The 113405-nt window shown below is 68.1% G+C and carries 106 protein-coding genes and 6 pseudogenes (2 of these 112 cut by a window edge); 58 read left to right on the top strand and 54 right to left on the bottom strand.

Features of this window, described 5'->3' with window-relative positions:
• Nucleotides 1–1881: the 3' portion of an error-prone DNA polymerase gene (locus EV648_RS07270; protein ID WP_132286785.1), read on the top strand. The gene continues 1560 nt to the left of window position 1, outside the view; the window shows 1881 of its 3441 coding nt (coding positions 1561–3441); its start codon lies off the left edge, out of view; the stop codon is at nt 1879–1881.
• A 454-nt stretch (nt 1882–2335) separates the two neighbouring features.
• On the opposite strand, the gene EV648_RS07265 is transcribed toward EV648_RS07270, so the two are convergent.
• Nucleotides 2336–2788 carry a BON domain-containing protein gene (locus tag EV648_RS07265; protein WP_132286511.1) on the bottom strand — a complete coding sequence of 151 codons (453 nt, stop codon included), beginning with the start codon at nt 2786–2788 and terminating at the stop codon, nt 2336–2338.
• Between the two features lie 203 nt (nt 2789–2991).
• Nucleotides 2992–3732 carry an orotate phosphoribosyltransferase gene (locus EV648_RS07260; protein ID WP_199234462.1) on the bottom strand — a complete coding sequence of 247 codons (741 nt, stop codon included), beginning with the start codon at nt 3730–3732 and terminating at the stop codon, nt 2992–2994.
• A gap of 586 nt (nt 3733–4318) precedes the next feature.
• Here EV648_RS07260 and EV648_RS07255 point away from each other — a divergent pair.
• The gene (locus EV648_RS07255) at nt 4319–4948 is read left to right on the top strand and encodes a VOC family protein (protein WP_132286508.1); all 630 of its coding nucleotides are present in this window, start codon (nt 4319–4321) and stop codon (nt 4946–4948) included.
• A gap of 40 nt (nt 4949–4988) precedes the next feature.
• Here the strand turns inward: EV648_RS07255 and EV648_RS07250 are convergent, their stop codons facing one another.
• From EV648_RS07250 to EV648_RS07230, 5 genes are read right to left on the bottom strand one after another with little or no spacing between them, the layout of a single operon-like run.
• Nucleotides 4989–6524 carry a bifunctional 3-(3-hydroxy-phenyl)propionate/3-hydroxycinnamic acid hydroxylase gene (locus EV648_RS07250; protein WP_132286505.1) on the bottom strand — a complete coding sequence of 512 codons (1536 nt, stop codon included), beginning with the start codon at nt 6522–6524 and terminating at the stop codon, nt 4989–4991.
• Complete coding sequence (locus EV648_RS07245) at nt 6521–6874, bottom strand: DoxX family protein (RefSeq protein ID WP_132286502.1); 354 nt, start codon at nt 6872–6874, stop codon at nt 6521–6523. Before EV648_RS07245 ends, EV648_RS07250 begins: the two co-directional genes overlap by 4 nt.
• Nucleotides 6871–8754: an acyl-CoA synthetase gene (locus EV648_RS07240; protein WP_132286499.1), complete on the bottom strand. Its 1884-nt coding sequence runs from the start codon at nt 8752–8754 to the stop codon at nt 6871–6873. Before EV648_RS07240 ends, EV648_RS07245 begins: the two co-directional genes overlap by 4 nt.
• Nucleotides 8754–9692, bottom strand: a complete 939-nt coding sequence (locus EV648_RS07235) for a fumarylacetoacetate hydrolase family protein (RefSeq protein WP_132286497.1) — start codon at nt 9690–9692, stop codon at nt 8754–8756. Before EV648_RS07235 ends, EV648_RS07240 begins: the two co-directional genes overlap by 1 nt.
• A complete protein-coding gene (locus tag EV648_RS07230) occupies nt 9689–10822 on the bottom strand; it encodes a VOC family protein (RefSeq protein ID WP_132286494.1) in 1134 nt (377 codons plus the stop codon). Before EV648_RS07230 ends, EV648_RS07235 begins: the two co-directional genes overlap by 4 nt.
• 144 nt (nt 10823–10966) lie before the next feature.
• On the opposite strand from EV648_RS07230, the gene EV648_RS07225 reads away from it, so the two are divergent.
• The 5 genes from EV648_RS07225 (at nt 10967) to EV648_RS07205 (ending at nt 15615) form a co-directional block, all read left to right on the top strand.
• Nucleotides 10967–11629, top strand: coding sequence for a TetR/AcrR family transcriptional regulator (locus EV648_RS07225; protein WP_241994946.1), 663 nt, complete (start codon nt 10967–10969; stop codon nt 11627–11629).
• Nucleotides 11630–12157: 528 nt separating this feature from the next.
• Nucleotides 12158–12604, top strand: a complete 447-nt coding sequence (locus EV648_RS07220) for a hypothetical protein (RefSeq protein WP_132286489.1) — start codon at nt 12158–12160, stop codon at nt 12602–12604.
• 117 nt (nt 12605–12721) lie between these two features.
• Nucleotides 12722–13318, top strand: coding sequence for an HdeD family acid-resistance protein (locus tag EV648_RS07215; protein WP_199234461.1), 597 nt, complete (start codon nt 12722–12724; stop codon nt 13316–13318).
• A 169-nt stretch (nt 13319–13487) separates the two neighbouring features.
• On the top strand, nt 13488–14465 hold the full coding sequence (locus EV648_RS07210; protein WP_158293929.1) for a diacylglycerol kinase family protein: 978 nt from the start codon (nt 13488–13490) through the stop codon (nt 14463–14465).
• Nucleotides 14466–15090: 625 nt separating this feature from the next.
• Nucleotides 15091–15615 (top strand): hypothetical protein, encoded by a 525-nt coding sequence (locus EV648_RS07205; RefSeq protein WP_132286483.1) that lies wholly within the window; start codon nt 15091–15093, stop codon nt 15613–15615.
• Nucleotides 15616–15716: 101 nt separating this feature from the next.
• Here EV648_RS07205 and EV648_RS07200 read toward each other — a convergent pair whose 3' ends face one another.
• Nucleotides 15717–17054 carry a PLP-dependent aminotransferase family protein gene (locus tag EV648_RS07200; RefSeq protein ID WP_132286480.1) on the bottom strand — a complete coding sequence of 446 codons (1338 nt, stop codon included), beginning with the start codon at nt 17052–17054 and terminating at the stop codon, nt 15717–15719.
• An 82-nt stretch (nt 17055–17136) separates the two neighbouring features.
• Here EV648_RS07200 and EV648_RS07195 point away from each other — a divergent pair, with 82 nt between their 5' ends.
• The 5 genes and pseudogenes from EV648_RS07195 to EV648_RS43045 all read left to right on the top strand — a co-directional run bounded on the left by EV648_RS07195 (nt 17137) and on the right by EV648_RS43045 (nt 21476).
• The gene (locus EV648_RS07195; protein ID WP_132286477.1) at nt 17137–17772 is read left to right on the top strand and encodes a DJ-1/PfpI family protein; all 636 of its coding nucleotides are present in this window, start codon (nt 17137–17139) and stop codon (nt 17770–17772) included.
• Nucleotides 17773–17953: 181 nt separating this feature from the next.
• Nucleotides 17954–19894, top strand: a complete 1941-nt coding sequence (locus tag EV648_RS07190) for a glycoside hydrolase family 15 protein (RefSeq protein ID WP_241994945.1) — start codon at nt 17954–17956, stop codon at nt 19892–19894.
• 304 nt (nt 19895–20198) lie between these two features.
• Entirely contained in the window at nt 20199–20672 is a 474-nt protein-coding gene (locus tag EV648_RS07185) for a hypothetical protein (RefSeq protein ID WP_132286472.1), read from the top strand.
• Nucleotides 20673–20677: 5 nt separating this feature from the next.
• Nucleotides 20678–21046, top strand: a pseudogene (locus EV648_RS45090) (esterase/lipase family protein); the annotation flags it as partial.
• A 232-nt stretch (nt 21047–21278) separates the two neighbouring features.
• The gene (locus EV648_RS43045) at nt 21279–21476 is read left to right on the top strand and encodes a hypothetical protein (RefSeq protein WP_199234460.1); all 198 of its coding nucleotides are present in this window, start codon (nt 21279–21281) and stop codon (nt 21474–21476) included.
• Between the two features lie 56 nt (nt 21477–21532).
• Here the strand turns inward: EV648_RS43045 and EV648_RS07175 are convergent, their stop codons facing one another.
• The 3 genes from EV648_RS07175 to EV648_RS07165 form a co-directional block, all read right to left on the bottom strand.
• Nucleotides 21533–21925, bottom strand: a complete 393-nt coding sequence (locus EV648_RS07175; RefSeq protein ID WP_132286469.1) for a VOC family protein — start codon at nt 21923–21925, stop codon at nt 21533–21535.
• A 95-nt stretch (nt 21926–22020) separates the two neighbouring features.
• Nucleotides 22021–24747, bottom strand: coding sequence for a LuxR family transcriptional regulator (locus EV648_RS07170; protein WP_132286466.1), 2727 nt, complete (start codon nt 24745–24747; stop codon nt 22021–22023).
• Between the two features lie 115 nt (nt 24748–24862).
• Nucleotides 24863–25141: a hypothetical protein gene (locus EV648_RS07165; protein ID WP_255512786.1), complete on the bottom strand. Its 279-nt coding sequence runs from the start codon at nt 25139–25141 to the stop codon at nt 24863–24865.
• 26 nt (nt 25142–25167) lie between these two features.
• Between EV648_RS07165 and EV648_RS43675 the strand changes: the two genes are divergently transcribed.
• The gene (locus EV648_RS43675) at nt 25168–25344 is read left to right on the top strand and encodes a hypothetical protein (RefSeq protein WP_206751930.1); all 177 of its coding nucleotides are present in this window, start codon (nt 25168–25170) and stop codon (nt 25342–25344) included.
• A gap of 588 nt (nt 25345–25932) precedes the next feature.
• The gene (locus EV648_RS07155) at nt 25933–26355 is read left to right on the top strand and encodes an Hsp20/alpha crystallin family protein (RefSeq protein ID WP_132286457.1); all 423 of its coding nucleotides are present in this window, start codon (nt 25933–25935) and stop codon (nt 26353–26355) included.
• 5 nt (nt 26356–26360) lie between these two features.
• On the opposite strand, the gene EV648_RS42485 is transcribed toward EV648_RS07155, so the two are convergent.
• On the bottom strand, nt 26361–26534 hold the full coding sequence (locus EV648_RS42485; protein ID WP_158293927.1) for a hypothetical protein: 174 nt from the start codon (nt 26532–26534) through the stop codon (nt 26361–26363).
• Nucleotides 26527–27363, bottom strand: a complete 837-nt coding sequence (locus EV648_RS07150; RefSeq protein ID WP_132286454.1) for a 2-oxo acid dehydrogenase subunit E2 — start codon at nt 27361–27363, stop codon at nt 26527–26529. The genes EV648_RS42485 and EV648_RS07150 overlap by 8 nt, the downstream gene beginning before the upstream one ends.
• Nucleotides 27364–27618: 255 nt before the next feature.
• Here EV648_RS07150 and EV648_RS07140 point away from each other — a divergent pair, with 255 nt between their 5' ends.
• Nucleotides 27619–27894 (top strand): DUF1876 domain-containing protein, encoded by a 276-nt coding sequence (locus EV648_RS07140; RefSeq protein WP_132194650.1) that lies wholly within the window; start codon nt 27619–27621, stop codon nt 27892–27894.
• Between the two features lie 418 nt (nt 27895–28312).
• Here EV648_RS07140 and EV648_RS07135 read toward each other — a convergent pair whose 3' ends face one another.
• Nucleotides 28313–29779, bottom strand: a complete 1467-nt coding sequence (locus EV648_RS07135; protein ID WP_132286448.1) for an MBL fold metallo-hydrolase — start codon at nt 29777–29779, stop codon at nt 28313–28315.
• Between the two features lie 126 nt (nt 29780–29905).
• Here EV648_RS07135 and EV648_RS07130 point away from each other — a divergent pair, with 126 nt between their 5' ends.
• Nucleotides 29906–30163: a metal-sensitive transcriptional regulator gene (locus EV648_RS07130; protein ID WP_132286446.1), complete on the top strand. Its 258-nt coding sequence runs from the start codon at nt 29906–29908 to the stop codon at nt 30161–30163.
• Between the two features lie 47 nt (nt 30164–30210).
• On the opposite strand, the gene EV648_RS07125 is transcribed toward EV648_RS07130, so the two are convergent.
• From EV648_RS07125 to EV648_RS07115, 4 genes are all read right to left on the bottom strand, one after another.
• Complete coding sequence (locus EV648_RS07125; protein ID WP_132286443.1) at nt 30211–30654, bottom strand: hypothetical protein; 444 nt, start codon at nt 30652–30654, stop codon at nt 30211–30213.
• 62 nt (nt 30655–30716) lie between these two features.
• A complete protein-coding gene (locus EV648_RS42480) occupies nt 30717–30884 on the bottom strand; it encodes a hypothetical protein (protein WP_158293926.1) in 168 nt (55 codons plus the stop codon).
• Nucleotides 30851–31756, bottom strand: coding sequence for a lysylphosphatidylglycerol synthase domain-containing protein (locus tag EV648_RS07120; RefSeq protein WP_132286440.1), 906 nt, complete (start codon nt 31754–31756; stop codon nt 30851–30853). Before EV648_RS07120 ends, EV648_RS42480 begins: the two co-directional genes overlap by 34 nt.
• Nucleotides 31757–32054: 298 nt before the next feature.
• Entirely contained in the window at nt 32055–33026 is a 972-nt protein-coding gene (locus tag EV648_RS07115) for a nitroreductase (RefSeq protein WP_132286437.1), read from the bottom strand.
• Nucleotides 33027–33239: 213 nt separating this feature from the next.
• On the opposite strand from EV648_RS07115, the gene EV648_RS07110 reads away from it, so the two are divergent.
• From EV648_RS07110 to narI, 5 genes are read left to right on the top strand one after another with little or no spacing between them, the layout of a single operon-like run.
• A complete protein-coding gene (locus EV648_RS07110; RefSeq protein ID WP_132286434.1) occupies nt 33240–34508 on the top strand; it encodes an MFS transporter in 1269 nt (422 codons plus the stop codon).
• 27 nt (nt 34509–34535) lie between these two features.
• The gene (locus tag EV648_RS07105; RefSeq protein WP_132286431.1) at nt 34536–38258 is read left to right on the top strand and encodes a nitrate reductase subunit alpha; all 3723 of its coding nucleotides are present in this window, start codon (nt 34536–34538) and stop codon (nt 38256–38258) included.
• On the top strand, nt 38258–39937 hold the full coding sequence (gene narH / locus EV648_RS07100) for a nitrate reductase subunit beta (RefSeq protein ID WP_132286428.1): 1680 nt from the start codon (nt 38258–38260) through the stop codon (nt 39935–39937). The genes EV648_RS07105 and narH overlap by 1 nt, the downstream gene beginning before the upstream one ends.
• The gene (narJ, locus tag EV648_RS07095; protein WP_132286425.1) at nt 39934–40638 is read left to right on the top strand and encodes a nitrate reductase molybdenum cofactor assembly chaperone; all 705 of its coding nucleotides are present in this window, start codon (nt 39934–39936) and stop codon (nt 40636–40638) included. Before narH ends, narJ begins: the two co-directional genes overlap by 4 nt.
• Nucleotides 40635–41351 (top strand): respiratory nitrate reductase subunit gamma, encoded by a 717-nt coding sequence (gene narI / locus EV648_RS07090; protein ID WP_132194630.1) that lies wholly within the window; start codon nt 40635–40637, stop codon nt 41349–41351. The genes narJ and narI overlap by 4 nt, the downstream gene beginning before the upstream one ends.
• Before the next feature lie 47 nt (nt 41352–41398).
• Here the strand turns inward: narI and EV648_RS07085 are convergent, their stop codons facing one another.
• The 3 genes and pseudogenes from EV648_RS07085 to EV648_RS07075 form a co-directional block, all read right to left on the bottom strand.
• On the bottom strand, nt 41399–42907 hold the full coding sequence (locus tag EV648_RS07085; protein ID WP_132286422.1) for a DUF4389 domain-containing protein: 1509 nt from the start codon (nt 42905–42907) through the stop codon (nt 41399–41401).
• A 175-nt stretch (nt 42908–43082) separates the two neighbouring features.
• Nucleotides 43083–43403, bottom strand: a pseudogene (locus tag EV648_RS45085) (phosphatase PAP2 family protein); the annotation flags it as partial.
• 145 nt (nt 43404–43548) lie between these two features.
• A complete protein-coding gene (locus tag EV648_RS07075; RefSeq protein WP_132286419.1) occupies nt 43549–44025 on the bottom strand; it encodes a GyrI-like domain-containing protein in 477 nt (158 codons plus the stop codon).
• 310 nt (nt 44026–44335) lie between these two features.
• Between EV648_RS07075 and gap the strand changes: the two genes are divergently transcribed.
• The 8 genes from gap to EV648_RS07040 are packed head-to-tail and all read left to right on the top strand — an operon-like array spanning nt 44336 to nt 49696.
• A complete protein-coding gene (gap, locus tag EV648_RS07070) occupies nt 44336–45343 on the top strand; it encodes a type I glyceraldehyde-3-phosphate dehydrogenase (RefSeq protein ID WP_132286416.1) in 1008 nt (335 codons plus the stop codon).
• Between the two features lie 24 nt (nt 45344–45367).
• Complete coding sequence (locus EV648_RS07065) at nt 45368–45892, top strand: PEP/pyruvate-binding domain-containing protein (RefSeq protein WP_132286413.1); 525 nt, start codon at nt 45368–45370, stop codon at nt 45890–45892.
• A gap of 31 nt (nt 45893–45923) precedes the next feature.
• A complete protein-coding gene (locus tag EV648_RS07060) occupies nt 45924–47168 on the top strand; it encodes an NAD(P)/FAD-dependent oxidoreductase (protein ID WP_132286410.1) in 1245 nt (414 codons plus the stop codon).
• A gap of 2 nt (nt 47169–47170) precedes the next feature.
• The gene (locus tag EV648_RS07055) at nt 47171–47485 is read left to right on the top strand and encodes a TusE/DsrC/DsvC family sulfur relay protein (RefSeq protein ID WP_132286407.1); all 315 of its coding nucleotides are present in this window, start codon (nt 47171–47173) and stop codon (nt 47483–47485) included.
• Between the two features lie 11 nt (nt 47486–47496).
• Nucleotides 47497–48012 (top strand): DsrE/DsrF/DrsH-like family protein, encoded by a 516-nt coding sequence (locus EV648_RS07050; RefSeq protein ID WP_132286404.1) that lies wholly within the window; start codon nt 47497–47499, stop codon nt 48010–48012.
• A 43-nt stretch (nt 48013–48055) separates the two neighbouring features.
• Complete coding sequence (locus EV648_RS07045; RefSeq protein WP_132286401.1) at nt 48056–48949, top strand: class I fructose-bisphosphate aldolase; 894 nt, start codon at nt 48056–48058, stop codon at nt 48947–48949.
• A 24-nt stretch (nt 48950–48973) separates the two neighbouring features.
• Nucleotides 48974–49120, top strand: a complete 147-nt coding sequence (locus tag EV648_RS42475; protein ID WP_158293924.1) for a hypothetical protein — start codon at nt 48974–48976, stop codon at nt 49118–49120.
• Nucleotides 49121–49135: 15 nt separating this feature from the next.
• A complete protein-coding gene (locus EV648_RS07040; protein WP_132286398.1) occupies nt 49136–49696 on the top strand; it encodes a flavodoxin family protein in 561 nt (186 codons plus the stop codon).
• Nucleotides 49697–49803: 107 nt separating this feature from the next.
• On the opposite strand, the gene EV648_RS07035 is transcribed toward EV648_RS07040, so the two are convergent.
• Nucleotides 49804–50769: a YbhN family protein gene (locus EV648_RS07035; protein WP_158293923.1), complete on the bottom strand. Its 966-nt coding sequence runs from the start codon at nt 50767–50769 to the stop codon at nt 49804–49806.
• 289 nt (nt 50770–51058) lie between these two features.
• Here EV648_RS07035 and EV648_RS07030 point away from each other — a divergent pair, with 289 nt between their 5' ends.
• On the top strand, nt 51059–52072 hold the full coding sequence (locus EV648_RS07030) for a zinc-dependent alcohol dehydrogenase family protein (RefSeq protein WP_241994943.1): 1014 nt from the start codon (nt 51059–51061) through the stop codon (nt 52070–52072).
• Here the strand turns inward: EV648_RS07030 and EV648_RS07025 are convergent.
• The 10 genes from EV648_RS07025 to EV648_RS06980 form a co-directional block, all read right to left on the bottom strand.
• Nucleotides 52065–52661, bottom strand: a complete 597-nt coding sequence (locus EV648_RS07025) for a CBS domain-containing protein (protein ID WP_132286392.1) — start codon at nt 52659–52661, stop codon at nt 52065–52067. The two genes, EV648_RS07030 and EV648_RS07025, sit on opposite strands and share 8 nt — an antisense overlap.
• Nucleotides 52662–52746: 85 nt before the next feature.
• Entirely contained in the window at nt 52747–53172 is a 426-nt protein-coding gene (locus EV648_RS07020; protein ID WP_132286389.1) for a hypothetical protein, read from the bottom strand.
• A 5-nt stretch (nt 53173–53177) separates the two neighbouring features.
• The gene (locus tag EV648_RS07015) at nt 53178–54002 is read right to left on the bottom strand and encodes a universal stress protein (RefSeq protein ID WP_132286386.1); all 825 of its coding nucleotides are present in this window, start codon (nt 54000–54002) and stop codon (nt 53178–53180) included.
• 91 nt (nt 54003–54093) lie between these two features.
• A complete protein-coding gene (locus EV648_RS07010; RefSeq protein WP_132286383.1) occupies nt 54094–54966 on the bottom strand; it encodes a universal stress protein in 873 nt (290 codons plus the stop codon).
• A complete protein-coding gene (locus tag EV648_RS07005) occupies nt 54963–57350 on the bottom strand; it encodes a phosphoketolase (protein ID WP_132286380.1) in 2388 nt (795 codons plus the stop codon). The genes EV648_RS07010 and EV648_RS07005 overlap by 4 nt, the downstream gene beginning before the upstream one ends.
• 143 nt (nt 57351–57493) lie before the next feature.
• Complete coding sequence (locus EV648_RS07000; RefSeq protein ID WP_132286377.1) at nt 57494–58147, bottom strand: response regulator transcription factor; 654 nt, start codon at nt 58145–58147, stop codon at nt 57494–57496.
• A 268-nt stretch (nt 58148–58415) separates the two neighbouring features.
• Nucleotides 58416–61121, bottom strand: coding sequence for a pyruvate, phosphate dikinase (ppdK, locus tag EV648_RS06995; protein WP_132286773.1), 2706 nt, complete (start codon nt 61119–61121; stop codon nt 58416–58418).
• 74 nt (nt 61122–61195) lie between these two features.
• Nucleotides 61196–61720: a DUF1579 family protein gene (locus tag EV648_RS06990; RefSeq protein WP_158293922.1), complete on the bottom strand. Its 525-nt coding sequence runs from the start codon at nt 61718–61720 to the stop codon at nt 61196–61198.
• 15 nt (nt 61721–61735) lie between these two features.
• The gene (locus tag EV648_RS06985; RefSeq protein WP_132286371.1) at nt 61736–62533 is read right to left on the bottom strand and encodes an ABC transporter permease; all 798 of its coding nucleotides are present in this window, start codon (nt 62531–62533) and stop codon (nt 61736–61738) included.
• A 5-nt stretch (nt 62534–62538) separates the two neighbouring features.
• Entirely contained in the window at nt 62539–63432 is an 894-nt protein-coding gene (locus tag EV648_RS06980; RefSeq protein WP_132286368.1) for an ABC transporter ATP-binding protein, read from the bottom strand.
• A gap of 178 nt (nt 63433–63610) precedes the next feature.
• Here EV648_RS06980 and EV648_RS06975 point away from each other — a divergent pair, with 178 nt between their 5' ends.
• Nucleotides 63611–66352 (top strand): bifunctional GNAT family N-acetyltransferase/acetate--CoA ligase family protein, encoded by a 2742-nt coding sequence (locus tag EV648_RS06975; protein ID WP_132286365.1) that lies wholly within the window; start codon nt 63611–63613, stop codon nt 66350–66352.
• A 149-nt stretch (nt 66353–66501) separates the two neighbouring features.
• Here EV648_RS06975 and EV648_RS45080 read toward each other — a convergent pair.
• Nucleotides 66502–66654, bottom strand: a pseudogene (locus EV648_RS45080) (cation-transporting P-type ATPase); the annotation flags it as partial.
• Nucleotides 66655–66668: 14 nt separating this feature from the next.
• Complete coding sequence (locus tag EV648_RS06965; protein WP_132286359.1) at nt 66669–67541, bottom strand: universal stress protein; 873 nt, start codon at nt 67539–67541, stop codon at nt 66669–66671.
• Nucleotides 67542–67733: 192 nt separating this feature from the next.
• Between EV648_RS06965 and EV648_RS06960 the strand changes: the two genes are divergently transcribed.
• Together EV648_RS06960 and EV648_RS06955 are read left to right on the top strand one after the other, a co-directional pair.
• Nucleotides 67734–68795, top strand: a complete 1062-nt coding sequence (locus EV648_RS06960; RefSeq protein WP_132286356.1) for a zinc-dependent alcohol dehydrogenase family protein — start codon at nt 67734–67736, stop codon at nt 68793–68795.
• Between the two features lie 4 nt (nt 68796–68799).
• Nucleotides 68800–69762, top strand: coding sequence for a nitroreductase (locus tag EV648_RS06955; RefSeq protein ID WP_132286352.1), 963 nt, complete (start codon nt 68800–68802; stop codon nt 69760–69762).
• Here the strand turns inward: EV648_RS06955 and EV648_RS06950 are convergent.
• Complete coding sequence (locus EV648_RS06950) at nt 69740–70222, bottom strand: GyrI-like domain-containing protein (RefSeq protein ID WP_132286349.1); 483 nt, start codon at nt 70220–70222, stop codon at nt 69740–69742. The two genes, EV648_RS06955 and EV648_RS06950, sit on opposite strands and share 23 nt — an antisense overlap.
• Before the next feature lie 194 nt (nt 70223–70416).
• On the opposite strand from EV648_RS06950, the pseudogene EV648_RS06945 reads away from it, so the two are divergent.
• Together EV648_RS06945 and EV648_RS43040 are read left to right on the top strand one after the other, a co-directional pair.
• Nucleotides 70417–70662 (top strand): annotated as a pseudogene (locus tag EV648_RS06945) (ATP-binding cassette domain-containing protein); the annotation flags it as partial.
• Nucleotides 70663–70741: 79 nt separating this feature from the next.
• Nucleotides 70742–70879: a hypothetical protein gene (locus EV648_RS43040; RefSeq protein ID WP_199234477.1), complete on the top strand. Its 138-nt coding sequence runs from the start codon at nt 70742–70744 to the stop codon at nt 70877–70879.
• Nucleotides 70880–70901: 22 nt separating this feature from the next.
• Here EV648_RS43040 and EV648_RS06940 read toward each other — a convergent pair whose 3' ends face one another.
• The 7 genes and pseudogenes from EV648_RS06940 to EV648_RS06915 form a co-directional block, all read right to left on the bottom strand.
• Nucleotides 70902–71777 (bottom strand): universal stress protein, encoded by an 876-nt coding sequence (locus EV648_RS06940; protein ID WP_132286346.1) that lies wholly within the window; start codon nt 71775–71777, stop codon nt 70902–70904.
• Between the two features lie 97 nt (nt 71778–71874).
• Nucleotides 71875–74271, bottom strand: coding sequence for a glycoside hydrolase family 65 protein (locus EV648_RS06935; RefSeq protein ID WP_132286343.1), 2397 nt, complete (start codon nt 74269–74271; stop codon nt 71875–71877).
• The gene (locus tag EV648_RS06930; RefSeq protein WP_132286340.1) at nt 74268–75638 is read right to left on the bottom strand and encodes an HAD family hydrolase; all 1371 of its coding nucleotides are present in this window, start codon (nt 75636–75638) and stop codon (nt 74268–74270) included. The genes EV648_RS06935 and EV648_RS06930 overlap by 4 nt, the downstream gene beginning before the upstream one ends.
• Nucleotides 75639–75969: 331 nt before the next feature.
• Complete coding sequence (locus EV648_RS06925; protein WP_132286337.1) at nt 75970–76950, bottom strand: hypothetical protein; 981 nt, start codon at nt 76948–76950, stop codon at nt 75970–75972.
• A complete protein-coding gene (locus tag EV648_RS42470; protein ID WP_158293921.1) occupies nt 76944–77087 on the bottom strand; it encodes an MBL fold metallo-hydrolase RNA specificity domain-containing protein in 144 nt (47 codons plus the stop codon). The genes EV648_RS06925 and EV648_RS42470 overlap by 7 nt, the downstream gene beginning before the upstream one ends.
• A complete protein-coding gene (locus tag EV648_RS06920) occupies nt 77084–77575 on the bottom strand; it encodes a hypothetical protein (protein ID WP_132286334.1) in 492 nt (163 codons plus the stop codon). The genes EV648_RS42470 and EV648_RS06920 overlap by 4 nt, the downstream gene beginning before the upstream one ends.
• Nucleotides 77575–78561: pseudogene (locus tag EV648_RS06915) on the bottom strand (hypothetical protein); the annotation flags it as partial. The pseudogene EV648_RS06915 and the gene EV648_RS06920, both read right to left, overlap by 1 nt.
• Nucleotides 78562–78750: 189 nt before the next feature.
• Between EV648_RS06915 and EV648_RS06910 the strand changes: the two are divergent.
• Nucleotides 78751–79311, top strand: coding sequence for a hypothetical protein (locus tag EV648_RS06910; protein WP_132286331.1), 561 nt, complete (start codon nt 78751–78753; stop codon nt 79309–79311).
• Between the two features lie 4 nt (nt 79312–79315).
• Nucleotides 79316–80194, top strand: a complete 879-nt coding sequence (locus EV648_RS06905) for a universal stress protein (RefSeq protein WP_132286328.1) — start codon at nt 79316–79318, stop codon at nt 80192–80194.
• Here EV648_RS06905 and EV648_RS06900 read toward each other — a convergent pair whose 3' ends face one another.
• Nucleotides 80195–81952 carry a GAF domain-containing sensor histidine kinase gene (locus tag EV648_RS06900; protein WP_132286325.1) on the bottom strand — a complete coding sequence of 586 codons (1758 nt, stop codon included), beginning with the start codon at nt 81950–81952 and terminating at the stop codon, nt 80195–80197.
• Between the two features lie 191 nt (nt 81953–82143).
• On the opposite strand from EV648_RS06900, the gene EV648_RS06895 reads away from it, so the two are divergent.
• From EV648_RS06895 to EV648_RS06875, 5 genes are read left to right on the top strand one after another with little or no spacing between them, the layout of a single operon-like run.
• Nucleotides 82144–83076 (top strand): universal stress protein, encoded by a 933-nt coding sequence (locus EV648_RS06895; protein WP_132286322.1) that lies wholly within the window; start codon nt 82144–82146, stop codon nt 83074–83076.
• 6 nt (nt 83077–83082) lie between these two features.
• Nucleotides 83083–84783 (top strand): SulP family inorganic anion transporter, encoded by a 1701-nt coding sequence (locus EV648_RS06890; RefSeq protein WP_132286319.1) that lies wholly within the window; start codon nt 83083–83085, stop codon nt 84781–84783.
• Complete coding sequence (locus EV648_RS06885; protein WP_132286316.1) at nt 84780–84986, top strand: hypothetical protein; 207 nt, start codon at nt 84780–84782, stop codon at nt 84984–84986. The genes EV648_RS06890 and EV648_RS06885 overlap by 4 nt, the downstream gene beginning before the upstream one ends.
• Nucleotides 84987–84988: 2 nt before the next feature.
• Nucleotides 84989–85558: a flavodoxin domain-containing protein gene (locus EV648_RS06880; RefSeq protein WP_199234458.1), complete on the top strand. Its 570-nt coding sequence runs from the start codon at nt 84989–84991 to the stop codon at nt 85556–85558.
• On the top strand, nt 85555–85797 hold the full coding sequence (locus tag EV648_RS06875) for an SHOCT domain-containing protein (RefSeq protein WP_132286313.1): 243 nt from the start codon (nt 85555–85557) through the stop codon (nt 85795–85797). Before EV648_RS06880 ends, EV648_RS06875 begins: the two co-directional genes overlap by 4 nt.
• 63 nt (nt 85798–85860) lie before the next feature.
• Here EV648_RS06875 and EV648_RS06870 read toward each other — a convergent pair whose 3' ends face one another.
• Nucleotides 85861–86328, bottom strand: coding sequence for a pyridoxamine 5'-phosphate oxidase family protein (locus tag EV648_RS06870; protein WP_132286310.1), 468 nt, complete (start codon nt 86326–86328; stop codon nt 85861–85863).
• A gap of 74 nt (nt 86329–86402) precedes the next feature.
• Here EV648_RS06870 and EV648_RS06865 point away from each other — a divergent pair, with 74 nt between their 5' ends.
• Nucleotides 86403–87059 carry a response regulator transcription factor gene (locus EV648_RS06865; protein WP_132286307.1) on the top strand — a complete coding sequence of 219 codons (657 nt, stop codon included), beginning with the start codon at nt 86403–86405 and terminating at the stop codon, nt 87057–87059.
• A gap of 82 nt (nt 87060–87141) precedes the next feature.
• Here the strand turns inward: EV648_RS06865 and EV648_RS06860 are convergent, their stop codons facing one another.
• The gene (locus EV648_RS06860) at nt 87142–87816 is read right to left on the bottom strand and encodes a pyridoxamine 5'-phosphate oxidase family protein (protein ID WP_199234457.1); all 675 of its coding nucleotides are present in this window, start codon (nt 87814–87816) and stop codon (nt 87142–87144) included.
• Nucleotides 87817–87919: 103 nt separating this feature from the next.
• Entirely contained in the window at nt 87920–89032 is a 1113-nt protein-coding gene (locus EV648_RS06855; RefSeq protein WP_132286304.1) for an alpha/beta hydrolase, read from the bottom strand.
• 160 nt (nt 89033–89192) lie between these two features.
• On the opposite strand from EV648_RS06855, the gene EV648_RS06850 reads away from it, so the two are divergent.
• From EV648_RS06850 to EV648_RS06820, 7 genes are all read left to right on the top strand, one after another.
• A complete protein-coding gene (locus tag EV648_RS06850; RefSeq protein WP_132286301.1) occupies nt 89193–89891 on the top strand; it encodes a LiaF domain-containing protein in 699 nt (232 codons plus the stop codon).
• 16 nt (nt 89892–89907) lie between these two features.
• Nucleotides 89908–90498 carry a 2-oxoacid:acceptor oxidoreductase family protein gene (locus EV648_RS06845; protein WP_132286298.1) on the top strand — a complete coding sequence of 197 codons (591 nt, stop codon included), beginning with the start codon at nt 89908–89910 and terminating at the stop codon, nt 90496–90498.
• 13 nt (nt 90499–90511) lie between these two features.
• Nucleotides 90512–91735: a transketolase C-terminal domain-containing protein gene (locus EV648_RS06840; protein ID WP_241994942.1), complete on the top strand. Its 1224-nt coding sequence runs from the start codon at nt 90512–90514 to the stop codon at nt 91733–91735.
• A 12-nt stretch (nt 91736–91747) separates the two neighbouring features.
• Nucleotides 91748–92761, top strand: coding sequence for a thiamine pyrophosphate-dependent enzyme (locus EV648_RS06835; protein ID WP_132286292.1), 1014 nt, complete (start codon nt 91748–91750; stop codon nt 92759–92761).
• Between the two features lie 5 nt (nt 92762–92766).
• Nucleotides 92767–94404 (top strand): NAD(P)-binding protein, encoded by a 1638-nt coding sequence (locus EV648_RS06830; RefSeq protein ID WP_132286289.1) that lies wholly within the window; start codon nt 92767–92769, stop codon nt 94402–94404.
• 11 nt (nt 94405–94415) lie between these two features.
• Entirely contained in the window at nt 94416–94871 is a 456-nt protein-coding gene (locus EV648_RS06825; protein WP_132286286.1) for a LiaF domain-containing protein, read from the top strand.
• Nucleotides 94872–94950: 79 nt separating this feature from the next.
• Complete coding sequence (locus tag EV648_RS06820; RefSeq protein ID WP_132286283.1) at nt 94951–95805, top strand: universal stress protein; 855 nt, start codon at nt 94951–94953, stop codon at nt 95803–95805.
• Here the strand turns inward: EV648_RS06820 and EV648_RS06815 are convergent.
• The 5 genes from EV648_RS06815 to EV648_RS06795 all read right to left on the bottom strand — a co-directional run bounded on the left by EV648_RS06815 (nt 95735) and on the right by EV648_RS06795 (nt 101528).
• A complete protein-coding gene (locus tag EV648_RS06815) occupies nt 95735–96517 on the bottom strand; it encodes a universal stress protein (protein ID WP_132286280.1) in 783 nt (260 codons plus the stop codon). The two genes, EV648_RS06820 and EV648_RS06815, sit on opposite strands and share 71 nt — an antisense overlap.
• A gap of 164 nt (nt 96518–96681) precedes the next feature.
• A complete protein-coding gene (locus tag EV648_RS06810; protein WP_199234456.1) occupies nt 96682–97191 on the bottom strand; it encodes a flavodoxin domain-containing protein in 510 nt (169 codons plus the stop codon).
• A gap of 114 nt (nt 97192–97305) precedes the next feature.
• Entirely contained in the window at nt 97306–97689 is a 384-nt protein-coding gene (locus tag EV648_RS06805; RefSeq protein ID WP_132286277.1) for a hypothetical protein, read from the bottom strand.
• A gap of 156 nt (nt 97690–97845) precedes the next feature.
• Nucleotides 97846–98763, bottom strand: a complete 918-nt coding sequence (locus tag EV648_RS06800) for a pseudouridine-5'-phosphate glycosidase (RefSeq protein ID WP_241994941.1) — start codon at nt 98761–98763, stop codon at nt 97846–97848.
• A gap of 158 nt (nt 98764–98921) precedes the next feature.
• Nucleotides 98922–101528 carry a LuxR C-terminal-related transcriptional regulator gene (locus tag EV648_RS06795; RefSeq protein ID WP_132286271.1) on the bottom strand — a complete coding sequence of 869 codons (2607 nt, stop codon included), beginning with the start codon at nt 101526–101528 and terminating at the stop codon, nt 98922–98924.
• Nucleotides 101529–101898: 370 nt separating this feature from the next.
• Here EV648_RS06795 and EV648_RS06790 point away from each other — a divergent pair, with 370 nt between their 5' ends.
• The 3 genes from EV648_RS06790 (at nt 101899) to EV648_RS06780 (ending at nt 103641) form a co-directional block, all read left to right on the top strand.
• Entirely contained in the window at nt 101899–102168 is a 270-nt protein-coding gene (locus tag EV648_RS06790; RefSeq protein ID WP_132286268.1) for a hypothetical protein, read from the top strand.
• The gene (locus tag EV648_RS06785) at nt 102165–102788 is read left to right on the top strand and encodes a hypothetical protein (RefSeq protein ID WP_132286265.1); all 624 of its coding nucleotides are present in this window, start codon (nt 102165–102167) and stop codon (nt 102786–102788) included. Before EV648_RS06790 ends, EV648_RS06785 begins: the two co-directional genes overlap by 4 nt.
• Before the next feature lie 181 nt (nt 102789–102969).
• Nucleotides 102970–103641 (top strand): hypothetical protein, encoded by a 672-nt coding sequence (locus EV648_RS06780; RefSeq protein WP_132286262.1) that lies wholly within the window; start codon nt 102970–102972, stop codon nt 103639–103641.
• Between the two features lie 43 nt (nt 103642–103684).
• On the opposite strand, the gene EV648_RS06775 is transcribed toward EV648_RS06780, so the two are convergent.
• Nucleotides 103685–104434 carry a DUF899 family protein gene (locus tag EV648_RS06775; protein WP_132286259.1) on the bottom strand — a complete coding sequence of 250 codons (750 nt, stop codon included), beginning with the start codon at nt 104432–104434 and terminating at the stop codon, nt 103685–103687.
• Nucleotides 104435–104589: 155 nt separating this feature from the next.
• Between EV648_RS06775 and EV648_RS06770 the strand changes: the two genes are divergently transcribed.
• The gene (locus EV648_RS06770) at nt 104590–105537 is read left to right on the top strand and encodes an RNA polymerase subunit sigma-70 (protein WP_132286256.1); all 948 of its coding nucleotides are present in this window, start codon (nt 104590–104592) and stop codon (nt 105535–105537) included.
• Nucleotides 105538–105617: 80 nt separating this feature from the next.
• Here the strand turns inward: EV648_RS06770 and EV648_RS06765 are convergent, their stop codons facing one another.
• Nucleotides 105618–105809, bottom strand: a complete 192-nt coding sequence (locus EV648_RS06765) for an LLM class flavin-dependent oxidoreductase (RefSeq protein ID WP_241994940.1) — start codon at nt 105807–105809, stop codon at nt 105618–105620.
• Between the two features lie 257 nt (nt 105810–106066).
• Between EV648_RS06765 and EV648_RS42465 the strand changes: the two genes are divergently transcribed.
• The 4 genes and pseudogenes from EV648_RS42465 to EV648_RS06750 all read left to right on the top strand — a co-directional run bounded on the left by EV648_RS42465 (nt 106067) and on the right by EV648_RS06750 (nt 112214).
• Nucleotides 106067–106735, top strand: coding sequence for a hypothetical protein (locus EV648_RS42465; RefSeq protein WP_158293920.1), 669 nt, complete (start codon nt 106067–106069; stop codon nt 106733–106735).
• 44 nt (nt 106736–106779) lie between these two features.
• Nucleotides 106780–107540, top strand: a pseudogene (locus tag EV648_RS43860) (aldo/keto reductase); the annotation flags it as partial.
• 225 nt (nt 107541–107765) lie between these two features.
• The gene (locus EV648_RS43035; protein ID WP_241994938.1) at nt 107766–108941 is read left to right on the top strand and encodes a DMT family transporter; all 1176 of its coding nucleotides are present in this window, start codon (nt 107766–107768) and stop codon (nt 108939–108941) included.
• A 204-nt stretch (nt 108942–109145) separates the two neighbouring features.
• Nucleotides 109146–112214 (top strand): tyrosinase family protein, encoded by a 3069-nt coding sequence (locus EV648_RS06750; RefSeq protein ID WP_132286250.1) that lies wholly within the window; start codon nt 109146–109148, stop codon nt 112212–112214.
• Between the two features lie 17 nt (nt 112215–112231).
• Here the strand turns inward: EV648_RS06750 and EV648_RS06745 are convergent, their stop codons facing one another.
• Nucleotides 112232–113405 carry the 3' portion of a cell wall metabolism sensor histidine kinase WalK gene (locus EV648_RS06745; protein WP_158293919.1) on the bottom strand. Its footprint extends 134 nt past the window's final position, so only the last 1174 of its 1308 coding nucleotides appear in the window; its start codon lies beyond the right edge, outside the window; it ends in the stop codon at nt 112232–112234.

Here is a 113405-nt window from a genome sequence, read left to right as displayed (position 1 = left end):
GATGCCTGGTCCAAGCAGGTCGATTCCTGGGGCGGCCAGGTCAGCTCTGATGATCACGATATTCCCGGGCCGGTGGTGGCGATGGCCGAGGACCTGTTGAAGTTCCCGCGGCACTTGGGGATCCATTCGGGTGGGATGGTGTTGACGGAGCGGCCGGTGGGGGAGGTGGTGCCGATCGAGCATGCCCGGATGGAGAACCGGACCGTGCTGCAGTGGGACAAGGACGACTGCGCCTACATGGGGCTGGTGAAGTTCGACCTCCTCGGCCTCGGCATGCTCGCCGCACTCCAGTACACGATCGACACCGTCCGCGAGAAGCTCGGCGAGTCCTGGGAATTGCACACCATCCCCAAGGAAGAACCCGGCGTCTACGACCAGCTGTGCAACGCCGACTCCGTCGGTGTGTTCCAGGTCGAGTCGCGCGCCCAGATGGCCACGTTGCCGCGGTTGCGTCCGCGGCGGTTCTACGACCTGGTGATCGAGATCGCGTTGATCCGGCCCGGTCCGATCCAAGGCGACGCGGTGCATCCGTTCATCCGCCGCAAGAACGGCGAGGAGCCCGTCACCTACCCCCACCCCGCGTTGGAGCCGGTGCTGGAGCGGACCAAGGGGGTGCCGTTGTTTCAGGAGCAGTTGATGCAGATGGCGATGGCGATCGGCGGCATCAACGGCGACGAGGCCGACCTGTTGCGCCGGGCGATGGGCTCCAAACGCGGCATCGAGAAGATCTCCTCCCTCAAACAACAGCTCTACGACGGAATGGCCGCCCACGGACTCACCGGCGCCGCGGCCGACGACATCTACGCGCGGATCGAGGCGTTCGCGAACTTCGGGTTCGCCGAGTCCCACTCGATCAGCTTTGCCCTCCTCGTCTACTCCTCCACCTGGTTCCGGCTGCACTACCCGGCCGCGTTCCTCGCCGCGCTGCTGCGGGCGCAGCCGATGGGGTTCTACTCGCCCCAGTCCCTGGTCGCCGACGCCCGCCGCCACGGCGTCACGGTCCGCCGCCCCGACCTGCACCTGTCCGGCGTCTACGCCGAACTCGAGGAACTCGACGGCGACGACCTCACAGCGGCTCCGACCGGGAACCCTCATTGTTTGGATGATCCGCAGCTGCCGGTGGGGGAGTTCGACGAGCACGCCAAGTTCGACAGCACCACCCACCGCCGCGACGGCCAGTACGCCGTCCGGCTCGGCCTCGCCGAGGTCAAGAAGATCGGCGACAAGATCGCCGAACAGATCGTTGCCGAACGCACCACCAACGGTCCGTACGCGAGCATGGCAGATCTCGTCCGCCGCACCGGGCTGACCGCGCCCCAGGTCGAGGCACTGGCCACTGCCGGAGTCTTCGACTGCTTCGGTCTTACCCGCCGGCAGGCGATCTGGGAGGCCGGCCGCGCGGCCGAGGAACGCCCCGGCCAGCTCGCCGGGGTCACCGCGGCCGGGCCGCCGCCGATGCTGCCCGGGATGACCGACGTCGAGGTCGTCATGGCCGACCTGTGGGCCACCTCCATCACGACCGGCAAACACCCGATCGAAGAAGTCCGCCCAATGTTGGCCGCGGCCGGAATCCTGTCCGCCGAGCAACTGCGCGAAGCCGAAGACGGGACCCGCGTCAGGGCTGCCGGCGTAGTCACCCACCGGCAACGCCCCGCCACCGCGTCCGGGGTCACCTTCATGAACCTCGAAGACGAAACCGGCATGATCAACGTCGTCATCTCCGTCGGCTGCTGGAACAAGTACGCCCGCATCGCGCGCGACTCCAACGCCCTCATCATCCGCGGCCGCGTCGAACGCGCCAAAGGCGTCGTCAACCTCGTCGCCGACCGCCTCGAACGCCTCTCACTCGCGGCCAAAACCAACTCACGAGACTTCCGCTAGCAACCGTGACCACCAGTTGGTGCCGACATCATGTGGGCGGTTCCTGAGGCTGGCTCCTGATCTCCTTCTCACTCAATCCTCCGTTTGGTTCCTGCCGGTCCCGGTGAATGCTTGTCGGTTCAGGAAAGCTCTGGCCTGATGCGACACAGCTCGTCGCGGCGTGGCTCGGTTCGTGACGCGACATGCTCTGTCAATGAGACGAGTCGGAGCATGCCAAGAAACGACAGTCCTGACAGCCGTTCGGCCCGGCTGGTGCGCTGGCGACAACCCAGAGTGGGTGGAGCAACCTGTAATGCGATGGTCGGTATTAGCTTGCTCTGGCTGGCCTTCCTTGACATTCGACCCGCCGACTGGTCGTGCGTAGCCCGGTACCCCTGCCATCCGAGCACTGCGCTGCTCGACAGTGCTCAGGCCTCGCTTGTTCACGACGCCGGCGGCCTGGGCGGCGGCGGTGTCAGGTGGGGGTGCGGGTGAGGTGCGACCGCACATCGCGGACTCCGGCGATGCCGTCGACGGCCTTGACGATCTCGGCTTCCGCCTCGTTGTTGGGGACTTCGCCGTGCAGGATCACGGTGCCGTTCTCGACCGTGACGTGCACCCGTGGCACGTGGAGCCGCTTCTCCAACGGCCCGATGCTGGAGCGCACGCGGTCGGCCAGCGTCGCGTCGTCGACGTTGGCGTCCGGGTGGCGCCGCAGCGCGTGGTAGGCCACGCCCTTCGCCTGGCCGGCCAGATGACGGCCTCGGCGGCGCAGGTCCGCGATGGTGCTCTCGGCTCGGCTGGATCGCCGCAGCTTGTCGATGCCGATCTTCGCTCCGACGGCGGCACAGACCGCCGCGGCGGTCACGAGCAGTTTGCGCATGATGATCATCGCCTTCAGCGCGTTCGTCACTATCTCGGATCCCATTCTGCGCCGCAATGTCCCCGCAAGGGAGGCCTGGGCGGATCGGACGAGGTTGCAGTCAAATCACCTCCGTGGCTCGGCTAGGAAGCTGACCGATCCCGTCGTCGGCCGCTGCCCGCGCAGCCGCGGGGTGGCGGCCCACGCGGTGCCGACGGTTTGCCCTTGGGCTCCGGTGGGCTGTGGTGGCGTAGCCGAGTGGCTTGCCGTCAGGCAGCTTGGTTCAGGAGCGTCCAGCGGGGGTCGTCGTTGGGCCAGTGGTTGACGAGGGCATCGACGGCGAGCTGGTGGGTTGCCGGGTCGAGTATGCCGTGATCGGTGGCTGCCGTGAGTACCTCGAGGTAGGTCGCGATGGACTCGATCGGAAGCGTCACGGCGATCGGAGCCACCGAAGTAGCAACGTCGCGCATGTCGACGAGCGCGAAGACGCCGACGAGGCTCGCGCCTTCGCTCTGGAGCTCGTCTGCGAAGGCTTCGAGCGCCCTGCCCGATGAGACCGCGTCGTCGACGAGCAGCACTCGCTGGCCAGCGACTGCCGCTCCGCGGACGCGTGGTTCGTGGTCCTCGTGCCCCACGTAACCGGGCTTGCGGACGAACGCGAACGGAAGGTCGCCGGCCAGCGCGACGGCGGTGGCCAGCGGGATGCCACCGGTCTCGGCGCCGACGATGACGTCCACGCCGAGCCGATGGGCGAAGGCTTCACCTGGTACGGCGAGGTCGCGCAGCAACTGCGGGTCGCCGTACGCGTTCTCGTTGGAGAGCGGGTGAAGGGGGAGACGCGTCTTCATGTCCCAGTGCGCGATGCCGGGCCGGACGAGGCCCGGCACGGTGGCCAGCCGACCGACGAGGTTCGTCAGTGGATTTTGAACGGCGGTGAGGCGAGCAACGTCGGCGTGGTCGACGAGCCTTATCCGCTTGGGGTTCGCCAAGGTCATCTGGTTCGTAGTCATACCATCGACGGTCGTGCCGTATCGCGTTCATCGCATCTGTGGCGCCTACTGGTGATCACCCTGGACGCGAGCACGGTGGGGCGACCGTTGGGCCGAGGTGTCAGAGTCGCCCAAGGCGCGGCTGCGCGAAATGGCACAGTCACAATGCGTGCACGACGCCCTTTCTGGTGCTCGCCAGTCCAGTCGCGGTCTGCTTCATTGCACTGGCCACCGCCCGATGATCCGCTCAATCGAGGCCGGCGCACGCTCATGGCCCGCCACCCGAGCTGCGCTCGCCTTCGGCCGGGACAAGGCGTGCAGATACGCCGTCGCTGCAACAGCTGGGTCTCGAGATGGCTGACGGGTCAGACCAGGTAGCCGAGCTTCAGGCGGGCGGCGGTCAGGTTATATTTCTACCGTTGCGCGGTCGGGCGCGATGGCGCAACCCCGAGTCCGAAGAGTTCATCTCAGGCTGGCAGGTCCGGGTCAGCGTGCGGATCCTCGCCTTGTCAGTGTCTGACCGACCCGGATGCCGGCCCTGTGGGGTGCTGTCCCGACGCTTGCCCGCGCGGGCATCCATCGCGCCGCCGATGTTAGGTTCGCCGGCATGACCGAGCAGATCACGGCCGGGCAGTTCCACGCGGCCGACGATGTCGAGGACTGGCGCTCCCTCTACCACGTGGCCTCGGGCCATTTTCGGACCGGCTCGCTGGCCAAGGGCATCGCGTTCGTCGATGAGATCGGCCGGCTCGCCGGGGGAGCCGAGCAGGAGTACCTCAGTGTCGACCTACGGTCCGCCGGCGTCACGGTGTCCCTCGGGCGGCGCGACATCGCGCTGGCCCGGCGGATATCTGCCGCCGCCAAGGAACTGGACATTCCCGCCGACCCGACCGCCGTGCAGCTCGTCAACGTCACTCTTGACGCACTAGTCGGCGCGGACGTGCTGCCGTTCTGGCGGGCGCTGCTCGGCTACCGCCAGATCGGCGACGACTACCTGTTCGACCCGTTGCGCCGCGGCCCGGGCTTCGGGTTGCAGCAAATGAATGCGGCCCGCCCACAGCGCAACCGCATGCACCTCGATGTCGCCGTCCCCCATGATCAGGCCGAGGCCCGCATCTCCGCCGCCCTGGCCGCGGGCGGCCACCTGGTCTCCGACGCGCACGCGCCGATGTGGTGGGTCCTGGCCGACGCCGAGGGCAATGAGGCGTGCGTCGCCACCTGGGTCGGCCGCGAATAGCGCGTAGCCGCCAGCTGCCGTTTCGCGGCGGATGCGTTCGTCAGGCAACCAGGAACCTCGGTGTTGCTTCGCATAGCGAAGCGACGTCGCGGCCGGCCCGCAGCACCGTGAAGTCCGGTCGTACTAGTGCGGCCGCAGCCTTGCCGTGTGCGAGCCACTTGTCTAGGGCTGAGTCGGGTGCCACCTCGAGCACCTCCGTCCCGCGGCATGCCAGCACCGCCCGCTGCTCGGGTGAGAGCTGTACGCGGCTCACGAACACGAACCCGCCACGGGTCACGTCGTCGTATCGGATGCCATTCGTCAGGGGCGCGTTCGGGCACAGCCGCCCGTTGAGAGACTTGCGGAGCCTACGTCGATCCACCAGATCGGACCGGCGCAGCGGGGGTGTCTCGCCGTCGAGAAGGCGAGCGCGGAGGCCAGGGACCCAGTGCAGCCGCGGGGCGATAGCCCGGCGGAGCAGGCCGCCCGCCCTACCCCCCTGAGTCATGGAGACGCCGATGAGCTTTGCGAGCTGGATGAGGGCCCGGGCGTGTGGTTTGCGCTCCACCTCGTAGGTGTCGAGCATCGACTCGGGCAGGTCTCGGGAGAGGACGCCCGCGATCTTCCAGCTGAGGTTCATCGAGTCGCGGAGTCCAGCGCACAACCCCTGTCCGATGAAGGGTGGCGTCAGGTGGGCGGCGTCGCCGAGGAGGAACACATTGCCGTGTCGCCAGCGGTCCGCCAACTGGGCCCGGAAGGTGTACTCCGCGACGCGCACCAGCTCGAGCTGGTCGCCGGCGATGCCCTCGACCCACGGTCCGATGAGGGGCTCGAGGGCTCCAATGGAGTCGAAGTCGGCGGCGGTCTCGCCGGCCAGCAGCCGGAACTCCCAGCGGTAGCGGGCGTCGCTGATGCGCATGTACGTCGCCGCGCGCTCGTGGTCGCAGACCTGGTGTACGCCTTCCCACTGGTCGAGCTCGACCGTGCCGGCCACGTCGACCACAAGCCAGCGCTGCTCGAACTTGAGGTCCTCCATCGTCGAGCCGATCGCCGTGCGCACCACGCTGTTGGCTCCGTCACAGCCCAGGACGTAGGTGGCCAGCACGGACTCGTGCTCGCCGGTGAGCCGGTCGGTAAAGTCCACCCGGACCCGACTCCGGCCGTCCTGGGCAACGTCGGTGACTTCGACGTCCCCGCGCAGGCTGACTGTGGTCTGGTCCTTGAGGTTGGTGCGCATCAGGTGCTCGAGCGCGGGCTGGTCGAACATGTTGGCCTTGGGGTGCCCGTGCCGGCGGTAGTCGTCGGCCCGGTCGAACACCGCGAACACCCGGTGGTTCCGGTCGATCAGCCGCAGTCCGCGAGTGGGCCGGGACACGGCTGCGAACTGCTTGGCTATGCCGAGTCGCGCGAGGATCCGATAGGTCTCGTCGTCGAGGTGGACGGCCCGCGGCTGGGGGTAGACGCCGTCCCAGCGGTCCAGGACGAGGCAGTCGACGCCGTACTGCCCGAGAAGGGTGGCGGCGGCGAGGCCGACGGGGCCGGCCCCCACGATGACGACGGGAATCGGGTCGGCGCTGGTCTGCTGAGAACGGTTCATCGCAGGTCTGCGACCACGAGAAGCAGGAAGCTGAGGGTCACCAGGCTGAGGACGACGGCCGGTGCGATCTCGCGCAGGCGGTCGCCGTTGCGCAGGTGTGCCACGACTGCCCCACCAAGGAGCATCAGGAGTCCCGCGGCGGCCAGGGCACCGATCACCGGGACGAACGCGCCGACGAGAAGGCCGACGACGGCGACGACCTCGAGAAGGCCGATCCGTCGGTAGGCCGCGACGCTGAAGCCGACGTGTTCGGCCTTTGCACGCATGGCGGGTACGGCGGCGAGCTTGGCCGAGCCGAGGGCCGCGAAGGCTACGACGAGGATGCCCGCAAGAATCGATGTGGGGTTCATGACAGTTCCAATCTCCAGGTGATGGCGAAGCGGTCGAGTGTTTTCCTGACTGAGGTCTCCTCGGCGCCGTGGGCCAGGCCGACGACGACGAGGACCGCGCCGTCCGCGACCGTTGCTCGGACTCCGTTGACCGAGGGGATGTCGCGGAGCGCGTCGGCGATGGCCTCTCGGGTGGCCTCGGCGCGCAGGGCGGGTTTGAACGGCTTGCCCACGAGGGTGACGGGGAGTGCGTCCAGCACGGTGACGGCCTTGGGCGCCGCCGCCTGCTCGGGCACGTGGTCGCCGGCCCAGGCACGTAGTTCTTCGGGGGTCGCGCTGGTGCCCGGGGCGAGCGTGACGAACGCGACCGGCACCTCGCCGGCGTGCGGGTCCGGACGACCCACTGCCTGCGCGGCCGTGACCGCCGGGTGTGCCAGCAGCACGCTCTCGATGACCGCCGGGTCGATGTTGTGACCGCCGCGGATGATCAGGTCTTTGGCTCGGCCGGCGAGGTGGATGAAGCCGTCCGGGTCGACCCAGGCAAGATCCCCGGTGTCCAGCCAGCCGTCGCGCAGCTTGCCCATGCCGTCCAGCACACGCACGTCGGGAGTCCTGCCTGTGACGTAGCCGCGGAACACGGTCGGTCCACTGATGACGAGCACGCCGACCTGACCGGCAGGCAGGTCGACCCACTCACCGTCGGCGGTGACCTGGACGGCCTTCACCTGCTGGTACGGCAGGCGCTGGCCGACGGACCCGAGACGTGGATGGTGGGGAAAGCTCAGTGCGCTGACGCACGTGGCCTCGGTGAGGCCGTAGCCCTCGACCAGCCGGATGCCGGTAGCGGATTCAAAGCCGTCCCGAACCGACTGAGGAAGGGGCGAAGCGCCGACGACGGCGAAGCGGAGGCTGCTGATGTCGGCGTCGACGGGATAGCCGGCCAGGACGGAGTACACGGTGGGCACGGCGCTCATCGTGGTGACCCCGTAGCGCTCGACGAGTTTCCAGAAGTGCGTGTAGAGCGCTTGGTCGCGGTAGCCCTCGGGGCCTGCCCAGATGACCTGGAGGCCCCTGAACAGCGGGGCCAGAACGGTGACGACGAGTGCGTTGACGTGGAAGAGCGGCAGCGCCGCGAACACCACTGCGTCGTCGTGCAACAGGCTGTTGACAGCGATCATCCAGGCGTCGCTGACCTCGTTGGCGTGGTTGTGGGCGGCGAGTTTCGGCGTGCCGGTCGTGCCGCCGGTGTGGAAGAGAGCGGCGAGGTCGGTGGCCGAGGGGGTTTCACCCACGAAGGCGTCGTGCGGCTGCTCCGCCGCGAGGGCGGACAGGTCGCCGACGCGGACGACGTCTATCGGCTGCAGCTCCGCCTCGGCCTGGCCGTCCCGCTTCGGGCCCAGTGCGAGGAGGGCTTCCATCCCGGCCTCGACGGCGAGCTCCCGGGCACTCTCCCACACCTCCGGCGCGAGCTCGGGTCCGGAAGCCACAAGGACCCGGGCGCCCGACCTGCGCAGGAGTTGGGCGGTGTGCTCCCCGGAGAGCCCGGTGTTGATCGGCGCCGCTATCCCGGCGAGCTGGGCGGCCAGGATCGCGGTGACGAGCTCGTCGCAGTTCGGGGCAAGGAGGGCGACCCCGTCGCTTCGACGCACCCCGAGCATGTGGAGCACGTTGGCGTAGCGATGCACGTCCATAAGCAGCTCGGCGTACGTTCGCTCCGCCGGGTGCTCCCACCGTTCGCCGTTCGGGAGCACGGACAGGGCGACGCGGTCCGGCCAGAGGCCGGCGGCCCGGACGAGGAGCTCGTACGTCGTGCCCGGGAGGCCGCGGTCGGCGAGTGGCACGGTCTCGATCGCAGCGACGTCGCCGGGCCCGTCGTACGTCGGCCAGAGCAGGTCGCGCATCAGGGGGTCCTCACGACGGTGCGCTGCCGACCGAGGTCGATCGCACCGTCGTCGGTGCCGATGGCGACCTCGACGACGTCGCCGTGCTTGAGGTACTTGGGGTTCTGGGCCTGCCGCTGGAAGAAGATCTTCCATTTCAGCGCGGGGGGCAGGAACGCGGCGATCATCTCGACCGGCTTCGGCGGTGCGCTGAGGGCGGTGCCTTCCGGGGTCCCGGTGAGGAGCAGGTCACCGGCGTCCAGCCGCTGGAACCGGCTCAGCGCCTGCAGGGCCTCGAGCGGCGAGTAGATCATGTCGTCGTCGACCACCGAGTCCTGGCGCAGCTCGCCGTTGACCCAGAGGCGCAGGCGCAGATCTCCGAACCTCTTGAGCTCGTCGTCGTCGAGCAGGACCAGCGACGGCCCGACCGGCGTGAAGGTCGGGTACGACTTGGACTCGAAGAACTGGGTCTTCGGCAGCTGCACGTCTCGGGCGGAGACGTCGTTGGTCACCACCAGGCCGGCCACGAACGAGGTCCAGTTGTCTGCGGTGACCTGCGTGCCCACCGGCAACTCCCGGCCGATCACCAGGCCGATCTCGACCTCGTAATCCAGGTAGCGCACGTGACCGGGGCGGACGATGTCGTCGAACGGGCCGCTGAGCGACCCCGACGTCTTGCGGAAGAACGTCAGCGGGATGGTGTCCAGGTCGAGCCCTGAGTCCTTCACATGGCTGGCGAAGTTCGTCATCTGCGCCACCACCCGGCAGGGGGCCGTCACCGGGGACACCAGGTCGAGGGTGGCCGGGTCGGCCGTGTCCTTGCTCGCCCGGGCGGCCTCGATCTGCTGGGGCTCCGCGAGCAGCCCACTGGTGGTCGTTGCGTCGGTGTCGATGCGTGCGGCGCCGCCGGGAGTGCGGACCCACCAGGCGTCGGGCGTGCGAAGGATCGTGATGCTCATGAACTCGTCACTTTCAGGAGGCCGCGGAGGCGGGTCAGGTCGAACTCGTTGTCTTCGCGCAGCGAGCGAGCCATCCAGATCAGCTCGCGCAACGCGTCTCGCCCTGGTGTGAGACCCAGGAAGTCCTTGGTGGCCTGCGGTCCCCACTGGGCCAGCCCGGACGCCGTCATCGGCGACCAACCAGGCTCCAGGGTGCAGTCGAACAGGTCACCGTCCGCGAAGTGCTCGACCAGGAGCCCGTCCGGGTCGCGCCAGTAGTCGAAGATCTGGCTACCCTCGATGTGACGACCGATCCCCCAAGAGCGGTAGAAGCCGAGCTCGCGGAGGTACTCTCCACCGGCGGCCATCGCGTCGAGGTCGCCCACCTGGTACGCCGAATGCACGTACCGGTTACTGGGACCGAGCATCATCGCCAGCGTGTGGTGGTCAGTGGGAGTCATGCCGCGGTCACAGCGGATGAAGCTCATCGTGGGGCCACGCTCGCGCTGCCCCTCGAAGTACTTGAAGTCGCTGACGATGAGACCGAGGTGCTCCAGGTACCAGTTCAGGGACTCGATGTACCTCGTTGTCTGGAGCACGACGTGGCCCAACCGCTGGATCTTCGCGGGGGCATGCGGCGGGCGCTGCGTGGTGTTGGCGCGACGCACATCGTGCCCCCAGTTGAACACCTGCGTCGGCTGCGGCGGCAGTGTCGGGAGCTCGTGGGTGTCGGCGACAACCCGGACCATGACCCCACCCGGGTCGATCAGGTCCGCGGTGACCCCGCCCAGATGCTCAGGCAGCTTCTCGACCTTCGTCCCGGTGGCGTCGGCGAGCCGCACCACGTCGGCGGAGTCCGCGGCCCGGAAGGCCGCACCGAGATACCTCGAGCGTGGGCCGCGCCGGACGACCACACAGGGCGCGCCGGAATCGGTCCCGCGTAGCTGCAGCTCGTCCGCCGTACGGCTCACGGTGGTGAACCCGAACGCGTGCGCGAAGCGCTCAGAGGCGGCCAGGTCGGGCTTGATGAACTCGAGCCAGGCCAGGTCGAGCACCTTGATGACGGGGTTCTTTGCGCGTCCCGGGTGCTCGGCGGGCAGCGCGCCATGCTCGCTGTGCAGGTCGTTGTGAGTCCCGTGGTGACCGCTCATCGCTGCTCCTCAGCTGATCGAATGACGGAATCGTCACTTATGAGTATATGCTCAGTCAAGAGGGCTTTGAGGTTTTCGTCATTTCTGACTGGTCACGCTAGGATGGGTGCAGGCAAGCCGAGACGAAGACGCAGAGGAGCGGCCTTGAGCAACGCACCCACGCAGCAGACCAACCGCCTGGGCCGTCGCAAGGCCCAGACGCGAGCGGCTCTCATCCGGGCTGCGCAGACGCTCATCGCCGAGGGCAGGACGAACGTGCCGATCCTGGAGATCACCCAGGCCGCCGACGTCGGGCTGGGCTCCTTCTACAACCACTTCGAGACCAAGGAGCAACTGTTCGAGGCAGCTGTCGAGGCAGTGATGGACGCCTACGGCCAGCTGCTCGACAACCTGACGGCTGACATCGAGGATCCCGCGGAGGTGTTCGCCTGCAGCTTCCGGCTCACTGGGCGGCTGCACCGCAGGGAGCCGGAACTCAGCCGCGTCCTTCTCAACAACATGATGCGGTTGCTCAGCGCCGACAACGGCCTGGCACCACGCGTCCGGCGGGACATCGCGGCCGCCGTGGATGCCGGTCGCTTCGACGTCGAGGACCTCGACGTAGCCGTCACGATGACTGCCGGAGCGCTGCTCGCCCTCGGTCACCTGCTGCACGACCAGCCGAACCGCGACGTCGAGGAGACTACCGACCGGGTGACCGAGGACCTGCTGCGCATGTTCGGCGTACCGCGGCGATCGGCACGGCGGATCTGCACGCTCCCGCTGCCGGAGATCGACGCCGCTCCCGGCAACGGCTCAGCGGCCTGACAGATCGCTTCTGCCCAGCGGTTGGCGAGAACCGACCAGCAGCGCGTCCCGCGGCAGCCGCATCCGCTCGACCTTGACGTCGGTGGGGATGGCTGAGCAGGGCCGGGTTTGGGTGTCCTGGGTGCGGAACGCGGATCGGTTATGGCGCCGGCCGTGCTTTGGTCGTCATTTCTCGATGGATCTGATCGCGCGCGCGCAGCGAGCCGTCCTTCAATCATCTGCGCATCCGGCAAGCCGCAGGTGTGGTCGCATTCGCGCATACCCCGGTTGTCGGAGGGTCCGCTGGCCAGATGAGCGAGTTCGCGGCCGGACGGTCAGTGCCGCGCGCAAGTGATGGTGCTTCGGAAGGGCTTCCGCAGGCGGCTCTCTCACAACTGACGGCCGCTCTTCTCGAGGCAGCAGACTGAAGATTTCGTCACATTTTCGCCGTGAGGTCTTGCTGACCTACAACACTGACGATATCGTCAGTGTTGTAGATGCATAACAGGTGGCCCTTGCCGGGCCGGAATCTAAGACAGGTGGTAGCGCATGACTCAGCACACGAACTTCTCCACGCGACTGGATGACCTGCAGAAGCGGGTCGCGACGGCCAGGTCGGCGGTGCAGACGGCCGCGACCGAATCCGAGGCACAGCTCAAGGAGCGCATCGATCGGGCTCAGGCCGACCTCGATCAGTCGGTCCAGAACGCACGGCAGGAGGTCTCGCAGGCCGCCGGCAGTGCTCAGGCGAAATGGGCGCAACTGAAGGCTGACACCGCGGCCAAGATGAGCGACGTCAAGGCGAACGTCGACCAGCGGGCCCGCCACGTCGACGCCAAGGTCGCCGCGAAGGACGCGGACTGGGCAGACGCCGACGCGGCCGAATCTCTCGACTTCGCCAACTGGGCGGTCGAGAACGCGCAACTGACCATCCTCGACGCAATCCACGCCCGTGCCTACGCCGACCAGCTCGCCAAGGCCGAAGACAACTCGTAGTCCCCCAGCCGGACTGATGGTCCGCAAGCCGCAGTCCTCCTGACATCACGCCCGCCGTCGCGGGCAGGAATGGTTAACGACCTGCCCGCGGCGGCACCAACCAAAGGAAGTTTGCAAATGACTAATGATCTGAAGACCCCGGATCCGCTGCGCGACACGATCCGGGCCGGCTCCCGGGACGCGTCGGCGGCCTGGTGGTGGATCGTGGCCCTGGGGGCACTATGGATCGGGTTCGGCATGTTCGTGCTGTCGTACAAGGTGGGCAGTCTGGTCGCGCTGGCAACGTTCGTTGGTGTGGCCTTCATGTTCGGCGGCATCACGCAGCTCGTGGTGGCCAGCCGTGAACCGACGATGCGTTGGCTGTCCTTCGTGGGCGGGATCCTGGGCGTGGCCGCCGGCATCGTCACCTTCGTCTGGCCAGCCATCACTCTCTACGTCGTGTCGATCATGGTCGCCTGGTACCTGATCGTCTTTGGCGCCATCCACATCGTCGTTGCGCTAGCCGGCACCAAGCTGTCGTGGTGGTGGACCGGGCTGCTGCTCGGCATCTCCGAGTTGGTGCTGGGGGTGTGGGCAGCCCGCTCTTGGGATCGCTCGCTGGTAGCGCTGGTGACACTGGTCGGAGTGTGGGCAATCAGCCGCGGGGTGACCGAGATCTTCGCCGGCTTCACGCTGCGCGAGGTCGGCAAGCAGGCGGACCGGCTAGTCGCATGACCGCCCTACCGCGAGCGCAGCAAGCGCCGGGAGAACCGGGAGAACCGGGTTGCCGACCAGATCACGCTGGGGAGAAACCGACGATGGTTTCGGCCGGAATCCATGGCGTCCCCGGCGTAGGGTCGAAATGGAGAACGATCATGAGAGCCGCTATGAGGGGAGCAGCGGCATGAACCGTCCACGGCATCCTGCCCCGCGGCTCTCGACGCTGATCAGCCGTGGCTGGCGCCCGGTCGAGCCTCCTCGACGGCCTGTGCTGTTCGTCAACCCCAGGTCAGGTAACGGCGCGGCGACCCGCAGCGGGGTCGTCGAGCAGGCACGCGAGCGCGGGGTCGAAGCAGTGACCCTCGGCTCCGGCGACGACCTGAGGACACGCGTCCTGGAGGTCGTGGCCGATGGTGCGGATGCGCTCGGGATGGCGGGCGGCGACGGGTCGCTCGCGGACGTAGCAGCAGTCGCCGCGGCGCATGGGCTGCCCTTCGTCTGCATCCCAGCCGGAACCCGGAACCATTTTGCGATGGACCTCGGTGTGGACCGGCAGGACGTGCCCGGGGCTCTTGACGCGTTCACTGATGGGGTGGAGCGCCTGATCGACGTGGGCGAAGTGAACGGCCGGATCTTCCTGAACAACGTCTCCCTCGGCATCTACGGAGAGGCCGTCCAGCAGGCCAGGTATCGCGACACGAAGGTCCGCACCTTGGCGGAGACGGCGCGCAGGGTGCTTGGTCCTAGTGGGCAAATGCCGGCGCTGCGCCTTGTCGACGATACCGGACGAGAGCATGCACGGCTTGCTGTGTTGCTGGTCTCCAACAATCCGTATGCGTTGAACGGTCCCGGTCTTGGTACTCGACCGACGCTCGCCAGCGGTCAACTGGGGATCCTGGTGCTCGACACGCCAGACGAGAGGCAGCACCCTCCGGGGCGAGCCTGGAGCGCTCCTCACCTGGAGGTCCAAGCCCCAACCACTGTGCATGCCGGCACCGATGGCGAGGCAGTCGAGCTTGTTGCCCCACTGGAATTCGCCGTCCGCCCTGCGGCACTGCGCGTCCGGATCTCCGTTCGCCATCCGGGCGCTTCGCCGGCAGCCCGGATCCCTTCCCCCAGATCACGTCGAACTGCTACGCAACCCTTGTCCCCGACCGAGTAGTCAGCCGAGTCTCACGGGTTCCCCTGGCTTGCTTGAAACTCCCGTCGCACCCCGCTCCGGCCATCGCCGCCATTCCGGCTCCAAGAATGGCGCCATCGCCACTCGCCCGGGAAGTTCACACCGGTGGGCACTCGCGAGTGGGCGACACCACCGGCCAGCAGGCGAATGAGCACCGCCAGCGGTGGCAGATGCCAGCCCACGGCGTAGGCGAACACAAACGCGGAGGCCCGCGTTGGCAAGCCTGGTCGCATAGGGCCTGCAGACCTGTGGGTCGCTCGAGCTAGACCTCGGCGACCGCATCGATGCCCACTTGACAGACAAGAGATCCGACGCCGCACAGGAACATCGCCACTATCGACGCCTAAGGCGTTCCGGTCGCCCAAACACGAAAGGAGAGAGCGCCAGATGTCCCCTTCTCAGCTTCCCGGTCACCGACGACAATTGGGCTGTCACCGACTTGGTGCCAAGGCCTCGCCGCAGAGAAGGCCGAGCGCCGCAGGTGCTAACCACCAGCCACTTACTGAGGTTGTGCCGCGCTCGAGTCCGTCTGCGGATCGGCACTGAGGCGCTGGTCCGCGGCCGCACGTCGCCTGGCTGGCGCCCTGATCATGAAGGGAGACCGAACATGCGTGTGCGAAGGAACCCGATGACTCCGCTCGCGGCGGTGGTAGTCGGGCTGCTGGCCGGGGCCGTAGGGACCGCCTGCCTAGACGCTGTCCACTACAAGAAATACCGCCGGTCAGGCGGCACCAAGAGCCCGGCGGCCTGGGAGTTCGCGCCGGTCGAGAACTGGGAGACGGCCCCTGACCCAGGGCAGGTAGTCAGGCGCGTGATCGAGGGATTCACCCAGCGCGATCTCCCCGACCGTTCCGCCTGGCTCATCAGCACCATCGCTCACTGGGGCTATGGATCGGCAGCGGGCGCGGCCTACGGAATCCTGGCCGGATCGCTGCGGACGCCACATCCCCTGTACGGCGTGCCCTTCGGCGCCGTCGTGTTCGCCAGCGACTACGTCGCCCTGCCGGCCGCAGGGCTCTACAAGCCGATCTGGGAGTACGACGCCACGACCTTGGCCTGGGACCTCAGCGCTCACCTCGCCTACGGCGCGGGCACGGGAGCCACATTCTGGATGCTGGCGAAGATCAGATAGGCGGCACCGCGACCCGTTCGGCGTCCACCCGCAGGCACGGGTCCCGTTTGGTCGGCGTATCGACGTACGCGACTGTGGTGGACCGCTCGGTTGCGTCGTTGTCAGCTGAAGGGATCGCGGTCGGTTTCCTGTCGGACTGCGTGGAGGGCATGACGGAGGTCGGAGATTCCGACCGAGCCGAGCGCCAGTCGGAGGGCCTGCGGCACCGTGGGCGTCGCTGCGAATGGTTCGGCGGTCGAGACCGCGACCCGTCTTCCGGCCAGAGCTGCCGCGATCCGGTCCGGGCGCGCGTCCCGCGCCAGGGGCAGCCACAGGAAGTACGACGACGGATGTCCGATACAAGGCAACCCGGCCAGTACCTCCGAGGCGATGGACTGCCGAAGGCGGGCGTCGTTCCGCTTCTGCGCTTCGAGGCGGTCGACGGTGCCATCGTCCAGCCACCGGCAGGCGATCGCTGCTGTCAGGCCTGGGGTGTGCCAAGTGGTTGCCCGGATGACGCGCTCGAGCGCCGGCACGAGTGCCGCGGGTGCGGCGATGAAGCCGATCCGCAAACCGGTCGCCACGTTCTTCGACAGTCCTGACACATAGACGGTGAGGTCGGGGGCAAGCATCGCCAGCGGCGGTGGAGCGTCCTCGACGAGGTAGGCATACGAGGCATCTTCGATGATCGAAACGCCGTACCGGTTGGCGATCGAGACGAGCCGCGCGCGCTGGGAGTCGTCGTGCACCCAGCCGAGCGGGTTGTGCAGGGTCGGCATCGCATAGACGGCGCGGACCCGGCGTCGTCGGCACAACTGTTCGAGCGCATCGAGATCGGGCCCGGCCTCGGTCACCGGCAGGGGGGACAACTCCAGCCCCAGCGTGCGCGCGAGAACGATGAACCCGGGATAGGTGACAGCGTCCACCGCGACCACGTCGCCCGGCTGAAACAGGGCCATCGCCGTCACCGCGAGACCGTGCTGGGCGCCATTGACGATCAAGACTCTTTCGCGGCCGACGTCAAGTCCCCGCCGGCGCAGGTGACGGGCGACCGCAGCCCGGTCCTGAACGCGCCCACGATGTGGCTGATAGCGCAGGAGCGCATCGAGGTCGCCCTCCCCGGCGAGGTCGCGCAACGCCTGGCGTAGCAGATCGGCCTGGCCGGGAACCGAGGGCGAGTTGAAGCTCAGATCGATGGCGTCGACGGCCACCGCCCGTTGATCGATCTCCTCGCCGGACGCGGCAGCGAGGTCACGCACGAACGTGCCCCGGCCCTGCTCGGAGCTGACCAGCCCCATCGCTTCCAGCTCGGCGTACACCCGGGAAGCCGTCACGACCGCGATTCCCTCGTCCGCGGCGAGCTTGCGATGGGTGGGTAGGCGGTGGCCGGCGGGCCACCGCCCGGCGCGGATCTGCGCCGCCAGCGAATCGACCACGCCCTTGTACTTCGGCGTCCTCACCGCGCCATTGTATGCATGACAATTCTTCGATCGTCATGCATTGGCGGCGCTAGCCTGCGTTACAAACCGGAAGGAGCCTGTCATGCACACCGCGATCCTGACCTTCGACGGCTACAACGAACTCGACTCCCTCATCGCCCTCGGCATTCTCAACCGCGTCAGCGCACCCGGCTGGCGGGTCTCTATCGCCAGCCCGGCGCCGCGGGTGCGTTCGATGAACGGCGTCACCATCGACGCCATGATCGATCTCGATGAGGCCTGCACCGCTGACGCCGTCATCGTCGGCAGTGGCAGGAAGACCCGCGAAGTGGTCGAGAATCCCGCCATCATGAATTCCTTGCGCCGGCTCGACCCCACCCGGCAACTGTTGGCCGCACAGTGTTCCGGCACGTTGGTCCTGGCCAAGCTCGGGCACCTGAGTGACGTGCCGGCCTGCACGGATCTCGTTTCCAAGCCGTGGGTCGTGGCGGCTGGCGTCGATGTACTCAATCAACCGTTCTTCGCCCGCGGCAACCTCGCCACTGCCGGCGGCTGCCTGGCGTCGACGTACCTCGCCACCTGGACCATCGCCCGCCTCCACAGCCTCGAAGTTGCCAAAGACGCCATGTACTACGTCGCCCCCGTCGGCGAGAAGGATGACTATGTCGCCCGGGCACTGCTCAACGTAAGTCCCTACCTCGAGCCAGCGTCGACCGAGCTCGAGACGCTCAAAGCCTGAATGCATGGGCAGGCGCCAAGCGCAGGTCCTTTCGCCGCGTCGGACGCCACTCGTCTTGGGCTGTGGGTGGCCATCAACCACCTGCCTGGGCCGCTTGTCCGTTCTGACTGGCGTCACTACGAGGGTTCTCGGTCATGATGGTTGGGGCGGCGGATGAGATCCGTGCAACGGAGAAGGGGGAGTGACCTTGCCTGAGTCCCTGGCGCGCACCCTTGCGAGTTCCGGTCACCTGCATCAAGGTCCGCGTCGAAGCGCACACCCGCCGATTGCGGATTACGCCTTCCTGTCGGATTGCGAGTCCAACTGCCTGATAGCACCCAGCGGTGCGGTGGAGTGGATGTGCCTGCCGCGACACGACTCACCGAGTGTGTTCGGGGCAATTCTCGACCGCGCCGCGGGAAGCTTCAGGCTCGGTCCGTACGGCGTACAGGTGCCCGCTGCACGCCGGTATCTGCCAGGCAGCCTGATGCTCGAAACGACCTGGAAGTCACCGACCGGCTGGCTGATCGTCCGTGATGCCCTGCTCAAGGGTCCGTGGCACAACGTCTCCGAGCGGTCCCGGACTCATCGCCGCACACCGACCGATTACGACGCCGAACACTGTTTGCTAAGGACCGTCAAATGCGTCAGCGGCGCTGTGGATCTCTCGATGGTGTGCGAACCGATGTTCGGATATGGCCGTCGAGAAGCAAGTTGGCGGTATGACGGTTCCGATTACGGCGCGGCGGTGGCAAACCGCCCTGACCAGGATCACGATGTCACTCTGAAGCTGACTACCGATCTACGCCTCGGTCTGGAGGGCCGCACGGCCCAGGCCCGGACTCGGATGTCGCAGGGCGATTCGGCGTTCGTGGCGCTCTCGTGGTCGGATCTGCCGCCGCCGCGGACCTGGGTGGAAGCCCTCGAGAGGATGGGGCGAACGGCCGAGTACTGGCGGCAATGGATCAACGTCGGTGTGTTTCCGGATCACCCGTGGAGCAGCTATCTGGTGCGCAGCGCACTCACCTTGAAAGGACTCACCTTCGCTCCCACCGGGGCACTGCTCGCCGCCGCGACGACATCCCTGCCCGAGACGCCATCCGGTGAGCGGAATTGGGACTATCGATACTCGTGGGTCCGTGACTCGACCTTCACTCTCTGGGGGCTTTACACACTCGGACTCGATCGCGAGGCGAACGACTTCTTCTCGTTCCTCACCGAGATGTGTGACTGCGATCAGGACATCCAGATCATGTACGGCATCGGAGGCGAACGCGAGCTGCCCGAGCAGACACTGGATCACTTGACCGGCTACGAAGGCGCGAGACCGATCCGGGTCGGCAATGCCGCCTACCTCCAGCGCCAGCACGACGTGTGGGGAGCCATACTCGATTCGGTGTATCTGCATGCCAGATCGCGCGACCAGGTGACTGAAAGCCTGTGGCCGTTCCTCAAGCGGCAGGCAGAGGCGGCGTCGAAGCACTGGCGCGAGCCCGACCAGGGGATCTGGGAATCACGCGGAGAACCGCAGCACTTCACCTCGTCCAAGCTGATGTGCTGGGTGGCGATGGATCGTGGTGCCAAGTTGGCCCGGCTGCACGACGAGCCTGGGTTCGCCGATGATTGGCAGGCGGTCGCCGATGAAATCCGCAAGGACATCTGCACCCACGGTGTCGACGACAGAGGAGTTTTCGTCCAGCGGTACGGCGCCACCACCCTCGATGCCGCACTGTTGCTCGTCCCGTTGCTGCGGTTCCTGCCGGCTGACGATCCGCGGGTTCGCGCCACCGTGCGAGCTGTTGCCGACGAACTCACAGAAGACGGCATGGTGCTGCGCTACCGCGTCTCGGAGACCGACGACGGGATGCACGGTGCTGAGGGAACGTTCACGATCTGCTCGTTCTGGCTGGTGTCTGCGCTCGTCGAGATCGGCGAACTGGACGAGGCCACCGCGCTCTGCGAGAAGCTCCTGTCCTACGCGAGCCCGCTAGGCCTCTACGCCGAGGAGATCGACCCGCTCAGCGGACGCCACCTCGGCAACTTTCCGCAGGCGTTCACCCATTTGGCCTTGATCAACGCCCTCATGCACATCATTCGCGCCGAGGAAGCAGTCGGTACGACCACCTTCATCCCCGCGCACTAGCGATTCTGACGCCGCCAGGGCCGCCGATCACCGAGACGCCGTTGGCGAGCAGGAGCTGTACCTGCTCGCCCAAGCCGCGCTCGGCGTCGGAAAACGACGATGAGCTGCGCTCATTGCACTGACCTAGCGGGCCCACACCGAGATTCGGACAACCCGCCCGTTGCCAAGGCGTGACCAACCCTGGCCTGAAGGCGGGCGGTGAGTCTCCACACCGGGCGATGAACCAGTGTTTTCCACTGGGGTGACGCGTCAACTGCCGACGGAAAGTGGTAGCAGCGGAACCCCTTCAAGGATTGGAAAACGCATGACCACGATTCGCCTCACCGAGGTGACAACTTCGACGCCCGAGCAGTTCATTGCCGGGCTCACGGACTTCGGGCCCGGCCGCTCGAAGCTGTTCGCCAACAGCCACGACGATTACCTGAGGGTGCACGACCTGGGACCTGGGTACGCCGACGTCACCGAGGGCTCGGGCGGTGTCTGGGAGCGCCTGCGCTACGACTGGTCCGACCCGAGCCACATCGTTCTCACGACCACCGACTCCAGTGTCTGGGGCGGTCAGTCCGGCTACATCTACACCCTCAAGCGGCGGGCCGACGGCGCGACCGAGATCGATGTCGTCATCGTGCGTGACGGCAAGAACGTCAAGGGCCGCCTGCTCGCGTTCGTCTTCGCTCTCTTCGGCAAGCGCGTCCTGGGCACCGCCTTCGACAACACCGTCCGGGCGATCGAAGCCCGCAACATTCCAGCTGTCACGACGAACCAGGTAGAGGTGTGAGGACAATGAACAGACTGATGCTCAAGGCAAGAAGCCTTCTCCTCGCGGGGCTGGGTGCGGGACTGCTGCTGGCGGGCGCGACCACCGCGCAGGCAGCCCAGTCCGGACAGGCCACCGAGAAGCCGACGATCGTCCTGCTGCATGGGGCGTACGCCGATGGCTCCAGCTGGTCCGGGGTGACCAGCCGGCTCCAGAGTGACGGCTACAACGTCGTGGCTCCCGCCGTGCCACTGCGGGGGATCGCGTCCGATACGTCGTACCTCAGCGGCGTCCTCGCGAACATCCCCGGACCGAAGGTGCTGGTCGGTCACTCGTACGGCGGCGCCCTGGTCAGCGAGTTGGCGGGCACGCCTGGGGTGAAGTCGCTGGTCTACGTGGCCGCGTTCATCCCCGAGGCCGGCGAGACGCTGGGCGCGCTGAACTCGCAGTTCCCTGGCAGCGAGCTCGGCGACATCACCACCGTGATCAGCTACCCGGGTGGGGTAGACCTTGCGCTGAATCCGGCGACAGCCGGCCCGGTCCTCGGGCGCGGACATCCCGGCCCGTCAGGGGGCAGTCTTCCTCGCCGCCCAGCGGCCGGTGGCGGCCTCGGCCTTCTCGGAGCCGGTGGAGAAGAGTGCTCCTGCGGCACTCCCGAAGTACGCCGTCATCCCTACCGGGGACAAGGCGATCGCCCCCGCCGCCGAGCGGTTCATGGCCACCCGGGCCGGCGCGACGAAGGTGGAGATCGCCGGCGCTTCCCACCTGGTCGCAGTGTCGCAGCCGCTGGCGGTGACCAAGGTGATCGAGCGAGCCGCCCGCTGAACATCTCGGAGAGCGAGCCGGCCGGAGCATCAGGCTCCGGCCGGCTCGCCTGGGTGTCAGGCCGGCTCGGATACGAAGAGCTCGATCGCGATGTTGTCCGGATCCTTGAGGTTGAGGTGCAGTCCGAAGGGACTCACCTCGATCTCCGAGCAGGTCACGCCCTCGGCGACAAGGCCGGCGTGCCAGGCTTCCAGCTCGGACCGCGACGGGACCTGGAACGCGAAGTGGTCCAGCCCGATCCGGATCGGGTCGAAGCTCTGGTCCGTCGTACCGGGATGACCGCACAGCGCGATCATCACACCGGGACGGGCGACGATGATCAGCCTTCCGGTGTCACCCGCGGACGAGAACATCGTCTCGGTGCCGAGCACCCGGTTGTAGAAATCGGCACTACGCTCCGGATCGGTGACGGTGAGCGAGACATGCGAGAAGGCGTCGAGCGCTGGCATCCCCACCCCCCTTCAAGGTGATGCCACAGTAATCCTCAGCGCGCAGGTACAGCTCCAGCCACGGTCGTCGCGTCCGTGGAACACCCTGGTGTGCCTCAGGCGGAGCGGGCAAGCGCGCCGCGGAGCTGCCGGCGTGAGGTGATGCCGAGCTTGGAGAATGTCTTGCGCAGGTGCCACTCCACGGTGCGGGGACTGACGTACAGCTGTGCCGCGATCTCGGCGTTCGTCAGCCCGTCGCGGGCCAGCCCGGCGATCTGTGCCTCCTGCGCGGTGAGGTCGTTGAGCGTCTCGGGCGAACGTTTGCGGACCGTCTCACCCGTGGCGAGTAGTTCGTGGCGGGCACGCTCGGCAAAGGCCTCGAGTCCCATCTCGCCGAGCTGTTCGTGGGCTGTTCGCAACTCCTCGCGGGCATCCACACGTCGTCCCTCGCGCCGAAGCCACTCGCCGTACAGGAGATGGGCGCGGGCCGTCTGGACGCGGAGACCGGTCCGGCCGAGGTGCTCGATCGACTGACGGTAGGCGTCCTCGTCCGCGCCGAGCAGCGCCCGGACCCGCGCCTCGATGCCGTGGCCCCACTCGGTCGGGGTGGCCGCGGTGCGCTCGGCCAGCCAGCCGAGTGCGGCCTCGACGAGCTTGGTGTCGCCGGTCCGGGACGCCGCCTCGGCCAGTTCACCGATGACCAGGACGCCATACCCGACGATGTCCTGGTCGAACACCTGCCGCGCCGCGTCCCGCGCGACGTCGTACCGGCCGAGACCGTTGTGCAGAACGGATTTCGCGTACGTCGCGAAGGCCGCCATCCGGCCCTGGTTGTGTTCCGCTGCCTCGCTGGTGGTGGCGTCGATCAGCTCGTTCGCCGCCATCTCGTTGCCCCGCAAGGCTTCGAGGAGCAGCCCGCCGTACCTGACCTGGGGGTTGCCGGTCGCTGCCGCGATCTGCCGCTCCTCCTCGACGAGGCCCGCCACCGCGGACAGGTCGCCGGTGAGGCACTGGAGGTCGGCGCGGAAGTTGAGCGCGAACTGCAGCTGTACGAGCGCACCCGTCTCTCGAGCCATCCGATCCTGCCGGAGCGCGAGTTCGAGAGCGGTGTCGAAGTCCCACAGCTCGATAGCGACAATGCCGCTGGCCCGGTTGCCGGCGAGCCAGAGCCAGCTGCCGACGTCATCGGCGCCGATGTCCGTCTCGCGGGCCCGAGCGAGGGCCTTGGTCAGGTGCGGTGCCGCGGCTGAATACCCGCGGGTGAAGCGCACGGCGAGCGCCTGAAGCAGCAGGTCGGCCGGTGGGTCTGCGTCGGCTGGGGGCGGGGTCGCAGCTGCTGCCGTGGCCAAGATCCCTGGCGCCCCGGGCCCGCTGGCCCACATCGCGGCTGACATCGCCTCCAGATAGGTCACCCGCGCCCGAGCCGGGTCGTGCGGATCGAGCTGCCTGGCAGCGCTGAGCAGCAAGCGAGCAGCGTCGCGTGCGCGCCCCTGGTCGAAGGCGATCTCTCCGCGCAACCGATCGACCTCGGCGGCCCGCAGCGCGTCCGACGGACCGGCAGCTACTCCGCTGAGCAAGCTCAGGGCCGCATCGAGCGCGCCGGCTCCACGTTTGGCCGCCGCTGCGGTCAGCGCCCGCGCGGCCCGGCGGTGCGGCTCAGGCGTCAGCTCCGCAGAGCGTTCGAGATAGTCGGATGCCGCGCTCAAGCCACCGCAGCCCTGGGCCCTACGGGCCGATCTCTCGAGCTCTGCAGCGACCTCCTCGTCCGGCAGCGCTGTCGCCTGGGCGCGGTGCCAGGCACGCCGGTCCGGAGACTTGTCCGGATCTGTCACGTCCGCCAGTGCCTGGTGCACGGCCTGCCGGTCCTGGACCGAGGCCATCCGGTACGCCGCCGACCGCACCAGCGGATGCCGGAACCGGATGTGCTGACCGAAGGTGATCAGTCCCGACTCGATCGCGCCTGCGGCCGGGTCAGCGCCGAGGCCCAACCGCTCGGCCGCTCGCCAGAGCAGACTGGCGTCACCTAGTGGCTCCGCAGCCGCCGTCAGCAGGAGCAGCCGGGTATCGGCCGGCAACGCTTCGAGACGCCGTACGAAGCCCCCTTCGATCCGGCTGGACAGCGTCCCCGCAGTATCGCCGTCCGCGAGCTCCGTCACGCTCCACGCTCGCGGCAATTCGAGCAGGGCCAGCGGGTTGCCGCGTGTCTCGGCCACGATGCGGTCCCGGACTCGCGGATCGACCGGTCCTGGGAGTACTGAGTCCAGCAGCGCCCGGGCGTCCGCGTCGTCCAAGCCGCGGACCTCGAGCTCGTGCAGTCCGGCGAACTCGTGGTCCTCAGCAGGGCGTACGGCGAAGATCATCACCACCGACTCGGCCGCCAGGCGCCGGGCGACGAACGCAAGGACCTGAGCGGACACCCGGTCGAGCCACTGGGCGTCGTCGACGATGCACAGAACCGGCTGATGCCCGGCTGCCTCGGACAGCAAGTTCAGGACGGCCAGCCCGACGAGGAATCGGTCCGGAACCGGCCCGACCTCGAGGCCGAACGCAGTACCCAGCGCATCGTGCTGCGGACGCGGAAGGCGGTCGAGCCGGTCCAGGAACGGCTGGCACAGCTGATGAAGTCCGGAGAAGGCGAGCTCCATCTCGGACTCGATCCCGACAGTCCGAGCGACCTGGAACGAGTGGCTGCGTCCCACCAGCGACTCCAGCAGCGCCGACTTGCCGACTCCGGCCTCACCACGAAGCACCAGGACCTCGCTCTGACCCGTCCGTGCGGCGTTGAGCAACCCAATCAACACGGCACTTTCGCGCCGCCGGCCGCGCAGTTCACAATCCGCCATGCCCACCCTGCCGTCGCCCGGGAGCCCCGACCGCCCACCAGCCCGGACCTCATCGGTAGGCGTCGCCCAACATGTCAGGCTTGCACCCAGGACCGGTGCGACGCAACGGTGACGCTCAGTCCAGCGCATGCACCTCAGTGCCGCGATCGCCGACCATGACGATGACCGGGCCGTCGACCCTTCGCCGTTGCGGGCGGTCGCGGGGCCGGGGTGTGGGCAGTGGCCTGACCTCAGGAGGCCGCCGGGTGGACGTGGCGAACATCAGTGCAGCCACCAGACCCGTCAGCAGAGCGGGGATGAGCGCGGTCCGTCGCCCGTACCGGTCCGACAGATGGCCCAGGAGGAGCAGGCTTGCCACGATCCCGGCGGCGAACACGGCGTACACGACTGTGATGGTGATCGACGACAGGGCTCGGTGCGGTGGAGAACGCGGTCAGGATCGCCATGCTCACGGCGATCACCCAGAAGGGGCCGCCGCCTCTAGGTCCAGAATCGTCGCCAGACCGCGCGCTTCTGGTCCGCGAGCGCATCGATGACTTCTTGTTGTGTCTGGGCATTGTCGGTGGCACCGAGTGCGCGGCCGATCTCTTGCCATGAGGCGCCTGCCGTGCGGGCGCTGCGGATTGCCTCGCCGAGAGCCTTGTCGACGGCGGTAGTTGCTCGGCAGCACTCGCGCAGGGTCTCCAGCGGTGCTGGCCGCCAGCGGTCGTGGAGTCGGAGCCGGAGTCGTTCGCCATGCCCCGAGAGGCGTAGGCGTGGTGCTCGTGTCAACACGATGACCAACCTCCTTGGTGAGATTCCCCCACGCTAGGCCTGCTGGGCAGCCTCCGGAACAGTCGTGGGAGCCAGTAGCGGCCCGAACAGTCGGGCGCCGAGCTGTTCGGCTTCGGCTTGGTCGAGCAGCCGGCTCGCCGGCCTGATGGCACCACGACCGTACCCATGTAGTCCACCAACGGCGCTCGCCCGGTGACGCGCCTTCGACCTCAAGCATCACTTGACGGAGATTGGGACAGCAGAGGCGTAGGTCCCTCAAGTCCTGGGCTGTCAGACCTGCCAGTCCTCTGTTGGTGGACAGGTTGCCGATCAGGGTCGAAGGTCCCTGCCACCCGGTCCCTACGCCCCTTCTGCGAGCCCGTGCGCCGCAGTGCTGTGGAGGTGAAGGAAGAACTACGGAAAGGGGAAACGATGACCTCGTTGGAGCACAAGGACAGCCGGCGTCAGTTCGCCGACCTGTTCGACTGGGCCGATAGCCTGCCGAGCCTGTTCACCTGGCCGGCAGCGATGCGCGGTGTCCGGATCGAGGAGTTCGCCGACGACAACGCGTACGTCGTCCGGGCGGAGCTGCCCGGGCTCGACCCCGCGAAGGACATCAAGGTCGAGGTCGCGAACGGCATGATGACCATCACGGCGACTCGTCAGCAGGAGGAGCACGACGGTGCTCGCTCGGAGTTCCACTACGGTTCGCTGACCCGGCGGGTGCTGTTGCCCGACGGCGCGGACGAAGCCAAGGTCGAGGCGAAGTACGCGGCCGGGATCCTCGAGGTGAGGGTGCCGATCACGGCGATGACGGCCGAGGCGCGGACCATCAAGGTCGAGCACACACCGTAGCGCTCTCAACCCAGGTGCCCGGCCAGGGAAGATCCCGGTCGGGCACCTCGCTGCGCATCTCCTGGTGCCAGGTCCTCGTCGTGTTCGGCCGGCAGTACGGCGAGCAGGCGTGCGGTGCGCCGACCGGCCACGTTCGCCAGCGCTTCTCGCTGGGCGCGAGCTTTGTCGATGTCACTCATGGATCTGTCCTCCCGCTTCCGTTGACGCGGCTGGTGGTGGAGCGGCCGGCAATCCGTCGGCGAAGGTGAGGAGGCTGCGCAGCCGGCTGACGAACCGCGCGGTCGGCGCGCCGTCGACGATGTCGTGGTCGACGCTGACGGTCAGCTGCAGCCACTCTCGTTCGACCAACTGCCCCGCGCGCAGCGCGGGCCGAACGGTGATGCCGCCGATGACGATGCCGAGGGTGTGCAACTGGAAGGCGATGCCCCACCCGCCACCCGCGCCGAACATGCCGACGGCGGTGACACCTACGGTGCCGGCCAGAGCGCGCTGGCGTTCCGGCAGCCGGTGAAGGGCCCCGAGCAACCCGGTGCGCACGATCCCCGGCAGGAGCAGGTAGGCGCGTGCCCAGGCAGCCTTGCGGACCGAGGGGCTTCGCTTCGGGTCGGCCTTGACCGCACGGATCTCGCGGTGAATGTCCCGTACCGAGCGTCGGCCGGCGTCGCGGATCACGTGGGTGAAGGCGAACGGAACCCCGTCCAGAGTGGCCTCGATCGGGAGGCCGATGTCGACTTGGTCGAAGATGACCTCCCGGCCGTGGAGATCGCGATACGCCTGGACTGCCGGCTCGGCGGCCACCGAGCGTCCCACGCAGGCGATCACGAACGCGGTGAAGGACAGTTCCTCACCGGTAGCGGACCGATGGCGGCGCAGCGCCTCGCGGGCCGTGGTCACATCGACCTCGAACAGGCCGTGGACGGCGTGCCGCCGGTGTGCCGCCCGGCCGGCGTCCATGACGAGCCGCCGGACCCAGGGCACTGGCACGACCTTCGATCCTCGCTGAAGCATGACCCCACCTCCAATCGGATCTGTCTACTTCGAGCATGTGCCTGGCCGTTGCGGCCCGCACCGGCCGATCGGTCCCTGCGAAGCGGGACCTTCGACCCCTGCTGCGGGTGAGTGACGCGGCGGCGACCGGACCCGGCGGGCGGCGAAAAGGGCTGAAGTTCCCTGGTGTTGTGGACCGGATGGCCCTAGGCCGGATCGCCGCGGTGGCCGACGATGGCAAGAAGTAGGTCTGTCGAGCGAGAAAGGCCGAGGACCATGACTGCGACCAGACGCTGGAACGTCGAGATCTTCATCGACGAGCACGAGGACGAGCGGATCACCCATGCGGAGGCTCGGCTGCACACGAACGACGAGACGCACCTGGTCGGACGGGGCACCGCACACCGGCACCCGGACGACGCGGAGGTCGCGGAGATCGGCGACGAACTCGCGGTGGCGCGGGCGCTGTCGAATCTGTCCCACGAGTTGATCCACGCCGCGGCCGGCGACATCGAGCAGATCACCAAGGAGCACGTCCGTCTGCACAGCTGAGGCGTGCGGCCACGATCGCGGCGAAGTACGGCTCGGCTACGACCCCGAGCAGCGGCCGGCCAGACCCTGCTGGCGAGCCTGACCGGTGTGGACGACATCCGCTGCCGGCAGGCGGTACTGCGTGGTTGCCTCCGGCAACCAGCCGTCGTCCGCGAGCTCCAGCCTGACCGTCCGGGACCCGGCGACAGCCGTTGCCGCTGACGCTGTCAGCGGCCGAAGAGCTTGCGGAGCAGGCTGCCCTGACGTTCGGTCCTGGGGTGTCCGGGACACCACTGGTCGGCGGGGACCATTGCCTTGACCTGTCCGACGTGCTGGCCGCAACCGGCCCAGGTGGTCTTGGCGCAGGTCCTGCAGATGACAGCTCGGCACACGGTGTTTCTCCTGTTTCAGGGATTCGTTCAGGGCTTGGCGGAGCTGGTCAGGCCTCGGGTCGCAGCAACTGGAGTCCGGCTTGCTCGGCGTTCTGGAAGTCGTCGTCGATCGCGACGAGAGTGCGTCCGGTGGCGTCGAGGAACGACGCGGCGATCGAGGCGCGGTAGCCGGCGGCGCAGTGCACCCACACCTCGCCGGCGGGGACCTCGTTCAGCCGGCGCGGCAGTTCGTGGATCGGGATGTTGACCGCACCCGAGATCCGCGCGGAGCGATGCTCGTCTGTGCGGCGGACGTCCAGGACGACGACGTCGCGGTGGTGACGGACCTGCTCGAGGTCGGCGAAAGTGCCGGTCGGGAACGCCGCCTGTGGGCCGGTGGCCCACCGCTCCGGGCCGCCGGTGGCGTGTGCCGCCGGCCGGTCGACACCGATGCGGACCAGTTCACGCTGCGCCTGGGCGACGTCGCCGGCAGTCTCTCCGAGCAAGGTCACCGGCGTGCCCCACTCGATCAGCCAGCCGAGGTAGGTCGAGAAAGCGCCGTCGAGTCCGAAGTTGAGGGTGCCGCGAGCGTGGCCGGCTGCGAACGCGATGCGGTTGCGCAGGTCGACGACCCACTCGCCGGCTTCGATCCGGCGGCGGAGCTCGGTGGCATCGGCATGCTCGGGTGGGCCCAGGTCGGGGGCTGCGGGGCCCGCGGCGTTGGCCGGGCCCATGTGGATGTAGTAGGCGGGCCAGGCGCCCAGACCGTCGAGCAGTTCGCGGACATAGGTCTCCTCGTCCTGCGTCAGGACCGGGTTTGTCCGTCTCTCCTGCCCGATCGTGGACTCGGTGGCGTTGGACTGGGTGGCGGAGCAGAAGGAGCCGAAGCCGTGGGTCGGGTACACCCCGGTCCCGTCGGGAAGCGCTTCGGCCAGCCGGTGGGCCGAGGCATGCTGGTGGCGCACCAGTGCATCGGTGTTCTCTGCGCCCAGCAGGTCGGGGCGCCCGGTCGCGCCGTACAGCAGTGACCCGCCGGTGAAGACCCCGATCGGCTCGTTGCCCCGCCCGGCGTCCGTCAGCGCGTAGGACAGGTGGGTGAAGGTGTGGCCGGGCGTGTGGATCGCCCGCACACGCATGCGTTGGCCGACCTCGACGGTCTCGCCGTCGCGGATCGGGGTGCGGTCGAAGGAGACCTCGTCGTCGGCGTTGACCAGGTACTGCGCTCCGGTGGCTCGCGCCAGCGCCAAGCCGCCGGTGACGTAGTCGTTGTGGATGTGTGTCTCGAAGACGTGGGTCAGCCGGACCTCGTCGCTGTCGAGGATCGTCAGGATCCGGTCGACGTCGCGCTGGGGGTCGACGACGAACGCCACCTCGCCATCGTGAACGAGGTAGCTGCGGTCACCCAGCGAGGGAGTCTCCAAGGTGCGGACGGTCAGCTCCGGTCCCGGTGGGCGGCGGGTCGCCTCCTCCACGGGCCCGTGCTCGCACAACTCGCGGATGCCCACGACGGTGGCGTCGTTGTCCGGCTCTCGCATCGATGAGTCCTCCCTGGCTACGGCACGTCGAATCTCTGATCCCCCCGGGGGGATGCCGATCAAGGTAGCATATCCCCCTGGGGGGATGCGCCGCCCGGCGCGACCCGATCAGAAGGCAGGACACCGATGGACCTCGAACCCACCGAGATGAAGGCGATCATCACCCGGATGAAGCGCGCGAACGGGCACCTGGCCAGCGTGATCCGGATGATGGAGGAGGGGGCCGACTGCGAATCGGTCCTCACCCAGCTCGCCGCCGTGAACAAGGCGCTGTCCCGCTCCGGCTACGCCATCGTCGCCACCGGCCTGCAGCGCTGTCTCGCCGACGAGGACAGCGACATCGACGTGGCCAAACTGGAGAAACTCTTCCTCGCCCTGGCCTGAACCGCACTGCCGGGTCGGCCCCAGCCGTGCGGCAGTGGAGGCCGGAGTCAGTCGGCGGTGCCGAGTAGGGGCAGGTTCTTTCCGATTACGCCGTCCACGGCGAGGTGGGTTGCGTGCCGGAGCGCGTCTTCGGTGTCCACCGGCCAGGTGAAGACGAACTCGGCGCCGTGACGGAGTTCGGTGACGATCTCTGGAGTGAGCAACCGGCGGTGGACGCACGCTCCGTACGCCGGGAATGTGCGGAGACGTCTTCGCAGCCGGTGCAGTCCGCGACGGCTGCCCGCTGACAGCACGAGCCGTACCTGCGGCAACTCGCGGAACGCCTCGAGCATCCACCAATGCTGCGTGCATACGGTCACTGTGCCGTTCGGCAGCGCCTCGCGTAGTGCGGCTGCGAGTCTGCCGGCGAGAAGGGGATGGATTCCCTTCAGGTCGAGCAGGAGCCGGGGGTCGCCGTCGAGTGCCGTCAGCAGTTCTGTGAGCTCGAGCAATGGTGTGTCGCGGCGGCGGACGAACCTCCCCTCATCCCAGAGCCACCGCGGTCCGAGTGATTTCAGATGCCGTATCTCCAGGCGCCCCCGGACGCGTGGACGTCGGCCTCGACGAGATCGGCGCCTGCGTCCAGTGCGTCCCGCAGCGAGCCGAGGTCATTGCCGGCCCGGTGCGCGACGACGACCCGGAAGCGGGTCACGTAGTACCCGGTTGCGGCTCGGTGAACCATCCACGCCACCGCAGGAGCAGCGCGCCGCCTCCCAGGAGCAGGGCCGGGATCCAATAGAGCAACGCGGTCAACGCCACCGCGCCGAAGGCGGCCGTCCACGAGACACCGATGGAGGCCAGACCGGCGACAAGAGCACCCTCTCGTGGACTTGCCCCCTGGACGCCGGGCAGCACGCCGGCGAGCTGGCTGGCCCCGAAGATGGCGACGAGTTGCATCGCCGACACCGAGTCGCCGACCGCGTTGATCGCCCCGATCAGCAACCCGAGGATGGTGAGCTGATAGCCGATCGACAGCAGGACACCCATCGCGAAGATCTTTGGGGACGGCCACGGCCAGCGGCCGGCCAGGCCCGGCCGCCGGCGGTTCACGACGAGGGCGGCCGCGAGGACTACAGCGGCGGCGCCCAGCGCGACCGCGAGCACGGCCCGGGGCATCGCCACGCCACAGACCGCGACGGCGACCACCAGCCCGACGGCGCCGACGAATCGATCGAGCGCGACCTCGGAGACAGCTGCCGGACGCCGTGCTCCGATGCGCTCCAGCCGGTGGATCCGCCACAGATCCGCGCCGGCGTGCCAAGGTGAGACGAGTCCGAGGACCTCGCTCTCCGCATAAGCACGGAGGTGCCAGCGCCGCGAGCGGCCGCTTCTCGACAGCGCGTGCCAGCGCAAGGGGCACAACAAGTACTTGCCGACGGCGAACGGCAGCAAGCCGGCCATCGCAGGCAGGACCGAGGTGTGTGGAACGCGGTCGACGTTCCACAGCGAGAGTCCGACCGCGGCGAGGAGTGCTGTGATCCGGACGGTGCGGCTGGCGACGATCGTTCGCACGAGCCACTGTGTCTGTGCGACCGGCCCTCGGCCCAAATCCATGTAAGGCCTCCTGCCCTGCGGGCTGCCCGATCTATCAGACGATAGCCGCGGTTCCCGGCTGCCGCATTCTGGACAGTACGGATCAGTTCGCTCGCCGGCCGGGGGTGGCGGCGAGCGGCGGCCCTGCCAGCGCCCGAGAACGCGGTCGCGACGCCGAGTATGAAGCCGGTGTCGTACCAGTTCCCGTTGTTGTGGTGTACGTCGTAGACGCTCACTTCGCTGGTGAACTGGGACACGATGTAGGTGATCGGGCTACGCCGGTGACTTTGGTCCCGGTTTCCCGGGCGTCGGACCTGTTTCAGGAATCGGGGGCGAGGACGTCGGCGATGGTGCGCCTTGGAGTGGTGGCGCTGATCGGGCTGTTGCTGAAACGGATCACCATCTGGGCGAAGCCCGGCCTGCCGGTGAGTTGCTGCACCGCGGAGCGCGAGTCGTCGTACTCCAGGGCCTGGTTGAGGAACGATGCCTGGACGTCATTCTGGGTGACCGTGAGCAGGACGCGCTCGAGCGCCATTCCCGCCACCAACCGGTCAACCGCCCCGTCTGCGGCGGTCGACAGCACGGCGAGCACCGGATCGTCCTCGAAGGTCTTCCGGGACCTGCCGCGTCCGGGTAGGCCGGCGCCGAGGTCCCGCACCGGCGGAGGGAAGACGGTCGGACGAGGTCCGAGAGCGCTGATGGGGATGCCGTCCTCTTTGCGTTCGCCCCCGATCCAGCGCGCGCGTTCGGCCGTCCGCGCGTGGTCCGCCCAGCCGTGGAGGAGGGCGGTCGCACCTGATCTCAAGGCGTCCTGAGCGCCCTGCGGAGCCAGCCAGGAGAGGTCGGCACCCTCACTCAGTGCGGCGTGGATCAAGCTGGCGCGGGCCTCCGCGGTCAGAGCAGCCGGACGCCCGGGTTCACGGCTGGTATGACGTCGGCTGACCTGCGGGTGGAGCGCGGCGAGGTCGGGGTCCGGTGTCGCTGTGGGTGCGACGATGATCCGGGCGACCAGATCGGGCTCCTCGGGTACCGGGGCCAGGCGGTACCAGCTGTCGAAGCCCAGAGACGCGGCCGCACATCTGAGGTTGAAGACCGCTGCGCCGGCCGCGATCAGCAACGCTCGCCCCGTCGGGTCCTCGGCCGGCAGCGCTCGTGATCGATCCAGAAAGACCTCGATGTCCGGGCCGTCGATCCCGAACCGCCAGGGCTGCGTGTTGTGCATGCTCGGCGCCGCGATGGCGGATCCGACCAGGACGTCGATCTGGTGCCGGGAAAGCTTCTGCTCGCGCACGGATGCTCCTGGAACTCGCGGACTCGATGACCTGGTCACCAGCGTCGACGCCACGGCACCGGCGGTACAGGAGGCATCGGTCCCGGCGACCCGGGACCTTGGGCATTCCGGTCCAGGACCTCTGGGCCCTCCCGGCCGATGCGGAAATGCCAGATGCTGGGACAGATCGGTCTACGGCAGATCAGAACGACCGCAGGCGACCGGAGGAAAACGATGAGCGTGAGTCGAGCGAGTGTCGCCGGGGCCGGCGACGGTATTGGTTCCGCACCACCTGCTACCAGATCGCCCTGGCTGATGCTGGCTCTCGCCACCCTCGGATTCGCGCTGAACTTCTGGGCGTGGGCGCTGCTCAGCCCGCTCGGCCCGCTGTTCCGGACCGAGGGGACGCTGGGGACTCTGTCGGAGTCCGACGTGGCGCTTCTGGTGGCTGTGCCCGTCCTGGTGGGGTCGCTCGGCCGGATCCCGGTCGGGGCACTGACGGACCGGTTCGGCGGACGGGTGATGTTCCCGCTGGTTTCGGCGGCCACGATCATCCCGATCCTGTTCATCGGATACGTCGGTCTGCGCTCGTTCGGCGCATTGCTGCTGGGCGGCTTCTTCCTCGGCATCGGCGGTACCGCGTTCGCTGTGGGTGTGCCGTTCGTGAACGCCTGGTTCCCGCCTGAGCGCCGTGGGCTGGCGATCGGCATCTTCGGTGCGGGGATGGGTGGTACGGCCATCAGCGCGCTGACCACGGTCAAGCTGTACAGCAAGGTGGGCCATCAAACGCCGTTCCTTCTCACGGCCCTGGCCTTGGCGCTCTACGCGGTCGCTGCCTGGTTGCTCCTTCGGGACGCGCCCGGCCGGACCCAGCCGGCTGGTTCGTTGCTTACCCGACTCGTCGCCAATGCGAAGCTCCCGATCAGCTGGCAGGCCTGCATCCTGTACGCGGTCGCATTCGGCGGATACGTCGCCTTCTCCGTCTACCTGCCGTCGTACTTGAAGACGGCCTACGGACTGGATGCCGCGGACGCGGCCAACAGGATGGCAGGCTTCGTCGTGGTGGCGGTGCTGATGCGCCCGCTGGGTGGATGGTTGTCCGACCGGCTCGGACCCGTCCCGGTGCTGGCCGCCTCGTACTCGGTCGTCGTCGCGGGCGCGGCCGTCGCAGCAACCACCCCGCTGCTCGAGCACGTGGGCACAGTGGCGTTCCTGGCGATGGCGGCAGCACTCGGAGCCGGCAGCGGAGCGACGTTCGCACTCGTTGCCAAGGTCACCGATCCGTCGCGGGTCGGCGGAGTGACCGGCCTCGTCGGCGCCGCCGGGGGTCTCGGCGGGTTCGTCCCGCCGCTGATCATGGGCTACGTCTACGGACGCACCGACTCGTACGGCATCGGCCTCGTGTTGCTCTCGGTCACCGCGGCCTTGACGCTGCTGCTCACCCTGACGATTGTGAGGAACACGGCGAACCGCGCCACTCAGGACGCCCTCCACCACGCATAGCGGTACCCGACCAGCGAAGGACAATGAATGAGTACTGGGGATCGTCCGGACCCGAACCGGCGCGACAGCGAGATCGGTCTGGACGGAGGGCTGAGCGAGGCACTCGTCCGCACCCGCCGCTACTTCACCAAGGGGGTGGTCTCGGACGATCTGCGGACGCTGCACAAGCAGGGAGGGCGCGGCGCCGACGACTTCTACCGGGATCGATGGAGCCACGACAAGGTGGTGCGGTCGACCCATGGCGTGAACTGCACCGGCTCCTGCTCCTGGAAGGTGTACGTCAAGGACGGCATCATCACCTGGGAGACCCAGCAGACCGACTATCCGTCGGTGGGCCCGGACAAACCGGAGTACGAGCCGCGCGGTTGCCCTCGTGGCGCGGCGTTCTCCTGGTACACCTACTCGCCGACGCGGATCCGCTACCCCTACATCCGGGGTGTGCTGCTGCAGATGTACCGGGAGGCCAAGTCGCAGCACGGTGATCCGGTGGCCGCCTGGGCGCACATCGTCGACAACCCGGCCCGCGCGGCCCAGTACAAGGCTGCTCGTGGCAAGGGCGGACTGGTGCGGGCGAGCTGGGACGAAGCGACCGAGATGGTGGCCGCCGCCTACGTCCACACGCTGAAGAAGTGGGGACCGGACCGGATCGCCGGGTTCTCGCCGATTCCGGCGATGTCGATGGTCTCGCACGCCTCCGGAGCCCGGTTCACCTCGCTGATCGGCGGCACGATGCTGTCGTTCTACGACTGGTACGCCGATCTGCCGGTCGCGTCGCCGCAGGTCTTCGGCGACCAGACGGATGTCCCGGAGTCGGGGGACTGGTGGGACGCGGGTTACCTGATCATGTGGGGGTCCAACCTGCCGGTCACCCGGACGCCGGACGCGCACTGGATGGCCGAGGCGCGGTACCGCGGCCAGAAGGTCGTTGCCGTCGCCCCCGATTATGCGGACAACGTGAAGTTCGCCGACGAGTGGTTGCCGGCGGCACCTGGAACCGACGGCGCTCTGGCGATGGCGATGGGACACGTGATCCTGAAGGAGTTCTTCGTCGACCGGCAGACGCCGTACTTCACGGCGTACGGCAAGGCGTACACGGATCTGCCGTATCTGATCCAGCTCGACGAAGACGGCGGCGGCACCTACCAGCCGGGCAAGTTCCTCACCGCAGCCGACCTTCCCGCCTTCGAGGGCGAGGAGAACGCACACTTCAGGACTGTCGTGATGGACTCCCGGACGGGCCTTCCCGTGGTGCCGAACGGTTCGCTCGGTCACCGCTTCGGGCCGTCCGGAGCGGGCAGCTGGAACCTGGATCTGGGGGAGGTCGATCCCGCCCTGACGATGGCCGGTGACGAGGCGGACGCCGTACTCGTCCGGTTGCCGCGTTTCGACACCGCCGACGGCTCGGCCGGGGACGTGGCGCGTGGCGTTCCGGCGCGCCGCGTGGGCGGACGCCTCGTGACGACCGTGTACGACCTGATGCTCGCGCAGTACGGCGTCGCTAGGTCAGGACTCCCCGGGGACTGGCCAACGTCATACGACGACGCGACCGCGCCGTACACGCCGGCCTGGCAGGAGCGCATCACCGGTGTGCCGGCGTCCGCGGCGGCCCGGATCGCCCGCGAGTTCGCTCAGAACGCGGAGGACTCCAACGGCCGGTCGATGATCATCATGGGGGCCGGCACGAACCATTGGTTCCATTCCGACACGATCTACCGGGCGTTCCTCGCCCTCACCACGCTGACCGGTTGCCAAGGCGTGAACGGCGGCGGTTGGGCGCACTACGTCGGCCAGGAGAAGTGCCGGCCGGTGACCGGCTGGGCTCAGCTGGCGTCCGGGCTGGACTGGTCACGCCCACCGCGGCAGATGATCCAGACGGCGTACTGGTACCTGCATACGGATCAGTTCCGCTATGACCACTTCGGGGCGGACACGCTGGCCGCCAAGACAGGGGAGGGACGGCTCGCGGGGAAGACGACCGCGGATCTGATCGCCCTGAGCGCGCGGCTGGGCTGGATGCCGTCGTACCCGACGTTCAACAGGAATCCGCACGAGCTTGCGGATGAAGCGCGCGCGTCCGGTCGGCCGGTGGCCGACCATGTGGTGGACCAGCTGAAGTCGGGTGACCTCCGCTTCGCCTGCGAGGATCCCGACTCACCGGAGAACTTCCCGCGGATCCTGGCGATCTGGCGGGCGAATCTGCTCGGCTCCTCGGCCAAGGGCAACGAGTACTTCCTGAAGCATCTGCTCGGGGCAGGGTCGTCGCTGCGGGCCGGCGAGGCGCCCGAGGGTCGTCGGCCGAGCGAGATCGACTGGCACGAGCAGGCACCGGAGGGAAAGCTGGACCTGCTCCTGACGCTGGACTTCCGGCAGACGAGTACGACGCTCTTCTCCGATGTCGTGCTGCCCGCGGCGACGTGGTACGAGAAGCACGACCTGAACACCACCGACATGCATCCGTTCATCCACTCGTTCAACCCGGCGATCGCGCCACCTTGGCAGACCCGGACCGACTGGGACGCCTGGCAGACGATCGCGGAGAAGTTCAGCGAGCTCGCCGCCGAGCACCTCGGCACCCGGTACGACGTGGTCGCCGTACCGCTGCTGCACGACACTCCTGACGAGATGGCGAATCCGCACGGCGTCGTCCGGGACTGGAAAGCCGGCGAGTGTGAGCCGGTGCCAGGGGTCACGATGCCGAAGCTGATCGAGGTCGAACGGGACTATGGCGCCGTCGCGGCCAAGATGTCGGCCCTCGGACCGCTGATGGAGAAGCTCGGCGCGACGACCAAGGGCGTCACCTACGACGTGAAGGATTCCGTCGACTACCTGCGGGCGAAGAACGGGGCCGTCCGCGGCGGCCCCGGTGACGGCCGGCCGTCACTGAGACGCGATGTGCACGCCTGCGAGGCGATCCTGGCGTTGTCCGGTACGACGAACGGTCAGCTCGCCACCGAGGGCTTCAAGACACTGGAGAAGAGGGTCGGCAAACCGCTGCACGATCTGGCAGCAGAGCACGAGGGCAAGCGGATCACCTTCGCCGACACCCAGGCAGCGCCGACCCCGGTCATCACCTCGCCGGAGTGGTCCGGGTCCGAGACCGGTGGGCGACGCTACTCGCCCTTCACGATCAACGTCGAACGCCTCAAACCGTGGCACACCCTGACCGGCAGGCAGCACTTCTTCCTCGACCACGACTTGATCGCCGAGCTCGGCGAGAATCTCCCGGTCTACCGTCCACCGCTGGACATGGGTGCGCTGTTCGCCGAACCGGAGATCGGCTCCGTCACAGAGCACGGCGTGACCGTTCGCTATCTCACCCCGCACAGCAAGTGGTCGATCCACTCCGAGTACCAGGACAACCTCTTCATGCTGTCGCTGTCCCGCGGTGGTCAGACCATCTGGATGAGTGACCAGGACGCGGCCAAGGTCGGTGTCGTGGACAACGACTGGATCGAGGCGATCAACCGCAACGGTGTGGTGGTGGCCCGGGCGATCGTGTCCCACCGGATGCCGGAGGGCACCGTCTACATGCATCACGCCCAGGACCGGCTGATCGACGTTCCGATCGCGGAGGCCTCGAAGAAGCGCGGCGGCATCCACAACTCGTTGACCCGGCTGCTGATCAAGCCGACTCATCTGGTTGGGGGCTATGCGCAACTGTCCTTCGCCTTCAACTACCTCGGCCCGACCGGCAACCAGCGCGACGAGGTCACTGTCATTCGCAAGCGGTCACAGGAGGTGCAGTACTGATGCGAGTGATGGCACAGATGGCGATGGTGATGAACCTCGACAAGTGCATCGGGTGTCACACCTGCTCGGTCACCTGCAAGCAAGCCTGGACCAACCGCAGCGGCACGGAGTACGTGTGGTTCAACAACGTCGAGACCCGGCCGGGGCAGGGGTATCCGCGCACCTACGAGGACCAGGAGACCTGGAAGGGCGGCTGGCAGCTCAACCGGCGCGGCCGCCTGACGCTCAAGGGCGGTGGGCGGCTCAGGAAGCTGCTGACCATCTTCTCCAATCCCAAGATGCCGTCGATCCAGGACTACTACGAGCCCTGGACCTACGACTACTCGACCTTGACCGACGCCCCGGCACAGGAACACACCCCGGTGGCCCGGCCCAAGTCGTTGATCTCCGGCCAGGACATGAAGGTGACCTGGTCGGCGAACTGGGACGACGACCTGGGCGGCTCGGCGGCCACCGCGGAACGCGACCCGATCCTGAAGAAGGTGGGCGACAAGGTCAGGTTCGAGTTCGAGCAGACCTTCATGTTCTACCTGCCGCGGATCTGCGAGCACTGCCTGAACCCGTCCTGCGCCGCGTCCTGCCCGAGCGGCGCGATCTACAAGCGGTCGGAGGACGGCATCGTTCTGGTGGACCAGGACCGTTGCCGTGGCTGGCGGATGTGCATCTCGGGTTGCCCCTACAAGAAGGTGTACTTCAACCACCGGACCGGCAAAGCGGAGAAGTGCACGTTCTGCTTCCCACGCGTCGAAGTGGGGCTTCCGACCGTCTGCTCCGAGACCTGCGTCGGCCGGCTGCGCTACATCGGGCTGGTGCTGTACGACGCGGACAAGGTGCTGGAAGCCGCCTCGACGACTGACGAGCAGGGACTGTACGAGGCGCAGCGCGAGGTGTTCCTCGATCCGTCCGACCCCGCAGTACGGCGAGAGGCCGAACGGGCCGGCATCCCTCACGACTGGGTGGAGGCGGCTCAGCGGTCGCCTGTCTACGCGTTGATCAACCGGTACAAGGTCGCGCTGCCTTTGCATCCGGAGTACCGCACGATGCCGATGGTCTGGTACATCCCGCCGCTGTCGCCCGTCGTGGACGTGATCAAGGAGACCGGCGAGGATCCCGAGGACCGGGGCAACCTGTTCGCGGCGATCGATGCCCTGCGGATCCCGATCGAGTACCTGGCGGAGCTGTTCACGGCCGGCGATGTCGCGCCGGTCGACCTGGTACTGCGCAAGCTGGCCGCGATGCGTTCGTACATGCGCGACATCAACCTCGGGCGCGATCCGGACCCGACGATTCCGCAGGCGGTCGGGATGAGCGAGGAGGAGCTGTACGACATGTTCCGCCTGCTGGCGCTGGCGAAGTACGACGAGCGCTACGTGATCCCGCCGGCTCACGCGGAGCAGGCGCACTCGCTGGAGGAGCTCGCCACGGAGTGCTCGCTCGACTACGAAGGCGGCCCGGGAATGGGTGGGTCCGGACCGTTCGGTGAAGGCTCTGGAGGGACTACTCCGATTGCTGTCGAGAACTTCCACATGCTGCAAGACCGCCAGACGGCGGACACGGCGGCTGCCCCAGCGGGCAAGGGAGCGCGGGTGAATCTGCTGAACTGGGACGGCCGCGGAGCGCCGAGTGGTCTCTTCCCACCCAAACCGGACGATTCGGAGTCGGAGGCTGATCAGCGATGAGCGGCAAGCATCCGGCACCGGCATTGCCCGGCGAGCAGCTCGCCATCGGGTGGCAGACCGCCTCGCTGTTACTCGAATACCCGGACGAGAGCTTGCTGGCCCGGCTGGGAATGCTGCGTCGTCTCTCTGAGACTCTGGCCGGCACGGTGGGGGATCCCCTGCGTGCATGCATCGGTCGGCTGGAGTCCGGAACCTTGTCGACGGCGCAGGAGGAATACGTCGACACCTTCGACACCCGGCGTCGTCACAACCTCTTCCTGACGTACTTCGCGCACGGGGACACCAGGCGTCGCGGAGTCGCCCTCCTCCGCTTCAAACAGACCTACCTGCGATCAGGATTCATCCTGGACGACACCGAACTGCCCGACCATCTCTGCGTGGTGCTCGAGTACGCCGCCACAGTCGACCAGCGGCTCGGATGGAATCTCCTGCTCGATCATCGTGCCGGGCTCGAGTTGCTGAGGCTGGCGCTGGGGGATGCGGACTCTCGCTGGTTCGGTGCGGTGCAATCAGTGACTGCCACCCTTCCGCCTCTGAGAGGTGATGAGTCGGCCGCTATCAGGCGGCTCGCGGCTGAAGGTCCTCCGCAGGAAGAGGTCGGCCTGACGCCGTACGCCACTCCTGCTTTCGACCCGGCCACGCGGCCGCCCGGATCGCCACAGGCGTTGCCGATGCCCTCGTTCCCGGGAGGTCGTCGATGAACGAGATCCTGTGGGTGGTCTTCCCCTACATCTGCCTCACGGTGTTCGTGGTCGGGCATTTCTGGCGGTACCGGTACGACAAGTTCGGGTGGACCACACGCTCCTCACAGCTGTACGAGGACAGGCTCCTGCGCTGGGGTAGTCCGCTGTTCCACTTCGGCATCCTGGCCGTCTTCCTCGGCCATGTGATGGGCCTCGGCATCCCGAAGAGCTGGACCGAGGCGGTCGGGATCTCCGAGGGGCTCTACCACTTCCTGGCCGTGTCGATCGGCGCGATCGCCGGCTTCGGCACGGTGGTCGGCCTGGCGATCCTGATCTACCGACGGCGGACGGTTGGACCGGTCTTCTCCGCGACGACCAGGATGGACAAGGTGATGTACCTGTTCCTCGCCACGGTGATCGTGCTGGGACTGGTGAACACCGTGGTCGCCAACATCTTCGGTCACTACGACTACCGGGACGGGGTGTCGGTCTGGTTCCGCGGCATCTTCCGTTTCGACCTGCATCCCGAGCTGATGGCGGAGGCACCGCTCAGCTTCCAGCTGCACGGGCTGGCCGCGATCGCCCTCTTCGCCCTCTGGCCGTTCACCCGCCTCGTCCATGTCTTCAGCGCGCCGGTCGGCTACCTGACGAGGCCCTACATCGTCTACCGCAGCAGGGATGACCGGATCGCCAGCCACTCACCCCGTCGCGGCTGGGAGGACGATCGCTGACCTCACTCTTCGCAGTTGAACCTGCTGCAGGGTGGGGTCCGGTGCGCTCATCGTGCTGCTCCGGCGTGCGTGTCGGGCAGAGGCGCCGACGGGGGGACAGTACCTCCGTGCGAGGTACGCAGCGCCAGGGAGATGAGCAGGGCGCCCGCGAGGAGGAAGATCAGCCCGAATCCGATGAGGGAGAAGGCCAAGTCGTCCAGCCAGGGCACCGTGGCGCCGACCGCGAGATCGGCCCGTACCACGCGACTCCCGTCCGCGTTCAGGACCACGACGCTCCAGTCTCCCGCTCGCGGTCGCCAGTCGAGGGTCTGAGTACCAGTGCCCGCGGTGCTGGCTACCCAGAACTGTTCCGCGCTGGGCAACTGGGCCGGCGCCTGACCGGCGTACTGGCGGTACACCGGCTCGACTCGACGCCCGGCGACGCGCGACACCACGCTGTGCTCGACGGTCGACAGGTACGCCGAGACGTCCCGGTCAGCCGCGATCCCGATGAACAGCGGGGCGTCCGTCGCGCTGGTACCAGTGAGCCGTACCTCGCCGAGCACCCGGTTCATCACCCAGCCGGGTCCGTCGAAGCGCAGGGCACCTGTCTCGGTGGTGAGGGCGTACCCCGGGCTGGAGAACTGTTGGAGGTCCGTACTGACGTAGCCACCGGAGTCGCGGCCCGCCTGGTCGAACCAGAGCGCCGTCCCGCCGGCCGGCAAGGCAACCAGGCCGGCGAGGACGAGAACTGCTCCGGCGACGACACTGATCACTCGTCCAGCCGTCCAGCGGTGGGCCGAGGGAGTGGCAGGGCTCGGGGCGACAGGCCGGGCCGGGACTACGGGTGCGGGGTCTGGTTGGCCGTGCTCGAGTGTCGCGGTCGGTCGAGGACTGTCCGTGGAATCGATCAGCCGCTCGTCCTCACCCCTCCCACTGCCGGCGTCCAGCCGGAACGGCGGGTACTCGTCGGTCATCAGGAAGAAGTAGCCGGCGACCCGGCAGACCCAGCGGTTCAGGCCGACGACGAGGTCGAACAGATCGCGGGGGTAGCGACCGGTGAACAGCAGGATGAAACCGGCGATCAGCACGAGCAGCCCGATCAGCCCGCCGCCCTCGAAGGACCAGGTCGAGTCACCGATGTGGTAGCTCAGGTACGGCCCGCCGCCCAGGAGGATGGCAGCCACGAGGAGATGCGGTACTGCCAGCAACCACTTCACCAGGACGAGTCCCCGGGACAGTTGCGGTGGATAGTCGACGTGAAGTCTCGCCGGGTAGTCCGGTACGTCGTCCAGCGTGAACGGGGGATACCGGTCCGTGCCGAGGACGCCGTACGCGTAGAACGCGACCCGCCAACTCCACCGCAGCACGCCTGTGGTGAAGGTGAAGATCGGCCGGGGGTAGCGACCGGTGAAGAGGATCGCGAAGAACGCCACGATGCTCAGTACCCCGAACGCGAGCCAGAGGAAGGCGAGCACGATGTAGTGCGGTATCGCCAGCAACCACTTGACCAGCCAGAGCCCACGGCTGACGGACGGGTCGAGGTTGCCCTCGATCCGGATCGGATAGTTCCTCATGATGATCCTCCCTCTGAACCCATCGTTCATTCCCGCGGGCCGGTAAGGCTGGGATGTCTTCAGGACAAGCCGTCGGCGGAGGCGGCAGCAGGGGCGAAAGTCCTCGCTCGTCCGGGTCGTTGGGCGGGATGGCAGTCGGTCGTCGGGCCAGCCAGGTCGCTGCAAGCAGGGCCAACAGGGCGATGACGCCGCCGGCTATGCCGTCGAGCAGGTAGTGGTTCGCGGTCAGCACGATCGAGGCGAGCATCGCCGGCGGCATCAGCCAGCCGAACAGCCGGGCGATCCAGTGACCGGCGAGGTTCGCCCAGGCGATGCCCGCCAGGAGGTTCCAGCCGAAGTGCAGGCTGGGCACGGCGGCGTACTGATTGACGAACGCGGGTGGTTGTGGCACGCGGTAGGCCGATGTCTCTTGGGTGACGGTGTCGACGAAGCCGTAGCCGGTCAGAAACCGTGTGCGTTCGGCGTTGTGGTACGCGAGGTCGACCCGCGTGGCGATCAGGCCGCGGACGCCGAATTAGAGCGCGATGCCGGTGAGGATGAGCACGACCTCGCGCGCGACCCGCCGGCGCCTTGCTCCGCCCAGCTCCACTGACATGAGTCTGCCCTCTTCCGGCTCGGTCGAGCTGTAACGACTGCCTCGATCAGCCGTCGCTGCTGACCAGGTGGTACGGCTGCACCACTTCGGTGCGCCAGTGGGACGGATCTCCGGTCGGCGGCTCGTAGTAGATCTCCCAGGCCTCGCCGTCGGTCTCGCCGCCCTGGCTGCTGATCCAGTCCGCGAGGGCGGCGTAGGCCTTGCCCACCTGGTCGTAAGGACCCACGTACCACACCACCGCCAACTCGCCGCCGGGCAGTGTCGAAGGCTGCACAGAGCAGTCGCCGGCGATCCTTCCGGCGATCGGGAAGCCGGCCTCGACGTCGAACCGTCCGTCGGCACGGACGTGGTAGCGGGCGAAGGGGTGACCCTTCGGCGTCAAGCCGTGCAGGCCCAGGTAGGCGGCGATCTCCCCGTAGGCCTCGGCGAACCAGTTGACCAGTTCCGCCTGGGCGAGTGTCGCGCGCCGGACCGCGGTCGGCTGCACTACAGCCGTTCGGGTCTCGGGCTGTTCGATACCCATCTCGTCCTCCCGTTCGTGCTGGATGGCTTCAGAACACGCCTCGGCGGCAGGCGTCAGCAGAGCCGAAGGTCCTCAGTCCTCGGGCCGATGGGAAAGACGCGGCGGGAGGTGGCCGAGCGGCCCGATCCAGCAGGACTTCGGGCCCCGCGCTGGAGCCGAACGCGGTACTGACCGGCTGCGGGGCCAATGCCCGCGGAGCCGGGACCTTCGGCCCTGATCCGGCGATCGATTGCGGTCTGGAATGAAGGCAGGCAGGACGCCTCGCGGTGTCCCGTCCAGTCAGAAGACATTGTTGCTGAGGAGACCAGAGATGACTGTCAAAGTGGGGATCAACGGGTTCGGGCGGATCGGGCGGGACTTCCTGCGGGCTGTGCTCGAGCGGGAGTCGACCACGATCGAGGTGGTCGCGATCAACGACATCACCGACACGGCCACCCTGGCGAACCTGCTGCAGTACGACTCGACATACGGCGTACTGAGGGAGCGGGTCGGCCACACCGACGACAGCTTCACCATCGGTGGCAGGACCATCCGGGTGACTGCTGAGCGGGACCCGGCGGCGCTGGACTGGCGGAGTGTAGGAGTCGACATCGTGATCGAGTCGACGGGCCGGTTCCGCACCCGCGAGGCCGCTGCCGCGCATCTGGCCGCCGGCGCTCGCAAGGTGGTCCTCTCGTCACCTGGCAAGGGCGTGGACGCGACGCTCGTGCTCGGCGTGAACGACGAGACCTACGACCCCGCCGAGCACGACATCATCTCGAACGCTTCCTGCACCACCAACTGCGTGGCGCCGATGGTGTCCGTGCTGCATCGGACCTTCGGGATCGAACACGGACTGATGACCACCATCCACAGCTACACCAACGACCAGGTGATGCTGGACTCGCCGCACAAGGATCTGCGCCGTGGACGGTCGGGCGCGGTGAACCTCATCCCGACGAGCACCGGCGCGGCCAAGGCCGTCGGCCTGGTGATCCCGGAGATGGCCGGCAAGATCGACGGTGTCGCGGTCCGCGTGCCGGTCGAGGACGGGTCGCTCACCGACCTGGTCGTCGAGCTGGCCGAGCAGGCGACGGCCGAACAGGTCAACCAGGCCTTCGCCGACGCGGCGTCGGGTTACCTGAAAGGCCTGCTGCGCTACAACGAGGATCCGATCGTCTCCCGCGACATCATCGGCGACCCGGCGTCCTGCATCTTCGACGCGCCCCTCACCCAGGCGAACGGGAACATCGTCAAGGTCTTCGGCTGGTACGACAACGAATGGGGCTACACCAGCCGGCTGCTCGACCTGACCGAGATCGTGGCTCGCGGTCTCTGAGAATCGGACGGAGGAGCTGTCATCATGATCGATTCGCCGCACATCACCTGGTCGGACGACGGAAGGGGTTTCGCGACCTCCGCGCCGGCCTACCGGGAGTTCGTCAGGTCCGCCAGACTTCGACCGCTCGTGGCGACGCAGATCCGTCGCCTGCGCGAGGGCGCCGACATCGTCGCTGTCGGAGCAGTCATCCGTACGGCCTTCTGCGAGGCGGAAATACCACCCGGAGTCGTCGCGGCCATCGAGGAGGCCTACCAGAAGCTCGGCGGCGCCGACGTAGAGCTGCAGGTCAGCGGTACGGCGGCCGACGAGCCGCTCGACGAGTTCTTCACCGGCCCACAGGAGGTTTTCCTTCACGTGACCGGCCTGCAGGCCTTGCTGGCTGCCTGCAAACGGTGCTGGGCGTCGCTGTACAACGACCGAGCCATCATCTACCGCGAGGTACGAGACATCGACCAGCTGTCGGTGGATCTCTGTGTGGTCGCCCGGCCGATGACCGATCTGGACTTTGCGGCCGAGACGATCGATCAGGTGCTAGGCAGGGTCTGACGTGCCTGCTGGGTCGAGAAGGGACTCGTCGATGAAGCGTCTGGTGATTCTTGGAGCCGGGACAGCGGGGATGATGGTGGCGAACAAGCTGCGCCGCAGGTTGCCGCTACGGGAATGGCAGATCACGGTCGTCGATCGCGATGACGTCCATCTCTACCAGCCCGGGCTGCTGTTCGTGCCTTTCGGCGTCTACCGGCCCGCGCAGCTGACCAGGTCACGCCGTCGCCTGCTGCGCTCCGGCATCCAGTTCCTGACGGGCGAGATCGAGCGGATCGACCCGGTCGCGAAGACGGTTCGGCTCGGCGACGGAACGGCAGTCGGTTACGACTACCTGGTAGTTGCTACCGGCACCAGTCCGCGGCCGGACCAGACCCCGGGGATGCTCGGAGCGGAGTGGCGCAAGAGCATCTTCGACTTCTACAGCTACGAGGGCTCGGTCGCGCTGGCGGACGCGTTGCGCGACTTCACCGGTGGCCGGCTCGTCGTGCACATCGTCGATCAGCCGATCAAGTGTCCGGTGGCGCCACTGGAGTTCACCTTCCTGGCGGAGGCGTACTTCCGCTCCCGCGGGATGCGGGACCAGGTCGAGATCGTCTACGCGACACCGCTGTCGGGCGCCTTCACCAAACCGATCGCCTCGGCGCGGCTGGGGGACATGCTGGACGAGCGGAAGATCGCCGTCGAAGCGGACTTCCTGGTCGAGCGCATCGACTCCGAGCGCAAGATGCTGGTCTCCTACGACGAGCGTGAGATCGAGTTCGACCTGCTGGTGACCGTGCCACTGAACATGGGCGCCGACTTCATTGCGAGGTCCGGGCTGGGCGACGAACTCAACTACGTCCCGGTGGACAAGCACACGTTCCAGTCGACCGCGTACCCCGACATCTTCGTGCTCGGCGACGCGGCCGACCTGCCGATCTCCAAGGCGGGGTCGGTGGCGCACTTCGCCGCGGAGATCTTCACCGGCAACTTCTGCCAGTACGTCGAGGGTCACCCGATGACCGGCAGCTTCGACGGGCACGCGAACTGCTTCGTCGAATCCGGCGACGGCAAAGGCCTGCTGATCGACTTCAACTACGACACCGAGCCGCTCCCCGGCAGCTTCCCGTTGCCGGTCGTCGGTCCGCTCGGGCTGTTGCGGGAGAACGCCCGCAACCACTGGGGAAAGCTGGCGTTCCGATGGATCTACTGGCACGTGCTGCTGCCCGGACGCCGGCTGCCGGTCCCGACGCACCTGTCGATGACCGGCAAGAAGCAACCAGACAAGGAGATCTGATCATGCCCGTGGTCACCATCGGACCCGCTGAGGTCCATGTCGATGCCGAAGGCTTCCTGACCCAGTACGGCGAGTGGACCGAAGAGCTGGCCGCACAACTCGCCGCGCAGATCGGCATCGAGCTCACCGACGCGCACTGGAAGGCGATCAGCTTCCTGCGGGCCGACTACCCGCAGCGCGGCGAGACCGCCACGCTGCGCCGTGTGTCGACGCTTGCGGGCATTCCGATCAAGCAGTTGTTCGTCCTGTTTCCCGGTAAGCCGGCCAAGAAGATGGCCTACGTCGCCGGCCTGCCCAAGCCCCGCGGCTGTGTCTGAGGAGGACCGCCATGACCACGATCGACAACGCGCCCGCCATCGTCCCCGACTTCGGTGACTCGGCAACCGAGGGCCGCAAGCTGGCCATCATCTGCTCGAAGGGCAATCTCGACATGGCCTACCCGGGTCTGATCCTCGCGAACGCCGCGCTGGGCGAGGGGGTGGAGACGCACCTCTTCTTCACTTTCTGGGGCTTCGACATGATCACCAAGTCGCGGATGAACGACCTGAAGTTCACGATGCTCGGCAACACCGCCACCCATCTGCCGCAGGGGCTCGGCGGCCTCCCAGGGATGACTGCGATGGCCACGCATCAGATGAAGAAGCAGATCCACGACGTGGGTGTGCCCGGCGTACCTGAGTTCCTCGAGCAGATCGTCGCCTCGGGTGGACATCTGTGGGCCTGCCGGATGTCCGCGGACATGATGCAACTCGACGAGTCCGACCTGTACGACGACGTCGAGGCCATCATCAGCGCCTCGGACTTCATCGAGATGACCGACGGCGCCCAACTCCTTTTCATCTGACCCCAAGGGCGCGTTCGCCGCGCTCGAACCGGAGGTGACGATCATGCAGACCCGGCCCTCCTTGCGTGAGCTCGGACTGAACAGCGGCAAGAAGACACGCCTGCGGCGCATCCTTTTCGACCATGGGCTGCGCAACGGCTCAGCCTTCTTCCTGCCCTACGACCAGGGTCTCGAGCACGGTCCGCGCGACTTCTTCGCGAACCCCCAGGCCTCCGACCCGGCGTACATCGTCAAGCTGGCCGTGGCCGGGGGCTTCAACGGGATCGCGATCCAGATCGGCCTGGCCGAGAAGTTCTACTGGGACTACGCCGGCGAGGTGCCGCTGATCCTGAAGCTGAACGGCAAGACCGACATCCCGTCCGACGTCGAGGCGCTGTCGCCGGTGCACGCGACTGTCGAGGACGCCGTCCGCCTCGGCGCCGACGCGGTCGGCTACACCCTGTACGTCGGATCGCCGGCCCAGGAGGCCGACTTCGCGCAGTACCGGAAGGTGCGTGCGGACGCAGAGCGACTCGGGATGCCCCTGATCGTCTGGGCCTACCCCCGTGGTGCCGCGATCGCGGCCAAGGGTGGCAAGGACTCGTTCTACGCCGTCGACTACGCGGCCCGCGTCGCGAGCGAGCTCGGTGCGGACGTGGTCAAGGTCAACTTCCCGCACCCGGAGAAGACCAGCGGCGTGAAACCGGCGTACCAGGCCGACTTCACCTCCCAGCAGGCGATCGACGCGGTCGTCCGCTCGGCGAACCGCACCCTGGTCCTGGTCTCCGGCGGTGAGAAGGCCGGTGACGACGCGATGCTCAGCAAGGCCAGGCAGGCGATGGACGCCGGCGGCCTCGGTCTGATCTTCGGCCGCAACGTGTGGCAGCGCCCGTACGACGACTCGTTGCGCTTCGTGGACTCCCTCAAGGAGATCCTCGCCGCCCACTCGAGCCACTGACGACCACAGCTTCGAGGAGGATCGATGAGGCATCAGCTGACGGTGTCCGACGTGATGACCGCCAAGGTGATCACCGTGCCTGCGCCCTGTCGCCGGCCTGATCGCGGCTGCCGAGGAGACCCCGTCGCCGTCGTCCACGAGCCACGCGACCCCCATGCCGTGACGCCGTGAGACCAGGAGCCGATCATGTCTGGAACGCCACAGGCCCTCATCGTCTATGAATCGATGTTCGGCAACACCTGGAAGGTCGCTGCGGCGATCCGGGACGGGCTCAGCACCGTCATGGAGACCGAGCTGGTTCGTGTCGACCGGGCGCCGGCCGAGATAGCCCCTGATGTGCGGCTACTCGTCGTCGGCGGACCGACCCACGCCTTCAGCATGAGCCGGCCGTCGACCCGTGCCGATGCCTTCACCCGCGACGATGTCGTGATGCCGGTGGACACCGGCATCCGGGAGTGGCTCGGCGCCCTCCCGGACCGCACGACCGCGACGATCTCAGCCACCTTCGACACCCGCATCACCAGAGTCCGCCGGCTGCCCGGCTCGGCCGCTCGGTTCGCGGCCAAACTCCTGCGCCGCCGGGACTTCAGGGTGATGGTGCCGCCGGCAACCTTCTTCGTCGACGACACCACCGGCTCGATCGAGGAGCACGAGCTGGCTCGGGCGCAGCAGTGGGGTGTGGACCTGGGCCGGGAGCTCCGGCCGGTGCTTGGTCCCATCCGCCGAAGGATGAGGCGATCAGCATGATGCACCATGCGCTCGATCCGAACCTCGGCTGGATCCTGCTCGGGTTGACGGTCTGGCTCGCGGTGATCGCTGAAGCGGTCGCCGTGACGGTCCGCGCCCGAAGTTGGTCACCTGGGAGGCTGGGTCCGGCCGGGGACTCTGTTCCGCCAGCCCGGGGTTCGTAGCGACAGGTAACAGAGACCGGCGACGGGGATCGGCGCCCAGAACTGGATCAGCCGCCAGGACACGACGCCCAGTACGGCGACACCGGCCGGGACTCCGAAGCCGAGCAGCCACGGGATCAGGACGCCTTCGATGATGCCGAGCCCGCCCGGAGTGATCGGCAGGACGGCCAGCAGGCTGGCGATGCAGTAGGCGAGCAAGAGGGCGATCGGATCCATCACGTGTCCGTAGGCGGCCAGGAAGACCCACAGAGCGGCCGCGTCGAGTAGCCAGCTGGCTGTCGGCCAGAGGGCGAACGCTGATCGCACGTCCCGGTCTGTCAGCAGGTCCCTCAATTGGTCGGCGGTCGCCTGCACATGGGGTTGAAGCCTGCGGGGCAGCCGGTGCAGCACGAATCGCAGGAGGCGCTTGGCCGGTCGGGCCAGTCGGGACCGTTCCCGGATCGCGACCACCGCACAGAGTGCTATCAGGGCACCGACCAGCAGGACGATCAGGTAGAGGGCGGTCGGCCCGAAGAGCAACACCGCCGGGATCAGGGTCACCCAGAGCAAGACTGCGAGTGACAGCGAGGCGCCGACACCCTCGGCGGCGATCGCGGCGGTCACGTCGTCGACGCTTGCCCCGCCTGAGACCAGCAGCCGGAACCGCAGCGCCGTCGCGGTGGCGCCTCCGCCCGGTACGACATGGCTCACACCGAAGCCGGTCAGGTCCGAGCGGAGGATCCAGCCGAAGCGCAGCGGGCTGCTGCGCAGGACGCTGCGGGTGAACAGCGAGTAGCAGACCAGACTCGCCGCCTCCAGAAGGATGCCCAGGGCAACCCACGAGGGCCTGACCTCACCGAGCAGGTGCAGCGACTGTCGCGCGCCCGCGAGCGTCGGAAGGACGAAGTAGTCCACCACCGCGATCAGCACCAGTAGTCCCGCCGCGCTCCGCAGATAGGCAAGAGCGGTCGGGCCTCTGCGCGCCGGCCGTGCTGGGCGCGGAGGAGGTAGGGCCGCCCGCTCAGCCGCCCGTGGTGACCGGCGAGCCATTGGTGCCCCATACGATCATCACGGCTCCTTTCACGGCGATCCGGCGAACCGGTCCAGTTCAAGGCTGCTCGGTCTGAGCGGTCTCCGGCAGGGGCCCGGGTCCCGGATCGGCCGCCGAAAGGCCCACCGGCCTCTGCCGTCCACGCGGCTGTTCTGAGATGGTCGACAGGTGAGCGAACAGATGGAGGTGTGGGCCGTTGGCCGACCTGGTCCGATCGACGAGGGACCGCTGCGCCTGATCGAGCGGGCGGTGCCGGCGGCCGGGCCGGGGGAGGTGCTGGTCCGGGTGCTGGCTTGCGGGATCTGCCGGACGGACCTGCACCTGTGCGAAGGGGACCTGGTCCCACGCGGGCCTGACGTCGTACCGGGCCATCAGGTGGTCGGCGACGTCGTGGCCCGTGGTTCCGCCGCGGAGAGGTTCGAGATCGGCGACCGGATCGGGATCGCCTGGCTGCGGAGTACCTGTGGTTCGTGCGAGTTCTGCCGGCGAGGGGCGGAGAACCTCTGCCCGCGCTCGACGTACACCGGCTGGGATGCCGACGGCGGCTTCGCCCCTTACACGACCGTCCCGCAGGACTTTGCCTACCGGCTCGACGCGGACCGCCCGCCCGAGGAGCTGGCGCCGTTCCTCTGCGCCGGAATCATCGGCTATCGAGCACTGGTGCGGGCCGCCCTGCCGCCTGGTGGCAGGTTGGGTCTGTACGGGTTCGGCTCGAGTGCTCACCTGACCGCCCAGCTGGCGGCCGCCCAAGGCGCGGAGATCTGCGTTCTGACCAGGGGAGAGGCCAACCAACGGCTGGCCCGCGAGTTCGGTGTCGCGTTCGTCGGCGCAGCCCAGGACGTCCCGCCGCTGCCACTCGACTCCGCGATCGTGTTCGCGCCGGCCGGGGAACTGGTGCCGCTGGCGTTGCAGGCGCTGAAGCCTGGCGGCACGGTGGCGGTCGCGGGGATCCATCTCAGCGACGTGCCGGTGCTGAACTACGATCGGGACCTGTTCCGCGAGCGCGACCTGCGGAGCGTGACCGCCAACACCAGACTCGACGGCGAAGAGCTGTTCCGGCTGGTGGCGCGGCTGCCCGTCGCCGCGCACACCACCGTCGTACCGTTCGAACGCATTGATCGGGCGTTGTCAGACCTGGCTCACAGCCGAGGATCGGGATCTCTGGTGGCCGCGGTCAGCTGATTCGCTGGCTGATCCGGATCGCGACGACGCCGCGGACGGTGCCGGCCAGGACTTCGGCGAGCCTGCGCTCGTGCGGGTCGGACGGGCCGGTGACCGTCACGATGCCGTCGTGGACCTCGACCTGCCAGTCCTGGTTCTCGGCGAGCAGCAGGTCGGCGACGTCGTCCCGGATCCGCTGGTCGCGGCCGGCCAGCAGGTGGATGATGTCGCTGCGGCTGAGCATGCCGACCACCTTGCGGTGCTGGACCACCGGCAGGCTCTTCATCATGGTGGTCCGCATCAGGTCGATGGCGACCTCGAGGTCGTCCTCGGGATCGACGCTGACGACGAGATGTGTCATCACCTCGGCGACCCGCCGGGCCGGTGACGAGCCGGTGGTCCGCACGGCGGCGATCGGCACCCGGTCCTCGATCAGCTCGGCGTCGCCGACGAGGTCCGCCTCGCTGACGAGGCCGACGAGGAATCCCTTGCGGTCCACCACCGGCATTGCGGTGATCTTCTCGGCGTCCAGTAGTTGCAGTGCCGCCGCGATCGACGTCTCGTCGTTCACGGTGACCGCTGGTGCCGTCATCAGCTCCCGGATCAACATCTTCCTCACCTCGTCCTGCTCGATGGTCCTTGTGCTCCAACGATGCGCCCGGCAACAGCCACCCGGCAGAGTCCAAAGACCCGGGTCACCCGGGCCGCGCGCTCCGTTCGGTGCGGAAGGTGTGGACGGCGGCCGGTACCGCGAACGCGAGGGCGGGGACGCACCACAGCCAGAAGCCCCAGCCGAACGGCATCAGCGCGAGGTGGAACGCGATCACGGCGAGATAGCCGAGCCGTCGGGCGAAGATCAGCAACGCGGCGATCAGGAGTTCGCCGGCGCCGAGGAGCAGCGCCCACAGCCGGGGGTCGGCCATGAAGATGTTCTGCCAGCCGTCGTAGACCCACTCGAACAGGGCGCCATCGGCGAACGGCCGGTAGCTGTCCTGGTTCCACAGGGCAAAGCTGATGTGCACGAAGGCGCCGAGGCCGAACATGGCGACGAAGCCGAGGTGGATGGCCCGCCAGACCAAGGCGGACTCGGGTTGCACCTTCTGGCCTGAGGTGGTCGTCATCGAGATCATCCTCCGATCGCGGCCGCCGGGATCACGGCGACGGGGCAGACGGCGTGGTGCAGAACCGTCTGGCTGACCGAGCCGAGCAACATGCCGGCGAATCCACCCCGGCCTCTCGAGCCGAGCACGATCAGCCGGGCGTCGGCGGAGAGCCGGAGCAACTGCTCGGCGGGATGTCCGTCGACGCGGATGATCTCGGCATCCAGTCCTCCCGGTCGTCCTCGGACGTCGGCGTCCAGGTCTTCCCGGGTGACACGATGCTGCTCGCTGTGGACGGGTTGCGCTGCCACGACCCGTACTCGCAGGCCGTGCCGGCTCGCGTAGTCCAGGCCGAAATCGAGGGCGACCGAGCTCGGCGACGATCCGTCGTACCCGATCAGGACACGGTCGCCGGTGTAGGTCGGTTGATCGGGGCGAACGACGATGACCGGGCAGTGCGCGTTGGCAGCGAGGTCCAGACCGGTCGAGCCGACCAGCGCTCCCAGGGCGATGCCCAGACCCCGGCTGCCGATCACCACGACGTCCGCGTGCTGCGAGGCCCTGATCAGAACAGGCGACGGGAAGCCGTCCTCGCGCGTTCCGACGACCTCGATCCCGGGTTCGACCTTCCGTGCGAGCTCGACCGACTCCCGGACGATCTTGTCCGCCGCTGCCCGTAGTCCGGGCGCCACGTCGCTCGGACCCAGCGGTACAGGGAACTCGGGCCAGATGAATGCATGCACCAGCCGTAGTCCGGTACCGCGGGACGCGGCCTCCGCTGCCGCCCATCTGATCGCGGTCTCGGCAGCCGGCGATCCGTCGATGCCTGCCACTACTCGCGACTCTGTCATCGCCTTCTCCTCCTTGTCACTTTCACGATCCACCGCCGCCCGACCCGCGCTGCAGAGGCGAAGGTCCCGATCGCTCCGGCAGTTCGGCCAGTCAGCGAACGACCGCCACCGGGCAGGGCGCGTGGTGCACCAGCGACCGGCTGGTTGAGCCCAGGAGCAACCCGCGGAAGGCGCCCCGGCCCCTGGAACCGACGACCAGCAGTTCGGCCGAGCGCCCGGCGTCGATCAGTACGTCGTCGGCGTGGCCGCGGACGAGTTCCTGCTTCACGGATACGTCGGGGTACCTCTCCGCGTGACCCGCGACCGATTCCGCCAGCACGGCGGCCGCCTCTTGCTCCAAGGCGTCCGGGTCGTAGACCGATGGAAGCATGTCGCCCGGACCGGTGCGGACCGGGTCATGCCAGGCCAGCACCGCGGTGAGCGTCGTACTGCGTGCCTGGGCCTGCCCGAAGGCGAAATCGACGGCTGCTGCGGAGATCTCCGAACCATCGACCCCGACGACGATCCCGCCGGCATGGTCGGAATCCCACCGGGGCGGGATGACGACGACCGGGCAGTGGGCGTGGGTGACCACGTGCGCCGATACCGAGCCCGCCGTCAGATCCCGTAACTCGCCCAGGCCTCGGGACCCGAGCACGACCAGCGCGGCTTCGGTTGCCTCCTGCAACAAGATCGCCGCGGTGCCGCCGAACTCCACCGCCACGTCGATGTCCAGGCCGGGGTGTGCTGAACGGATCCGTCGGCCCGTCTGGTCGAGCAGTTGCTCGGCGGCGAGCCGCAGTTGTTCGTTCTGTAGCGTGACCGGGGGCCTCATCGGGCTGCTCACGACCGGCAGTGCGAGCACGTGGACCAGACGCATCCTCGCGCGCGTGCGTTCCGCCTCGTCGGCCGCCCAGTGCGCAGCCGTCTCGCTGGTGGGGGAGCCGTCGTACCCAACGACGATCGTGGGCTTCGGGGTGGTCATGACACGGCGCCGTCCTGGAGCGGCCACTGCCAGTTGCGGATCTCGGGCAGGTCGTCGCCGTGCTCGAGGATGTAGGCGTGGTGCCTGGTTCGCTGGTCGGTCAGCCACTGCCGGACCTGTACTGCGCGCTGCCCCAGCCCGGGCACCCGGTCGATCACGTCGATGGCGAGGTGGAACCGGTCGAGGTCGTTGCGGACCACCATGTCGAAGGGCGTGGTGGTCGTGCCCTCCTCCTTGTAGCCGCGGACGTGCAGGTTGTCGTGGTTGTTGCGTCGGTAGGTCAGGCGGTGGATCAGCCACGGGTAGCCGTGGTAGGCGAAGATGATCGGCTTGTCGGTGGTGAAGAGGGCGTCGAACTCCGCGTCAGGCAGGCCGTGCGGGTGTTCCGCGGCCGGTTGCAGCCGCATGAGGTCGACCACGTTCACGACCCGGATCTTCAACGAGGGCAGGTGTTCCCGGAGCAGGCTGACAGCGGCGAGCGTCTCGAGCGTGGGGACGTCACCGGCGCACGCCATCACGACGTCGGGGTCGCCGTCGTCGTTGCTGGCCCAGTTCCAGACACCGAGCCCGCGCGCGCAGTGCAGCTCGGCGGACTCCAGGTCCAGCCAGTCCTCCTGCGGGCTCTTTCCGGCGACGATGACGTTGATGTAGTCGTGGCTGGCCAGGCAGTGCGCGGCGGTCGAGAGCAGGGTGTTGGTGTCCGGCGGCAGGTAGACGCGGATCACCTCTGCCTTCTTGTTCACCACATGGTCGATGAAGCCGGGATCCTGGTGGGAGAAGCCGTTGTGGTCCTGTCGCCACACGTGCGAGGTGAGCAGATAGTTGAGCGACGGGATCGGCCGGCGCCAGGACAGCTTGCGGGTCACCTTCAGCCATTTGGCGTGCTGGTTGACCATCGAGTCGACCAGGTGCACGAAGGCCTCGTAGCAGGAGAACCAGCCGTGCCGTCCGGTGAGCAGGTAGCCCTCGAGCCAGCCCTGGCAGGTGTGTTCGCTGAGGATCTCCATCACCCGGCCGTCCACCGCGAGGTGCTCGTCGGTAGGCAACACCTCCGCGTTCCAGGCCTTGTTCGTCACGTCGTACAGCGCGTCGAGCCGGTTTGAGGCCGTCTCGTCAGGTCCGAAGACGCGGAAGTTCCGCTGGGACTCGTTGGCGCGCATCACGTCGCGCAGATAGGTGCCGAGCACTCGGGTGGGCTCGTGCGGGCCGCTGCCGGGATGCGGTACGTCGACTGCGTACTCGGTGAGCCTCGGTAGTTCGAGGTCACGCGAGAGCAGGCCACCGTTCGCGTGCAGGTTGGAGCCCATCCGATGCTGACCTTCGGGAACCTGGTCAAGCAGTTGGGGAGTCGGCCGACCGGCTTCGTCGAAGAGTTCTTCCGGCCGGTAGCCGCGAAGCCAGTCCTCCAGCATCGCAAGGTGTTCTGGGGAGGTACGAACACCTGACAGCGGCACCTGGTGCGCACGCCACGTGCCCTCGACCTGAACTCCGTCGACCGTCCGCGGACCAGTCCAGCCCTTCGGCGTGCGCAGTACGATCATCGGCCAGGTCGGTCGGGGAGCATCCGGTTCGGCGTTGGCCTCGGCCTGGATCTCGGCGATCTCGTCGAGCACCTGGTCGAGCGTCGCCGCGAGAGCCTGGTGGACGAGTTCGGGATCGGAGCCGTCAACCAGGTACGGCCGGTAGCCGTAGCCCTCGAGGAGGCTGGTGAGCTCGGCGTCGCCGATCCGGGCGAGGATCGTCGGGTTGGCGATCTTGTAGCCGTTGAGGTGCAGGATCGGCAGCACGGCGCCGTCGGTCCGCGGGTCGATGAACTTGTTCGAATGCCAGGACGCCGCCAGCGGACCGGTCTCGGCTTCACCGTCACCGACCACGCACGCGACCACCAGATCCGGGTTGTCCAGGACGGCGCCGTACGCGTGGCTGAGGGAGTAGCCGAGTTCACCGCCCTCGTGGATGGAGCCGGGCAGCTCGGGAGCCACGTGACTCGGGATACCGCCGGGGAAGGAGAACTGGCGGAACAGGTGGTTCATCCCGTGCTCGTCCCGCGGTACGTCGGGGTAGGTGTCGCTGTAGCTGCCTTCGAGCCAGGTGTTCGCGGCGATCGCCGGACCACCGTGCCCGGGCCCGATCACGTACATCATGTTCAGGTCGCGTTGCTTGATCGCCCGGTTGAGGTGCGCGTAGAGCATGTTGAGGCCGGGGGTGGTGCCCCAGTGGCCCAGCAGTCTGGGCTTGATGTGCTCCGGCCGTAGCGGTTCGGTCAGCAGTGCGTTGCTCAGTAGGTAGATCTGTCCGACGGACAAGTAGTTCGCCGCACGCCAATAGGCGTCGAGATCCAGGACCTCGTCGGCCGTCAGCGGCTTGTCGGTGATCTGATGCATATTCGCTCCTCGGGATCGCCACGTGTTGTTCAACCCTGCCGGTCACGACAGCGGCGTTACCAGGGCCGAAGGTCCGTTCGGCCGGGCCGTAGGTCCGTTCTCACAGTGGATGCCATCGCCAAGAAGCTCCGCCGCATCCGGGGTCAACGCGGGTGAATGGTCCTGGTCCGCTCGATGGCGTAGACCGCGGCCTCGGTGCGCCGTTCCAGGTTCAGCTTGCGCAGGAGTCCCGACACGTAGTTCTTGACGGTTTTCTCGGCCAGGAACATGACCTGGGCGATCTGCCGGTTGGTCTTGCCCTCGGCGATCAGGTCGAGAATCCTGCGCTCCTGCTCGGTGAGCGACTTGTAGAGCGGGTCCTCGTCCTCGACCGGATTCCGCAGTCGTTCCAGCACGGCCATCGTCAGCGCCGGATCGAGCAGCGACTCACCGGTCGCCAGGCGTCGTACCGCGCCGACCAGGTCGGTTCCGCTGACCTGCTTGAGCAGGTAGCCGGCCGCTCCGGCCATGATCGCGGTGAACAACGCCTCGTCGTCGGAGAATGACGTGAGCATCAGGCAGGCCGGCGGGTTGTCCATGGCAGACCGGATGTCCCGGCAGACGGTGACGCCGTCGCCGTCCGGGAGCCTGACGTCCAGGACTGCCACGTCGGGTTGCAGAGCGGGGATCTGCACGGTCGCACCGGCGGCGGTCCCGGTATCACCGATGACCTCGATGTCGGGTTCACTCTCGAGCAGTTGGCGCAGTCCGAGCCGGACCACCTCGTGGTCGTCGAGCAGGAACACCTTGATCGTCATCCCGATTCCTCCGCATCCGTTCCACCCACGCCTCCCGGCGTGCGCCACCAAAGCCACCCGCATCGTCCGGGCGGTTCAAGCATCGCCAGCCGGCGACGACCAGCACAGTGGGCATGAGTCCCGCGGTTGAGGGACCTTCGGCAGTGTGGGGTCGGGACCCTGACCCCAGCCATCCACCCGACTTGCTGATCTGGATGGCGCAGACGGTGTCACATCGAGGCGCAGTCGCCTACTGGTGGTGACTGCGCCTCCTGGCTTGATGGCTGCCTCAGCGGGTGTCACTTGTGGTGGTGCCTGCCGAGGTGGCTGCGCGGCCGGCTTCCAGTCGTGCGACGGGGATCCGGAACGGTGAGCAGGACACGTAGTCCAGGCCGGCTGCCGCGAAGAAGTCGATGGAGTCCGGGTCGCCGCCGTGCTCGCCGCAAACCCCGATCAGCAGGTCCGGATTGGCATTCCGGCCCTCTTCCACAGCGAGCTGGACCAGTCGGCCGACGCCCGTGCGGTCCAGCGACTCGAACGGCGAGACAGCGAACACATCCGCGTCGAGGTAGCGGGGGAAGAAGGATGCCTCGACGTCGTCGCGACTGAAGGCCCAGGTCAGCTGGGTGAGGTCGTTCGTGCCGAAGGAGAAGAAGTCGGCGCAGCGGGCGATCGGACCTGCCTGGAGAGCTGCGCGGGGCACCTCGATCATGGTCCCGATGCGCGCTGGGACGGCGCCGCCGGTCTCCTCGGCAACCTTGGCCAGCACGCTCTCGATCTCATGCCGTACCAGGCGCATCTCCTGCTCACTTGCCACCAGCGGCACCATGATCTCGGGCCGGACCGTCCCGCCTTCCGCTGTCACGATCGCGGCCGCCTCCGCGATCGCGCGCGTCTGCATGGCGAAGAGTCCAGGAATGGCGATGCCGAGCCGAACTCCGCGCAGGCCGAGCATCGGGTTGCTCTCGTGCGTCCGGCGTACTGCGGCCAGCAGTCGTTCCGCCTCCTCATCGGGTCGGCCCGCTGCCCGGTCGAGGGCGACCTGGACGGACAACTCGGTGAAGTCGGGGAGGAACTCATGCAGTGGCGGGTCGATCAGCCGGACGGTCACCGGCAGGCCGTCCATCGCCTGGAAGATCCCGACGAAGTCAGCGCGCTGCAGCGGCAGCAGCTCGTCGAAAGCCGCCTCCTGCTCCGTCGGGCCCTCGGCCAGGATGAGCCGTTCGACCAGCCGCCGGCGATCGCCGAGGAACATGTGCTCGGTACGGCACAAACCGATGCCCTCGGCACCGAACCGACGTGCGCGTTGCGCATCCCCCGGAGTGTCCGCGTTGGCGTGCACACCGAGCGTACGGCGAACGTCCGCGTGCCGGAGCACACGGTCGACGGCGCGAACCAGGTCGTCCGCGTCGGCCAGAGCGACGCGGCCCTCGAAGTACTCGACCACCGGCGATGCGACGACGGGGACGTCGCCGCGGTACACGAAGCCCGTCAGCCCGTCCAGCGACAGCACGTCGCCTTCCTCGATGACCACATCGCCCGGTGCCACCGCGCGGCGTGCGACGGGATCGACGACCAGGCTGTCGACGCCGCAGACGCAGGTCTTACCCATGCCGCGGGCAACGACGGCGGCATGGGAGGTCTTCCCGCCGCGAGTGGTCAGGATCCCGGTGGACGCGACCATGCCCGGCAGATCGTCGGGGCTGGTCTCGCGCCGGACCAGGATCACATTTCGCCCCGAGCTCGCCAGCCGCTGAGCCGCCACCGAGTCGAAGGCCGCAACCCCCACCGCCGCGCCGGGCGAGGCGCCGACACCGCGTGCGATGACCGGGACGTCGTGCCGGCTGTCGAAGCGCGGGAACATCAGCCGACCGAGCTGGTCGCCGGTGACACGCATGAGTGCGTCGTCGAGCGTGATGACGCCTTCGTCGACGAGCTGGACGGCGATGCGGAACGCGGCCGCGGCGGTGCGCTTTCCCACCCGCGTCTGCAGGATCCACAGCCGGCCGTGCTCGATGGTGAACTCGATGTCGCACAGGTCGCGGTAGTGCTGCTCGAGCGTCGCCATGGCCGTCAGCAGTTGCGCGTAGCTGCGCGGGTCGATCGACTCCAGCTCGGCGAGGGGGACGGTGTTGCGGACGCCGGCCACGACATCCTCGCCCTGGGCATCCTGGAGGTAGTCGCCGTAGACGCCAGGCTCTCCCGAGCCCGGATCGCGGGTGAAGGCCACGCCAGTGCCGCTGTCCAGGCCGCGGTTGCCGAAGACCATGCCCATCACGTTGACTGCAGTGCCGAGATCATCGGGGATGTGCTCCTGCCGCCGGTAGAGCGTGGCCCGCGGCGTTGCCCACGAGCGGAAGACCGCGCGTACGGCGAGGTCCAGCTGCTCCAGCGGATCCTGTGGGAACGGGCGGCCGGAGTACTCGGCGATGACCTCCTGCAGCGCGCCGCAGGCTCGTTCGATGGCAGCGGCCGGCAGTTGCTCGGGCGTGCTGACGCCCCACTCGGCGTAGCCGGGTGAGAGGGCGGCTTGCAGCAGCTCGTCGGGTACTTCGAGCACGGTGCGGGCGTACATCTGCAGCAGCCGTCGATACGAGTCCCAAGCGAAGTGGTCGTCGCCGGAGCGTTTCGCCAGGCCCTGGACAGACTGGTCGTTCAGCCCGATGTCGAGGATCGTCTCCATCATCCCGGGCATCGAGAACTTCCCGCCGGATCGTACGGATACCAGCAGCGGGTCATCGGGATCACCCAGCTTCCGGCCGATCACTTGTTCCAGCCTGTTCAGGTGTTCGCCGATCTCCTGGCTCAGCCCAGTGGGTGCGTCTCCGGTGCTCAGGTAGGTCCGGCACGCCGTGGTCGCGATGGTGAAGCCAGGTGGGACCGGTAGCCCGAGCCGGGTCATCTCGGCAAGGTTGGCGCCCTTGCCTCCCAGCAGGTCCTTCAGGTCCTTGTTGCCCTCGGCAAAGTCGAAGACGTAGCGGTCGGTCTGCGGCATCGTGGTCATATGAGTTCCCTCCAGCTCCAGCCTGGTCGTGAACAGCCCGCGGGAGCAGGGCCGAAAGTCCTCGATCAGCCGGAGCCCTGGTCGATTGGCCGGCAGACGTAGCGTTCGATGAGTTCGAAGGGACCTTGGTGCACGGAGACCTCGTTGCGCCAGATGATGCGGTCGGGTTGTTCCACGTGCCAGAAGAGGCGGATGCGGACCGGCGCGTGGTCGTCGATGGTCTGGAAGGTCAGCAGATCTCCGTCGATCCAGCCACGGAGCACGTCGGTGTGCCCGTAGCAGTCGGCGATGGTGGCCCGGTACTCCTGGGCGGCCGGATCCCAGCCCGCCACCCAGTGCAACTGCCAGCGCAGCACGAAGGTGCCGTTCGGCAGGTACTGGTCCTGCTCGTAGTCGCCCATGATCCAGCGGCCGTCCTGGATGGATCGGTGATGTCCGTGACCCGTTGCTGTCATCCGGGGACTGCCCGGGCCCATGCCGCCGGCTCTGATCACGCCGTCCCAGCGCACGTCGCGGTGGAAGCGGGCAAGGGCGTCCATCTCGGCACCCGGGGTGATGGGCTTCGGTACGGTGTCGGTGAGCGTGCTCATGATTCCCATCCAGAACTAGTTGTGGGCAGCGATGTCGCGGCCGTCGAGGGCCGGCATGGCGATCAGGACCAGCGCCGCGGCGCCGCCGACCAGCCAGAGGTAGGCCGCGGGCAGCCCGGCTCCGAGTGGTCCGCCGGTCAGGGCCTGGTCGAAGGGGGACAGCGGTCGCCACGGCTCGACAGCGTCGACCATGAGCCCGGCCGCATACAGCACGTAGGCGGCTGTGGCCGCCGCCGACGCGACACCGATGGCGGTCGACCTCCGGCCGAAGATCGCGCCGACGGCCAGGGCGAGAGCGCCGTACTCCGCGCCGAGCAGGGTCATGGCCAGTGAGCCGCTGGCCGCCTGGCCGGCACTGATGCCGACGTCGAAGACGAGACTCATGCTGGTGGTGGCGACGAACAAGGCCAGTCCGAGCGTGAACAGGCAGGTGAACAGCGCCAATGCCTTCTGCACCACGATCCTTGCACCGGTGATAGGCATGACCAGGAGCAGGTCGAGGGTCCCGTCCTCCTCCTCGCCCGCAACCGACTTCGCACCGTGCCCGATGCCATAGACCAGGAACAGCGCCGGAAGAAGCAAGGTGAACAGCTCGGCGTTCAGGAACCCCGGTCCGGTCGTCATCGACTGCAGATCGAAGAGCTTGCCGAGTTCCTCGGGGAGCTTGGAGTAGATCTCCTGCAGATCGGTCATCTCGCGCATCGACGGCCAGAGGGCGGACTCGAGGCCGACCAGGATCAGGATGGCCGCGGACCAGCCGGCCAGGCCTCGGCGCTGGTCGTACAGTGTCTTCCAGAACACGTTGCGGAACACCGAACTCAGCTCCTTGCTGTGTAGTAGTCGAGGAAGATCGCTTCCAGGTCGGCGTCGTGGCTGATCACGTTGATGATCTGGTGAGGTGCGGCGATCCGGAGCAGCTCGGCGGTTGAGCCGGCGACCTCCACCTGGACGGTGCCGCTGCCGTCCCAGTTGATCTCCTGGACACCAGCTGCCCGCTTGAGCTGGTCGACCGGCGGTGGGCCGGAGAAGGTCAGCTCCAGCCGGCGCAACGCCTGCTCTCGCAGCGCGTCGACGGACTGGGTGATGACCAGTTCACCGCTGCGGAGGATGGCGACTGTGTCGGCGACAGCCTCGACGTCCGACAGGATGTGCGAGGACAGGAAGACGGTCCGGCCGTCGGCCCGGGTCTCCCGCAGCAGGGCCAGGAACTCGCGCTGCATGATCGGGTCCAGACCTGAGGTCGGTTCGTCGAGGATCAGCAGTTCCGGCCGGTGCATGAACGCCTGGACGATGCCGAGCTTCTGCTTGTTGCCGTGGGACAGCGTCTTGAACCGCTTGCCCAGATCCAGCTCGAACCGCTTCGCCAGCCGTTCGACCTCGGACCAGTCGACGCCACCGCGCAGATGGGCCAGGTACCGCAGGTACTGGGCGCCGGTCAGGTCCGGATAGCCGACGAATTCACCCGGCAGGTAGCCGAGGTGACGCTGAACGTCCTCGCAGCGGTCGACCACGTCGTTGCCCAGCACTGTCGCGGTGCCCGAGGTGGGGGAGATGAGCCCAGCCAGGATCCGGATCGTGGTGGTCTTGCCCGCGCCGTTCGGACCCAGGTACCCGAACACGACGCCGCGGGGAACCTCCAGGTTCAGTTCGCGCAGGGCGCGATGCGATCGGTAGTTCTTCGACAGCCCCTCGGTCCTGATCGCGGCATCCATCACCGGCTCCTCTCGCGGGATCGTCACTGAGCCTCAGCCTGAACGTACGAGCGGGCACCCGCGGCAAACAGGGCCGAAGGTCCGGCGCTGGATGTCCCTCCGGCCCTGCCTGAGGAGGCCTCTCACAGGCTGAACTGGGGGTGGCCGGATAACCCCGAGTCCGAGAGGACGACCGAAGATGACCACGTCCGAGCACACCGAGCACGTTGCCGGTGGTGACCACCAGTTCGCGACCGGCACTACGGCCGCGGTCGCCGGGTGGGACACCCTCGCTGCTGACGGCTCCGTCGTACACATCCGTCCGGTGCGGGCGGATGACGAGCAGGCGCTCGACGAGCTCAACCACCGGGTCTCGGACCGCACGATCTACCTGCGGTTCTTCGCCCTGAGTCGCTATGCGGCCGACCAGCACACGCATCATCTGACGACTGCCGATCCACTGGACGGGCATGTCGCCCTGGTGGCCGAGGTCGACGGTGAGGTCGTCGGTGTGGCCAGCTACGAACCGATGCGCACGGACGAGGCGGAGATGGCCTTCCTGGTCGACGACGCGGTGCACGGACGCGGGATCGGCACGCTGCTGCTGGAGCAGTTGGCCGCCGTCGCCCGTGAACGGGGCATTCGCCATCTGCACGCGGACACACTCGCCGAGAACGGCCCCATGCTGCGGGTCTTCATGGATTCGGGCTTCACCGAGGTTCACCAACTGGGCAGTGGATTGGTCGAGTTGTCGATGGACACCGCCTACGCCGCTCGCACCCTGGACCGGATGGCCGAGCGGGAACGCGCCGCAGAGGAGCGCTCCTTGAAGCCGCTGCTCGCTCCACGCTCCGTGGCGGTGATCGGCGCCGGTCGCGAGGCCGGCGGGATCGGGCACGAGGTTCTGATGAATCTCGTCGATGGCGAGTTCACCGGGCACCTCTTCGCGGTCAATCCGCACGCGGACCGGATCGGTGAGACCCCCGCCTACCCGTCGATCGCGGACGTTCCGGGGCCGGTGGATCTGGCGGTCATCGCCGTTCCGTCCGCGGCCGTACCAGCGGTCGTGGAGGCCTGCGGTCTCGCGGGTGTGGGCGGCGCGGTGATCCTGACGTCGGGGTTCTCCGAACTCGGGGCTGATGGGCGGCAGGCCCAGCGCGACCTGCTGAAGCTTGCCCGGCGCCACAGCTTGAGGCTGATCGGCCCCAACTGTCTGGGCATCGTGAACACGGCACCGGAGATCAGGCTCGACGCCACTTTCGCCAACGTCCGTCCGTTGCCCGGTTCGCTCGCCCTGGCCGCGCAGTCGGGCGCCGTCGGGATCGCGGTGCTCGACCACGCCAGCCGTGCCGGGCTGGGCATCTCCGAGTTCGTCTCCCTGGGCAACAAAGTCGATGTCAGTGGCAACGACCTGCTGCTGCACTGGTGGCACGAACCGCACACCGACGTGATCGGTCTCTACCTGGAGTCGTTCGGCAATCCGCGCAAGTTCGGCCGGCTGGCCCGGCTGGTGGGACGGACCAAGCCAGTGCTGGTGGTGAAGGGTGGCAGGTCGAGCGGTGGCCGCCGGGCGGGTGCCTCGCACACCGCCGCGGCAGCGACTCCCGACACCGCCGTCGACGCGTTGTTCGCGCAGTCGGGGGTGCTGCGGATGGAGACCCTGGAAGAACTGGTCGACGCCGCGCGGGTTCTGTCCGGCCGCCCGCTCCCGCGCGGCGGCCGCCTGGCGATCGTCGGCAACGCGGGCGGCGCAGGAGTGCTGGCCGCAGACGCGGCCAGCGCGCTGGACATCGACGTACCGGAGTTCAGCGCGGTGACGGCGGCGGAGTTGACCGATGACACCGGAGCGGTGGGCGCGGGGAACCCGGTCGACCTCGGCGCCGCGGCGACGCCCGCCATCCTCGAGCACGCCATCCGCGTCATCCTCGAGAGCGGCGAGGCGGACGCCGTGCTGGTGACCTACGCGGCAACCCGCGCCGGTGATGTCGGCGAGACGTACGCCGCGATCGCCAGGGCTGCTGCGGACTCGACCATCCCCGTGGTGGTCACCTGCCTCGGTGCGCCGAACGCCGAGCCGCAGATCGTGCTCGCGGATGGCTCCGCGCTGCCGGTGTTTCCCTTCCCGGAGACAGCTGTCCGGGCGCTGGGCCACGCGATGAGGTACTCCGAGTGGCGCACTCGTCCCCAGGGAATCGTCCCGGCGATCTCCGGAGTCGACTTCGACGGCGCACGGGCGATCGTCCGGCACTTCCTGGCTCGGCAGAGTGACGACGGTTGGCTCGACGCGAAGCACGCCGAGCAACTCATGCAGTGCGCGGGGATAGCAGTGGTGCCGGCCTTGGCCGCTTCTGGTCTCGAAGCGGTACTGGCTGCCGGCGAGCGAGTCGGCTACCCGCTGGTCCTGAAGACCGCCGCACCCGGTGTTGTGCACAAGACGGATGTCGGCGGGGTCCGGATCGGCATCCCCGACGCGGAGGAGCTCGAGCAGGCCTATCGCGAGATCACGCTGGCAGTAGGCGACACCCACATGATCGTGCAGGCCATGGCGGCTCCCGGTGTGGAGCTGGTGGCGGGTCTGGTCCGCGATCCCCTCTTCGGTCCCGTTCTGATGACCGGCAGTGGCGGAGTTCTCACCGATCTGCTCGCCGATCGCCGCTGGCGCGGCCTTCCTCTGACGGACCTGGACGCGGGGGAGATGGTTCGTTCGCTGCGGTGTGCCCCGTTGCTCGCCGGCTATCGCGGAGCCGCCCCGGCCGACGAACCCGCGGTACTGGATGTCCTGCACCGGATCGCCTGGCTGGCCGAATCCGTCCCCGAGATCGCAGAGCTCGACATCAATCCGCTGATCGCCGCGCCGACCGGAGCTTTCGCGGTCGACGTCAAGGTCCACCTCACCCCCGCGACCGCCGAGCCGGACTGGTACTCCCGCCACCTTCGCTGATCCGCAGCACGACCAAGCCGGCGCAAGGCTGCCAGGGCGTGCTCGGCCCGCAGTTCCTGGATCACACCGACGGCGGTGTTCAGCGTGACCACCACGAGGATCACCGTGAGGTCGGTGAAGTCCCGCAGAGTCGCGGTGAGGACGGCTGCGCCGAGGAGCAGCAGGATCATCGGGTCCTTGAGTTGGGCGATGATTCGCACCAACGGGCCGGCCGGCGGAACCTCCGGGATCGCATTCGGTCCGTGCTGCTCGAGCGAGCTGACAGCCTGTGACTCCGACAGTCCGGAGCCGGCCCGCGCCATGGGCGCGGTGACGGTCACACCGTCACCTCGCTGTGCACGATGGCGACCGGGCAGGCAGTGTGGTGAAGCAGGCCGCGGGAGACCGACCCGAGACGCAGCGGAGTGAACTCCGAACGGCCGAGCCCGCCGACGACCACCAGGTCGGCGTACTCGGACTGCTTGGCGAGGACCTGCACCGGGTGGCCCGGGTCGTAGTGGGTCCGGAAGACGACGTCGGGGTGCTTGTCGGGCCAGCCCGCCAGGGCTTCGCCGACCAGCCTTCGAGCGTCGCGGTGCCAGGGGGCGTCGTCCGGGTCGGTCCACAGACCAGGCCGGGGGAACGACTCGGGCACGTCGGGTACGTGGATCAGCAGCAGTTCGGCCCCGCGCTCGGCGGCCGCCTCGAACGCGAAGCCGAGAGCTGCCTGGCCGGAAGGAGATCCGTCCACGCCCACCGCGACGAGTCCGAACTCGTGCTCGCCCGGCTTCCAGGTGTCCGGTACGACGACCAGCGCGGTCTGGGCGCAGGCGGCACAGACCTGCGAGACGGAGCCGACGACCAGTTCGGCGAACCCACCGGCGCCGCGCCGCCCGATCACCAGGAGTGCGGCGTCGGTGGATGCCGCCAGCAGGATCTCGGCGGGATGGCCGAGGCGGAGGTCCAGCGTCGCGTCGGTGAAGCCCAGCCGCTCGAGCTCGTCGGCCGCGTCCTCCAGGGCCTCGGTGCCGTCGTCAGGGCCGGAGGTGGCCGGCAGCGGATGAGTGGGCCGGGTCTCGTCGAGGACATGGATCGCGCGGATCGTCCAGCCGCGGCGTGCGGCGAGATCGACCGCCCAGTCGAGTGCGAGCAGGCCGTCCCGTGATTCGTCGATCCCGACCACGATCGTCGGGCGGTGTTGTGCGCACATGGCAGGAACCTCTCGCTAAGCAGTTCTCTGTCCAGTCCAGTCGCCGGTGCGGACGTGCCGCCAGGGTGCAACGACCCTCGCGGACCCGACGAAGGTCCCGCCCAGGAAGTGCGTTTCTGCCCTGCCCGGCGGCTGCCCGGTGACGGAGGGTCGAGGGGACAGAGAACTTCGAGCCATGGAGGTCGACCGACCATGAAGGCGCTTGTCTACAACGGACCCGGACAGCGGAGCTGGCGAGAGATGCCCGACCCGGTGATCCAGGACCCCGAGGACGCGATCGTGCGCGTCGATGCCGTCACCATCTGCGGCACAGACCTGCACATCCTGAAGGGCGACGTACCGACCGTCGAGCACGGCCGGATTCTCGGCCACGAGGCCGTCGGTACCATCACCGAGGTCGGTGACGGCGTCCGTGGCGTCACGCCCGGTGACCGGGTGCTGATCTCTTGCATCACCTCCTGCGGCCGGTGCGAGTACTGCCGGCAGGGCCGCTACGGTCAATGTCTCGGCGGCGGTGGCTGGATCCTCGGGCACCTGATCGACGGAACCCAGGCCGAGCAGGTCCGGGTGCCGTTCGCCGACCGGTCGGTCTACAAGTTGCCGGACAACGTGAGCAACGAGTCGGCGCTGTTGCTGGCCGACATCCTGCCGACGTCGTACGAGGTCGGCACCCTGGCCGGCCAGGTCTCACCGGGCGACACCGTCGTCATCGTCGGTGCCGGACCGATCGGACTCGCGGCGATCACGACCAGCAAGCTCTTCAGTCCGTCCAGCGTGATCGTGATCGACTCCGCTCCGGCGCGTCAGAAGGCTGCGCTGGATCACGGTGCGGATCTGGTGTTCGGGCCGGATGACGACGTCGTCGCCACGATCAAGGATCTGACCGGTGGTCTCGGCGCTGACGTGGCGATCGAGGCGGTCGGCGTGCCCGCGACCTTCGAGCTGTGCGCCCAGGTGATCCGGCCGTGTGGCCGGGTGGCGAACGTGGGTGTCCATGGTGCGCCGGCAACGCTGCACCTGGAGGAGCTCTGGATCAAGGATGTCACCATCACGACCGGTCTGGTGGACACCTCCACCACGCCCCGGCTGCTGTCGATGCTGGCCGCCGGCCGGCTGGCGATGCCGGGTCTGATCACCCACCGCTACGGCCTCGACGAGATGCAGGACGCGTACGACGTGTTCTCGCGGGCCGGCGAGACCGGCGCGTTGAAGGTGGCTCTGTTCAGCGACGAGTCCAAGGACCTCGAGGCCTGAGGCCATGCTGCCACCGACGCGGCGTGACCGTGACGAGCTGCTCCGGGCAGCCGTCGCGGCGCCCTCGATGCACAACACGCAGCCGTGGAGGTTCCGCTTCGACGGCTGCGTGATCGAGGTCCATCGTGACCGTGCGCGGGAGCTGCCCGCGGAGGATCCGGATCGCCGGATGCTCCACGTGTCCCTGGGTGCGGCCGTCTTCAACCTCCGGGTCGAGGCGGCCCACCTGGCTTACGGCAGCGAGGTGCGGAGCGTCCTCGATCGCGCGCGACCGGATCTGGTCGCGGAGGTCGAGCTCGTCGGGGCAGGGGCGGAGACCGAGGAGCTCTACCGGTTGGCGCCGTACTTGCAGGTGCGGCGGACGAACCGGCAGCCGTATCAGGATCGGCGAGTACCGGACGAGGTGCGGCGACTGCTCGACCTCAGCTCGAGGCTCGAAGGGGCCGAGCTGCAGTGGATCGGCGACCGCGCCCGGCTGAAATGGTTGTACCTGGCCACGAACGACGCGGATCTCGAGGATGATCGGAACGCCGCTCGTTCCGAGGAACGGAGGCTGTGGGTGGGTGGCGACCGGACGGTGGACGGGATCCCGTCGACCGCCCTGGGCCCGCGGGCCACGTCGCCGGACTCGCCGGCCAGGGAGATGGCAGCGACGCCGGCCGACTCGGGCCGGCCGATGGCGACGTTCGAGGAGGAGCCGCAGCTGGCCATCCTGGCGACTCGCCGGGATGGTCCGGCGGAGTGGTTGCGAGCCGGTCAGGCGATGCAGCGAGTGTTGCTGGAGGCAACGGCGAACGGACTGTCCACCTCGCTGCTCAACCAGGCCATCGAGCACGACACCTTGCGCTGGCTCGTCCACGATCCGCTCGGGAGCTGGACGCGCCCCCAATCTGTCATTCGCTTCGGGTACGGCCCGCCGGTCCCACCAACACCGCGGCGCCCGATCAGCGACGTGTTGTTGGGGTAGTCAGCCGATAAGGCTGCACGATCTCGGTGCGCCAGTTGTCGGGGTCCCCGATCGGCGGGTGGTGGTAGACCTCCCAGCCTTCGGTATCAGGAGAGGCGCCGCGCCGGCGGAGCCAGTCGCGGACCAGGTCGTGCGCGGTGCCGATCCGGTCGTACGGGCCGACGTACATCGTTACCGCGACAGGCCCGGCGAGGAGGCTGGAAGCCTGCACGAGGCCATCGGTCAGCACCCGCGTCGGCATCGGGAAACCGGCTTCGACCGCAATCAGGCCGGTGGTCGTCGAGTGGTACCGGGCGAACGGGAAGCCGTTCGGTGCGTTCCCGCGGAGGCGAAGGGCCTCGGCGATCTCGACCAGAGCGACGGGCAGCCAATCGGTCAGCTTCGTGGATTCAAGTACTGCGCGCCGAACGGCGGTGGGTTGTGCAGCGAGAGTCCGGGTCTCAATCAGGGCCGTGTGCATGAGTTCGTCTCCTCTGTCCGACGCTTCCAGCACACAGCCTCGGTCCGTCTCCCAGCAGGGCCAAAGGTCCCGACTCCTGAATCAGCCTGGCGGCCTAGGTCCGAAGGCCTCCACCCGAAGAGTCCTAGAGCCCTGGTTGGCTGCCTAGCCGGACAGTGACGCTGGAACTGTCGGACGAATGTGAGGGGACCGAGATGACACTGGCGAACCAGGCGCGCCCGGTCTTGGTCGCGACCGAGCAGGTGCTGACTGTCACCGGGCTGGAGAAGCGGTTCGGGGATCGGGTGGCAGTGGACGACGTCAGCTTCACGGTGGCGCCGGGCGAGACCTACGGCCTGCTCGGTCCCAACGGGGCGGGGAAGACCACCACGATCAGGCTGGTCTGCGGCCTCCTGCGGGCCGACCACGGCGGCTGCGTGATCGCCGGCCGGCCAGTCGGTCCGTCGGGGGTCGGGGCCGCTCGAGATCGTGCCCGCCGGTGTCCGCGCTCTCGGTCACGTCACGCCGCACGCTTGGGCTGTGGATGCCTGGATCACCGTGCTGTCCAAGGATGGGACCGTCGGCGACATCGCCGTACCGCTTTCCGTGCTCGTGCTCTTCGCGGCCGGGCTGCTGGTGGCTGCGTCCGCTCGGCTGCACCGCCGGCTTGTTGCCTGAGCGGTGCAGCGCAGCGGATCGGTCAGCGGACGATGGCCACCGGGCAGGGGGCGTGGTGCAGGACGTGCTGGCCGGTGGAGCCCAGCAGCAGGCCGGTGAAACCGCCCCGACCGCGTGAGCCCACCACTACCAGGTCCGCGCCTTCGGCGGCCTGCAGGAGCGCGCGGGCGGGGTGGCCCGGGACGAGCCGGACGTCGACCTCGGTGTCGGGATAGTCCGCGAGCGGTCCTGCGAGCGCTTCGGCGACCAGGAGCTCGGCCGCCTTCCGCACTTCGGCCTTGTCGAACACGAGCTCGCCCTTGCCGTGCTCGTAGGTCGAGAACGGGCTGCGCCAGGCGTGCACCACCACCAGGCGGGCGCCGAACGCCTCGGCCTGCTCGAACGCGAAGTCGGTCGCCCGCGCGGACACCTTCGAGCCGTCGACACCGAGGACCACGGTGGGTGTGGTGTGCGCGCTCGGCCGCGGGTCCGCAGGCACGATCACGACCGGGCTGTGCGCGTGGGCGCTGACCTGGACGGCTACCGAACCGAGGACGGCCCCGCTGAACCCGCCGAGGCCGCGGGTGCCCAGCACGACCAGCCGTGCCTGCGCCGTCTCCTCGATCAGGGATGCGGCCGGAGTGCCCTCGAGCAGCAGGGTCTGTACGTCGAGCCGGGGGTACTGCAGCCGGATGCCATCCGCCAACGCTTCGAGTCCGCGCTCACGTACGCTCCTGAGCGCCGCCAGTGGTACGACCTTTCCGGGCGAGGGGCGGCTCACGACCTCCAGCTCGAAGGCCTCGACGATTCGCAGCGGCGCGTGCTCGCGAACGGCTTCGGCCGTGGCCCAGCGCAACGCTGCGGTGCTTCCCTGCGAGCCGTCGTACCCGACGACTACCGGGGCGGTCTGTGACGACATGGTTCCTCCTCGGAGCTGGATGATCTACTCCGACTGTGTCTCCACGCCGCCACGCGGGGCAGGGCTGTTGGTCCCGTCGTCGCGGGCCCTTCGGGCCTCAGCGCGCCGGCCACTCCACGGTCCGGCCGGCGGCCAGAGATTTCGTCGTGCCGTGGCAGCGCACCCTGATCGGATCGGCGCTGCCGGCGTCGGCGGAGACGGCGAGACCGTCGGCCGAGACCCGCACGGTGAGGTGATGCCCGCGGTACCGCAGATTCATCCGCATCCGGCCCAGGCTGACCGGCCACCGTGGCGCGAATCTCAGCTCGTCACCGGACAGGGTGAGGCCGGTGAAGCATCGCTGGACCAGATCGACGCTGCCGGCCATCGCGGCCAGGTGGATCCCCTCCGCGGTCGTCCCGGTCTGAGCTGGATCGCCGGAATCGCTGTGCAGCGCTTGCGCCAGGAACTCCAGTGCCCGGTCGGCGTTGAGCGAGGTGAGACCCCAGGCATGGACGACGGCACTGAGCGAGGAGCCGTGGCAGGTGCGGGGGAGGTAGTACCTCACGGTCCGGCGGATCGTGTCGGCCCTGGTCGGATACCCGAGCGTGGCCAGCAGTTCGTACAGTTCCTGGCGAGGCAGCAGGTACAGCAACATCAGCACGTCGGCCTGCTTCGACACCTGGTAGGCCGTCACCGCAAGTCCCTCGGCCTCGAGGATCCGGTCCAGCCGCCGGAGATCGCCGTACTTGCGGCGGTAGCGGTCCCAGTCGAGTTCGTCGAGGTCGGCGTAGCCCTCGAACTGGCTGATCACGCCGTCGTGGAACGGTACGTACATCCGCCGGGTGAGCTCCTCCCACCGGCTCAGTTCCTGCGGCCGCAGCCCGATCGACTCGGTGAGCTCCGTCCGCCGCCGGCCGGGCAGTCGCTCGAGCACCTCGGCCGCACGGCGGAACAGCCACACCGCCATGACGTTGGTGTAGGCATTGTTGTCGATGCCCGCGTCGGGCCGCTCGGGATACCCGGTGTGGAATTCGTCGGGCCCGACGACTCCCTTGATCACATAGCGGTCCCGAGCCTGGTCGTAACTCGCGAGACCGGCGAAGAACCTGGCCACCTCGAGGATGACCTCGGCGCCGTGCTCGGCGAGGAACTCCTCGTCGCCGGTCGCCTCGACGTACTGCCACATGGTGTAGGCGACGGCCAGGCCCACATGGCGCTGCAGGTAGGTGGCGTCACGAGTCCAGCGTCCTGACAGCGGGTTCTGGTGCAGGGTCTGGCTCTCCTCGCGGCCGTCGCTGCCGGACTGCCACGGATACATGGCGCCGGGGAGGCCGGCCGCTGCGGCCGCCCGGCGCGCGGCCGGGAGGCGGCGGTGCCGATAACGCAGCAGTGCCCGGGTCAAGGCCGGCATCCGCAAGGTCAGAACGGGAAAGACGAACAGCTCGTCCCAGAAGACGTGGCCCCGATAAGCCTCTCCGTGCAGACCGCGGGCCGGTACGCCGGCGTCGGTGTCCGCGCTGTGCGGCGACACGGACTGCAGCAGATGGAACAGGTTCAGCCGCACTGCCGCCGGCGTGCCGTCGGCAGGTTCCTCCAGGTCGAGCGCGAATTTCCGCCACAGGTGGGACCAGGCGAGGACATGCGGCTCGAGAAGTCGGTCGAACGCGGGTAGGTCGGGCAGGGCGGCAAGGCATGCCTGAAGCGGTTCCGAGATCGCCACATCCCTCGACGTGTGGATGACCGCGACTTTGTCAGCACTGACGACGTCACCGGGTTGTACCGCGACAGCGACCTCGTGGTACGCCGTCGTGGCGTCGACCGAGTTCGTCCACCCGCCCTCACAAGGTGTTCCGTTGTGGAAGACGGCAGTGCGATTGGCGACCGCGATGCGCACGGACGATTGACTCGTCCTGGCGACCACAAGTGCGGTCGCTCCGTCTTGCGCGGCAGGCTCGATCTCCACGAGATGCCGGCCGGACAGCTTCTGGTACCGGTCGACGCCGCCGTTGGTGACCGAGCCGTCCACGCCGGTCCGGATCCGTAGTACTCCGGACCAGTTCTCGGCGGTGACGGCGAGGCTCTGAGCTGCCAGGTGGGCATCGGCCATGCTCACCAATCGTCGTTCGACCCCGGCAACGATGTTGCCCTGGGCAACGCGAAGGCGGAAACGCCGGGTCAGCACGCCGCGGCGCAGGTCGAGCTCCAGCTGGTGGTCGAGCACCTGCGAGTTGTCCGGGGTGAGCCACTCGCCGTCGTCGATCGCGACCTCGAGCGGCAGCCAGTCGGGGACGTTGACGAGACTCTCGTTCTCGACCGTGCGGCCGTCGATCCCGTCGCAGAGCCGGTTGTACAGGCCGGCGACATAGCTGCCCGGGTAGTGATGGTCACTGGCCCGGGAACCGGCCCAGGCGCCGCGGGTGGCGAAGTACCCGTTGCCGACCGTGCACAGAGCCTCGCGTCGGCGCTCGTCGGCCGGGTCGTAGTCGTCGAAGCGCAGCATCCACTCGTTCATCGGGCCGGCTCGCGGTCAGGGGTGACAGCGATCTCGGCGAGGTCTCGGACGACCAGGTCCGCTCCGTGCCCAGCGAGCCCGGCGGCTTGGCCCGAACGGTCCACCCCGATCACGAGGCCGAAACCACCGTTCCGGCCCGCCTCGACGCCGGCCGGCCCGATCTCCACCACGACCGTCCGCAACGGGGTGACCCCGAGGCGGTGTGCAGCGACCAGGGGCACCGCGGGATCCGGTTTCTCCGGGAGGCCCAGCTCCTCGGCGACGCGGCCGTCCACACGGATGTCGAAGAGATCCTGCAGGCCCGCGGCGATCAGAACCTCGGCAGCTGTGCTGCTCGCTGAGGTCACCGCGTACGTCAGGCCCGCGGCGGTGAGCCGATCGATCAGGGCGAGGGTTTCTGGGAAGGTATGCCTGCCGTCGTCGGTGACGACCGCGTCCAGGTCGAACACCACGGCGTCGTACCGGCCGGCATCGATCGTCGGACTTTCTCCGGATCCGGCGTCTGAGGGCCGGGCGTCGGATGTGCGAGCTATCGCGATCGCGGCGCCGACCAGGGCGGCGCCCCCGATCAGCAACGCGATCGGTGCGGCCGGCCGACCGGGGAACCACTGGGTGACCGCGATGGGCAGGATCTGCAGAGCACCGGCAATGCCGATCAGGATCAGCAGCAGGTCCCAGATCTGGACCGCGTAGATGAGCAAGCCGGCGATGGTGGCCAGGCCCAGCAGGATGCCGATGTCCTGCGGCAGCGTCAGGCCGATGCCCACGAGGAGACCGATGGATGCTGCCACCTGCGTCGGTCGGCGGGAGGGCACGATCTCGCTGTGCCCCAGCAGGAGCCACTCCAGCGCTGCGAACCAGACCGCCAGGCCGGGCCAGTACGGCTGTTCGAGGTGGGCACCGATCGCTCCCGCGCTGACCAGCGTCGCCGTGAGGAAGGCTAGTTGCAGTGCCGCAGCGCGCCCACTCCAGAGCCACAGCGCCGCGGAGTACAAGGCGGTGCCGACGCCGATGAGCAGGGTGGTGTCGATGGCGCGCCAGCCGAGTACCTCACCGCCGAGGAGTCCGAAGAACAGGCTTGCCGCGGCGGTCGAGAGCAGCCAGATCACTGTCCTCATCCGACGGCCCGCGGGCTTGTCGGTGGGTACTGCGAGCGCGGCGCAGAGCAGTACGGCGGCGGCCACGCCGGCGATGCCGAGCCGAGTGGTCTCGTGCAGGTCGGGCCAGTACCGCGCGGCGATCAGGCCCGCGCCGACCAGGACCACGACGCCGCCCAGGTACGCCAGCGTCTCGGTCACCAGGGCGGTTCGCCGGGCAGTCGGTGAAGGTCTCAGCGTCACCGGTCCAGGGGTCGGAGAGTTCTTCATGGTTCGACTCTGGTGGCCGTCGCGGATCCGCTCCAGGGCCCAAGGTCACCTCGCGCAGGGCCTGGATGCTCTCGGTCCACCGTCCCACGAGTTCGGGACCTTCGGCCCTGAACATCCGATGGGTCCCGCCCGATGCTGGAAGTGCAGAGGAGCCGACCGGCTCGCCGGGAACGGGACACCAGACAGTGGCCGAGGCCACGAGATCCGCCGTCATCAAGACGGAAGCCCGTTTCCCGGCGGGCCGGTCGTCCTCGACCCGGACCGAAGAGGCAGTGGTGAGAAGCGTTCGGGGACCCGCCACCAGCAGTGAACGAGAAGTCGCCCGCCTGTGTCACTCCCATTCCGCCAAGGTCTGCTGCCAGGGTCTCCGGGGGGTAGCCGCACCCATCATGGCGGGGAAGCCGATCCGGATGATCATCTGCGGCCGGGCGTTCCGGTCGACCAGGCTCTGAACGCGTGACCTCAGGTCGGCGTACTCCAGTGCTTGGTTGAGGAACGACGCGACCAGACCGTACGACGTCGCCGTCAGGAGCGCGTGTTGCAGTGCCATCCCCGCGCGCAGCCATTCGGACGGCCGGTTCTCCCCGGTGTTGAGGACCGCGATCCTCGGCTCGAGCTCGAAGACGCCGACACTGCGCTGCGGGTCGTCGAAGCCCGCGGAGAGGTCGCGGAACGCCGCCGGCTTGGCGGGAATCGGCCCGAGTGCACTCTCGGGCACCCCGTCCTCCAAGCGGTCGCCGCCGATCCAGCGGCCTCGCTCGGTCAGCCGGTCCTCGTCGTGCAGGTCGAGCTCGTCGGCCTCCCGCAGGATCTGTACCAAGTCCCTGGTGGAGCTGGGGTCCAGCCAGCACAGGTCGGCCCCCTCGGCCCGGGCCGCACTACTGATCAGTGACAGAACTCGCGCCTGGACATCGATCGCGACCATCGGTCCGCGATAGGTGTGCCGACGCCGCAGCTCGCCGTAGAGAGAGCCCAGCGGTGGCATCGGCGACTGTCGTACGCCCAGGAACACCCGGGCGACGATCTCGGGCCGATCGGGATCCGGACGGGTGGCGAAGGTGGTGTCGTGGCCGAGCATCGCCGCGGCCACCCGCAGGTTGAAGGTCGCCGCGCCGAGCCCGATCAGGATCATCCGGCCGGCCTGGTCCTCGGCGGGCAGGGAACGGTCCTCGTCGAGGATCACGTCCACGACCCGGCCGCTGACCTCGAAGCGCCATGGCTGGGTGTTGTGCATCGACGGCGCGGTGGCGGCGGAACTGACCAGGATGCCGACCTCGTCCGCGGTGAGCAGAGGTTCGCGATGAATTACCATGATCCGACTCTTTCCAGGTGCTGTGGCGCGACTGCGAGCCAGTCGAGCTCGGTGCTGATGCGGTCGACCAGAGCCTGCCTGGCATCGGCCTCGCCGTGAACGACGTACACGGTTTCGGGCGGCTCCGCGCTCGTCATCGGAGGTCCTTCTCGTACGCGTGGACGGCCGTGGTCAGCTGATCGGACTGCTCGGGCGTCAGCCGCGCCATCAGGCTCGGGATCTCGACCTCCTGGCCGAAGCGAAGGACCACCCGGCCCAGCGCGCGCAGGCCCGCGAGCGTCTCCGTTGCCTGGAGCTGGAGCTGAGCGGTCTGGCCGAAGCGGACCAGCTCCCTTCTGAGCTCATCGAGCCGATCGACGAGCTGATTGATCTCGTCGGCGACGATCGCGCTGTATTCGGTCAACGCCTCGGCCGCCCGGCTGTCCGGCATGGCGGGCAGCATCAGGGCACGCTCGGCGGTGATCCGGGGGAGAACCTGGCGGCGATAGGTCCCGATCGTGCGCTGTACGGTGAAGAGCAGTCTCTCCGGTTCGGTCCACCCCTCGGCCGTGCGCTCTTCCTCGAGAGCGGCAAGATCCTTCTCCCAGCGCGCGATCTCTGCCTGCAGGACACGGATGTCGGTCATCAGGGCTCCTCGGTCCGGGTGTGAACAACGGCCTCGACCGGGCGCCGCGGCGTCGTGGCGGTCACCGTGCTGTGTCCGAAGCGGATCACCATCTGGGCGAAACCCGGCTTGCCGGTGGTCTGCTGAACGGTCCGGCGAAGATCGTCGAACTCGAGCGGCTGGTTCAGGAAGGAGGCCTTCAGGCCATCGCGGGTCGCGGTCAGCAGGACCCGCTCGAGCGCGATGCCGGCGGCTACCTGGTCAGCCCGGGTGTCTCCACCGGTGGACAGCACGGCCAGCGCAGGTTCGGTCTCGAACCTGGTGGTGGGCCGGGTCTGATCCGCGGGCCGGGTGGCCATATCGCGTACCGGCGATGGATAGCTGCTGGATCGGGGCCCGAGCACAGAGCTCGGTATGCCGTCCGCCGTTCGATCGCCGCCCACCCAGTGGGCGCGTTCGGCGCGGCGGTGCCAGTCGCCGATCTCGCGGAGGTCGGTGTCGAGCAGCAGGTCCAGCACGGCCTTGACGCCGGGCGCCGGCAGCCAGCTGAGCTCGGCTCCCTCTGCCATCGCTGCCCGGCTCAAGCTGACCTGGTCGGCGCTGGTCAGCTGCACAGGCCGGAGCGGCTCGCGGCTGGTGTGCCGGCGGGGGATCTGAGTCGACAGGCCGAGAAGATCCTTGTCCGGGTCGTCAGTCGGCGCGAGGACGATACGCGCAACCAGGTCGGGGTCGTTCCGATCCGGCGCGAGGCCGAACCAGCTGGTGTAGCCCATCGAAGCGGCGGCGCAGCGCAGGTTGAGCGTCGCGGCACCGGTAGCGATTCGCATCGCCCGACCGGTGGGATCCTCGGCCGGCAACGAACGGGAGCCGTCCACGAACACGTCGATCACGTGACCGTTCACCTCGAAGCGCCACGGCTGTGTGTTGTGCATGCTCGGTGCCGCCACCGCGGCCTTGAGCAGGACATCGATCTCTTCCATGGACAGCTGGTCGTCGTTCATGGGGGGCCTCCTCGACCTGCTAGGGCGGCAACAGCTGCCGCACTCCCAGCCTCAGGGATCCGCCTCTGACCCGCAGCAGGCATCGGTCCCGATCACAGGGGCCGTTCGGCACCTCCGCACGTGACCACAGGCTCTGCCGCTCGGCTGCCTCGCGGCACCAGCATCAAGGTGACACCTCAAACGAAAGGAAAGACCATGACCACCACACCGCAGCGGCGCAACGTTCCGACTCCTGTGATGGAGCCCGACCGCGATCTGCAGCCGCGGATCAGCACGGCCGCCGGTCGTGCGCTGGCAGTTCTCCGGATCGCATACGGCCTGACGTTCCTGTGGGCCTTCGTGGACAAGGTGTTCGGTCTCGGCTACGCGACCCCGTCCGGCAAGGGCTGGATCGATGGCGGCGACCCGACGGCAGGATTCCTCGGCAAGGGAGCAGCCGGCCCGTTCGAGGACTTCTACCACTCCCTGGTCGGCGACTTCTGGGTCACCCCGCTGTTCATGATCGCGCTGGTCGGCATCGGCCTCGCCCTCACCTTCGGGATCGGGATGCGCATCGCGGCCGTCTCCGGCACCGTGCTCTACCTGATGATGTGGAGTGCCGTCCTGCCTCCGGAGAACAACCCGGTGCTCGACGACCACATCATCGGCGCCATCACCCTGATCACTCTCGCACTCGTTGCTGCCGGCAACGTCTGGGGATTCGGTCAGCAGTGGTCGCGGCTGTCCATCGTCCGTCAGTACCCCTGGCTGCGGTGACACCATGAGCAGAGAACCCGTCATCCACGTAGGCGTCGACGGCTCCTGGCGTGACACGGGTGCACTGGAGTGGGCTCTGCAGGAATCTCTGTTCCGCAGGGTCCCGCTCCGGGCGGTGCACGTGATCGAGGAGAAGCTGAGGCACTCGCCGTACTGGCAACCCACCGTCATCGATGACGCCGCCACGGACCTGGTCCAAGAGGTCCAGCAGAAGATGAAGAGCCAGGACGACCTCCTGGATCACGGCGCCGACCTGGTGGTCGGCCCACCGGCTACGACATTGACCGAGCTGGCCGCCAAGGGCGAGCTGCTGGTCGTCGGCCGGCGGGGGATGGGCAAGTTCAAGCGGCTGCTGATCGGTTCGACCTCGGAGGCCGCGGCGATCCAAGCCACGGTTCCCGTCGTCGTCGTGCCGGAGGGGTGGAAGTCCGGCGATCACTGCGGACCGGTCGTCGTCGCACTGGACGACTCGGGGGAGCCGGGCGCGGCGATCGAATTCGCGCTGACTGCGGCGACCGAACGGCACGCGCCGGTGCGAATGGTTCACGTGTGGGATCTGCCGTCCATCTACAGCTGGGACGCGATGAACGTCGCCGGCGTCAGCGACGAGTGGAACCAGACCGCACGGCGTCACTGCGACACGATCGCGGACCAGTGGCGGCAGAAGTACCCGGAGATCGAGATTGAGGTGGAGGTCAGACGCGGTCACCCGGTGGATGGCATCGTCGCGGCCGCGGAGTCGGCCGATGCGCAGCTCGTCGTGGTCGGCCACCGTCGGCGGCGGCATTTCGCCACCGCACTGCTCGGGTCGGTAGCCCGGGGGGTCTTGCAGCACGCGACCTGTCCGGTGACGGTCGTCCCAGTGTCGACGGACGATGCCTGATCAGCTGGAGGGCGCGTTGATGAGGGGCGCGCGCAACTCCAGCACGGTGCCGTGCGGCTGGTTGGGCTCCAGCCGCACGGCACCACCTAGTGCGGCCGCGCGTTCCTCCAGATTGCGCAGGCCGCTTCGCCGGTCCGTGGAGCTGATGCCGATCCCGTCGTCGGAGACGCGTGCGGTGACGTCCTGACCGGTGACCATCACCTCGACCTTGACGGTCGAGGCCTGGGCGTGGCGGACCACGTTCGACAACGATTCCCGGATCGCGGCCAGGATCTGCGGTCGCACGGAGGCCGGCACGGTGCTGTCGAGCGGACCGGTGCAGCTCAGCTCGGGACGGAATCCGAGCGCCGAGGTGTACTCCTCGACCAGCGCCTGGACGTCCGCCCGGAACGACTTCTTGTCGGGCTGGTGGTGCAGCTCGAAGATCGCCGCCCGCAGGTCGCGGATGGTGGCGTCGATGTCCTCGACCGCCCGGCTGATCCGCTGCTGAACCTCCGGCCGAACCATCCTGTGCATGCCCTGCAGCTGCAGACCGGTGGCGAACAGCCGCTGGATGACCAGGTCGTGCAGATCCCTGGCGATCCGGTCGCGATCCTCCAGCACCGCCAGCACGGATTGATCCCGCTGCGCTTGTGCGCGGTCCAGAGCCAGCGTCGCCTGGTTGGCGAACATCCGGACCAGGTCGGTCCCGACGGTCACTCCCAGAACGGTCCCCTGGGCCGCCGCCACCATCAGGATCCCGCCCGTACTGCGCGGCCCCGCGGGGAGCGGCGCGAGAATCGTGCGGCCCAGTTCCTCGAGCTCGGGCACATCGCTGAGCTGGCCGGTCTCTTTGGCGAGCTGTGCCAGGTTCTCGACCACCACCTGCTCGTCGCCGTTCAGGACGTCGCTCAGGATCGGCCAGTCGGCGGGAATCCGGCGGCCGATGTACTGCGTGAAGCCCGGCGGTCCGTCGATCACCTCGATGACGAGCTCGCCGTCGCCCAGCAGCAGGACGGCACCGAGAACCGAGCCGGACACCTCGCGTGCCCGGGTCGCGATGAGTTGCAGCGCCTGCTGGGGATCGAAGTCGGTCAGCATCAGCTGGGTGATCTCGGCGGTCACCTCGTGCCAGCGACGGCGGCGCTCGGTGTCGGCGTACAGCCGGGCGTTGTCGATCACGACGCCGGCCGCGGTCGCGAGTGCGGCCACGGTCCGTTCGTCGTCCTCGGTGAAAGCGGCGCCCTCCGCCTTCTCGGTCAGGTACAGGTTGCCGAAGGCATGGTCGCGGGTACGGATCGGAACACCGAGGAAGCTGCCCATCGGAGGGTGGTTGGGCGGGAAGCCGAACGATCGCGGGTGCTTGGCGAGATCGGTCAGCCGCAAGGGCGTCGGGTGGTCGATCAGCAGACCGAGGATGCCGTGACCTTCAGGGTACGGACCGATCGCGGCGATCTGCTCGGCGGTGACGCCATGGGTGATGAAGCGAACGAGCCGCTTGCCGTCGGGGCCGACCACTCCGAGAGCGCCGTAGCGCGCGCCGACCAGGTCACACGCGGCCGTGACGATGCGGTCGAGCGTGCTGTTCAGGTCCAGGTCGGCGCCGATGCCGATGACCGCGTCCAGCAGGGCGCGCAGACGCTCCTGGGAGTCCATGATCTCGTCGACCCGGCCGAGCAGCTCCTGCAGCAGGGCGTCGAGCCGGACTCTGGACAGCCCGTCGAACTCGAGGGCACCTTCGTCCCACGACCCTGCGTGATCCCCTGCTCGTCCATCCATGCGACCTACCGTACGGCGGCGATGAGCGGTTGGGAACTGGGCTTGATCGCTGGGAGTGACCAGCGTATTCGGGCCGCGGGCCGAAGGTCCCGTGGGCTGCTGTCGTCGGTCCTGTCTAGCGATGCCCGACGGCACTGACGCCGCGCCGCGGCCGCGCGAGACGCTCCAGGTAAGAGAACTGGAGGATCGACATGGGTACCTGGGCAAGGACTGGACCGGTGGTGGTCGAGGTCGACGGCAGCGCCGAAGCGCTCCACATCGTGGACTACGCCGCGCTGGAGGCGATCCGTTCGGGCGCCGAGCTGGTGATCGCCGCGCCGTATCAGGCGCACAGCTCGTTCAACGCGATGACGCCGGGCTACCAGCCGAAGCCTCCCGCGGAGTTCGCCGACGCGAGCCTCCGGGTGGCCGTCGCGCACGTGCGGCATCACTACGGCTACGGCTTGGCGGTCACGGCGGTGTCGGAGGAAGGGTCGCGGCTGAAGGTCCTGCCGCAGGTCGCCCGGCATGCTCGTCTTCTCGTGGTCGGCCGAAGCCGCACCCGGGGCCCGCACCGGCTCGTCGCCGCGCAGGGCAACATCTTCCTGACCGCACGAACCGGCTGCCCGGTGATCGTCGTCCCGCTGACCTGGAAACCATCCGTGATCGACCGAAGGGTTGCCGTAGGCATCGATGGGACGCCGCTGTCGCTGGAGGCGGTCGAGTTCGCCTTCCGGACCGCCGCGGACCGCGAGGGCGACCTGACCGTGGTGCACGCACAGCACGCACCGCGGCACGACCCGGACCGCGCCGGGGTCGAGAACTCCTGGGTCCGGCGGGCGGACCTGACCGTCTCCGAAACGCTGGCAGGCTGGACTGACGAATACCCCCAGGTCAAGGTGACTCGCTTCCTGACCGCCCGCCCGGTGGTGGAGGCGCTGGTGCACGAAGGCGCCGAGGTCGGCCTGGTCGTCCTTGGTGCCCGCGCTGGGCTGTTGCCGGTCGGCGATCCCGTCACGCGTCGTGCTGTTGCCGCGATGGCTTGTCCGGTCGCGATCGTGCCGCATCACGTGACCGCGAAGGAACGCGATCAGCGTGCTCGCCAGGTCCACCCTGCCACCGACGTCGTAGTACCGACGTACTGATCGCCCATGATCGCGCCTGGCCTCAACGGCCTGCGGAACTACCAGCCGAGCTGGCTACGTGCCGACGTGATCGCCGGCGTGACGGTGGCCGCCTACTTGGTTCCGCAGGCCATGGCTTATGCCCAGCTGGCGGGGCTGCCGGCGGTGACCGGTCTGTGGGCAGTCCTCGGGCCGCTGGCCGTGTACGCCGTGCTGGGGTCCTCCCGACTGTTGTCCGTCGGTCCTGAGTCCACGACGGCACTGATGACGGCCAGCACCGTCGGTGCGGTGGCCGGTGGAGATCCGAAGCGCTACGTGGTGCTGGCATCAGCGCTGGCGCTGATGGTGGGAGTCATCTGCCTCGTGGCCTGGCTGGTCAGGCTCGGGTTCCTCGCCGACCTCCTGTCGAGACCGGTGCTGGTCGGTTATCTCGCGGGCATCGCGGTGCTCATGATCGCCGGGCAACTCGGCCGGATGACCGGCACCGCTGTCGAAGGGGACAGCCCGCCTGCCGAGTTGCTGGACGCCGCTCGCCAGATCGGCTCCTGGCACCTGCCGACCGTCGTACTGTCAGCTGTCGTCCTCGCACTGTTGCTGGCATCGGCACACTGGAAACCACAACTTCCCGCACCGCTGCTGGTGATGGCGCTTGCGGCTGTGGTCACCGCTCTCGCCGGCCTGGACGATCACGGAGTTGCCGTGATCGGCACCGTTCCCTCAGGACTGCCGGCCCCGATGCTGCCCGGGGTCGGCCTCGCCGACCTTCGGATGCTCATCCTGCCGGCGTTGGGCGTGGCGCTCGTCGGTTACACCGACACAGTGCTGACTGGACGCGCCTTCGCCGCGAAGCATCAGGAGCGCATCGACGCAGACGCCGAACTCCTTGCCCTCGGCACTGCAAACCTCACCGCCGGAGCGCTCCAGGGATTTCCGGTCAGCAGCAGCGGCAGCCGGACGGCAGTGGCAGCGGCGGCCGGAGCGAAGAGCCAGGTGTACTCGCTGGTGACCCTCGCGATGGTGATCCTCACCCTGCTCGTCGCCGGCCCGTTGCTGTCGACGTTCCCGACCGCTGCCCTCGGTGCCCTGGTTGTCTACGCCGCTCTACGACTGGTGGATCTCGCCGAGTTCCGGCGGATCGGCCGGTTCCGCCGGAGCGAGTTGATCCTCGCCCTGGCAACTTGCGTCGGCGTCGTCACGCTTGGCGTTCTGTACGGCGTACTGGTGGCGGTGGCTCTCTCAGTCCTGGACCTGTTCCGCCGGGTGGCCCGCCCGCACGATGGGATCCTCGGCATCGTTCCAGGGATCGCCGGTATGCACGACGTGGACGACTATCCGGAGGCGCACCCGGTGCCGGGGCTCGTCGTCTATCGGTACGACTCGCCGCTCTTCTTCGCGAACGCCGAGGACTTCCGCCGCCGGGCGCTGGCGGCGGTCGACAGCTCGCCCGAGCCGGTCCGCTGGCTGCTGCTGAACACCGAGGCGAACGTCGAGGTCGACATCACCGCGGTGGACGCCCTGGACGCGTTGCGCGAAGAGCTCGCCGGGCGAGGGATCGTCCTCGCCCTGGCCAGGGTCAAGCAGGACCTTCGCGACGACCTCGTTGCCGCGGGCTTCCTCGAGCGCCTCGGCGATGACCGGGTCTACATGACGCTGCCGACCGCGGTAGAAGCCTTCCGGCAGGAATTCGGCCGGCAGGAGTCGGGCCAGTTGAAGGAGCAACCCTCGTGACCACCTTGCTGTTCGAGTTCGGTCTCGGCCACTTCGTCGAGAACAAGCCGTGGTCGGTGCTGCTGGCCGACTACGACATCACCAGCGGCCGGATCTGGCTGCTGATCCCGATCTGGGTCGCCATCGGCCCGACGGTGGTCCGCCGGTTGCGCGTCAGCCGGACCGAGTCCGCCGAATTCCATCACCAGACCTCCAAGGGGTAGTCATGTCCGAGAATGCACAGGCACTGGTCGTGTACGAGTCGATGTTCGGCAATACCGAGCAGGTGGCCGAGGCGATCGGCGAAGGGCTTCGATCGAAGGTCGAGGCGGAGGTGGTCAGGGTCGATCGGGCCCCCGAGGTGCTGCCCGACAGTCTCGATCTGCTCGTCGTCGGTGGGCCGACGCATGCCTTCAGCATGAGCCGTCCGGGCACGCGGGAAAGCGCATCGGCACAAGGGACAGTGGTGATGCCGAGCCAGGTCGGTATCCGCGAATGGCTCGACCGGTTGCTTCCCGACGACGGGACGGCGATCTTCGCGACCTTCGACACCCGCGTCACCAAAGTCCGGAAGCTGCCCGGCTCAGCGGCCAAGGCCGCCGCCAAGGTACTGCGCCGGCGAGGTGTCGGAGTGGTCGCGGAATCGGTCAGTTTCTACGTCGAGGACTCGGCGGGGCCGTTGAGTGAAGGCGAGCTCGATCGTGCTCGCGCCTGGGGTGCGAGTCTGGCGGCCCGCTTCGAACCCCGTGGGACGGGTTCGACCGACCCCGCAGTACAGCCGCGGAGGGCGACATGATGATGAACGGCGGGGGCCAGGACGCCCTGTGGATCTTCCTGGCCCTGTCCATCTGGTCCCTGGCAGTGGCGGCCGCACTCGCATTCGGCGTGCACCTCATCAGGTCCAGGCGACCTGCGGCCCGGCCACTGCCGTCACCGCTGGACATCCTGGAGCGACGGTACGCGACGGGAGAGATCGACCGCGAACAGTTCGACGACGCCCGCGCCCGCCTCCGCGAGCACGAACTCGATCTGTGACCTCCCGTTGAGCGGGTGGGGCGAGATCGCTTGCGGTGGATCCTCCCGCTCAGCCGCCGGAGCTCACCCCGCCCCTTTCCCGGCGGCCTGGTCGTGGGGGCGCTGGGCCCAGGGGACCAGGCGGCGTCCCTCCAATGTCTCGATGCCGAGGCGGATCAGGTAGCTGTCGTGCTGTGGCGCCCAAGGACGGAGCGGAAGCCCGTGCCTGAGCGACTCCGCCTCGTCGGGATCGATCACCGAGAGGTGCCCGGCGGCCGTCACGGTCCAGCCCAGATGCCTGTCCTCGTCCACCGCGTCCACCTCGAAGGCGACCACGTCACCGCGCTCGGCAGCGCGGTACTTGTCGCCGTCGGCCGTCGCGAAGATGAGCGAGTCTCCGTCCAGCACGAAGTTCACCAGCCGTACCGCGGGCAGCCCGCCCTTGGTGAAGACGAGACGACCGATCGGCACGGAAGAGAGCAGCTCCAGCGACTCGCCGTCGTCGAGGATCTGCAGCCCGCTGTGGTCGAAACGGCGCGGTGTGGGAGTCATCGCTCCCCCTTCCGAACGAAGTTGCGGTCTAGTCTGGGCTCCAGCACAGGCCGCGACCCCGGGAGCGACACGAGATGACGATCAAGGTGTTCTTGCTCGACGACCACGAGTTGGTCCGCCGTGGGTTGCGACAGCTGCTGGAGGACGAGCCGGACGTCGAAGTGGTCGGCGAAGCGGCGACAGCGGCGCACGCGATCGCGCGGATCCCCGCTCTGCGACCGAACGTGGCCGTGCTCGACGTGAGGTTGCCCGACGGCGATGGGATCACGGTCTGCCGGGACATCCGGTCGGCCATGGACGAGCCGCCCGCGTGCCTGATGCTGACGTCGTTCTCCGACGACGAGGCTCTGTTCACCTCGATCATGGCCGGCGCGTCCGGCTATCTGCTGAAGCAGGTGAGCGGTACCGACCTGGTCGGCGCCGTACGGCGGCTGGCGGCGGGGGAGTCGTTGCTCGACCCCGCGATGACGACCGCGGTACTGGAGCGGCTGCGGCATCCGGCCGAGGAGGACGACGACCCCCGGTACAAGTCGCTGACCGAGCAGGAACGCAAGATCCTCGACCTGATCGCCGAGGGCAAGACCAACCGGCAGATCGCGCAGCTCATGTTCCTGGCGGAGAAGACGGTGAAGAACTACGTGTCCGGGCTGCTCCGCAAGTTGGGGGTGGAGCGCCGCACCGAGGCGGCCGTCTACGCGGTCGAACGCACCAAGGGACGTCCGCCGCGCTGAGTGAGTCGTCATCAGATCTACCAGGCTTGCCGATCGGCTGGGTGATGCACCAGGGTCGAAGGTCCTGAGCCAGGCCGGACCTTCACCACGCGCGGATGCGGTGTCCACGGATCTGCTCCGGTGTGATCACGATGTAGACCTCACGCTCTCCGCCGGCCCACGGCTCGACGGTCAGTGCTTCGCGCAGCTTCTCTGACTCCTCGGGCCCGGCCTGCCTGGCCGTTCCTGAGATCAGGACGCTCCAGCCCTCGTGCATGCCTTCGTCGATCCGGTCGATCTCGAAGGCCACCGGGCCGGTGCCGTAACGCCCGATCGCCGTCGTCGGCGCAGTACGGAAGACCACTGAACCATCGTGGATCGCGAAGTTGACCGGTACGACGCTCAGCCGGCCGGCGAGCTCGAAGGCGACCCGCCCGACGCCACCAGCCTCGACCAGCTGCAGGCACTCCTGCTCCCGCATGTCGTCCAGGAGCGGGTGCAACGCGGCGCGGCCGTGGCCCGGAGGACGGCTCGGCTGCGACCCCAGCAGATCGCTGACGCTGGTGTCGAGCGCGTCAGCCAACCGGATCAGCGCACCCGCCGTCATCGCCACCGGCGCGCTCTCGACACGATCCAGGTAGGTCGGCTCCATCCGCGCCCGGGTCGCCACCTCCTCGCGACTCAGACCGAGCGCGCCACGGCGCCGCCGAACCCGTCGGGCCAGGTCACCGCCGGTCACGTCGGGACCCCTGCCGGTCCGCTCGTTCTCGATCATCATGGGTCGCCTCCGGGTGTGTGTACGCGGATACCCATCACACCGGATCGAGACCGTCCAGGAGCAGAGCCATCCGCCTCCAGCCACCGGGCCGAACGTCCCTCGGTCAGCGCAGACCGTCCTGCTCGTCGAGGTGGAGGGCGTCGGCGAGGTAGGCGGTGACGCGGTGCTCCCACTGGGCGGGGTGGGTGTCGAGCGCGGCCGTGTGCCCGGTGCCGGGGACGATCCACAGGTCGACCGTGGCGGGGGAGGCGGACTGGATGTAGTGGTTCGCGTGGCCCTCGTCGGCTCGGTCGCCACCGGCTATGAGCAGAACCGAGCGGGGCGCGGATGCCGCGACGGCGTCGCGCAGTGCGATCGGTTGATCAGCGGCGGTGAGGAGGTCGGTGATGCCGTAGGTCAGCCGGTCCATACCTTCCTGCAGTGTGCCGCGCCAGCCGAACTCGTCCGACAACCAGGCCTTGTCGGCGCTGACCCGGTTGGTCGCACCCTCGGCGACGACAGCCCGGATCCGCTGATCATGAGCAGCGGCGCCGATCGCCTCCTCACCTCCCATGGACAGACCGAGGGCGGCGATCAACTCGTCGTTCACGGCCGGCTGGGCCTGGAGGAAGGACACAGCCGCGCTGACGTCCTGGTCGCCGTACCAGCCGAAGTCCATCGCGCGGCCTTCGCTGCGACCGTGGCCCCGGGCATCGAAGAGGAGTACGCCGTACCCGTGGCGCGCCAGCACGACGGCATGCTCGAGGACGTTCGATCTGGTTGATCCCGCCCCGTGCAGCAGTACGACGGCGGCGCGGTTCCTCGACGGGATGTACCAACCGGCGAGGGCGAGCCCATCGGTAGTTGCGAACCTGACTTCGCTGAAGGGCAGGCCACGATCAGCCGGAGTGGTCGTCCCGACCGCTGTCGGTGGCACGTTCGTGGCAGCAACAGCCTGACCGAGCGACAGCAGCGCGATGACCAGAGCGGCCAGCAGAGCAGGTAGTACCAGGACACGGCGCCAGCTCCGGGTCGCTCGCACCAGGGTGGTGCCGCCGATGCCGACCGATACGAGACCGGTCGCCAGGACGGCGAGGCCCACGACCGTGACGGGATGAAGCCCGGCCTTGTCCAGATACGGCACGCCGACCCCGACTCCGACGGCAAGAAGGACGCAGCCGGCCGCGAACAGCAGACCGGCGCGCAGTACCAGCCTCCGAACACTGGCTTGCGCCATGGCAGGTCACCTCCGCAACTCATCACCAAGCTGTACTTCGAGGCCGGGACCGCGTAGGGCCGGAAGTCCCGAGTCGGCCGGACTGTGTGGGTCGGGACCTTCGGCCCTGCCGAGGGTGCGAGGGCGGCGGGAGCGTGGAGGGGAAGGGAAGGAGTTCGTCATGACACCTGTACGGATGTGGATCGGGCTGGTTCTGCTGGCCCTGGGTGTGATCGGGATCCTTGAAGCGACCGGGGTCGGCACCGGTGGGGTGGCCGATTGGTGGCCGATCGCCGTGATCGGGCTGGGCGTGGTGGCGATGTTCGGCCGGCGCCGGGTTTCCGTCGGACCGTTGATCATCGTCGCGTTCGGCTTCGTGCTGCTCGCGGACCAGCAGTCGTGGACGAACGACAATCTGTTCGGCCCTGCCCTGCTCGTCGTGCTGGGCCTGGCTGTGTTGTTCGGCCTGAGCCGCAGCTACAGCAATCCGCGCGACCGGGACAACAGTTCGTTCGCGATGTTCGGCGGCACGAAGGTGACAGATCGCTCCGAGCACCTGAAGAAGGCCGATGCGACAGCCGTGTTCGGCGGGGTCACCCTCGATCTGCGGGAGGCCCGGATCGACGACGCGGCGACGGTGGACGCCTTCGCGCTGTTCGGCGGCGTCGACATCCTGGTACCGCGTGGCTGGCGGGTCTCGATGACCGGTACGCCGTTCCTGGGCGGGTTCGACGACAAGACGCGGGCCGGCGGCTTCCTGCCACCTGACGCGCCGGTCCTCAACGTCGACGCGATCGCCATCTTCGGTGGGGTCACGGTGGCGAACGAGCCCACTGACGGCACCCAGCCGCAGGATCACGTCGGCCGGCGCACTGTCTGAGGATCGAGGAGAAGCCATGTTCCAGGTTCGAGTCCACGGGCGCGGCGGTCAGGGGGTGGTGACCACCGCCGAGCTCCTGTCAGTCGCCGCTTTCGCCGAAGGAGGACAGGCGCAGGCGTTCCCGACGTTCGGGTCCGAGCGCACCGGCGCGCCTGTCGTCGGCTTCTGCCGGATCGACGACCGTCCGATCCGGACCCACGAACCGGTTGCCCGTCCCGATGCCGTGATCATCCAGGACGCGACGCTGCTGCACCAGGTCGATGTCTTCGAAGGCCTGGATCCGGGCGGCTATCTGCTGATCAACACCTCGCGCAGTCTGACAGAGCTGGGCCTGGGGGCCTTCGTCCAGCAGTTGGGCTCGGACCGCGTCGTGACCGTGCCCGCCACCGAGCTCGCCTTGACGCACCTGGGTCGCCCACTGCCGGGCGCAGTACTGCTGGGAGCCTTCGCGGCGCTCACCGGTCAGGTACAGCTCACGTCCGTGCTGCGGGCCATCGAGGAACGATTCACCGGGACCGTTGCCGCTGGCAACGTCGCCGCGGCCACCGCGGCGTATCACCAGGTCCGTTCACAGATCGGAGAGCCGGCTCGTGCTCAAACAAATTGAAGGTTCGCGTGGGGTGGCGGAGGCGGTCGCGCTCTGCCGGCCCGAGGTGATCTGCGCCTATCCGATCTCGCCGCAGACCCACATCGTCGAGGCGCTCAGCTCGCTGGTGAAGTCCGGTGAGCTGGCGCCGTGCGAGTTCGTCAACGTGGAGTCGGAGTTCGCCGCGATGTCGGTGGCGATCGGTGCCTCCGCGACCGGCGCCCGCTCCTACACCGCGACAGCGAGTCAAGGTCTGCTCTACATGGCGGAGCCGCTCTACAACGCGTCCGGACTGGGCCTGCCGATCGTGATGACGGTGGCCAATCGTGCGATCGGAGCGCCGATCAACATCTGGAACGACCACAGCGACTCGATGTCGCAGCGTGACTCGGGCTGGATCCAGCTGTACGCCGAGACGAACCAGGAGGCGCTGGATCTCCACATCCAGGCGTTCAGGATCGCGGAGGAGCTGTCCTTGCCGGTGATGGTGTGCATGGACGGGTTCGTCCTCACCCACGCGGTCGAGCGGGTCGACGTACCGTCGGCGGAGCAGGTGGACGCGTTCCTGCCGCCGTACGAACCGCGGCAACTGCTCGATCCGGACGACCCGATCTCCATCGGCGCCATGGTGGGACCGGACGCGTTCACCGAGGTGCGTTATCTGGCCCACGACAAGCAGATGCAGGCCCTGGAGTTGATCCCCGCCGTCGCCGCGGGCTTCCGGGTGGCGTTCGGGCGCGAGTCCGGCGGACTGGTCCGTCCGTACCGGTGTGAAGACGCCGAGACCATCGTGGTTGCCCTCGGTTCGGTGCTCGGAACGATCAAGGACACCGTCGACGAACTGCGCGACGAGGGAGTGAAGATCGGCGCCCTGGGGTTGACCTCGTTCCGGCCCTTCCCCCTGGATGCGGTTCGTACTGCGCTGGCCGGCGCGCGGCGGGTCGTCGTACTGGAGCGGGCTCTCGCCGTCGGTATCGGCGGGATCGTGGCGGCCAACGTGAGGATGGCGCTGTCGGGTATCTCGCTGCACGGCTACACCGTCATCGCCGGTCTCGGCGGGCGGGCGATCACCAAGGCGTCGCTGCGGAGGCTCTTCGCCGATGCGGTCGCCGATCGGCTGGAACCGCTGACGTTCCTCGACCTCAACCGCGAGCTGGTCGAGCGCGAACTCCAGCGGACCAGGGCGACCCGTCGCTCGGGGCCTGCGGCAGAGAACCTGCTGCGCGACCTCGGCGCAGTCGGATCGCGGATCGGCTGAGAGGACAAGGCCATGACACAGCAACGCGTCAGGTTCTACCAGATCGGCAGCTACGCGGCCGGCAACCGACTGCTGGATCCCGATCAGGGTTCGGTCCAGGCAGACGCGCAGCGCACGAACTCGCTCAACTCCGGGCACCGCGCGTGCCAGGGTTGCGGTGAGGCGCTCGGCGCGAGGTATGCCCTCGACGCGGTGATGCGCGCCACCGGCAACCAGATGGTCGCGGTCAACGCGACCGGCTGCCTGGAGGTGTTCTCCACGCCGTACCCGGAGACAGCCTGGCAGGTGCCATGGCTGCACTCCCTCTTCGGCAACGCGCCCGCTGTCGCAACCGGTGTCGCCGCCGCGCTCAAGGCCAAGGGCCGTACCGGCGTACGGGTCGTCGGGCAGGGCGGTGACGGCGGCACGGTCGACATCGGCCTCGCCTGCTTGTCAGGGATGTTCGAGCGCAACGACGACGTGCTCTACATCTGCTACGACAACGGCGGCTACATGAACACCGGCGTCCAGCGCTCGGGAGCCACCCCACACGCTGCTGCGACCACGACCACCCCTGCGGTGGGTCCCGAGCCGGGCAACAACTTCGGTCAGGGCAAGAGCCTGCCGCTGATCGCGATGGCACACCGGATCCCGTACGTCGCGACCGCGACGGTGGCCGACCTTCGCGACCTGGAGTACAAGGCGAAACGCGCCATGGAGTTCCGCGGCGCGCGGTACCTGCATGTGCTGGTCCCGTGCCCGTTGGGCTGGCGGACCGCGTCGAACCAGACCATCCAGATCGCCCGCCTGGCCACCGAGACCGGCATCTTCCCGGTGTTCGAGGCCGAGGACGGCGAGGTGGTCGGTGTCTCGAAGATCCGCAGGCGCAGGCCGGTGTCCGACTATCTCGAGCCGCAGGGCCGGTACGCCCATCTGTTCGGCGCGGCGCCCCGTGAGGACGTCATCGCCAGGATCCAGGCCGAGGCCGACCGCAACGTCCGCAGTTTCGGCCTGGTCGACCCGCGGTGTCGATCGATGGAGGGGTGAGTTAGATGTCTGAGGCAAGCAAACATGGTCCGCTCCCGTTCGCGATCACGCTCGACGTCGGATCGAGTCTGGCGAACAAGACGGGTTCGTGGCGTACCGAGGTGCCGGCGTACGTCGACCGGTTGCCGCCGTGCAACGACGCCTGCCCTGCCGGCGAGAACATCCAGCAGTGGCTGCATCATGCCGAGGAGGCCGGTTACGAGGCCGCGTGGCGTCAGATCATGGCGGACAATCCGTTCCCCGCGATCATGGGCCGGGTCTGCTACCGGCCCTGTGAGACCGCCTGCAACCGGGCCACCCTGGACGAGGCCGTCGGCATCAACTCGGTCGAAAGGTTCCTGGGCGACGAGGCGATCAAGCAGGGTTGGACCGTGCCGGTGGAGGCCGAGCCGACCGGCAAGCAGGTGCTGGTCGTCGGCGCCGGGCCGTCGGGACTGGCCGTCGCCTATCACCTCACCCTGCTCGGGCATCAGGTCACTGTTCGCGACAGTTGCCCGGAGGCGGGCGGCATGATGCGGTACGGCATCCCGGCGTACCGGTTGCCACGCGACGTGGTCGATGCGGAGGTCCAGCGGATCGTCGACCTGGGCGTGCGGCTCGAGCTGGGCACCACCGTCACCGATCTCGAGGTCGCGCTGTCGTCCTTCGACGCTGTGTTCCTCGCTGTCGGCGCTCACGTCGGCCGGCGTGCAGACATCCCGGCCGGCGACTCCGCGCACATCCTCGACGCGGTGTCCGTCCTGGCGGGCCTCGAGGAAGGCGAGCAGCCACTGCTCGGCCGCCGGGTGGCTGTGTACGGCGGCGGCAACACCGCGCTGGACGTGGCCCGGACAGCACGTCGCCTCGGCGCCACCGACGCTGTGGTGGTCTACCGGCGGACCAGGGACCGGATGCCCGCGCACGACCTCGAGGTGAAGGAGGCTCTGGAGGAGGGCATCCGGATGCGCTGGCTGTCGACCATCGCCTACGCCGGGGCCGGACAGATCAAGATCGAGAAGATGAAGCTCGACGAAACAGGCTTCCCCCAGCCGACCGGAGAGTTCGAGGAACTCGCCGCCGACTCGGTCGTGCTCGCACTCGGCCAGCTGTCCGATCTCACCCTGGTCGAGAACCTCGAGGACGTGACGATCGCCGACGGTGTCGTACAGGTGGGCAAGGACCTGATGACCGGGCATCCAGGCTTGTTCGCCGGCGGCGACATGGTGCCGTCCGACCGCACAGTCACAGTCGCCATCGGTCACGGCAAGAAGGCGGCGCGCAGCATCGACGCCTGGCTCCGCGGTACTGCGGACGAGCGGGCCGCCCGTCATGAGCTCGCCACCTACGACCGGTTGAACACCTGGTACTACGCGGACGCGCCGGCCACCGTGCGGCCCAGACTGGATCTCGCTCGGCGGATCACCACCTTCGACGAGGTGACCGGTGGGCTGGATGCGTCGACGGCGTTGTTCGAGGCTCGGCGCTGCCTGTCGTGCGGCAACTGTCTCGAGTGCGACAACTGCTTCAGCGTGTGCCCCGACAACGCCGTGATCAAGCTCGGCCAGGGCCGGTACGAGATCGATCTCGACTTCTGCAAGGGCTGCGGATTGTGTGCGGCCGAGTGCCCGAGCGGCGCGATCGAGATGTTCCCCGAACGCCTCTGAAGGAGTCAGCCATGAAGCGATTACGTCCGATCGTCCTCGCCTGGAGCGTCATCCTCGGAATTGCCCTGGGGTTCGGTCTCTGCCGGAAGTACGGCGCCCGCGCCCGCGAGGGCAGCTCGGTCGCGCTGTTCGGGGAGACCAGAACCAAGGATGTCTCCCAGCATCTGACCAGGGCCGATGCGACGGCGGTGTTCGGCGCGGTCACTCTGGACCTGCGGGAGGCTCACATCGACGACGAGGCGACCGTCGACACCGTCGCTGTCTTCGGCGGCGTGGAGGTCCTGGTCCCGAAGCGATGGCGGCTGGCGCTGTCCGGCAAGCCGATCTTCGGCGGGTTCGACGACCGAACCCGCGGGGACAAGGTGCTGCCGGCCGATGCGCCGATCCTGAACGTGCACGGGCTGGCCGTCTTCGGTGGCGTCGTCGTGGCCAACGAGCCGGCCGAAGGTCCCCGGCGATCGAGGTAGCACGACCCTGCCCAAACGGCGATCGGCTTGGCATGGTGGGGGTGCCGGGAAATGCCGAATCGATGAGGGAGCTGACGTGATGCAGGAGTCGTCGAAGCGCGTCGTGGTGGGTGTCGACGGGACATCGGAGAGCCAGATCGCGCTGCGCTGGGCCGTCGAGGCGGCACGGGCCGGAGGGCTCGCAGTACGAGTGGTGCGTGCCTACCTGAACCAGGCGAGCGAATGGCCCGCGACTGCTGAGGGATCCATCCCCGAGCCACCCGTCGATCAGTACCAGGCGGAGCTGGATGCGGCGGTCGAATTCGTCCGCGACCGGCTCGGCTACCAGGCGGGATCCGGCTGGCTGGTGCACGAGGGTGCGGTCGACGCGATCCTCACGGAAGCGGCCGACGCTCAGATGGTGGTTGTCGGCACGAAGTTCGACAACAAGCTGACGGCAGCGGTACTGGGATCCGTCGCCAGCACCGTGACCGCCAAGGCGGCCTGCCCGGTAGTAGTCGTCCGCGGTGAAGCGAGGAACGGCCCGATCCTGGTCGGTATGGATGGTTCCGCGGACTCCGAGGATGCGGTCGCCTTTGCCTTCGAGCAGGCGGCTCGCCACGACGCACCGCTGACTGTGGCCTACTGCTGGCAGCCGCAGGAGCGGCATGACGCCCCGATCACGGAGATGCGCGCGCTGTTGCAGGACTGGTTGGTCGAGAACATCAGTACCTACGCGGACAAGTATCCGGGGGTGGCGGTGCGTACCAAGGTCATCGAAGGCCGCCCAGCCACGGCGTTGGCCGAGCTGACCGATGACACGTCGCTCCTGGTCGTCGGCTCACGCGGACGCGGCGGGGTGACCGGCCTGCTGCTCGGATCCGTCAGCCAAAGTCTGCTGCGGCACTCAAGATGCCCAGTGGCTGTGGTCCGCCGACAGGTATCTGCCGATTGATCGCCGCAGTGGGCATGACGGCCACCGGGCAGCTCGCCTGATGCAACACCGTCTGGCTCACGGAGCCGAGCAGTTGTCCCTCGAAACCACCGCAGCCACGTGCGCCGAGGACGATCAGTTGTGCTTCGGCGGATTGCCGTAGCAGTTCCTCGGCAGGCCTGCAGTCGTTGACGACCCGTAGTACTGCGTGGTGCCGCTCCGCATAGTCCGTGCCCAGCGCCAACGCCGCAGTACTGGCGGGGGAGCCGTCCTGGCCGACAACCACGGGACCACCGGCACGACGGCCGTGGTCGGGGCAGATCACAACGATCGGGCAGTAGGCGGCGGCTGCGAGATCGAGCGCTGTCGAGCAGGTCATCGTCCCGGGCGCTCCGGTCAGCCCTCTGCTGCCGATCACCAGCAGTTGAGCGTGCCGGGACTCCTCGATCATCACAGGCGTCAGGAAGCCTGGTATCCGGCCGGCCTCGACGTCCAGGTCCGGCTCGAGCTCCTGCGCGATCTCGCGGGATCGACTGATCACCAGGTCCGCGACCTCGGCCAGGCCGGGGTCGATCTCCCTTCGGCACCGCGGTACCGCGGCCAACGGCCAGGCGAAGGCATGGACGAGGCGCAGCGAAGTCCCCAGCGACGCGGCTTCAGCGGCCGCCCAGCTGATCGCTCGCTCGGCGGTCGCCGAGCCGTCGATGGCTACCACCACGGACCTGTTCGTCATTGCAGAGCCGCCTCTCGATCGTCGCCGCACTTCTACGGTCCGTCCGAGACGAACGGGGCCCCAGGGCCGAAAGTCCCTGCCTGGCCAGACTTCGGCCTCAGAACCGGGTGGCGTTCCTCGTGCTGCTGCGGCTCGACCGGATCGATGCGATCTGGAACTGGGTGCTAAGGAGTGTGTTCGACAGCTGAGATCGCACTGCTGATGTCGTTCGCCCAGTCAGCGATCCGCAACCACTCGCGGGAATCCGCGGCCAGGTTGCCCTGGGCGATGTGCTTGGCGAGGAAGCCCTTCGCGGTCTCCGGTTCGAGTCGTCCGGCGAACGTGGTCGCAGGAGTAGCGCCGATCTTCCGGGCAAGCCGTGCGACCTTCCGCGGCATCGCCTGAGCCTGGTCCTTGTCCGGTCCGACCGGGCCACTGTGGAACAACCACACCTGGCGGTCCCGCAGTTCGTGGACGTGCTTGCGGAGGAAGTCGACCGCCTCCGGACGCCAACGCCTCATGTAGATCGCACTTCCGACGATGACAACGTCGTACTTGGCAATGGGGCCAACCCCAGTGGCCTCGCAGACATCGACCTCGTGCCCGCCCCTGCGGAGCTCGGCGCCGATAGCAGTGGCGATGCCTGCGGTCGCCCCCGCCTTGGTGGCATAGACCACGAGAACCTTCCTGGTCATCAGAGATCTCCCTTGCGTTCTTTCGTCGGCGACCGCGAGGTGCGCCCGCCGGTCCCGCATCTCGAGCATGCCAGCGGTGGCCAGCTGATCCCTGCGCCTCAACCTCATCCTGGCTCACCCGTGTCGTGGTGGCGTGGCGGATCTCAGACCGTCCCCATTGATCGCACGATCGATCATTTCGACCGCCCAGACGACCAGGATCGAGGCCATGAAGACTCCCAACATCGCCTCCGCCGCGGCCGTCTCGGCGAGAGCCAGAGCCACCACTCCAAGCGCCAGGGACGTCGTAACCAAAGCAGTGAACCACCAGACCTTGTTCTGACGGTCGCCGCGCCACACCACCAGGAATGCCACAGTGGCGAGGACCAGGCCGACGGCCGACATTCCCCTTGCATCCTTGACGAAGGGCATCTCACCGTTGACGAGGTAGCCGACGTACGGGATGGCGACCAGGACGAGCAGAATGCTCGCGAAGACATCTCTTGTCCTCAATCTCATCAGACCCCACCTCCTCCTACCTCAAGCCTGCGATGACGTCACCGGGCTCGCTATGGACAGAGGTCCCGACCCAGCTGCCAAACGACCGTCGTCGAACTCACGCAAGATCAACCGCGCGTCCGTCGGCTCGATCGATCGTCCGCGCGAACACCTGCGTCAGACTGCGGGGGACGCGAGTGCGACGGCCACCCGGGCTGCGATGGCGGCGTTGTTGCGGGCTAGCGCGAGGTTCGCGGGGACGCTCTGCCCGTCTGTTTCCTTCTCGATCCGTTCGAGGACGTACGGCGTGACGGCTGGACCGGTGACCCCCGCACGAGCACTCGAGTCCAACGCGGCGGTGAGTACGGCGTTGATTCGCGACTCCGGGATCTCGTCGTCGACGGGGATCGGTACGGTCAGCAGGACTCCGGTGGCCGGCCGCGCGCGGAGGCGGAGAACGTCGCAGACCACTCGCTCGTCGTCGACTCGGTGAGGAATCGGCAAACCACTCGACCGCGTATAGAAGGCCGGGAACCAGTCGTGCTGCCAGCCGAGGACCGGGACGCCGACGGTCTCGAGGTACTCCAGTGTTCGCGGCAGGTCGAGGAACGCCTTGGCGCCGGCGCAGACGGTGATGACCGGGTGGTTGGCGATGGCGTCGAGGTCAGCCGAGATGTCCCCGCTGAGTTCTGATCCGCGATGGACGCCTCCGATGCCGCCGGTGGCGAAGACCGAGATGCCCGCTGCGTGGGCCAGCGCCACCGTGGCCGAGACCGTGGTCACGCCGACATCCCATCCTTGCGCTTGCGCCACCGACAGATCGCGCTCTGCGACCTTCCGCGTGCCCTGCAGCACTCTCTTCTCTTCGTCTGAGGAGAGGCCGACGTGTGGCCGGCCGTCGAGGATCGCGGCCACAGCCGGTGTGGCGCCCTGGTCGAGGACTGCTTGCTTGCAGAGTTCGAGTGCATCGGCGTTCGCGGGGGCGGGCAGCCCGAGAGTCGAGAAGATCGTCGACTCCAGCGCGACGACCGCACGACCTTCGGTCAGAGCTTGCGCCACGTCGTCGGACAGGATGGGCTTGGCACTCTCACTCACGAACAGCTCCGTTCTCGTCAGCGGTCATGGACACAGTCGCACCAGGTTCGGTGAGAACCCTGCCGGCAAGGCTATGGCCGGCTTCGATGAGAGCGACCGAAGACGCATCGATGGTGCGGATCGCGCCCTCGGCACGAGTGATGTCCGAGGCTTGGCGATTACTGCGTCAGACCTGGTTGGCGTGCGGGCAGGAGCCCGAGCTCCCACGCCCGGCGGACGGCCTCGTTGCGGCGTGATGCGCTCAGTTTGCGAAGGATGCTCCGGACGTGGCTGCGGACCGTGTTGACCGAGACGTACATGGTGGCGGCGATCTCCTCGGTGGTCAGCAGGTCGGCCAGGTACTCCAGGACCTCGTGCTCCTTGCATGTGAGGGGAACAACCCGAGCCACGTCGGCCGGCGCATGGCCCAGCTGATGACCTGAGCGTCCGATCGCTCGGTCGTGGGCGCGTAGGTGATCTGGTGCGCGGAGCCATGGGTGCCGCGTCACGAGCTCACCAGTGGGCTGGAGCAGCCGTTGTACCGACGGAGCCGCCTCTGTGAACGGACGGCGCAGTTGCTCGGGGGCAGCCAGCCGTAGGGCACGCTCCAGGCAGAGCCCGCCGCGGCCGGAGTCGCCGGTCCTGAGTGATTCCGCGGCTTGGACCAGCCAGCTGTCCACTTGCGTTTCGAGCGGGACGGTGCGGTGCGTGGCAGCTCGGGGCAGAGGGGGCTTTCGCTCGCCGGCCTCGATGGCAGCTCGCCGCAGTACCAGGAGCGATCCGACCTGGTCGCGTCCCGGGGAGTGCTCGATCACCTTGATGGCCTCGCGGGGCAGATGCTGCGCGACCAGCGTCTTGGCCTCGTCGACGATCAGGGACTGGTTGAGCCAGCCGTCGTGCCGGCTGCCGTAGCTGTTGCTCGCGGCCCGCAGTTCGGCACCGGCGAGGTCGGTCTCGCCTCCGCCCCGGAGCAGTCTGGCCCTGATCAGAGCCAGCGCGGCGGCGAGGACGTGGGCGTCGTGGGTCGGCGCTGCTTCAGCGGCGCGATGCACCAGATCCTGGGCCTCGGTCAGCTCACCCCGGTCGGTACTGATCCAGGCCTGCGCCACGATGGCCGACTGCGGCTCGTCGGGCTGCGCGCCTGATTCCGCCAGTGCGGTCGCGTGCGCGGCGAGCTCGGAGGCTCGTCGAAGGTGTCCCCAGACCGCCTCCACCAGGGCGGACATCCCCAGGAAATCGGCCAGCGCCTCGTGCACCCCCACCGTTTCTGCAATGGCGACGCCTTCGGTGAAGGCCGCCAGCGCGGCCGGGAAGTCTCCGCGCTGGAGCAGGACGCGGCCTTTGCACCCGGCCATGAGCAGCCTCAGGTCCGGGCGAGCGATGACCGGTTCCCCGGATGCTGCCCGCAGCGCGGCCTCGGCAGCCAGTACGGCGTCCAGCCCGGCGTTGACGTCCGTTCCGAGGCTCGCGCAGACCGCCTGCAGCACCGTGATCGCGAGCTCGGATGCCCGGGCCGGGGTGGAGACGTCATGGTCCAGCCAGTCGCGTGCTCTGCGGAGCTCCGACGTCGAGCGGGCGACGTCGAACTCGGCGAGCGCGCTGGTCGCTCTCACGATCGCGGCCTCGGCGCCCTCCAGGTCATCGGGCAGGCCGGCGAACAACGTTGTCAGCAGCCGGCGTTGGCGCCCGACCAGGAGTCCCGCGAAGTCGAGATCTTCCACCAGGTAGCGGGCTGCATCGCGCCACCGCCGAGCCGTGATGGCGTGCTGGATCGCCTCGAGCCGCTGACCGTTCTGCGCGAACCAGGTGGCTGCGGTGTGGTGCAGGGCCAGAGCGAGGGTCGGCCGCTCGAACAACAGTTGGGCGCGGAGGAACTCGCGGAACAGCGACTGGTAGCTGTAGGACTCATCGGTCCCGGGAATGGGTTGGATGAAAGAGTTGCCGTGGGCGATGAATTCCAGCGAGCGACGGTCACAGGGGCGCCCTGTCAGCGCTTTGGCCAGGGCCGGTCGGACCTCGTCCACGATGCAGGTCCGGAGCAGGAACTCCCGCAGTGCCGTCGGCTGTGCGTCGAGGACCTCCGACATGAGGTAGGCCGAGACGTTCCCGGTGTCGCCGCGGAATTCCCGGATGGCCCGTGCCGGGTCGGTCTTCCCGGCCAGGGTCAAGGCTGCGAACATCAGGCCCGCGGGCCAGCCGTCGGTCCGCTCCAGGAGCACTGCGAGATCCGTGGGCGCCAGGTCGAGGTTCTGCAGCCGCATCAGCTCGCCGGCCTCTTCCGTCGTGAAGACCAGATCGGCAGCGCGAATCTCGGCAACGGTGCCCGCCAGCCGGTAGAGGTGCAGGGGGACAGGTGGGTCCGATCTCGTCAGGAGCACGATGCGTACTCGTCCTGCGTTGCCGTGGACGAGGCGATGGAGGGTCTGCCCGAACGCAGGGGTGACCGTGAGATCGCCGCAGTCGACCACGAGGACCAGCTGCTGCTGCTCGACCACGGCCAGATGCGTGGGAGTCGGTTGTCCTGGTTGGTCTTCGGGTGCGAACAGCACCGGTTCGTCGGACAGGGTTGCGCTCCTGCGATGCAGGCCGTCGACGACGGATTCCAGCAGGGCCGCAGGCTGATCGGTGGTGGCGTTCAGCGCGATCCAGCTGATCAGGTCCGGGCCCTTGGACAGCGCTTCCCACGACTCCAGCAGCATCGTCTTGCCGAATCCCGCCGGCGCACTGACCACGGTGAGCGGCCGCTGAACCCCCTGACTGACAAGCTCGATAAGACGTCGCCGCAACACTGTTCCTGGTGGGATCGGCGAGATCCGGGCTGCGGATCCCAGCAGACCTTCTTCGACCGGTACCCACGGTCTACTACGTTCTGGTTCCACTCCTCTTGCTTGCGGATCGCCTGGCACGTGCCCTCCTAGCGACGCGGCGACACCGATCGCTTCGGGGAGGGGCCAACAGTGAAGCCGCACTAAGACGACACCACGGATTCGCCATTAAGACCAGTGTTCCCATCCGATAGCCAGACATTTCGAGACGGTGCGACCTCGATATGTCCAGCCGGCCCGGATCGTGCCAGGCAGTTCACCCCACCGGGATGAAGCCGCGTCACGTCGTCCTTGCGACCGTCGACGCACACGTTGGGACGGAGTGGGTTCGATGGTCGATACGACGTACGAGCTGCGCGTGGCGGGCGCCGTACCGGAGCAAGACCTTCGAGACTTGCACGTCGTGACACTGGCGGTCGATCAGGTGAACACCATCGTCTACGGCATCCCGGATCAGTCGGCCCTCTATGGCCTGCTGTCACGACTCCGGGCCCTGGGCATCGAAGTCGTCGAGATTCGCCGAGTTCCGGACGCGACGACGTCGGCACCGACCGAATGGATCGCCGTCGAGCCTGAACCGGGAAACGATGAGAGCAAGTGAGCGAGCGACTGATGATGATCGAAGAGGTGCGCCAGCTCGATCGCGCCTATGTGGCCTCCTCGGTCCGTCTCGCGGATGGTGTCGTCGCCGCTCTCGGATGGGCGCTCGCCCGGGCTCAGGGGCAGTGGGCCGGGGTGAATCTGAGCGTGGGGACGGTCCGCGTCGTCCCCGGTCCGGTTGTCATCTGTACGCCGGATCTGAAGTCCTTGGCGGAGGCGGAGGAGATCAGGCAGGCGACAGCCATCGTCGTGGTCGGCGCGCACCCCGGCCTGAAGGCCTGGATCAGCGCGTTCCGGCCCGAGCGGCTCGCGGGCGCTGTCATCCCCGTGCCGGACCGAGTCGTCGATGATCCCGACGTCTGGGCAGCCATGGAGACATTCACCGACCTGATCAACAGCGGTACCGGCCTGACGCACCCCTGCGACCGGTCCCTGGTGACCGATGGGCTCCTGGAGTTGCGCCGAGCAGGACACACCTTCGACCCCGACGAGCTGATGGCTGCCGCCTTCAGGCTCAACTGGCGCGGCACCGCCGCCTGGGACCTACGAGTCTTGGCTTCGGAACTCGATGCCGGGGAGCGAAGTAGGCGAAGTAGGGCAGCTACAGCCCCAACCTCGTAGAACGTCTGGACGCAGCATGGCCCTGGCCGAGGCCGGCCGGTTTCATCCCGGATGGGTGAGGCCAGAGGCTGCCGGTTCGGTGCATCCTGACGCTCTGGGCTCGGAGTAGGGGACTGAGAACGTGAGTGAGACGACGCGGTCAGATGGCACTGATGGGACTGGTCCCGACACCTCCCGCGGCATGAGACGGCGCGTCCGGTCGTGGTGTATCTATCTGGCCACCGCGGCCGGACTCTTCTGCGCGATCACCACCTGGGGTCTGCAGTGGGCTCTCACCAGCGTGAGCCTTGTTGCAGTGTCGGCGGCTCTTGTCGCCGCCACGGTCTGGGCAGAGGACGGGCGGCGCGCGGTGCCGAGGATTGCTCGTGTCGCGTTCGCGGCCGGGCTGATCGCACCTGCGGCCTTGGGTCTGGTCGTGGTCTGCAAGCTGGCCGGCGTCCTGGTCGTGCTGATGTTGGCTGGGACCACGCCTGCTCTCACGTCGCTCGTTCGGGCTCGACGGCTCGCGCGGGGCAGTCTTCCCGTGGTACAGCCGGAGTCGTCGGCGACACCTGACCTGCCCGCACCGTGGGGCCAACCCTCTCTGAAAAGCTCTTCGGCGGAGCCGGTGCGGGAGCTCAGTTCTCTCGACGATGACGCCTTGTGCCTGGCGTGGCGCCGGAGCTTCCTCCTGCTGGAGGAGGCCCGGTCGGCGGCAGCGCGCCTCTCCATCGTCGAACAGCGGCAGAAGTACCTCGACGAGCTCCAGCAGCGATCTCCGGAGGGAATCGCCGCCTGGCTGGCGTCCGGCGCACGAGCATCCGGCAACCCATTTCCCTACCTGGCCGACCGCCAGCGCCGCCAACCCGGCTGACCCAGGGGCCACTACCTCCCGAGAGTTATCTGCTCGACGTACCTCATTCGCAGCAGTGTCCACCTGGTGCGCCGGTGGATTCGTCGCACGGTGCGGCGCCCGGTCTGGTCCATTGCGGGACGGGGCGGCCGTCTTTCTCCCACCAGGTGCCGGTCCGATCCTGCGGCCAGCCGGCCGGTGAGTCCTCCCAGTCCTCTTGACGGCCGTAGACCGTCAGATCGAGCAGGTGGGCCTGCAGCATCGCCGTTTCGACGCCGCGACCGATCGTCTCGTTGGTGAGGAACACCCGGTCGCCGTCACGCAGGTAGCAGGCGAGGTAGCCCGGTTCGTCGATCAGCCCGGCGCCGACGCCGCGATCTTCAACCCCGAGCATCGAGTACCACGGCAAGGTGTAGCCCATGAACTCGCGGAACGGCGCGATCTCCTCCCACGGCCCCTCGCAGAAGACCGCGAAGGACACCCCGCGATGGTTCAGGTAGCTGACGTCGTGCACGTCGACGATGCTCGCGGTGCAGCCCTCGCACTGGCCTTCGATTCCCGCGCCGTGGTGCCACATGTGCTTGTACGCGATGAGTTGGTCGCGGCCGTCGAAAACGTCCAGGAACGATACCGGCCCGTTCTGGCCGACCAGCGTGGCCGAGGCGTCGACCTCGGCCATCGGTAGCCGGCGCCGGGCCGCCGCGATCGCGTCTCCCTCACGGGTGTGGGCCTTCTCCCGGGCGAGGAGGGCCCGGCGTTCACGGCTCCAGGTCTCACGGTCGACGATCGGCGGCGATGCGGTCGCTCCGGTCATGGGTTCTCCTCGTCGGTCTGAGCCGGTGCAGGCTCGCTGGGTGTTATGAATATCGACGAGCGACCCGGCGAATCGTCATCGCACTTTCTTCGCGACGGCGTCCGGTACGGCGTAGGTACGGTGACGACCACCATGATCCGGGAGGACCTGAACGCATGACGAGCACCGCGGACGAGGTGTGGTTCCGGGACGCGTTCGAGGAGCACCGGCGTCCGTTGCATGCGCACTGCTACCGGCTCGCCGGGAACGTCGCGGACGCGGACGACCTGGTCCAGGAGACCTTCCTGCGCGGCTGGCGCTCCCGTACGCAGTACGAGGGCAGGGCATCGATCAGGACCTGGCTCTACCGGATCGCCACCAATGTCTACCTCGATACCCGCAAGGCTGCGGCGCGACGGACAGTACCGGTCGGTGACCCGATGGAGTGGTGCACCGATATCGGCCCCTATCCCGACGCGCTGCTGGGCGAGGACCCGCCATCAGAGCTGGTGGCACGGGAGACCGTCGAACTCGCGCTGATCGCCGCGCTGATGTATCTGCCGCCACGACAGCGGGCGGCGTTCGTACTGCGTGACGTCTCCGGCTGGACACCGGCCGAGATCGCCGACGGTCTCGGCCTCGAGGTGCCTGCCGTGAACAGCCTGATCCAGCGTGCCCGGAAGACCCTTCGTCACTATGCGCCAGGTGATTCCCGTGAATGGCGCAGGCCGGTGCTGACCAGCGAGGACGAGGAAATCCTCCGTCGCTTTGCCGCGGCTACCGATCCCACGAGCTTCCGGGAGTTGCTGGCCGAAGACGTGCGCATCACCATGCCGCCGGACCCACCGGTCGCCGGGATCGACGCAGCGGCCGAATTCCTGGGGAGGCCTCTGGACTGGCGCACGTTCCCGTCCGCTGCCAACGGCCGGCCCGCCCTGATCTGCTATCTCCGTCGCCCCGGCACCGATCGGTACGAGGCGTTGGTCGTCGACGTCCTCACGATCGAGAACGGCAGGATCGTAGAGAGCAACGCCTTCGTCGGAGCCCACCACGTCGCCGCGTTCGGCCTCCCCGCCGGCATCGAACAGCACGAAGCCCTGATCCGGCCATCGTCAGGACAGTAGTGGGCGGACCTCCTGGCCGAGGAAGTGGGCAAACGCGTCGAAATCCGGCTCGTCTCGGCAGGGCCGGACAGCGACCGCGGTCACCCCGCGGCGAGCGATCTCGCCCCGGCCACTCCGGCCTGCTCCATCCAGGTCTGGACGCCGTGCCCGATGCCGGCCACGAACCGCCCCGGGAACAACCGGTCGATCGTGGCTATCTCCATCGCCGCTTGGGTGACGTTGCGCAGCGGAACAGGCAGCAGACCGATCCCGACCCGAACACGCTCGGTCACGGACAGTGCTGTCACGCCTCACCGCCTCCGGAGGCATGGTCGGATGAAACACCAGGCCGAGCCGCAACCGAAGCGCCATTCCGCGAGGCTAGCGGCCACCTCGGACATTCCTCGGCGCGGTTTCACCCCGCAGGGGGGAGGCCGGACGCTGCCGGTTCGGTGCATCCTGACGCTCTGAGCTCGGAGTAGGGATTGAGAACGTGAGTGAGACGACGCGGTCAGATGGCAATGATGGGACTGATCCCGATACCTCCCGCGTGAGCCGACGCGTGCGGTCGTGGTGTATCTATCTGGCCACCGCGGCCGGACTCTTCTGCGTGATCACCAACTGGGGTCTGCAGTGGGCTCTCACCAGCATGATCTTTGTCGCCGTGTCGGCAGCCATTGTCGCCACCTCCATCTGGGCAGAGGAGGGGCGGCGCGCGGTGCGCAGGATCGCTCGTGTCGCGCTCGCCGCCGGGCTGATCGCACCGGCCGCCGTGGGCCTGGTCGTGGTCTGCCAACTGGCCGGCGTCCTGGTCGTGCTGATGCTGGTTGGGACCACGCCTGCTCTCACGTCGCTCGTTCGGGCTCGACGGCTCGCTCGGGACAACCGTCCCGGGGTAGAGCCGCAGTCGGCGATACCTGACCTCTCTGAACCGTCGGGCCAGCCCTCCCCGAACAGCTCTGCGGCGGCGCCGATGGGAGAGCTCAAGTCTCTCGACGATGACGCCTTGTGTCTCGCGTGGCGCCGGAGCTTCCTCCTGCTGGAGGAGGCTCGGTCGGCGGTGGAGCGCCTCTCGATCGTCGAGCAGCGGCAGAAGTACCTCGACGAGCTCCATCAGCGATCTCCGGAGGGAGTCGCTGCCTGGCTGGCGTCGGGCGCACGAGCATCCGGCAACCCATTTCCCTATCTGACCGACCACCAACGGCGCCAGGCCGGCTGAGTCGGGGGACTGCCTACCGCGCCGTTGACGACCGGTACGAGCGGTTGGAGTATCGGCGGACCGGGAACTCCGGGCTCGACCTGCCTGCGTTGTCGCTGGGGCTGTGGCAGAAGTTCGGCACCGACTACCCGTTCGAGACGCAGCGCGAGATCCTGCTGCACGCCTTCGACCTGGGCGTCACGCACTTCGACAACGCCAATCGGTACGGTCCTCCGCGCCGGGGCGCGGAGAAGGTCTTCGGACGCGTACTGCGCTCGGACCTGGCGCCCTACCGCGACGAGCTGATCCTGACGACCAAGGCCGGCAACCCGATCGGTCCGAGCCCTTACCTGAAAGGTGGTTCGCGCAAGTCGCTGCTGGTCTCACTCGAGCACAGCCTGCGCGACCTCGGCACCGACTACGTCGACATCTTCTACCACCACCGACCTGACCTCTCCACCCCGGTGGAGGAGACGGTCGGCGCGCTGGTGAGCGCGGTCCAGAAGGCAAGGCTCTGTACGTCGGCGTGTCCAACTATCCGACCGAGCGCGCGCACGACGTGGCCGAGCTGCTGCGCGGGGCCGGGGTGCCTCTGCTGGTGCACCAGCCGCGGTACTCGATCTTCGACCGCGGGCCCGAGCACACCGGGCTGCTCAAGTTGGCGGCCGAGGACGGCTTCGGACTCGTTGCCTACAGCCCCTTGGCTCAGGGCCTGCTGACCGACAAGTACCTCGACGGAACCATCCCGGCGAGTGCTCGAGCCGCGAACAGCAGCTTCCTCTCGCCCGATCAGATCGACGACTTGTACCGCGAGCGGGCGACCGCGCTCAACGAGATCGCCCAGCAGCGCGGCCAGTCCCTGGCCCAGCTCGCCCTCCAGTGGGTACGCGGCTCGCTTCGACCAGCCGGACAAGACGGCGGAGCATGGTGCGCTCGATCGTTGCCTCCAGCACCGACGGAGTGGCAGCCAGGCGGGCGTCGGCCTTCCCCTCGACGAGCAGCTCGGCCAGCGGCGCCGGACTCTGGGGTGTTCCAATACCTCGGGGACGACGTGTTCCGCCAGTTGCTCACCGTGCCTGTCCTGCCTTTCCTGAACGGTCTTCTCCGTTACGGCTTCCTCGTCTCCACCGTTCGCGGCGAACTCCCCGAACACGAACTCTTCCGCGACCAGGCCAAGCTGCGGCTGGAGGACGCTCGCGGGTTCGATCTTTCGGTTCCGAAGCCTGCGGGAAGGTTCAGGTGCCTGATAGGGCATCTGGGAGGCCTATCCGGTTTCGTTTCTGCATGGTGTTGCCCAGGTGGCTCTTCCGAGAATGGAGGCGTGCCGAAGTCAGTAGCGCGCGATCGCAATACACCCTCGACGTCGGGGGCTGCGCGTCGGGTGCCGCCGCATGCCTACTTCGTCGTCAGTGCCGTCTTCCACTATCTGGGACCGGCGTTCGCGGTGCTGCTGTTCGTCCGGATTGATGTGCTCGGCGTTGCGTGGTTGCGGATCGCGACGGCCGCTGCTGTATTCGCGGTCTGGCGCCGGCCGTGGCGTGTATGGCGGCGCCTTGGTTGGTCCACCCGCCGGTTGCTGGTCGGCTGGGCGGCCGTGCTGGCGGTCATGAACAGCGTGTTCTACCTCGCCTTGGACCGGCTGCCGCTGGGGACGGTGGCCGCGATCGAGTTCTTGCCTGTCGTATTCCTGGCTGCTCTGGCGGCCCGAACCCGGCGGAACGTCACGGCCCTGGTCTGTGCGGTCGGCGGGGTCTACCTGGTCAGCGACGTACAGCTGGTCGACGAGCCGCTGGGGCTCGCTTTCGCCGCCGCCAACGCGGTGCTGTTCGCGTTGTACATCGTGCTTGGACACCGCGTAGCGCGAAGTGATCAGGTATCCGGTATCGACGGCCTGGGGTTGTCGATGCTGATCGCTGCCGTCGTTGCCCTGCCGATCGGGATCGCGGCGGCGGCACCCGCTTTCGCGGACCCGGCTGCGCTGGTGGCGGCTGCCGGCGTGGGAGTCTGTTCCTCGGTCATCCCTTACGTGAGTGACCAGCTGGCGATGGCCCGTCTGCCGCGTGCCACTTACGCCCTGATGGTGTCGCTGCTTCCAGCTACCGCGACCGTCATAGGCGTCGTGGTTCTGACCCAGATTCCCAACGCCAAGGAGGTCCTCGGCGTGGTACTCGTTGTCGCCGGCGTCGCGATCCACGGCGAACGCTCCACATCGCTGACGGGATCGTGAACCAGGACGGAACCCGGATTCGTGGCGTATTGACACGTCATGGCCCGAATGTTGCGCTGGTTCCTGGTGGTAGAGGGGGCTGCGGAACGATCGACATCGCAGAGTCTCGTCCAAGGCGCAGGCGGCCGTCGGCCGCTGCGCGTCGAGGGCTGCTGCTGATAACAGGGGGACTGAGTTGTGTATTGCCGCAGGAATGTCAGGAAGTTGATCGAGGAGTACAACGCCGCCTCACCGGCCGACAGGCCGGCCACCGAACTGATGCGGTTCCGCAACGCCGTGGTCGCTCTGAAGGCGGCGCCCAGCCAGCTTGCGCCGCCACACACCCAGGCGAATCGGTACGACGACTACGTCTACGTCCACCAGCAGTCGATGGCCGGACACCCGGGCAATGACCCGGGGCCGCACCCCGGTCACCGCGGACCGATGTTCTTCCCGTGGCACCGCGAGTTCCTACGGCGCTTCGAGCAGGATCTGCGGGCCGTCTCGGGCGACCCGACCATCTGCCTGCCCTACTGGAACTGGAGCGTCGACAAGGCGCCGGCCGACAGCGGCTACCCGTTCTTCACCGAGTTCCTCGGCGGCAACGGGACCGGCGCCGGCGCTGTGGTCGCCGACGGCGTCTTCGCAAAGGCCAACGGATGGAATCTGGCGATCGCGGACGCGTACGACAACAATCCCCAGCACGTCGCGAACTTGTCCTCGCTCCAGCGCGAGCTCGGCGTCGGGGCGGCTGTCCTGCCGGTCGAAGCCGCGGTGAGCGGTGCTCTGACCGAGACCACCTACGACGCCGCGCCATGGAACCGAACCACGCCGGGCAGTGACAGCTTCCGGAATCTGGTCGAGGGCTGGGTCGGACCGCAGCCGGGATCGAACACCCACAACCGGGTGCACGTGTGGGTCGGCGGATCCATGCTCCCCGGCACGTCGCCGAATGACCCGGTGTTCTTCCTCAACCACGCCAAGGAGGACGAGCTCTGGGCGGTCTGGATGCAGAAATACCCAGCCGTAGCGCGTTACCTACCGCTCGACACTCAGCCACTACCCGCCGGGCACACCCACCTCAAGCGGCTGAGCGACCACATGGACAGCCTCGCCGAGTATTTCGGCGGCGCCACCCTGGACCGGCCGATCGACCTGCTGGACCACAAGTCGATCACCTGGTACGACACCGACCTGCCGGACATCGTGCTGGAGTCAGGCCCAGCGGTCGGGTTCACCGACGTACCGGCCGGGCTCACAGTCGGTCGCAAGATCCGGTTCCGGGTTCGCAGCTGCCGGCCGGTGTACTTCGGCCTGACAGCGTCACCGACCGGCAACTTCAGCGTCGTCGGCGGCCCCGACTTCCTGGTGATTCCCCAGCGGGCCAATGACTTCGAGACGCTCGAGGTGGAGGTGCGCTTCCACGCGGTCGGTGCGAATGTGCAGGTGGCAGCGCTCGACCTGCAGGCGGCGGTCATCGACGAGGAGGGCTACTACGCGGCGAGTCCCGGCGATGCGTTCGTGGTCGGTACGTTCCACGTCGAGCTGGTGGCCAGCAGCATCGTCACCACCAGCAGCTCGATCGCGCTGGTGCTGGACCGCTCTGGCAGCATGGCTGATGTCGTGACCGGCGGCCTCACCAAGAACGTGCTGCTGAAGAGCGCGACAGGCGTGCTGCACAGTCTGATGCACGACGACGACGAGATCGGTATCGCCCGGTTCGACCACGTCGCGGACGCGATCCTGACGATGTCACCGAAGGCCGCGGGGCTGGGCACTGTGCTGACTGGACCCGACCTGGATCCGCGCGGGGCGACCAGCATCGGGGCCGGCCTCATGGTCGGCACTGCGCTGGTCAACGGTCCAGGTGCGAGCCACCCGAACAAGGCAGTGCTGGTTCTGACCGATGGCAACGAGAACACTGCTCCGCTGGTGGGCTCGTTGCCTCCCGGCACGGTCAACCAGACGACCTTCGCCATCGGGTTCGGCCTGCCCAGCCAGGTGAGTGCTCCGGTGCTCAGCCAACTCTCCGGCAACAGCGGCGGATACCTGCTGATCACCGGCGCAATGAACAATGCCGCCGAGCGTTTCACGCTCGCCAAGTACTTCATCCAGATCCTCAAGGACGCCACGCTGAATCAGACCGTGGTCGATCCAGCGGGCCAGTTGCTGTGGAACCAGGGCGCGCAGACCAACTCGTTCTCGCTGACCGAGGCTGACCTGTCGGTCGACATCGTGGCGCTGTGTCCGGTGCCGCAGTTGCTGGACTTCACCCTGACCACACCGAGCGGCGCGGTCATCACTCGTGACAGCTCAGCCGCCGAACCGAACGTCAGCTATGTGGTGGATCCGGACGTGGCCTACTTCCGGCTGTTGTTGCCCGCGCTGACCGCCGACCCCGCTGGATCTCACCGAGGCAGCTGGGAGGCGATCTTGCGGCTGCGTGACCCGCAGGAGGTCCTGGAGGAACTCGAGGAAGAGGGCGACGACCGGGCCATCCAGGCGTTCCTGCGCGCGCTGCGCGAGTGGGCGGCTCAGCCCGTGCCGTACAACCTGTCGGTCCACACCTACTCGAACCTCCGCCTGGATGCGGCGCTGCTGCAGAAGAGCTTCGTTCCAGGTGCCGATGCCGCGATCGTGGCATCGCTGAGGGAGTACGACCTGCCACTGACCGCAGCGGCGAAGGTCTGGGTCGAGATCCGGATGCCCGACGGGTCGACGGCGGAACTGGAGCTTGCCGAAGTCGGGGAGGGCAGGTACGCGCTGGACTATCAGCTGAGGCTCGCCGGCCAGTACCAGTTCCTGCTGCGTGCCGTCGGCCGCAGTCCCGGCAACGGGACGTTCTCCCGGGAGAAGGTGCTGACCGCCGGCGTCTGGGAGGGCGGTGACAAGCCGTGGGAGCCGGAGCTCGACGGCAAGGATGGGGACGGCCAGGAGGACTTGGGCGGATTGCGCGACCTGGTGGGCAGGCTGCCCGGATCGGCTGCCGTTCGGGAGCGCTTGAGCCGCGCCGGGTTTGATCTCAAGGCCTTGCGCGACGCACTCGCGGCGGCGGCGTCGCCCGACCAGCCGACCACCGAACCCGAGCCGGATGAGGTCTCCGTCGACGACCCGGAGGAAAGGCGGGAGTTGGTGGCGGAGCTGACTGAGCAGGCGCGGGCGGCGATCCCCGAGCTGAGCACGCCGGTCGTACGCCGGCCGAAGCTGCCGGGCGTCCCGGGGAATCTGTTCGTCGACGACCCCGAGCCGATCGAACCGCCGGACCATGACCACGACCACGATCACGACCATTGAGGCCGGGCCCGCCGGCATCAGGGCAGCGGCTTGAGATGTGTGGCCGCGCTAGGCAGTCGGATCTCGAACTCGGCGCCGGCGGAAGGATGGTTGCGGGCTTGGACGGTGCCGCCGTGTAGGCGGACGACTTCGGCGACGATGGCCAGGCCGAGGCCGGTTCCGCCGTCCGCCCGGTCGCGGGCTGTGGTGAGCCGGACGAATCGCTCGAAGATCCGTTCGCGATCGGCCACGGGGATGCCGGGTCCGTCGTCGGAGATCGTGAGGACCGCCTGGTCGGCGGTTTCGGTCAGGGTGAGGGTGATCCGGTGGCGGGCGTAGCGGGCCGCGTTGTCCCCGAGGTTGCGGATCATCCGGCGGAGCGAGTTCTCGTCGCCGAGGATCTGACCGGCGGAGACCGCCGACGTGTCGACGGTGAGGGTCGTGGCCGTGCGCAACCGACAGGCCTCGGCCAGGACCAGGTCGTCGAGGTCTACGGGAGAACTCGGCAGGGAGAAGTTCTGTTCGTCGGCGCGAGCCAGCAGCAGTAAGTCGTCGACCAGGCACTGGATCCGGAGGTCCTCGGCGAGCACGGTGCCGGCCAGTTCTTCCAGTGAGGATCGGTCCGGGTGTGCGAGCGCGACCTCGGTGTGCTGGCGGATGGACGCGATGGGGGAGCGGAGTTCGTGTGAGGCGTCGGAGACGAACCGTCGTTGGCTGTCCCGTGCCTGTTGGAGCCGGTCGAGCATCCGGTTCATCGTCGCGGCCAGTCTGCCGATCTCGTCCCGGCTGTGGACCGCCGGCACCCGGCGGTGCAGTTCGGCGGCGGAGATCTCCTCGACCTCGCGCCGGATCGCCGACACCGGTGCGAGCATCCGGCCGGTCACGATCCACGTGACGCCCCCGACGACAGCTAGCATCACCGGCAGCCCGACCAGCAGGACCCGCCGCACGAACCGGGTGGAATCCAGGACGTCGACCAGCGGCCGACCCACGATCACCTGTACTCCGTCCGCCTGCGGCATCGAGGCGGCGGCGAAGACGAAGTCCTCGGAGTACCCAGGTGGCTCGACCGCAACGCATCGGGTGCCTGGATCCGCGAGCCGCTGTGTTCCCGATGCGCCCATGACTGCCCCGGATCGGTCGACCAGCTGCACCAACTCGGTGCCAGAGGCCCGCACTTCCTGCGGTGCGGCAAGGCTCAGTTGTGTCGCA

Source organism: Kribbella sp. VKM Ac-2568, assembly GCF_004345365.1.
Taxonomy (GTDB): domain Bacteria; phylum Actinomycetota; class Actinomycetes; order Propionibacteriales; family Kribbellaceae; genus Kribbella; species Kribbella orskensis.
Note: the sequence above shows the minus strand (reverse complement) of the source record. Positions and strands in the feature narration are given on the sequence as shown.

Excerpts from the sequence above, each read along its gene's own strand:
- EV648_RS07265 (WP_132286511.1), bottom strand. The coding sequence starts at position 2,788 with ATGGGATCCGAGATAGTGACGAACGCGCTGAAGGCGATGATCATCATG.
- EV648_RS07260 (WP_199234462.1), bottom strand. The coding sequence starts at position 3,732 with ATGACTACGAACCAGATGACCTTGGCGAACCCCAAGCGGATAAGGCTC.
- EV648_RS07255 (WP_132286508.1), top strand. The coding sequence starts at position 4,319 with ATGACCGAGCAGATCACGGCCGGGCAGTTCCACGCGGCCGACGATGTC.
- EV648_RS07250 (WP_132286505.1), bottom strand. The coding sequence starts at position 6,524 with ATGAACCGTTCTCAGCAGACCAGCGCCGACCCGATTCCCGTCGTCATC.
- EV648_RS07245 (WP_132286502.1), bottom strand. The coding sequence starts at position 6,874 with ATGAACCCCACATCGATTCTTGCGGGCATCCTCGTCGTAGCCTTCGCG.
- EV648_RS07240 (WP_132286499.1), bottom strand. The coding sequence starts at position 8,754 with ATGCGCGACCTGCTCTGGCCGACGTACGACGGGCCCGGCGACGTCGCT.
- EV648_RS07235 (WP_132286497.1), bottom strand. The coding sequence starts at position 9,692 with ATGAGCATCACGATCCTTCGCACGCCCGACGCCTGGTGGGTCCGCACT.
- EV648_RS07230 (WP_132286494.1), bottom strand. The coding sequence starts at position 10,822 with ATGAGCGGTCACCACGGGACTCACAACGACCTGCACAGCGAGCATGGC.
- EV648_RS07220 (WP_132286489.1), top strand. The coding sequence starts at position 12,158 with ATGACTCAGCACACGAACTTCTCCACGCGACTGGATGACCTGCAGAAG.
- EV648_RS07215 (WP_199234461.1), top strand. The coding sequence starts at position 12,722 with ATGACTAATGATCTGAAGACCCCGGATCCGCTGCGCGACACGATCCGG.
- EV648_RS07210 (WP_158293929.1), top strand. The coding sequence starts at position 13,488 with ATGAACCGTCCACGGCATCCTGCCCCGCGGCTCTCGACGCTGATCAGC.
- EV648_RS07205 (WP_132286483.1), top strand. The coding sequence starts at position 15,091 with ATGCGTGTGCGAAGGAACCCGATGACTCCGCTCGCGGCGGTGGTAGTC.
- EV648_RS07195 (WP_132286477.1), top strand. The coding sequence starts at position 17,137 with ATGCACACCGCGATCCTGACCTTCGACGGCTACAACGAACTCGACTCC.
- EV648_RS07185 (WP_132286472.1), top strand. The coding sequence starts at position 20,199 with ATGACCACGATTCGCCTCACCGAGGTGACAACTTCGACGCCCGAGCAG.
- EV648_RS07175 (WP_132286469.1), bottom strand. The coding sequence starts at position 21,925 with ATGCCAGCGCTCGACGCCTTCTCGCATGTCTCGCTCACCGTCACCGAT.
- EV648_RS07170 (WP_132286466.1), bottom strand. The coding sequence starts at position 24,747 with ATGGCGGATTGTGAACTGCGCGGCCGGCGGCGCGAAAGTGCCGTGTTG.
- EV648_RS07155 (WP_132286457.1), top strand. The coding sequence starts at position 25,933 with ATGACCTCGTTGGAGCACAAGGACAGCCGGCGTCAGTTCGCCGACCTG.
- EV648_RS42485 (WP_158293927.1), bottom strand. The coding sequence starts at position 26,534 with ATGAGTGACATCGACAAAGCTCGCGCCCAGCGAGAAGCGCTGGCGAAC.
- EV648_RS07150 (WP_132286454.1), bottom strand. The coding sequence starts at position 27,363 with ATGCTTCAGCGAGGATCGAAGGTCGTGCCAGTGCCCTGGGTCCGGCGG.
- EV648_RS07140 (WP_132194650.1), top strand. The coding sequence starts at position 27,619 with ATGACTGCGACCAGACGCTGGAACGTCGAGATCTTCATCGACGAGCAC.
- EV648_RS07135 (WP_132286448.1), bottom strand. The coding sequence starts at position 29,779 with ATGCGAGAGCCGGACAACGACGCCACCGTCGTGGGCATCCGCGAGTTG.
- EV648_RS07130 (WP_132286446.1), top strand. The coding sequence starts at position 29,906 with ATGGACCTCGAACCCACCGAGATGAAGGCGATCATCACCCGGATGAAG.
- EV648_RS42480 (WP_158293926.1), bottom strand. The coding sequence starts at position 30,884 with ATGGTTCACCGAGCCGCAACCGGGTACTACGTGACCCGCTTCCGGGTC.
- EV648_RS07120 (WP_132286440.1), bottom strand. The coding sequence starts at position 31,756 with ATGGATTTGGGCCGAGGGCCGGTCGCACAGACACAGTGGCTCGTGCGA.
- EV648_RS07110 (WP_132286434.1), top strand. The coding sequence starts at position 33,240 with ATGAGCGTGAGTCGAGCGAGTGTCGCCGGGGCCGGCGACGGTATTGGT.
- EV648_RS07105 (WP_132286431.1), top strand. The coding sequence starts at position 34,536 with ATGAGTACTGGGGATCGTCCGGACCCGAACCGGCGCGACAGCGAGATC.
- narH (WP_132286428.1), top strand. The coding sequence starts at position 38,258 with ATGCGAGTGATGGCACAGATGGCGATGGTGATGAACCTCGACAAGTGC.
- narJ (WP_132286425.1), top strand. The coding sequence starts at position 39,934 with ATGAGCGGCAAGCATCCGGCACCGGCATTGCCCGGCGAGCAGCTCGCC.
- narI (WP_132194630.1), top strand. The coding sequence starts at position 40,635 with ATGAACGAGATCCTGTGGGTGGTCTTCCCCTACATCTGCCTCACGGTG.
- EV648_RS07085 (WP_132286422.1), bottom strand. The coding sequence starts at position 42,907 with ATGAGGAACTATCCGATCCGGATCGAGGGCAACCTCGACCCGTCCGTC.
- EV648_RS07075 (WP_132286419.1), bottom strand. The coding sequence starts at position 44,025 with ATGGGTATCGAACAGCCCGAGACCCGAACGGCTGTAGTGCAGCCGACC.
- gap (WP_132286416.1), top strand. The coding sequence starts at position 44,336 with ATGACTGTCAAAGTGGGGATCAACGGGTTCGGGCGGATCGGGCGGGAC.
- EV648_RS07065 (WP_132286413.1), top strand. The coding sequence starts at position 45,368 with ATGATCGATTCGCCGCACATCACCTGGTCGGACGACGGAAGGGGTTTC.
- EV648_RS07060 (WP_132286410.1), top strand. The coding sequence starts at position 45,924 with ATGAAGCGTCTGGTGATTCTTGGAGCCGGGACAGCGGGGATGATGGTG.
- EV648_RS07055 (WP_132286407.1), top strand. The coding sequence starts at position 47,171 with ATGCCCGTGGTCACCATCGGACCCGCTGAGGTCCATGTCGATGCCGAA.
- EV648_RS07050 (WP_132286404.1), top strand. The coding sequence starts at position 47,497 with ATGACCACGATCGACAACGCGCCCGCCATCGTCCCCGACTTCGGTGAC.
- EV648_RS07045 (WP_132286401.1), top strand. The coding sequence starts at position 48,056 with ATGCAGACCCGGCCCTCCTTGCGTGAGCTCGGACTGAACAGCGGCAAG.
- EV648_RS42475 (WP_158293924.1), top strand. The coding sequence starts at position 48,974 with ATGAGGCATCAGCTGACGGTGTCCGACGTGATGACCGCCAAGGTGATC.
- EV648_RS07040 (WP_132286398.1), top strand. The coding sequence starts at position 49,136 with ATGTCTGGAACGCCACAGGCCCTCATCGTCTATGAATCGATGTTCGGC.
- EV648_RS07025 (WP_132286392.1), bottom strand. The coding sequence starts at position 52,661 with ATGTTGATCCGGGAGCTGATGACGGCACCAGCGGTCACCGTGAACGAC.
- EV648_RS07020 (WP_132286389.1), bottom strand. The coding sequence starts at position 53,172 with ATGACGACCACCTCAGGCCAGAAGGTGCAACCCGAGTCCGCCTTGGTC.
- EV648_RS07015 (WP_132286386.1), bottom strand. The coding sequence starts at position 54,002 with ATGACAGAGTCGCGAGTAGTGGCAGGCATCGACGGATCGCCGGCTGCC.
- EV648_RS07010 (WP_132286383.1), bottom strand. The coding sequence starts at position 54,966 with ATGACCACCCCGAAGCCCACGATCGTCGTTGGGTACGACGGCTCCCCC.
- EV648_RS07005 (WP_132286380.1), bottom strand. The coding sequence starts at position 57,350 with ATGCATCAGATCACCGACAAGCCGCTGACGGCCGACGAGGTCCTGGAT.
- EV648_RS07000 (WP_132286377.1), bottom strand. The coding sequence starts at position 58,147 with ATGACGATCAAGGTGTTCCTGCTCGACGACCACGAGGTGGTCCGGCTC.
- ppdK (WP_132286773.1), bottom strand. The coding sequence starts at position 61,121 with ATGCCGCAGACCGACCGCTACGTCTTCGACTTTGCCGAGGGCAACAAG.
- EV648_RS06990 (WP_158293922.1), bottom strand. The coding sequence starts at position 61,720 with ATGAGCACGCTCACCGACACCGTACCGAAGCCCATCACCCCGGGTGCC.
- EV648_RS06980 (WP_132286368.1), bottom strand. The coding sequence starts at position 63,432 with ATGGATGCCGCGATCAGGACCGAGGGGCTGTCGAAGAACTACCGATCG.
- EV648_RS06975 (WP_132286365.1), top strand. The coding sequence starts at position 63,611 with ATGACCACGTCCGAGCACACCGAGCACGTTGCCGGTGGTGACCACCAG.
- EV648_RS06965 (WP_132286359.1), bottom strand. The coding sequence starts at position 67,541 with ATGTGCGCACAACACCGCCCGACGATCGTGGTCGGGATCGACGAATCA.
- EV648_RS06960 (WP_132286356.1), top strand. The coding sequence starts at position 67,734 with ATGAAGGCGCTTGTCTACAACGGACCCGGACAGCGGAGCTGGCGAGAG.
- EV648_RS06955 (WP_132286352.1), top strand. The coding sequence starts at position 68,800 with ATGCTGCCACCGACGCGGCGTGACCGTGACGAGCTGCTCCGGGCAGCC.
- EV648_RS06950 (WP_132286349.1), bottom strand. The coding sequence starts at position 70,222 with ATGCACACGGCCCTGATTGAGACCCGGACTCTCGCTGCACAACCCACC.
- EV648_RS06940 (WP_132286346.1), bottom strand. The coding sequence starts at position 71,777 with ATGTCGTCACAGACCGCCCCGGTAGTCGTCGGGTACGACGGCTCGCAG.
- EV648_RS06935 (WP_132286343.1), bottom strand. The coding sequence starts at position 74,271 with ATGAACGAGTGGATGCTGCGCTTCGACGACTACGACCCGGCCGACGAG.
- EV648_RS06930 (WP_132286340.1), bottom strand. The coding sequence starts at position 75,638 with ATGAAGAACTCTCCGACCCCTGGACCGGTGACGCTGAGACCTTCACCG.
- EV648_RS06925 (WP_132286337.1), bottom strand. The coding sequence starts at position 76,950 with ATGGTAATTCATCGCGAACCTCTGCTCACCGCGGACGAGGTCGGCATC.
- EV648_RS42470 (WP_158293921.1), bottom strand. The coding sequence starts at position 77,087 with ATGACGAGCGCGGAGCCGCCCGAAACCGTGTACGTCGTTCACGGCGAG.
- EV648_RS06920 (WP_132286334.1), bottom strand. The coding sequence starts at position 77,575 with ATGACCGACATCCGTGTCCTGCAGGCAGAGATCGCGCGCTGGGAGAAG.
- EV648_RS06910 (WP_132286331.1), top strand. The coding sequence starts at position 78,751 with ATGACCACCACACCGCAGCGGCGCAACGTTCCGACTCCTGTGATGGAG.
- EV648_RS06905 (WP_132286328.1), top strand. The coding sequence starts at position 79,316 with ATGAGCAGAGAACCCGTCATCCACGTAGGCGTCGACGGCTCCTGGCGT.
- EV648_RS06900 (WP_132286325.1), bottom strand. The coding sequence starts at position 81,952 with ATGGATGGACGAGCAGGGGATCACGCAGGGTCGTGGGACGAAGGTGCC.
- EV648_RS06895 (WP_132286322.1), top strand. The coding sequence starts at position 82,144 with ATGGGTACCTGGGCAAGGACTGGACCGGTGGTGGTCGAGGTCGACGGC.
- EV648_RS06890 (WP_132286319.1), top strand. The coding sequence starts at position 83,083 with ATGATCGCGCCTGGCCTCAACGGCCTGCGGAACTACCAGCCGAGCTGG.
- EV648_RS06880 (WP_199234458.1), top strand. The coding sequence starts at position 84,989 with ATGTCCGAGAATGCACAGGCACTGGTCGTGTACGAGTCGATGTTCGGC.
- EV648_RS06875 (WP_132286313.1), top strand. The coding sequence starts at position 85,555 with ATGATGATGAACGGCGGGGGCCAGGACGCCCTGTGGATCTTCCTGGCC.
- EV648_RS06870 (WP_132286310.1), bottom strand. The coding sequence starts at position 86,328 with ATGACTCCCACACCGCGCCGTTTCGACCACAGCGGGCTGCAGATCCTC.
- EV648_RS06865 (WP_132286307.1), top strand. The coding sequence starts at position 86,403 with ATGACGATCAAGGTGTTCTTGCTCGACGACCACGAGTTGGTCCGCCGT.
- EV648_RS06860 (WP_199234457.1), bottom strand. The coding sequence starts at position 87,816 with ATGATGATCGAGAACGAGCGGACCGGCAGGGGTCCCGACGTGACCGGC.
- EV648_RS06855 (WP_132286304.1), bottom strand. The coding sequence starts at position 89,032 with ATGGCGCAAGCCAGTGTTCGGAGGCTGGTACTGCGCGCCGGTCTGCTG.
- EV648_RS06850 (WP_132286301.1), top strand. The coding sequence starts at position 89,193 with ATGACACCTGTACGGATGTGGATCGGGCTGGTTCTGCTGGCCCTGGGT.
- EV648_RS06845 (WP_132286298.1), top strand. The coding sequence starts at position 89,908 with ATGTTCCAGGTTCGAGTCCACGGGCGCGGCGGTCAGGGGGTGGTGACC.
- EV648_RS06835 (WP_132286292.1), top strand. The coding sequence starts at position 91,748 with ATGACACAGCAACGCGTCAGGTTCTACCAGATCGGCAGCTACGCGGCC.
- EV648_RS06830 (WP_132286289.1), top strand. The coding sequence starts at position 92,767 with ATGTCTGAGGCAAGCAAACATGGTCCGCTCCCGTTCGCGATCACGCTC.
- EV648_RS06825 (WP_132286286.1), top strand. The coding sequence starts at position 94,416 with ATGAAGCGATTACGTCCGATCGTCCTCGCCTGGAGCGTCATCCTCGGA.
- EV648_RS06820 (WP_132286283.1), top strand. The coding sequence starts at position 94,951 with ATGCAGGAGTCGTCGAAGCGCGTCGTGGTGGGTGTCGACGGGACATCG.
- EV648_RS06815 (WP_132286280.1), bottom strand. The coding sequence starts at position 96,517 with ATGACGAACAGGTCCGTGGTGGTAGCCATCGACGGCTCGGCGACCGCC.
- EV648_RS06810 (WP_199234456.1), bottom strand. The coding sequence starts at position 97,191 with ATGACCAGGAAGGTTCTCGTGGTCTATGCCACCAAGGCGGGGGCGACC.
- EV648_RS06805 (WP_132286277.1), bottom strand. The coding sequence starts at position 97,689 with ATGAGATTGAGGACAAGAGATGTCTTCGCGAGCATTCTGCTCGTCCTG.
- EV648_RS06790 (WP_132286268.1), top strand. The coding sequence starts at position 101,899 with ATGGTCGATACGACGTACGAGCTGCGCGTGGCGGGCGCCGTACCGGAG.
- EV648_RS06780 (WP_132286262.1), top strand. The coding sequence starts at position 102,970 with ATGAGACGGCGCGTCCGGTCGTGGTGTATCTATCTGGCCACCGCGGCC.
- EV648_RS06775 (WP_132286259.1), bottom strand. The coding sequence starts at position 104,434 with ATGACCGGAGCGACCGCATCGCCGCCGATCGTCGACCGTGAGACCTGG.
- EV648_RS06770 (WP_132286256.1), top strand. The coding sequence starts at position 104,590 with ATGACGAGCACCGCGGACGAGGTGTGGTTCCGGGACGCGTTCGAGGAG.